98 protein-coding genes and 1 riboswitch (2 of these 99 only partly in view) are annotated in these 115,343 nt (G+C 54.1%); of the genes, 77 read left to right on the top strand and 21 right to left on the bottom strand.

The window, feature by feature from the left end:
• The 3 genes from AAFJ72_RS16155 to AAFJ72_RS16145 all read left to right on the top strand — a co-directional run.
• Nucleotides 1–1,123, top strand: partial view of an anti-sigma factor family protein gene (locus tag AAFJ72_RS16155; protein WP_432774727.1) — the 3' portion only. The gene continues 53 nt to the left of window position 1, outside the view; 1,123 of the gene's 1,176 nt are visible here — the last part of the coding sequence; the start codon falls outside the window, past its left edge; the stop codon is at nt 1,121–1,123.
• A gap of 92 nt (nt 1,124–1,215) precedes the next feature.
• Entirely contained in the window at nt 1,216–2,178 is a 963-nt protein-coding gene (locus AAFJ72_RS16150; RefSeq protein WP_432774726.1) for an ABC transporter ATP-binding protein, read from the top strand.
• Nucleotides 2,150–3,016, top strand: a complete 867-nt coding sequence (locus tag AAFJ72_RS16145; protein WP_122903315.1) for an ABC transporter permease — start codon at nt 2,150–2,152, stop codon at nt 3,014–3,016. Before AAFJ72_RS16150 ends, AAFJ72_RS16145 begins: the two co-directional genes overlap by 29 nt.
• Before the next feature lie 190 nt (nt 3,017–3,206).
• On the opposite strand, the gene AAFJ72_RS16140 is transcribed toward AAFJ72_RS16145, so the two are convergent.
• On the bottom strand, nt 3,207–4,445 hold the full coding sequence (locus AAFJ72_RS16140) for an IS110 family transposase (RefSeq protein ID WP_432777209.1): 1,239 nt from the start codon (nt 4,443–4,445) through the stop codon (nt 3,207–3,209).
• A gap of 25 nt (nt 4,446–4,470) precedes the next feature.
• Between AAFJ72_RS16140 and AAFJ72_RS16135 the strand changes: the two genes are divergently transcribed.
• From AAFJ72_RS16135 to AAFJ72_RS16120, 4 genes are all read left to right on the top strand, one after another.
• Nucleotides 4,471–4,569, top strand: a complete 99-nt coding sequence (locus AAFJ72_RS16135; RefSeq protein WP_432774725.1) for a hypothetical protein — start codon at nt 4,471–4,473, stop codon at nt 4,567–4,569.
• 619 nt (nt 4,570–5,188) lie between these two features.
• The gene (locus tag AAFJ72_RS16130) at nt 5,189–5,338 is read left to right on the top strand and encodes a hypothetical protein (RefSeq protein ID WP_432774724.1); all 150 of its coding nucleotides are present in this window, start codon (nt 5,189–5,191) and stop codon (nt 5,336–5,338) included.
• A gap of 902 nt (nt 5,339–6,240) precedes the next feature.
• Nucleotides 6,241–6,972, top strand: a complete 732-nt coding sequence (locus AAFJ72_RS16125; protein ID WP_432774723.1) for a 2-phosphosulfolactate phosphatase — start codon at nt 6,241–6,243, stop codon at nt 6,970–6,972.
• 475 nt (nt 6,973–7,447) lie between these two features.
• On the top strand, nt 7,448–8,572 hold the full coding sequence (locus AAFJ72_RS16120; protein WP_432774378.1) for an IS4 family transposase: 1,125 nt from the start codon (nt 7,448–7,450) through the stop codon (nt 8,570–8,572).
• A gap of 582 nt (nt 8,573–9,154) precedes the next feature.
• On the opposite strand, the gene AAFJ72_RS16115 is transcribed toward AAFJ72_RS16120, so the two are convergent.
• Nucleotides 9,155–10,072, bottom strand: a complete 918-nt coding sequence (locus tag AAFJ72_RS16115; RefSeq protein ID WP_432774722.1) for an IS3 family transposase — start codon at nt 10,070–10,072, stop codon at nt 9,155–9,157.
• Nucleotides 10,073–10,529: 457 nt separating this feature from the next.
• On the opposite strand from AAFJ72_RS16115, the gene AAFJ72_RS16110 reads away from it, so the two are divergent.
• The 3 genes from AAFJ72_RS16110 (at nt 10,530) to AAFJ72_RS16100 (ending at nt 14,323) form a co-directional block, all read left to right on the top strand.
• Complete coding sequence (locus tag AAFJ72_RS16110) at nt 10,530–11,837, top strand: CitMHS family transporter (protein ID WP_432774721.1); 1,308 nt, start codon at nt 10,530–10,532, stop codon at nt 11,835–11,837.
• A 153-nt stretch (nt 11,838–11,990) separates the two neighbouring features.
• The gene (locus AAFJ72_RS16105) at nt 11,991–13,607 is read left to right on the top strand and encodes an ATP-binding protein (RefSeq protein ID WP_432774719.1); all 1,617 of its coding nucleotides are present in this window, start codon (nt 11,991–11,993) and stop codon (nt 13,605–13,607) included.
• A gap of 5 nt (nt 13,608–13,612) precedes the next feature.
• Nucleotides 13,613–14,323, top strand: a complete 711-nt coding sequence (locus tag AAFJ72_RS16100; protein WP_122905394.1) for a response regulator — start codon at nt 13,613–13,615, stop codon at nt 14,321–14,323.
• Between the two features lie 22 nt (nt 14,324–14,345).
• On the opposite strand, the gene AAFJ72_RS16095 is transcribed toward AAFJ72_RS16100, so the two are convergent.
• Both AAFJ72_RS16095 and trmB read right to left on the bottom strand, forming a co-directional pair.
• The gene (locus AAFJ72_RS16095) at nt 14,346–15,839 is read right to left on the bottom strand and encodes a sensor domain-containing diguanylate cyclase (RefSeq protein ID WP_211338247.1); all 1,494 of its coding nucleotides are present in this window, start codon (nt 15,837–15,839) and stop codon (nt 14,346–14,348) included.
• A 112-nt stretch (nt 15,840–15,951) separates the two neighbouring features.
• On the bottom strand, nt 15,952–16,596 hold the full coding sequence (gene trmB / locus AAFJ72_RS16090) for a tRNA (guanosine(46)-N7)-methyltransferase TrmB (RefSeq protein WP_122905272.1): 645 nt from the start codon (nt 16,594–16,596) through the stop codon (nt 15,952–15,954).
• Between the two features lie 454 nt (nt 16,597–17,050).
• Between trmB and AAFJ72_RS16085 the strand changes: the two genes are divergently transcribed.
• The 7 genes from AAFJ72_RS16085 to AAFJ72_RS16055 all read left to right on the top strand — a co-directional run bounded on the left by AAFJ72_RS16085 (nt 17,051) and on the right by AAFJ72_RS16055 (nt 27,093).
• Entirely contained in the window at nt 17,051–17,551 is a 501-nt protein-coding gene (locus AAFJ72_RS16085; protein WP_432774717.1) for a C40 family peptidase, read from the top strand.
• Between the two features lie 357 nt (nt 17,552–17,908).
• Nucleotides 17,909–19,360 carry a polysaccharide deacetylase family protein gene (locus AAFJ72_RS16080; protein WP_122905274.1) on the top strand — a complete coding sequence of 484 codons (1,452 nt, stop codon included), beginning with the start codon at nt 17,909–17,911 and terminating at the stop codon, nt 19,358–19,360.
• Between the two features lie 114 nt (nt 19,361–19,474).
• Nucleotides 19,475–20,932, top strand: coding sequence for a polysaccharide deacetylase family protein (locus tag AAFJ72_RS16075; protein WP_122905395.1), 1,458 nt, complete (start codon nt 19,475–19,477; stop codon nt 20,930–20,932).
• Between the two features lie 26 nt (nt 20,933–20,958).
• The gene (locus tag AAFJ72_RS16070) at nt 20,959–22,272 is read left to right on the top strand and encodes a nucleotide sugar dehydrogenase (RefSeq protein ID WP_122905275.1); all 1,314 of its coding nucleotides are present in this window, start codon (nt 20,959–20,961) and stop codon (nt 22,270–22,272) included.
• A 27-nt stretch (nt 22,273–22,299) separates the two neighbouring features.
• Nucleotides 22,300–24,168: a glycosyltransferase family 2 protein gene (locus tag AAFJ72_RS16065; RefSeq protein ID WP_432777208.1), complete on the top strand. Its 1,869-nt coding sequence runs from the start codon at nt 22,300–22,302 to the stop codon at nt 24,166–24,168.
• A 63-nt stretch (nt 24,169–24,231) separates the two neighbouring features.
• Nucleotides 24,232–25,992: a polysaccharide deacetylase gene (locus tag AAFJ72_RS16060; RefSeq protein WP_432774714.1), complete on the top strand. Its 1,761-nt coding sequence runs from the start codon at nt 24,232–24,234 to the stop codon at nt 25,990–25,992.
• 33 nt (nt 25,993–26,025) lie between these two features.
• Entirely contained in the window at nt 26,026–27,093 is a 1,068-nt protein-coding gene (locus tag AAFJ72_RS16055; protein ID WP_432777207.1) for a glycosyl hydrolase family 18 protein, read from the top strand.
• Nucleotides 27,094–27,173: 80 nt separating this feature from the next.
• Here AAFJ72_RS16055 and ilvD read toward each other — a convergent pair whose 3' ends face one another.
• Complete coding sequence (gene ilvD, locus AAFJ72_RS16050) at nt 27,174–28,850, bottom strand: dihydroxy-acid dehydratase (RefSeq protein WP_122905278.1); 1,677 nt, start codon at nt 28,848–28,850, stop codon at nt 27,174–27,176.
• Between the two features lie 213 nt (nt 28,851–29,063).
• Between ilvD and AAFJ72_RS16045 the strand changes: the two genes are divergently transcribed.
• A complete protein-coding gene (locus AAFJ72_RS16045; protein ID WP_122905397.1) occupies nt 29,064–29,543 on the top strand; it encodes a PaaI family thioesterase in 480 nt (159 codons plus the stop codon).
• A gap of 51 nt (nt 29,544–29,594) precedes the next feature.
• On the opposite strand, the gene AAFJ72_RS16040 is transcribed toward AAFJ72_RS16045, so the two are convergent.
• Nucleotides 29,595–29,972 carry a hypothetical protein gene (locus AAFJ72_RS16040; protein ID WP_122905279.1) on the bottom strand — a complete coding sequence of 126 codons (378 nt, stop codon included), beginning with the start codon at nt 29,970–29,972 and terminating at the stop codon, nt 29,595–29,597.
• Nucleotides 29,973–30,141: 169 nt separating this feature from the next.
• On the opposite strand from AAFJ72_RS16040, the gene AAFJ72_RS16035 reads away from it, so the two are divergent.
• The 13 genes from AAFJ72_RS16035 to cysC all read left to right on the top strand — a co-directional run bounded on the left by AAFJ72_RS16035 (nt 30,142) and on the right by cysC (nt 41,783).
• Nucleotides 30,142–30,963 (top strand): inositol monophosphatase family protein, encoded by an 822-nt coding sequence (locus AAFJ72_RS16035; RefSeq protein ID WP_122905280.1) that lies wholly within the window; start codon nt 30,142–30,144, stop codon nt 30,961–30,963.
• Nucleotides 30,964–31,141: 178 nt separating this feature from the next.
• The gene (locus tag AAFJ72_RS16030) at nt 31,142–31,591 is read left to right on the top strand and encodes a hypothetical protein (protein ID WP_122905281.1); all 450 of its coding nucleotides are present in this window, start codon (nt 31,142–31,144) and stop codon (nt 31,589–31,591) included.
• An 11-nt stretch (nt 31,592–31,602) separates the two neighbouring features.
• On the top strand, nt 31,603–31,875 hold the full coding sequence (locus AAFJ72_RS16025; protein ID WP_122905282.1) for a hypothetical protein: 273 nt from the start codon (nt 31,603–31,605) through the stop codon (nt 31,873–31,875).
• Nucleotides 31,876–31,880: 5 nt separating this feature from the next.
• A complete protein-coding gene (locus AAFJ72_RS16020; protein ID WP_432774711.1) occupies nt 31,881–33,116 on the top strand; it encodes a glutathionylspermidine synthase family protein in 1,236 nt (411 codons plus the stop codon).
• A 21-nt stretch (nt 33,117–33,137) separates the two neighbouring features.
• Nucleotides 33,138–33,575 carry a DUF350 domain-containing protein gene (locus AAFJ72_RS16015; RefSeq protein ID WP_432774710.1) on the top strand — a complete coding sequence of 146 codons (438 nt, stop codon included), beginning with the start codon at nt 33,138–33,140 and terminating at the stop codon, nt 33,573–33,575.
• 278 nt (nt 33,576–33,853) lie between these two features.
• Nucleotides 33,854–34,666, top strand: a complete 813-nt coding sequence (locus AAFJ72_RS16010; protein WP_432774709.1) for a sirohydrochlorin chelatase — start codon at nt 33,854–33,856, stop codon at nt 34,664–34,666.
• Nucleotides 34,632–36,248 carry a nitrite/sulfite reductase gene (locus tag AAFJ72_RS16005; RefSeq protein WP_432774707.1) on the top strand — a complete coding sequence of 539 codons (1,617 nt, stop codon included), beginning with the start codon at nt 34,632–34,634 and terminating at the stop codon, nt 36,246–36,248. Before AAFJ72_RS16010 ends, AAFJ72_RS16005 begins: the two co-directional genes overlap by 35 nt.
• 42 nt (nt 36,249–36,290) lie before the next feature.
• A complete protein-coding gene (locus AAFJ72_RS16000; protein ID WP_122905287.1) occupies nt 36,291–36,533 on the top strand; it encodes a DUF3906 family protein in 243 nt (80 codons plus the stop codon).
• A 47-nt stretch (nt 36,534–36,580) separates the two neighbouring features.
• Nucleotides 36,581–38,104, top strand: a complete 1,524-nt coding sequence (gene cobA, locus AAFJ72_RS15995; RefSeq protein WP_432774706.1) for a uroporphyrinogen-III C-methyltransferase — start codon at nt 36,581–36,583, stop codon at nt 38,102–38,104.
• Between the two features lie 18 nt (nt 38,105–38,122).
• On the top strand, nt 38,123–39,208 hold the full coding sequence (locus AAFJ72_RS15990) for an anion permease (RefSeq protein WP_432774705.1): 1,086 nt from the start codon (nt 38,123–38,125) through the stop codon (nt 39,206–39,208).
• Nucleotides 39,205–39,921, top strand: coding sequence for a phosphoadenylyl-sulfate reductase (locus AAFJ72_RS15985; RefSeq protein ID WP_122905289.1), 717 nt, complete (start codon nt 39,205–39,207; stop codon nt 39,919–39,921). The genes AAFJ72_RS15990 and AAFJ72_RS15985 overlap by 4 nt, the downstream gene beginning before the upstream one ends.
• 44 nt (nt 39,922–39,965) lie before the next feature.
• On the top strand, nt 39,966–41,108 hold the full coding sequence (gene sat / locus AAFJ72_RS15980) for a sulfate adenylyltransferase (protein ID WP_122905290.1): 1,143 nt from the start codon (nt 39,966–39,968) through the stop codon (nt 41,106–41,108).
• A gap of 45 nt (nt 41,109–41,153) precedes the next feature.
• Nucleotides 41,154–41,783 carry an adenylyl-sulfate kinase gene (gene cysC / locus AAFJ72_RS15975; RefSeq protein ID WP_122905291.1) on the top strand — a complete coding sequence of 210 codons (630 nt, stop codon included), beginning with the start codon at nt 41,154–41,156 and terminating at the stop codon, nt 41,781–41,783.
• A 29-nt stretch (nt 41,784–41,812) separates the two neighbouring features.
• Here the strand turns inward: cysC and AAFJ72_RS15970 are convergent, their stop codons facing one another.
• Nucleotides 41,813–43,081 (bottom strand): hypothetical protein, encoded by a 1,269-nt coding sequence (locus AAFJ72_RS15970; RefSeq protein WP_432774702.1) that lies wholly within the window; start codon nt 43,079–43,081, stop codon nt 41,813–41,815.
• 168 nt (nt 43,082–43,249) lie between these two features.
• Here AAFJ72_RS15970 and AAFJ72_RS15965 point away from each other — a divergent pair, with 168 nt between their 5' ends.
• On the top strand, nt 43,250–46,120 hold the full coding sequence (locus AAFJ72_RS15965) for a DNA translocase FtsK (RefSeq protein ID WP_432774701.1): 2,871 nt from the start codon (nt 43,250–43,252) through the stop codon (nt 46,118–46,120).
• Nucleotides 46,121–46,290: 170 nt separating this feature from the next.
• On the opposite strand, the gene AAFJ72_RS15960 is transcribed toward AAFJ72_RS15965, so the two are convergent.
• From AAFJ72_RS15960 to AAFJ72_RS15950, 3 genes are all read right to left on the bottom strand, one after another.
• A complete protein-coding gene (locus tag AAFJ72_RS15960) occupies nt 46,291–47,565 on the bottom strand; it encodes an MFS transporter (RefSeq protein WP_005828409.1) in 1,275 nt (424 codons plus the stop codon).
• A gap of 327 nt (nt 47,566–47,892) precedes the next feature.
• Nucleotides 47,893–49,251 (bottom strand): radical SAM protein, encoded by a 1,359-nt coding sequence (locus AAFJ72_RS15955; RefSeq protein ID WP_432774700.1) that lies wholly within the window; start codon nt 49,249–49,251, stop codon nt 47,893–47,895.
• Nucleotides 49,252–49,422: 171 nt separating this feature from the next.
• Complete coding sequence (locus AAFJ72_RS15950) at nt 49,423–50,613, bottom strand: ISL3 family transposase (RefSeq protein ID WP_432774697.1); 1,191 nt, start codon at nt 50,611–50,613, stop codon at nt 49,423–49,425.
• A gap of 483 nt (nt 50,614–51,096) precedes the next feature.
• On the opposite strand from AAFJ72_RS15950, the gene AAFJ72_RS15945 reads away from it, so the two are divergent.
• A complete protein-coding gene (locus tag AAFJ72_RS15945) occupies nt 51,097–51,492 on the top strand; it encodes a hypothetical protein (protein ID WP_432774695.1) in 396 nt (131 codons plus the stop codon).
• 70 nt (nt 51,493–51,562) lie between these two features.
• Here AAFJ72_RS15945 and AAFJ72_RS15940 read toward each other — a convergent pair whose 3' ends face one another.
• Entirely contained in the window at nt 51,563–53,101 is a 1,539-nt protein-coding gene (locus AAFJ72_RS15940) for a glycosyl hydrolase family 28-related protein (protein ID WP_432774694.1), read from the bottom strand.
• Nucleotides 53,102–53,301: 200 nt separating this feature from the next.
• Here AAFJ72_RS15940 and AAFJ72_RS15935 point away from each other — a divergent pair, with 200 nt between their 5' ends.
• The 26 genes from AAFJ72_RS15935 to AAFJ72_RS15810 all read left to right on the top strand — a co-directional run bounded on the left by AAFJ72_RS15935 (nt 53,302) and on the right by AAFJ72_RS15810 (nt 83,567).
• Complete coding sequence (locus tag AAFJ72_RS15935; RefSeq protein ID WP_122905296.1) at nt 53,302–54,285, top strand: NAD-dependent epimerase; 984 nt, start codon at nt 53,302–53,304, stop codon at nt 54,283–54,285.
• Nucleotides 54,278–55,558 carry a nucleotide sugar dehydrogenase gene (locus tag AAFJ72_RS15930; protein ID WP_432774692.1) on the top strand — a complete coding sequence of 427 codons (1,281 nt, stop codon included), beginning with the start codon at nt 54,278–54,280 and terminating at the stop codon, nt 55,556–55,558. Before AAFJ72_RS15935 ends, AAFJ72_RS15930 begins: the two co-directional genes overlap by 8 nt.
• Nucleotides 55,559–55,602: 44 nt before the next feature.
• A complete protein-coding gene (locus AAFJ72_RS15925; RefSeq protein ID WP_432774690.1) occupies nt 55,603–57,489 on the top strand; it encodes a polysaccharide biosynthesis protein in 1,887 nt (628 codons plus the stop codon).
• 5 nt (nt 57,490–57,494) lie between these two features.
• Nucleotides 57,495–58,499 (top strand): LCP family protein, encoded by a 1,005-nt coding sequence (locus tag AAFJ72_RS15920; RefSeq protein WP_432774689.1) that lies wholly within the window; start codon nt 57,495–57,497, stop codon nt 58,497–58,499.
• 30 nt (nt 58,500–58,529) lie between these two features.
• Nucleotides 58,530–59,267 (top strand): YveK family protein, encoded by a 738-nt coding sequence (locus tag AAFJ72_RS15915; RefSeq protein ID WP_432774688.1) that lies wholly within the window; start codon nt 58,530–58,532, stop codon nt 59,265–59,267.
• On the top strand, nt 59,264–59,953 hold the full coding sequence (locus AAFJ72_RS15910; RefSeq protein WP_432774686.1) for a CpsD/CapB family tyrosine-protein kinase: 690 nt from the start codon (nt 59,264–59,266) through the stop codon (nt 59,951–59,953). Before AAFJ72_RS15915 ends, AAFJ72_RS15910 begins: the two co-directional genes overlap by 4 nt.
• Nucleotides 59,954–59,983: 30 nt before the next feature.
• On the top strand, nt 59,984–61,405 hold the full coding sequence (locus AAFJ72_RS15905; protein WP_432774684.1) for a flippase: 1,422 nt from the start codon (nt 59,984–59,986) through the stop codon (nt 61,403–61,405).
• Entirely contained in the window at nt 61,402–62,178 is a 777-nt protein-coding gene (locus AAFJ72_RS15900; protein WP_432774682.1) for a CDP-alcohol phosphatidyltransferase family protein, read from the top strand. Before AAFJ72_RS15905 ends, AAFJ72_RS15900 begins: the two co-directional genes overlap by 4 nt.
• Complete coding sequence (locus AAFJ72_RS15895) at nt 62,175–62,891, top strand: NTP transferase domain-containing protein (RefSeq protein WP_432774680.1); 717 nt, start codon at nt 62,175–62,177, stop codon at nt 62,889–62,891. The genes AAFJ72_RS15900 and AAFJ72_RS15895 overlap by 4 nt, the downstream gene beginning before the upstream one ends.
• Before the next feature lie 2 nt (nt 62,892–62,893).
• A complete protein-coding gene (locus AAFJ72_RS15890) occupies nt 62,894–64,153 on the top strand; it encodes an O-antigen ligase family protein (protein ID WP_432777206.1) in 1,260 nt (419 codons plus the stop codon).
• Nucleotides 64,062–65,288, top strand: coding sequence for a glycosyltransferase family 4 protein (locus AAFJ72_RS15885; protein ID WP_432774678.1), 1,227 nt, complete (start codon nt 64,062–64,064; stop codon nt 65,286–65,288). Before AAFJ72_RS15890 ends, AAFJ72_RS15885 begins: the two co-directional genes overlap by 92 nt.
• Nucleotides 65,254–66,267, top strand: coding sequence for a polysaccharide deacetylase family protein (locus tag AAFJ72_RS15880; RefSeq protein WP_432774676.1), 1,014 nt, complete (start codon nt 65,254–65,256; stop codon nt 66,265–66,267). Before AAFJ72_RS15885 ends, AAFJ72_RS15880 begins: the two co-directional genes overlap by 35 nt.
• On the top strand, nt 66,251–66,871 hold the full coding sequence (locus AAFJ72_RS15875) for a sugar transferase (protein ID WP_432774675.1): 621 nt from the start codon (nt 66,251–66,253) through the stop codon (nt 66,869–66,871). The genes AAFJ72_RS15880 and AAFJ72_RS15875 overlap by 17 nt, the downstream gene beginning before the upstream one ends.
• Entirely contained in the window at nt 66,868–67,896 is a 1,029-nt protein-coding gene (locus AAFJ72_RS15870) for a GNAT family N-acetyltransferase (RefSeq protein WP_432774674.1), read from the top strand. The genes AAFJ72_RS15875 and AAFJ72_RS15870 overlap by 4 nt, the downstream gene beginning before the upstream one ends.
• Before the next feature lie 2 nt (nt 67,897–67,898).
• Nucleotides 67,899–69,083, top strand: coding sequence for a DegT/DnrJ/EryC1/StrS family aminotransferase (locus tag AAFJ72_RS15865; protein ID WP_432774673.1), 1,185 nt, complete (start codon nt 67,899–67,901; stop codon nt 69,081–69,083).
• Entirely contained in the window at nt 69,070–70,344 is a 1,275-nt protein-coding gene (locus AAFJ72_RS15860) for a diaminopimelate decarboxylase (protein WP_432774672.1), read from the top strand. The genes AAFJ72_RS15865 and AAFJ72_RS15860 overlap by 14 nt, the downstream gene beginning before the upstream one ends.
• Nucleotides 70,345–71,328, top strand: coding sequence for an ATP-grasp domain-containing protein (locus AAFJ72_RS15855; protein WP_432774670.1), 984 nt, complete (start codon nt 70,345–70,347; stop codon nt 71,326–71,328).
• 235 nt (nt 71,329–71,563) lie between these two features.
• Nucleotides 71,564–72,454: a putative RNA methyltransferase gene (locus AAFJ72_RS15850; RefSeq protein ID WP_432774669.1), complete on the top strand. Its 891-nt coding sequence runs from the start codon at nt 71,564–71,566 to the stop codon at nt 72,452–72,454.
• A gap of 456 nt (nt 72,455–72,910) precedes the next feature.
• On the top strand, nt 72,911–74,155 hold the full coding sequence (dpaL, locus tag AAFJ72_RS15845; RefSeq protein ID WP_432774668.1) for a diaminopropionate ammonia-lyase: 1,245 nt from the start codon (nt 72,911–72,913) through the stop codon (nt 74,153–74,155).
• 19 nt (nt 74,156–74,174) lie between these two features.
• Nucleotides 74,175–75,338 carry an ArgE/DapE family deacylase gene (locus tag AAFJ72_RS15840; protein ID WP_432774666.1) on the top strand — a complete coding sequence of 388 codons (1,164 nt, stop codon included), beginning with the start codon at nt 74,175–74,177 and terminating at the stop codon, nt 75,336–75,338.
• 61 nt (nt 75,339–75,399) lie between these two features.
• A complete protein-coding gene (locus tag AAFJ72_RS15835) occupies nt 75,400–77,184 on the top strand; it encodes a sigma-54-dependent Fis family transcriptional regulator (RefSeq protein ID WP_432774665.1) in 1,785 nt (594 codons plus the stop codon).
• 144 nt (nt 77,185–77,328) lie between these two features.
• A complete protein-coding gene (lepB, locus tag AAFJ72_RS15830) occupies nt 77,329–77,892 on the top strand; it encodes a signal peptidase I (RefSeq protein WP_432774663.1) in 564 nt (187 codons plus the stop codon).
• Between the two features lie 63 nt (nt 77,893–77,955).
• Nucleotides 77,956–79,452, top strand: a complete 1,497-nt coding sequence (locus AAFJ72_RS15825) for a helix-turn-helix domain-containing protein (protein WP_432774662.1) — start codon at nt 77,956–77,958, stop codon at nt 79,450–79,452.
• A gap of 165 nt (nt 79,453–79,617) precedes the next feature.
• On the top strand, nt 79,618–81,288 hold the full coding sequence (gene hutU, locus AAFJ72_RS15820) for a urocanate hydratase (RefSeq protein ID WP_432774661.1): 1,671 nt from the start codon (nt 79,618–79,620) through the stop codon (nt 81,286–81,288).
• A 6-nt stretch (nt 81,289–81,294) separates the two neighbouring features.
• On the top strand, nt 81,295–82,569 hold the full coding sequence (hutI, locus tag AAFJ72_RS15815; RefSeq protein WP_432774660.1) for an imidazolonepropionase: 1,275 nt from the start codon (nt 81,295–81,297) through the stop codon (nt 82,567–82,569).
• Entirely contained in the window at nt 82,566–83,567 is a 1,002-nt protein-coding gene (locus tag AAFJ72_RS15810; RefSeq protein WP_432774658.1) for an agmatinase family protein, read from the top strand. The genes hutI and AAFJ72_RS15810 overlap by 4 nt, the downstream gene beginning before the upstream one ends.
• A gap of 32 nt (nt 83,568–83,599) precedes the next feature.
• Here AAFJ72_RS15810 and AAFJ72_RS15805 read toward each other — a convergent pair whose 3' ends face one another.
• Nucleotides 83,600–83,938 (bottom strand): hypothetical protein, encoded by a 339-nt coding sequence (locus tag AAFJ72_RS15805; protein ID WP_432774656.1) that lies wholly within the window; start codon nt 83,936–83,938, stop codon nt 83,600–83,602.
• On the opposite strand from AAFJ72_RS15805, the gene AAFJ72_RS15800 reads away from it, so the two are divergent.
• From AAFJ72_RS15800 to AAFJ72_RS15770, 7 genes are all read left to right on the top strand, one after another.
• Nucleotides 83,937–88,298, top strand: coding sequence for an Ig-like domain-containing protein (locus AAFJ72_RS15800; RefSeq protein WP_432774655.1), 4,362 nt, complete (start codon nt 83,937–83,939; stop codon nt 88,296–88,298). The two genes, AAFJ72_RS15805 and AAFJ72_RS15800, sit on opposite strands and share 2 nt — an antisense overlap.
• A gap of 141 nt (nt 88,299–88,439) precedes the next feature.
• Nucleotides 88,440–88,952 (top strand): phage tail protein, encoded by a 513-nt coding sequence (locus AAFJ72_RS15795; RefSeq protein WP_432774653.1) that lies wholly within the window; start codon nt 88,440–88,442, stop codon nt 88,950–88,952.
• Nucleotides 88,953–88,987: 35 nt separating this feature from the next.
• Nucleotides 88,988–89,485 (top strand): phage tail protein, encoded by a 498-nt coding sequence (locus AAFJ72_RS15790; RefSeq protein ID WP_432777205.1) that lies wholly within the window; start codon nt 88,988–88,990, stop codon nt 89,483–89,485.
• Between the two features lie 21 nt (nt 89,486–89,506).
• On the top strand, nt 89,507–90,037 hold the full coding sequence (locus AAFJ72_RS15785) for a phage tail protein (RefSeq protein WP_432774652.1): 531 nt from the start codon (nt 89,507–89,509) through the stop codon (nt 90,035–90,037).
• Nucleotides 90,038–90,149: 112 nt separating this feature from the next.
• Nucleotides 90,150–91,088 (top strand): GntR family transcriptional regulator, encoded by a 939-nt coding sequence (locus AAFJ72_RS15780; protein WP_432774651.1) that lies wholly within the window; start codon nt 90,150–90,152, stop codon nt 91,086–91,088.
• An 88-nt stretch (nt 91,089–91,176) separates the two neighbouring features.
• A complete protein-coding gene (locus AAFJ72_RS15775) occupies nt 91,177–91,815 on the top strand; it encodes a pyridoxamine 5'-phosphate oxidase family protein (protein ID WP_432774650.1) in 639 nt (212 codons plus the stop codon).
• 137 nt (nt 91,816–91,952) lie between these two features.
• Nucleotides 91,953–92,777, top strand: a complete 825-nt coding sequence (locus AAFJ72_RS15770) for an aldo/keto reductase (protein WP_432774648.1) — start codon at nt 91,953–91,955, stop codon at nt 92,775–92,777.
• A 150-nt stretch (nt 92,778–92,927) separates the two neighbouring features.
• Here the strand turns inward: AAFJ72_RS15770 and AAFJ72_RS15765 are convergent, their stop codons facing one another.
• Nucleotides 92,928–93,665, bottom strand: a complete 738-nt coding sequence (locus AAFJ72_RS15765; protein WP_432774647.1) for a YheC/YheD family protein — start codon at nt 93,663–93,665, stop codon at nt 92,928–92,930.
• Nucleotides 93,666–93,898: 233 nt separating this feature from the next.
• Here AAFJ72_RS15765 and AAFJ72_RS15760 point away from each other — a divergent pair, with 233 nt between their 5' ends.
• On the top strand, nt 93,899–94,642 hold the full coding sequence (locus AAFJ72_RS15760; RefSeq protein WP_122905323.1) for an IclR family transcriptional regulator: 744 nt from the start codon (nt 93,899–93,901) through the stop codon (nt 94,640–94,642).
• Between the two features lie 87 nt (nt 94,643–94,729).
• Here the strand turns inward: AAFJ72_RS15760 and AAFJ72_RS15755 are convergent, their stop codons facing one another.
• Nucleotides 94,730–95,863: a glycosyltransferase family 1 protein gene (locus tag AAFJ72_RS15755; RefSeq protein WP_432774645.1), complete on the bottom strand. Its 1,134-nt coding sequence runs from the start codon at nt 95,861–95,863 to the stop codon at nt 94,730–94,732.
• Between the two features lie 183 nt (nt 95,864–96,046).
• Between AAFJ72_RS15755 and AAFJ72_RS15750 the strand changes: the two genes are divergently transcribed.
• Both AAFJ72_RS15750 and AAFJ72_RS15745 read left to right on the top strand, forming a co-directional pair.
• Complete coding sequence (locus AAFJ72_RS15750) at nt 96,047–96,679, top strand: TetR/AcrR family transcriptional regulator (protein WP_432774643.1); 633 nt, start codon at nt 96,047–96,049, stop codon at nt 96,677–96,679.
• Between the two features lie 9 nt (nt 96,680–96,688).
• Entirely contained in the window at nt 96,689–97,159 is a 471-nt protein-coding gene (locus tag AAFJ72_RS15745) for a DUF4188 domain-containing protein (protein WP_122905326.1), read from the top strand.
• A 6-nt stretch (nt 97,160–97,165) separates the two neighbouring features.
• Here the strand turns inward: AAFJ72_RS15745 and AAFJ72_RS15740 are convergent, their stop codons facing one another.
• Nucleotides 97,166–98,734: an alkaline phosphatase family protein gene (locus tag AAFJ72_RS15740; RefSeq protein WP_432774641.1), complete on the bottom strand. Its 1,569-nt coding sequence runs from the start codon at nt 98,732–98,734 to the stop codon at nt 97,166–97,168.
• A 211-nt stretch (nt 98,735–98,945) separates the two neighbouring features.
• Nucleotides 98,946–101,675 (bottom strand): aconitate hydratase AcnA, encoded by a 2,730-nt coding sequence (gene acnA, locus AAFJ72_RS15735; RefSeq protein ID WP_432774640.1) that lies wholly within the window; start codon nt 101,673–101,675, stop codon nt 98,946–98,948.
• Nucleotides 101,676–102,150: 475 nt separating this feature from the next.
• On the opposite strand from acnA, the gene AAFJ72_RS15730 reads away from it, so the two are divergent.
• Genes AAFJ72_RS15730 through AAFJ72_RS15720 form a run of 3 tightly spaced genes read left to right on the top strand, consistent with a single transcriptional unit; the run spans nt 102,151 to nt 105,706 of the window.
• Complete coding sequence (locus AAFJ72_RS15730; RefSeq protein WP_432774638.1) at nt 102,151–103,923, top strand: ABC transporter ATP-binding protein; 1,773 nt, start codon at nt 102,151–102,153, stop codon at nt 103,921–103,923.
• On the top strand, nt 103,920–104,594 hold the full coding sequence (locus tag AAFJ72_RS15725) for a response regulator transcription factor (protein WP_122905330.1): 675 nt from the start codon (nt 103,920–103,922) through the stop codon (nt 104,592–104,594). Before AAFJ72_RS15730 ends, AAFJ72_RS15725 begins: the two co-directional genes overlap by 4 nt.
• A complete protein-coding gene (locus AAFJ72_RS15720; RefSeq protein WP_432774636.1) occupies nt 104,591–105,706 on the top strand; it encodes a sensor histidine kinase in 1,116 nt (371 codons plus the stop codon). Before AAFJ72_RS15725 ends, AAFJ72_RS15720 begins: the two co-directional genes overlap by 4 nt.
• 38 nt (nt 105,707–105,744) lie before the next feature.
• Here AAFJ72_RS15720 and AAFJ72_RS15715 read toward each other — a convergent pair whose 3' ends face one another.
• The 4 genes from AAFJ72_RS15715 to AAFJ72_RS15700 form a co-directional block, all read right to left on the bottom strand.
• On the bottom strand, nt 105,745–106,770 hold the full coding sequence (locus AAFJ72_RS15715) for a ThiF family adenylyltransferase (RefSeq protein WP_122905332.1): 1,026 nt from the start codon (nt 106,768–106,770) through the stop codon (nt 105,745–105,747).
• A gap of 5 nt (nt 106,771–106,775) precedes the next feature.
• Nucleotides 106,776–107,483, bottom strand: coding sequence for a molybdenum cofactor biosynthesis protein (locus AAFJ72_RS15710; RefSeq protein ID WP_432774635.1), 708 nt, complete (start codon nt 107,481–107,483; stop codon nt 106,776–106,778).
• A 95-nt stretch (nt 107,484–107,578) separates the two neighbouring features.
• Nucleotides 107,579–108,397, bottom strand: a complete 819-nt coding sequence (locus AAFJ72_RS15705; protein WP_432774634.1) for an SPL family radical SAM protein — start codon at nt 108,395–108,397, stop codon at nt 107,579–107,581.
• Nucleotides 108,394–108,981 carry a methylated-DNA--[protein]-cysteine S-methyltransferase gene (locus tag AAFJ72_RS15700; protein ID WP_432774632.1) on the bottom strand — a complete coding sequence of 196 codons (588 nt, stop codon included), beginning with the start codon at nt 108,979–108,981 and terminating at the stop codon, nt 108,394–108,396. Before AAFJ72_RS15700 ends, AAFJ72_RS15705 begins: the two co-directional genes overlap by 4 nt.
• Nucleotides 108,982–109,238: 257 nt before the next feature.
• On the opposite strand from AAFJ72_RS15700, the gene moaC reads away from it, so the two are divergent.
• The 5 genes from moaC to AAFJ72_RS15675 all read left to right on the top strand — a co-directional run bounded on the left by moaC (nt 109,239) and on the right by AAFJ72_RS15675 (nt 114,509).
• Nucleotides 109,239–109,721, top strand: coding sequence for a cyclic pyranopterin monophosphate synthase MoaC (gene moaC, locus AAFJ72_RS15695; RefSeq protein WP_432774631.1), 483 nt, complete (start codon nt 109,239–109,241; stop codon nt 109,719–109,721).
• A gap of 3 nt (nt 109,722–109,724) precedes the next feature.
• Nucleotides 109,725–111,020 carry an MFS transporter gene (locus AAFJ72_RS15690; protein ID WP_432774629.1) on the top strand — a complete coding sequence of 432 codons (1,296 nt, stop codon included), beginning with the start codon at nt 109,725–109,727 and terminating at the stop codon, nt 111,018–111,020.
• Between the two features lie 96 nt (nt 111,021–111,116).
• Nucleotides 111,117–111,231: riboswitch (SAM riboswitch) on the top strand.
• Between the two features lie 88 nt (nt 111,232–111,319).
• Nucleotides 111,320–112,501 (top strand): pyridoxal phosphate-dependent aminotransferase, encoded by a 1,182-nt coding sequence (locus AAFJ72_RS15685; protein WP_432774628.1) that lies wholly within the window; start codon nt 111,320–111,322, stop codon nt 112,499–112,501.
• 159 nt (nt 112,502–112,660) lie between these two features.
• Complete coding sequence (locus AAFJ72_RS15680; RefSeq protein ID WP_122905339.1) at nt 112,661–113,131, top strand: hypothetical protein; 471 nt, start codon at nt 112,661–112,663, stop codon at nt 113,129–113,131.
• Between the two features lie 172 nt (nt 113,132–113,303).
• The gene (locus tag AAFJ72_RS15675) at nt 113,304–114,509 is read left to right on the top strand and encodes a PLP-dependent aminotransferase family protein (RefSeq protein ID WP_432774627.1); all 1,206 of its coding nucleotides are present in this window, start codon (nt 113,304–113,306) and stop codon (nt 114,507–114,509) included.
• 221 nt (nt 114,510–114,730) lie between these two features.
• Here the strand turns inward: AAFJ72_RS15675 and AAFJ72_RS15670 are convergent, their stop codons facing one another.
• On the bottom strand, nt 114,731–115,343 hold the 3' portion of the coding sequence (locus AAFJ72_RS15670; RefSeq protein ID WP_432774625.1) for a family 1 encapsulin nanocompartment shell protein. Its footprint extends 236 nt past the window's final position; the window shows 613 of its 849 coding nt (coding positions 237–849); its start codon lies beyond the right edge, outside the window; it ends in the stop codon at nt 114,731–114,733.

The following is a 115,343-nucleotide window of genomic DNA, read 5'->3' as shown; positions in this document are numbered from 1 at the left end:
CGCGCAGGAAAGCGCACAGCTTCGGGCGCACCTGGAAGAATGTGGGCAGTGTCAGGCTCTTCTGGAAGAGCTGAAGGCACTGGATGACTGGTCGCGTGAAAAAATCGAAGCGCACGTGTTTGCCCAGGCAGACCAGGTGAAGGTAGATACCGAAGCAGCATGGCAGCGCTTCTCGCAAACGGTAGGAAAGACGAAAAAAAGCGAGCTGCACGACTGGCAAAGCCACGGGCAGCACAGAGCGAAAAGGAGTTGGCAAGAGATGAACAAATCGACAAAACGCTGGATGACGGCAGCATCGGCCGCAGCCGTCGTGGCCGTATCCCTTTCTTTTCCGCAAGTACAGGCAGCCGCCAGCGATTTTCTGTCCATTTTCCGCATGAACAAGGTCGAATTCGTCAAAGTGACGCCTGAGGACCTGCAGCAGGTGGAAAGCTGGATTGCGAACGGCAATGTCGGCGAGATGGACTTGCAAGGAATCGGGAAAATCTGGATTGACGGCATGGAGGAAGGCAAGCAGGACAAACGGAACCAATACTACAACAGCAGAGAGGCTGCCGAGAAAGCGGGCGTCAAGCTGCCTGAACTGCCAGATGAGCTGGCGGTGGACGGTGTAGAGGTCACGTCCCCGTATCGTGTCCACCTGGAAATCAACACCGAGCGGGCAAACAAGCTGTTGGCCCAACTGCAGGTGGAGGCAAAATTCGACGAGAAGCTGAATGGCCAGCGCATCACGTTGGAAATTCCGAAGATGCAAAAGACGTGGATTGCCACAGGCAATGACAGCTATTCCTACGCCGTAGTGGATGCGCCGGAACTGAAAGCGCCGGAGGGCGTAGATTTGGGGCAGTTGCGCGAGACGATGCTGGCGCTGCCATTCATCCCGGATCAGGTGAAAAAGCAAATGCTCGCGATTGAGGACTGGAAGCATACCATTCCGGTGCCGTACATGGCTGACGGAAAGAGCGACAGGAAGGAAGTCAAGGTAAACGGCGCGGATGGCATGCTTTTGACTGGCAAGTACGAGACGCATCTCGTCTGGCAGCAGGATGGAAAAATTCACATGCTGGATGGCAGTGAAAAGAGCGGAGAAGCGCTGCTGGCTTTGGCGAAGAAGCTGAAGTAAAGCAGGCAAATCCAAACGGAGGCTGGCAGAGTTTTCCTTAAAAGGGAAGGCTCTGCTTTGTCCCGTTTATCGCCAGAAAAAGGAGGCAACAGATGTCTGATTACGTCATCGAGACTTGGGAGCTGTCCAAGCAGTACAACGGCAAGGCAGGATGCAAAAACATCACGTTGCAGGTGCCGCGCGGTTCGGTGTTTGGATTTCTCGGGCAAAATGGGGCTGGAAAAAGCACATTTGTCAGAACGATGCTGGGGCTTTTGCACCCGACAAATGGCAAGGCGACGATGCTCGGCCACCCGATTGGCAGTGTAGAGTCGCGCCGAAAAGTCGGGTATTTGCCCGAGTTGTTTCGTTATCCCGATTGGCTGACGGGCCAGCAGCTGCTGGAGCACCATGCCGAGCTGTGCGGCCTGTCCCGGATCGAGAGCAAATCCGTCATCCGCGACGTTTTGGAGCTGGTGGGCATGGCGGGACGCGAGCGCGAGCGGATTCGCGGCTACTCGAAAGGCATGCAGCAGCGCATCGGGATCGCCTGCGCGTTACTTTCCGATCCCGAGCTTGTTTTTTTGGATGAGCCGACTTCAGCCCTTGATCCGATTGGGCGAAAAGAAGTCCGCGAGCTGATTGTCAGACTGCGCGATCAGGGAAAAACGATTTTCCTCAACAGCCACCTGCTCAGCGAGATGGAGAGCATTTGCAACTACGTGGGCATCATTCATCGCAGCGAACTGGTCGTGCACGGGGAATGGCGCAAGCTGAGCAGCGTCGCTCCCCAGATCGAGCTGACTGTAGAGACGGCAAGCTTTGCCGAAAGCGACGAGTTGCCAGCGTTCGTGACCGGACGGCGGCTGCAGCGGCAAGACGCCGATCGTTCCACGTGGCTGTTGACGCTGGATCAAAACAATCGGGTTCCGGAGCTGTTGCAGGCGTTGATCGGAAGAGGTGTTGCGGTGCACGAAATTGTGCACAAGCAGCAGTCACTGGAGGAAGTATTTTTGTACTGGGTGCAAAAGAAGGAGGGGGAAGCGCATGTGGCCGATCATGAAAATCACGTATAGGGAGATGCTCTCCAAGCGGATTTTTACGATTACGATCATGATGTCGCTTGCCTTCCTGCTGCTGTTTGGCGTGGCTACCTGGTTTGCGGCGCGGGAGCTGGGCAACGAGCTCGGAGGCAACGCGAGCGACGTTTTGCTGCAAAAAAACTTTTTCGCAACCCAACTGCTGGGGATGGGGCTGTACTTCGGCTCCTTCATTACGGCTTTGCTCGCGATATTAAGCAGCGTCGGCAGCATTGCCTCAGAAGTGGAGAGCCATCAGATCGATACGTGGCTCGCCAGGGCACTGCCGCGGCACAAATACGTGCTGGGGAAATTCGGCGGACTGGCGAGCATGCTCATCCTCTACGCGATGCTGATGTTTTTGGGCATTCTCGGGATCAATCAATGGGTGGGGGGAGGTTTGCTGGCGGCAGACGTGAGCGGGCAGCAAATCCTGTCCTCCATGGGCTATTTTGTCCTGATGCCGGTCATTCTGATCTGTGTCTCTCTTCTGCTCAGCAGTGTCACGACGACAGTGACAGGCGGAATCGTCCTGATTATTTTGTACGGGATCAGCTTTATCGGCGGGTTTGTCGAACAGCTCGGGTCGATCATCGGACAAGATGCGCTCGTCAACATCGGCATTGTTTCCAGTCTGCTGTTTCCGACAGATTCGCTGTTCAGGCAAGCGACTGTGGCGCTGTTTGACACGGCAGACGATCCGCTGTCCTTTGCTTCGCAAGGACTATTCGGCACGATGTCACCCCCGAGCAACGTGATGCTTTTTTACACCTTTGCGTATGGAGTTGTAATGCTGGGGCTGGCCGTGCGTTTGTTTGGAAAGCGCGATGTATAACGGCGGGAGGGACTGTCCCAAAAGGGCAGTTTCCCAATCGGAAACATGGCGATAGCAACGCTTCTGCCAGACAGAAGGGGCGTCTCGAAGTCGAGGTAACGACTTTTTATACGAAAATGCCCCCCCTAAAAAGCAAAAAAAGGGACGGACTACAGTTGGTTGCTAGATATATCCAAAATATGGTATTTACTTACACGACCTCAGTTGGTTCAATCATTACCTTGAACCCTTGTGATTCAATTCTCTTGATCCAATAATCAACAACTCGATCCTGATCTTGTAAGTAATCCCATCCAAACTCTTGATACGTTATGTTATTTTTCAACATGTGATATATAATACGTAATATGAGGTGAGCCGTGGCCATCGTAGCTTTTTTCTGGCCTCTTCGTTTCTGGATGCGATAAAAAAACGAAGCGAGCCGAGTGCCTTTCGATTTACTCGCGGCCCAAGCTGCCTGGCAAAGTACGGCTTTCAAGCTCCTGTTTCCCTTCGTGGTTCGGGAGCTTTTTTTCTTGCCCGCACTTTCGTTGTTCCCTGGACTTAAACCTCCCCATGATGAGAGATGGGCATCCGATGGAAAACAAGACATATCGTATCCGATTTCTGCTAGGATGACCGCCGCCGCATCCTTTTGAATCCCCGGAACGGTGATGAGTTGTTCAACAATGTCCAAATGAGGACTGAGGAGCCTGTCGATTTCTTTTTCGATTTCCCTAATTTGTTCTTCGAGATACCTCAAGTGATCGAGGTGCATCCCGATTATTTTTCGATGATGAGCTCGAACTCGACCATTCAAAGCCTCTATAAGTTGCGGAACTTTTCTTTTCAGTGATGTTTTGACTAGATCTTTTACTTGGTCTGGACTTAGCACCTCACCGTTCACAATCGATTCGAGTAAGGCTCTTCCGGATACACCGAATACATCACTCACATATGTTGTCAGCTTGATGTTGGCATCCTGCAAAATCTTGTGGATTCTGTTTTTTTCCGCCGTAGCATCACCGAGCAGCTTTCTCCGATAACGAGTGTAATCGCGTAAATCTCGAATATTTTCGGGCGGAACAAAGCTGGGAGTGATCAGCCCACAGCGGAGTAATTGAGCAATCCAAGCTGCATCTTTTACATCCGTTTTTCGACCTGGAACATTCTTGATTCTCTTAGCGTTGGCGAGTACCAATGTAAAGCTCCCTTCAAGAACGTTCCATACCGGTTTCCAGTATACTCCTGTGCTTTCCATTGCAATGTGCGTACATTCGTATTGATGGAGCCAATCGTGAAGTTCAAGGAGTCCTTTGGTAGTGGTAGAAAAAGTCTTGGTTTCTTGTTTCGGTTTTCTGTCCAAAGGACCATACATAACACATGCTACCACCGTCTCTTGGTGTACATCGAGTCCAGCACATCGTTCTAATAAACCGAATGTACTCATCATTGATGAAATTGGATGTCTCAAAATGGATAAAACCGCAGCTCATGTTTCTTTCAAGTTGTATCAGAAAGTTATGAATCCGGCTCAAAAAATCCTTACTTCGAACAAATCCTATGGTTCGTAGGGAGAGATATTTGGGGATACAGTACTGCTACAGCCAGATCGGCTATTGTATCACTCCCACACGATCAATTAAAGGGGAAAGTTATCGCATAAAGGAGAAGAAATAAGCAGGTTTCTATCGACCCGAGTAACCGAAGATAAAATTGAATAAACGGAATATTGGTCGCCACCCCCTCTCAGGGGGGCATCATTCAGACAAACCTATTGCCTATAATGGGGAATTTTCATTTGCAGTTGAGAATGGAAGGTACGTTAGTTTTAAAAAACAGGGGCACGTTAAGTACCTTCACACAAATGTCACCCCCCTCTGTTGCTACGGCAACTGTAATCTGAAGGAAGGGAAGGTACCCACTTTCCTTATTAGTTTTTTAAAGAAGATAGACATAACAGTTCGTTATCAACTTATCTAGTTGGCTTGAAACTGCACCTTTACATGTCAGTAACCTATCGGTATTGTTGAAAGAAAGATGGGAAATGAAGGTAGCATTTTGTCTAATTTTCCAAAATCCATGAAGAAGTGAATAAGCCGTGAGTCGAAAATACAATCTGTTTATAGGCACTTCTATAGAGGGGTGGAAGTTGCCGACGCGAATCACGAAGTGCTTTAATACGATTTCGAAGTGACTATCTGGCGGTGCGGTGTTTTTGACCCTTCCAGCTTTACGATTATTGATTTAACCCGACAACTGGATTACACGGACTTCGCCATTTTTTTGTTCCATCCTCAAGACAAAATTAAAAATAAAAAGGGAACAATCTACGGCGGTTAGGGACAACGTTCGTTTGGGGGTGGAAAGGGTATTATATTTCTTCCGCGGAGTAAAAGGAACAGAATCGACATACTGATTGATCTTATTGGGGTTAAACCGGGCATTTACGAAGACGACCGACGAGAAGGTAACCTAATCTTAGCAGTTAATGATTTTGTGACCAGTATCGTAGGGTTGCAAATGAACTTGGGCCACTCAATATTGTTGAATAGACGGATAGAGAAAAATACTCTAATCTCAGCACGTTTTCTGTAATTTTGTTGCAATGGTCGAAGAGATCCTACATACAAATATAATAAGAGCATGTCTGCTTTTAAAAACAGTTTGAAACGGTTACTCCGTTTAACCAAAGAAGGCTGTTACGAATTCTTAAAAGGGACAGAACCGAGATCGCCAAGAAAACGGTGGAAAAAGGGCGAAAACTCAGGGATATATATGGAAATGTCCGCTTTGTCGGTCCTTTCATAACAGGTTCCCCTTTCTTTAGAGTATCCGGTATAGGAAAAGTGGAGTATGGTCCACCGAGCTATGTAAAAATTGTTAAGTCGTAACGATTAAGCCCATCTTGTGACACCAGATTTCGTATGTTCGACGGGTGGTTCGTGTTCGCGTAAAAGAGTGTGAAAGCGGTAACGTTAGTCAATCCGACTAAATTTTGCCCCATCATGCCGGGTGGTTCAATTTTTTGACCCGCGCTGATGGGTCAAAATAAGTCGGCGTTGACACAAGGTGAAGGTAATTGATGGGAATAAGGAAAATATCTTTGTAATGTTCATCTCTATTTTAAGGAAAAAGACTGGAGGGATTCATATGGAATGCTATCTTGACTTGTGTATTACTATTTAAATTACGATGATTTATTAGTTCGAATGAAAAACGACGAAAGAAACGGAGATGATCAAATGAATGATCTAGTCGTATTCCAACAAACTGATTCAAATGTTCGCTTTGAATGGGGGTATGAAGGTGTTCGAGCATTGGCTCCTGTGTCGGATATTGTGGTAATAATTGACGTTCTTTCATTCACTACATGTGTTGACGTGATATTGAGTCGTGAAGGAATCGTATTTCCGTACCCCTCAAAAGGCCCATCCGCTCAAGAGTATGCAAAAAAAGTTGGCGCAATCTTAGCTGGTAAACGTGGTGAACCTATTTCGCTCTCTCCGTCTTCACTGTCTACCATGCCATTTGGAAGCCGGATCGTATTGCCTTCGTTAAATGGAGCTACATGTTCATTTCTCGCAAAAGAAAGCAAAGCTACAGTAGTAGCGGCATGCTTTAGAAATGCTTCTTCAGTGGCTTGCTACGCCAAGCAACATGGCGGGGTTGTGACGGTGATTGCTTGCGGCGAAAGATGGCCTGATGGTAGCCTTCGCCCATCATTTGAAGATATGATCGCAGCTGGAGCGATTCTGGGCCATTTTGAAAAAGAATGTTTGTCGCCGGAGGCTTTAAGCGCTGTAGCAGCGTATGAGACGATGAAGCACAATATTCCGGAGTCGATTGGTAAAGTCGGTTCGGGTAAAGAACTGATCGCAATGGGCTTTAAGGAAGATGTAAGGATAGCATCAGAATTCAACGTATCACAAATAGTTCCGATCCTCACTCAAGACGGGGCGTTTAAACCACTTTAAATAACATCCAGACGAAGATCCAAAAGTTCATTCTGCGTTGGGACCAATATTCCGCCGGTCCCGACCATTGTTGTTAAATAAATCCATTTTTCGAGAATTTGTGTTAACATTACAATATATTTGTTCGTACTGGAATGGTGTTGCAGTCTCTTTAGAACTTCTGTTGTCAAAACGGGTGTTGGGATACAATCTGAATAATGATGTTTTTTAATTTCAAGTTCATTGATAATCAAAAAAATCTATGGTGAAAGTCCGTATATTTTGGGTAATCGTACAATTACCGTACGCAGTCTGTAGAATCTGCACCAAATTGTGGGCGGTGATAAAATAGGCCAAATCACTAGCGTTGCATTAATATAACCAGAACAAACACAATATTCAGTATTTTTATATTGAATATGGAAGACACAAAAAAATCCTTTACAATGGAATGGTCAGGTAGTTTCTGTCCAAATCCACTGAAAGGATTACATGTATGGACAAGAATACCTTATTTTCGTCATTTGGTAAATGGGTTTCGCCTATTTTTTCGAAACGTTTTTTTGAAGATTTGGCTTCTAGTGATCACGACAAGTACGTCAAAAAGCTGACGACCTCCGCCTATCTCCTGTTGTTTCTGCATGCTCACCTTCAGCAGCGAGAAGGATTACGGGCGATTGCAGATGACGCGTTAGGAAGGAAATTTCAACAAGAACTTGGCTTTACCTCGATCAGTCCTTCCCAACTTTCACGCAAGCATCAGCAGTCTCATTCCAACCTGTTACAACGTGTGTTCAGGGACTTGGTTCAACGGATTCGGCTATGCTCTCTTCCCCCAGCGATGAAACGTGATTTTCGCATCGTAGATGCGACCACGATCCCTTTGTGCCTCCATACATACAAGTGGGCGACCTTTCGTGAGACAAAAGCGGGAGTAAAACTTCACTTCCGGGTCGCATTTGCTTCTTCAGAAGACGTTTATCCGGAAAGGGTACAACTGACGCCAGCACGTGTTCATGACCGGACTCAACTCGATACGCTCGTAGACCATCCGGGTACAACGTATGTGTTTGATCGAGGATTTGTAGACTACGCCAAGTTTGACGCGTTCTGCGAACGCCGGATCTTCTTCGTTACGCGAGTAAAGAAGAAGGCAGCTATCCGGTATCTGTTTGATCGTCCGGTTTCCGAAGGGAGTTCCATCAAAAGAGATGGTTATGTACAAATGGGGACACAGCAAAAGCGAATGAAACATGTCCTTCGCCTCATAGAGACAACCGATTCACAGGGAAATCCCCTCCTGCTGATCACGAATCGATGGGAGTTATCTGCCGAAGAAATCAGCGAGATGTATCGGAGTCGCTGGGCCATTGAAATCTTCTTTAAATGGTTGAAGCAACACGTGAAAATCACTTCGTTTTACGGAAAAAGCCAAGAAGCGGTTCTGAACCAAGTGTTCATTGCCCTGATCGCCTTTTGCTTACTTCTCTTGGCCAAAATCTTCTCTGCTTGCCAAGAAAGCTTGTTGCAAATCTATCGGTGGTTACGTGTGATGCTCTGGGAGGATAGCCGAATCTGGTGGGAGCGATTAACCTCGAAACGAAGAAAGCCTGATCCATAAGCAGGAAGGAAACGGTTGTGTAGCATCTGGTTTAAGTGTATATAAATGCCAAATGGACGGAACTACCTTTGTGGGTCACTCCGTTCTTTAGCCATTTGGAAGTGGAATTCAGTTCGGAAAAATCAGTTTATTAATCCTGGCGATTTTTATGCAACGCTAGTGAGGCCAAATATCGTTACTTGATTGCTTTCAATCCAAGCAACGGCCATAGATTTTTTCCGACACCAGGTGGACCTAAGAAGATCAGGTTTTGCTAATGGTATAAAATATTTAGAGTCGGTAAAGTCACAAATAAGTTTTTTATCGATGTAGTGCTGGATGTTCAGTGATGTTGTATTTTTTACATTAAAGTTTAGTATATACACATAAGAGTGGGTAAATAAATGAGACAAGACGGACTTTCCCTAATTCACTTGACACGAAGTTCAGATCAATCTGTTAAGAATGTTTTTTCATATTCCACTGGGCTTATATAACCCAATGCGGAATGCATTCTTTCGTAGGAGATATTCGATAAAGGTGGGTCATTTTCATTCTGGCGTGATCTGACCCCCATTTTGTAGACGGATTGAATTTGACCCGTCAGGCACTTTGGAGGAAAATGTTTCGGAATTCGCTTGGCGACATGCCATTCAATCGTATTTGCGGCCTTTCGTGGTTATAAAATTCAATATACTTCTTGATTGCTGTTCCCACATCGACGGCTTCATCAAACAAATGCGGGCGCAGTTCTACTTTCAAGTGGCCGAAAAAGGATTCGACGCAGGCATTGTCCAGACAATTCCCTTTTCGAGACATACTCTGAATAATCCCATGCTTTCGCAGCAAGCGGCAAAATGCTTTTGTTGTGTAATGCATTCCTTGATCACTGTGAATCAGCAGTTGATGCGTCGAACGGTTTTGGACGGCCTCTTGTACCGTATCCAGCACAAACTGGACGTCAAGACTGTCACTTAAGCGGTATGAAACCACTTCATTGTTGAAAAGGTCTAGGATGGCGGAAAGAAAATATCGTTTATTTCCAACTTGCAAATACGTGATGTCTGTAACCCACTTTTGATTGGGATGAGCTGCTTGAAAATGCCGATCCAGAAGATTGGGCGCCAGGGTATGTCTTTTGTATTGAATCCGTGGATAACGTCTGCGCCGTATGATCGCCTGCATGTTCATTTGCTTCATCAGCCGATACACACGCTTATGATTGAGATGCAAACCGTATTTTTTGAGCAGTATCGCCTTCATACGACGATAACCATAAATGCCGCCCAGTCTTCGATGCTCAAAGGATATGATTTCACAAACAGCAACATCTTTCTGCTTTGTCCCAGCTTTAAGCCATTTATAATAGCTGCTCCTGGCAATTCCTGCGGCAGCGCACAGCAAAGATACGGGGAATTGGCTGCTTAGTACTTGAATAACGGCGTATTTTCCGTATCTGGAGCATCTCTCCTTTCGGCTTTCAATAACTTTTTTAAAAATGCATTTTGAGCTCGAAGCCACTTGTTTTCCTGTTCCAAAGTGAGATTAGAAGGGATTTTTGACAAAGCCTTTTTAAGCCCCTGTCCTCTCCCGTCCTTCAATCCTTCTACTCCATGGCAGTCGGCCGGTTTGAGACTCGGGGTTATTGCCACCAAAAAAGTATCGGCCTGTGACCTGCTAATTTTATTATGAAATCAGCAGGTTCACAGGCCAAGTACATTTTCATTCAATGTGGTGGCTGTCAGGCCATGGTAGTTTGAGACAGCCCCTTCATTTGAGACAGCCCCTTCATTTCGTTTGCAAACAAGCGGTCATGGATGCTCGTGAATTTTATGACGTTAATGAAAAAAATGCGGGTAAAACTGTTTATGCGCAAATTCTATTCGGACTTTTACGAACATTGCTATAATGACAGCACAAAATGAAAGCGCATTCGTTCACAACGTTGTAAGCGCATTCTTCCAAGGAGGAAATCGGTATGCTGTCATGGCTTGGCTTTTTAATGATTGCTGTCTTCATGTATGCGATTATGTCGAAGCGACTGTCCGCGCTGGTCGCGCTCATTGTCATTCCTGTTGTCTTCGCCTTGATTGGCGGGTTTACGGACCAGCTTGGCGATATGATGCTTGCCGGAATCAAGCAGATCGCCCCGACGGGAATCATGCTTTTGTTTGCGATTTTGTACTTCGGGATTATGATGGACGCAGGCCTGTTTGATCCACTCATTGCCAAAATATTGAAAATTGTCAAGGGCGATCCGCTGAAAATCGTCGTCGGGACGGCGATTCTCGCCAGTCTGGTGGCGCTGGACGGAGACGGCACGACGACGTATATGATTACGGTGACGGCGATGCTGCCGTTGTACCGGAGACTGGGCATCAAGCCGATGGTTTTGGCCGTAATTCCGATGCTGGCGCTGGGGGTCATGAACATGACGCCTTGGGGCGGACCGACGGCGCGAGTGATGAGCGTGTTGGGGCTTGATGCTTCCGAGTTGTTTACCCCGCTCCTTCCGGCGATGGCGGCCGGGCTGGCCTGGGTGATTTTCGCAGCCTGTATTTTGGGCAAAAGGGAGCGGAAGCGGCTGGGGATTATCGAGCTGGGCGACGATCATCAGCAGTCGCAGGCGTACGCCGAGCTGGCGGCGACCAGTGACGCTATTTCCATCAAGCGTCCGCGCCTGATCTGGTTCAACCTGTTGCTGACGGTTGCCCTCATGCTCGGCTTGATTACAAGCTTTTTGCCGCTCCCGATTTTGTTCATGATCGCCTTTGCCATCGCGCTCCTGGTGAACTATCCGAAGATGGGAGACCAGAAAGAGCGGCTCGCGGCACACGCCGGAAATGCTCTTGCTACCGTTTCGATGGTTTTCGCCGCAGGAATTTTCACAGGTATCCTGACCGAGACGAAAATGATTGATGCGATGTCCAACACGGTTGTCTCCTGGATTCCCGATTCGCTCGGGGCGCACATGCCGGTCCTGGTCGCTTTGACCAGCATGCCGTTTACGTACTTCATGTCCAATGATGCGTATTATTTCGGCGTCGTGCCGATTTTGGCGAACGCGGCAGCGGCATACGGCGTCGATCCGGTGGAAATCGGCCGCGCCTCCATCCTGGGCCAGCCGGTGCATGTGCTAAGTCCGCTGTTTGCCGCCCAGTATTTGCTGATCGGGATGGTCGGCGTAGACTACGCGGAGACGCAGCGCGCCGTGATAAAGTGGGCTTTTGGCACCACGATCGTCATGATCGCCGGAGCGTTGCTGACAGGGGTGCTGACGCTCTAGGCAAGCTCAGATTGCCAGGATGGCTTCGGCGATTCGGCGAGAGGAAGACGAAGCTGCATGTAGTCTGTTTTCGAGAAAAAGGGGCCGTTTGCATGGCCTCTTTTTTTCTGTCAGACGATCATTAGGTTACAATGGAGACGAGGGGGGAGGGACGTGCGCTTTCACAGCAAGCTGATGCTTATCATCTGTTCGCTCCTGTTTGGCGTCATCGTGATTCTCGGCACGACGTTCGAGCACATGCTGGGCGAGGCGTTGGAAAAGGAAATCGGCACGCGGGCACTGCACACGGCGAAAACGGTGGCGGAGATGAAGGAAATCAAGCAGGCGTTTTACACGGACGACCCGGCGAAGATCATCAATCCGATTGCGGAAAAAATTCGCGTGAGTACAAACGCCGCTTTTATTACCGTAGGCAATTTGCAGGGCATTCGCTATTCTCACCCCGATCCGGACGAAATCGGGAAGCCGATGGTGGGCGGCGATAACGAGGCGGTGTTCGCGGGAAACTCGATCATCTCCGAGACAGTCGGCTCGCTCGGACCGGGATTGCGGGGAAAAACGCCGATTTATAATGACGCAGGGCAAGTGATGGGAGTCGTGTCTGTCGGCTTCCTGTTGGAAGATATTGACAAGAGGATCGAAGCGTACCGCGACCGGATTGTCGTGGTGGGGATCGTTACGCTGCTGTTGGGCGTCGCCTGCACGATGCTGCTTGCGCGTAATGTCAAAAAAGCGATTTTCGGCCTGGAGCCTGCCCGAATCGGTCGGCTGTACCAGGAAAACCAGGCGGTGCTGGAATCGATTCGCGAAGGAATCGTCGCTGTCAATGAGACAGGCGTGATTACGCTTGCCAACCAGACAGCGCAGCGCATGCTCGGGCAGGAGGGCGGAAGCGGCAGCTTGCTCGTACGGCAGGACGAGCTGGTGCGCTCGCTTGGGCTGGATGAAGTGATCGAAACGGGGCAGGCGGAGTTTGACCGCGAGACAGTGGTGAACGACCAGGTGCTGATCGTCAACCGCGTGCCGATCAAGGACGCAAAAAGCCAGGTGACAGGAGCCGTCGCCAGCTTTCGCCATCGCTCGGAGCTGTTTGCCGTGACGCAGGAGCTGTCCCGCGTAAAAGAATATGCGGAGGCCCTCCGCTCCCAGACGCACGAGTATTCCAACAAGCTGCACCTGATCTCCGGGCTGATTCAACTGGAGTCGTACCAGGAAGCGATCCAGTTCATCTCCTCCGAGCTGGACGCCCACGTCAGTCATACGAAGTTCATTTTGCAGGAGGTGCCTGATCCGCTGCTCGCCGGACTTTTGCTCGGCAAGCTGAACCAGGCCAACGAACGCAAAATCGAGCTGAAAATCGACCCGGACAGCAACTTCCGCGACATTCCCGCGGCGATTGACCGGGCGCAACTGATTGTCATTTTGGGCAATTTGCTCGATAATGCGATGGACGCCGTTTTGTCGCCGGGGGCGTTTGCGCAGGAGGTTACGATTTTTTTGCTGAATATGGAAGAAGTGCTGCTGATCGAGGTGGAAGACCGCGGGCCAGGCATCTCGCGCGAAAACGCCGAACGGATATTCGAGCGGGGATTTTCGACCAAGGCAAAGCCGAATCACGGCTACGGCCTGCATCTGGTGCAACAGGCAGTCGCGAAGCTGCACGGCAATATTACGCATACAGGCAATCCGTCGGGCGGAACGATTTTTACCGTGACGCTTCCGAAAAGAAGCTCGCACGTCGCAGATATGAAGGAGGGAGAGCAGCATTGAAAAGCATGGCGGGGAACAACATACGGGTACTGATTGTCGAGGACGACCTCAGAATCGCCGAGGTGAACCGACGATTTGTGGAAAAAGTGGAGGGCTACGAGGTTGTAGGCATTGCCACCAATGGGCAGGAGGCGCGGGACCAGTTGGAGCTGCTGCAGCCGGACCTGGTGCTTTTGGACATTTATTTTCCGGATATGGACGGGCTTGATTTTTTGTCGGTGATAAAGGAAGAGTTTCCCGCGTGCGACTGCATCATGCTGACAGCGGCCAAGGAGGTCGATACCGTCGTGGAAGCGATCCGCTACGGGGTGTTTGATTTCATCACCAAGCCGCTGATTTTCGCCCGCTTGCAGCAGACGCTGCAAAACTACCAGGAGTTCCGGCAAAAGGTGCGGGAGTGGAAACAGGATCGGGAGCAGATCAGCCAGGCGCAGATTGACGAGTTGATTGCGAGAACGGGCACGAAGAAGCCGACCGAGGCGAGAGTCGTCAAAGGCATTGACCAGATTACGCTGGACAAAATCGCGGGCTTTCTTTTGCAGACGCAGGAGGCGACTACCGAGCTGGTCAGCAAAGAAACCGGCATCAGCCGTTCGACGGCCCGACGGTATCTGGAGTATCTGGTCGCCATAGGCGAGGCGGTTGCAGACCTTTCATATGGCGTGGTCGGGCGGCCGGAACGTGTGTACAGACGGGTGAGTCAGCCAAAAGAATAAGCCAGACACACACTGGCTGTCTTTAGTGAACCAGAGGCAGGGAGCTTCCGGCGCTGTCGCTGTTGTCGGAGAGCTGCTTTTTCCTGCTGGTTTTTTCTTTGTACATGGCAGCGTCCGCCGCTTCAATCATATCCTCGATCGTCACATCCATGCCGGAGCAAAAATAAAACATTCCGTGGCTTGCCGTGATCGGGTACGGCTTTTCCTTTTTGGCGTTGATTGCGGAAAGCTCTTGCCAGATGGCAGTCCAGACGGCCTCCGCCGCTTCGGTGGACTTGTGGAAAAACAGCACGATAAATTCATCCCCGCCATAGCGGAACAAGATGTCTTTTGGCCCGATCTTTGCCGCGACGACGTTACAGACAGTCGTGATTAAGGCGTCTCCTTCCCGATGGCCGTACTGATCGTTGACCTGCTTGAGATTGTTAATATCAATAAAACAGAGCGTACACTCCACCCAGTTGTTTCGGGACTCGGCGAACATTTGCGCGAGCGCCTCCATTCCGCTTCTTCTGTTTCGCTGTCCCGTCAAAAGGTCGATGGAGGCGTGCTTGGCCAGCTCTCCTTCGACTTTTTTCAACTCCGTAATATCCGTGACGCCGGACAGGATGCAGCGGACGTGGTTGATTTCTACCGTTTCGTAGTTGACCATGGCCCAGCGGGTGAAGCCGGGCGCGGTCATTTGCTGCAGCACGTGGTTTTTCAGGCAGCCTGTCTTTTGCAGTTGCTCAGTCACGGCGGCGCGATCCTCAGCGTCGCGAAAGACGTAGCGGGTGTCATACTGCGGGCCGCCTTCCGCCGCAAGCGGCCATTCTTTTTGGGCGCGTTCGTTCGCAAGCAAAATCCGCCCGTCGTCCAGCCGCGACAAGATGAGCGGATACGGGTTGATGTCGAACAGCTTGCGCAAATTTTCGTTTGCTTCCTTCTGCTTGCATTGATGAAGGAAGTCTTTCTTTTTATAGGAGTAAAACGTGAGCAGGATAAAAAACGAGATGCACACGGTCAGGGTCGTATTGACCTGCTTGGAATGCAGCGTGAAATCATTTTCGGTGACAAGCGTCAGGAAATAAAGAAACAACGCGTGACAAGGAATGATGATGGACGCGAAGTGTTGGGGGCGAAGCGGGAAAATGGCCGCGACTCCGATGAGAATAATGACGTAGGAGTCGATATTGCCCGTGAGCCGATGGCTGTTCAGGGAAGACAGGGCACCGCCGCCGATATAACAAGCGATGTACACAAGGACGAGAAATGTCGGCCAAATGGAGCGCATGAACGTGTCCTGCTGGCGAACTCTTTTGTAAATCAACAGGAAGACGATGGAGAGAAGAAAGCCGGCAGTGTGGATACCCGTCAACGTATAGCAAAAGAGCGGATCGCCGACGTCTTTGAGCAAGACCAGATCGACGTACAGAAAAAAAGGATAGCACATGAGCAGAAACAGCGAGGTCATGCGCAACCGGGTGAATAACAGGTTGGTGTTCCATTCATGAAAGGCTTCATCGTAGCTATTCATCTGTTGATCTCAATCCTTTGCGAAAGGGTCGAAAAAACTCCACGTAAGCACGAACGAATCCGCAAGCGTGTTCACGTGGAGGCATGTGCCTTGTCCAAAAGGCCTTGTTCTTCTATTTGATGATGCAGCTTGCCTCTACCCGATAGATCCGTTGGCCGCGGGAAGAGAAGCGCTCTTCGTACTCCGTCATGACGTTTTCCTCTGCGAGCTTGGACTGATGCAGGTCAAACGTGATGTTGCGCATTTGGAAGCGCTCGGCCGCAAACTGGTTGAGGGAAAACTCAAAGAGCTTTTCGTTGTCTGTCTTCATATGAATTTCCCCGTCCTCGGCAAGCACCTGACGATAGCTTTTCAGGAAGCTGGGATGGGTGAGGCGGCGCTTGGCGTGGCGAGTCTTTGGCCACGGATCGCTGAAGTTCAGATAGATGCGGGCAATCTCGTGATCGGCAAACAGCTCCGTCAGCTTGGAAGCGTCAAACTGGACAAAGGCCAGATTGGGAATCGGCTTGTACTCTGTCCGCTGCAGGGCGCGCAGCACAACCTCTGCTTTCAGTTCGACAGCAATGAAATTAATTTCAGGGTGGCGCTGTGCCAGTGTATTAATGAAACGTCCCTTTCCACAGCCGATCTCCACGTGGATCGGATTGTCATTTCCGAAGCGTTCCTTCCAGCTTCCTTTATAGGAAAGGGGATTGTCTACAAACGTCGGATATTCTCGCAGGGCCGCTTCGGCACCTGGAATGTTACGCAGTCGCATATGTGCCTCCTTCAAAACGAACTCTTTTCTACTTTACGCTGACTCCCTGCATGTTGCAAGCATAGAGAAGCGAGAGAAGAGAGAATCCAGTATCTTCCCCCGAAAAATGCACGGGAAAAGGAACTTTTTGCAAAAGGGAGTAGGTCATAAGTCGCATGTGATGCGGGGAAAGGGCATATCGCACTGGATATAATTGGTCGCGGCGAGAGGAACTTCTTGGAAAGAAAATAAACTGAAAATTTGCGGAATGCCCATTATATCAGGCTTGAGCGCGTCAAGCGGTAATCCTATCCATTTGCGGTTGAGGTTTTTGGCAAGTTTTTGGTAATTTCTCTGGACAGAAGCTTTGGTAAAGTAGAGAACAAGTGAGAGGTCAGCCAAACTTTGCATAAAGTAAGCTTCTACCGAAATGATTTCGTAGAAGCAGTTTCTGTCAAAAGGGAGGATGAACAACATGAAACTGCGAAAAAACCTCATCGGAATTGTAATGGGCTTGACATTGGGCGTAACGGCAATCGCCCTGCCTATGCCAGGCGAGCAACATGTGGCGCATGCGGCCTGGTCGCAAGCAAAAGCGGACAAGGTCATTGCCACCGGGAAAAAATATTTGGGTACCCCCTATAAATTCGGTGCAAGCAAAAATACGACAGCTGTTTTTGACTGCTCTTCTTTCACCCAGCGCGTTTTTCGTGTGGCCGTAGGCAAAAACCTGCCGCGAACGTCGCGCGATCAGGCGAAAAAAGGAACGGTTGTGTCCAAAGCCAACCTGAAAAAAGGCGATCTGGTCTTTTTCAAGGCGAGCACCACGACCACATCCAAACGGATTACCCATGTGGCCATTTACGCTGGCAACAACAAACTACTACATACCTACGGAAAGCCGGGTGTGACCTTTACGGGATTTAAAGGCACGTCCTGGGAGAAGCGTTTTGTGTCAGCGCGTCGTGTCCTGTAGCGGTGTTTTCCTTCTCTACTTATTCATACGTCTCACAGCGAAGTTCGTTGCGGGACGCAGGCAAGCAAATCTTGTCAAAAGGCAAAGCAGGCGAAAGGAAGGGCGGTCCAGTCGGATCGTCCTTTTTGCAGGTGACTTTTGGAATGCGCGGCAGCCGGAGTCGGTTTTAATAATGATGAGGCTCTTATGGAAAAATAGGACTTTTCCATTAAAATCGGGTCATGTAAAATGTTGAAAGGCAATGTATGGGAAAAAGGACACATATTAACAGAGGTTTGCGAATGGATCGGATGGGTATTTTTGCCTATACAAAGCTATATGCCAAATGCTTTTGCAGACAAGGAGAAAGAAAACCTGATGACAACTACACGAATTGGACACAAGCAACGGTGGATTCCATGGGGCGCACTTCTGGTCGCAAGCTCATTGCTTGTCGGATGTCAGATTTGGGGAGGCAGTCAGGAGACGGTCGGGAAAACTTCGAATCAGGATGCCGCTCAAACCATCCCCCACTATACAGGGGAAAAAAGCAAAGTGATTCCGTTCGTTTACACGGGGCGAAAAGAGCTGTCCCTGACCTTTAACGGGATGGGAGATGTCGTCACGATGAAGCGTCTTCTCGATGAACTGGACAAGTACCAGATCAAGGCGACCTTTTTTCTCCCAGGGATGAGAGTGGCGGAAGAGCCAGACATTGCTTTGGAGATTCTCAACAGAGGTCACGAAATTGAAAACAACACGTTGAGTCAACTGGATGTGACCAAGCTTGGCTACGAGCAAATCTACAAGGAAATTCAGCTTGGCAACGAGGTGATCCAAAAGCAGACAGGTGTCACACCACGCTATGTTCGCACAAAATCGGGCGATGTTACGGATGAAGTGCGTTTGGCTGCCGCTGCGCTCGGAATGAAGGGAGTTGTCAGCTATAACATTAATCCGAAAGATCGCGACATGAAAGATGCGAAGACGATTGGAGAGTATGTGGCAAGGTTCATGACCAGAGGCGGCATTATCTCCATGAATACCGACATCAATCCCGAAGTCGTCAACTCCATCGCTTACATCGCCCAAGCCGCAAAGGATATCGGGTACAAGCTCGTTCCCCTTGGGCAGCTTGTGGCAAATGGCGGAGAGAGAAAGCCGCTGGAACAAATACCGGGCTATGATGCGGCCAAAATCAATCCCGATACCAAAAATGCCGCCTATCGCTTCATCAATCGGCTGGAGACAAACGAACCGAAAATTGCCCTTACGTTCGACGATTGGGGAACGGACAAGACCGTTACGAAAGTGCTCGATATTTTGGAACAGCACGATGTAGTCGCGACCTTTTTCCTGCGGGCAAAAGGGGTGGAGGCCAATCCCAATCTGGCGCGAGCCATGGTGGAAGGTGGACATGACGTGGCGAACCACAGCTATAGCCACCAGGTTATCACGAAGCTGACCCCCGAAGAGCTGCAACAAGACCTGGTCAAAGCGCACCGCGTGATTACCGAAGCGATTCAGCAACAGCCTGTCATGCTGTTTCGTCCCCCGACTGGCGTGATAAACGAGGAGGCGGCAAAAGTCATCGCAGCAGCCGGATACAGGGACATCGCCATGTACGATGTGACGACGCTGGACTGGGACAGTAGGAATAGCGCTGAAGATATTGTGAACGGCGTCATGGAGCAGACGAGGAATGGAAGCATCATCCTGCTGCATATTCTGGATGACATACATACGGTCGAGGCTTTGCCGACGGTGATTGAACGCTTGAAGGCAAAAGGCTACACCTTTGTCAAAATGGCAGATTTGATTCCCGACTGAACAAATACTTTTTCTCCATTTGCCAATAGTCACCCGCTGCTAAAACGATTAGAATGAATGATGACAGACTAGGTATAAGTTCCTATGAGAGACTGGGAGAAAAGGAGTATGCAAATGCAGGCGAGTGCAGTCGATAAAGGAATCCATTTCTGGTTTGCCGTGGTATCGATGATGATCGGGGTTGTTTTGTTGACTGGTTGTGTTCCTGATTCCAGCAAACAACAAAAAGTCGGGTACTTTTCGCAAAAATCCAACGTTGCCTCAGACATCATTCGCTCCACGACAGACAAGAGCAAAGCCATTCCGTTCGTGTACACAACCAGACGGGAACTGTCCCTCACCTTCAATGGAATGGCAGATAGCGAGACGATGAAGAAGCTTTTGGATGAACTGGACAAGCATCATCTAAAGGCTACTTTCTTTTTGCCCGGCATGCGTGTCGCGGAAGAGCCGGATCTGGCAAAGGAAATCGCCGCACGCGGCCATGAGATCGAGAACAATACGTTGAACCAGCTCGATTTGACCACACTTTCCTACGAGCAAATCAGCTCGGAAATCAAGCTGAGCCGGGATGTCATTGAAAAAGCGACAGGCAAAAGCGTGCGCTACGTCAGAACGAAAACAGGCACGTACTCGGACGACGTCCTTTTCGCGGCAGCCCAGTCGGGGCAGGAAGCGGTCGTATCGTCCAGCCTGTTTTTGCACAACTGGGAAAATGAGACCGAAGCGCAAAAAATGCGGTACGTCCGCAAATACATCAACCGTGGCGGCATCATTGCGCTGGATACGCAAGAAAACAAACAGTTAAATGAGAATGTTTCTCTGCTTGCCCGAGCAGCCAGTGACGTCGGATACCGATTCGTCACGTTGCAGGAATTGATCGCAGGCGGGCAGGAGAGAAAGCCGCTGCCGCAAATTGCGGGCTTCGACGCAGCGAAAATCGCCCCGGATGATCGCCACGCTTCCTATAAATACGTCATGCGGGCCGAGACAGGAAAAAACCAGATTGCCTTGTCCTTCGACGACTGGGGAACGGACTATACGGTAACAAAAATTTTGGACGTCCTGGACAAGTACAAGGTGAAAGCCTCTTTCTTTTTGCGGGCAGACGGCGTGGAGAAAAACCCGAACCTCGCCAGGGCGATTGCCGAAGCCGGACACGACGTAGGGAACCATACGTATTCCCACCCTGTGGTAACGAAGATTACGAAGGCGCAATTGCAGGAAGAGATCGTGAAAGCTCATCAGATCATTACAGAGGCTATCCAGCAAAAGCCAGTGATGTACTTCCGGCCGCCTACCGGGGTTTTTGATGAAAACACGTTGAAAACGATCAGTGCGACAGGCTACCACACGATTGCGAACTTTGACGTCGATCCTTCCGATTATATTCGCACGCGGACGGCCGAGGAAATTGTCAATGCTACACTGGAGCAAGCCCGCAGCGGAAGCGTCATTTTACTGCACATGCTGGATGATACCCATACGGTGGAAGCATTGCCGATCATCATTGAAAAGCTGCGAAGCAAAGGCTACAGCTTTGTGAAAATGACAGAAATGTTCGGTCCATAATCGACAAATGGAGAGGAAGAGACACCATGAATCTTTTTGAAGCGATTGTAAACAGGGAGGAAAAAATCGCCGTCGTCGGACTGGGGTATGTAGGTTTGCCTGTTGCGGCTGCCCTGGCGAAAAAAGCTTCCGTGATCGGTTTTGATGTCAATGCGCAAAAGGTGAAGAACTACCAGCAGGGGATTTTTCCCGACGAGTTTATCGGGGAAGCATGTCAAGAAGCCAGTGAGATCGACTTTACAGCGGATGAGACGAGACTGCGGGAAGCGCGGTTTTTCATCGTTGCGGTTCCCACGCCGATCAAAAGCGGCAACGTGCCGGATTTGCAATATGTACGGGCGGCTACCCGGACTGTGGCAAGACAGATGCCAAAAGGCTCTGTGGTCGTCTTTGAATCGACGGTCTACCCAGGCGTGACCGAAGAAATATGCATTCCGCTGCTGGAGAGCGAGTCCGGGATGCAGTGCGGCACGGATTTCAAGGTGGGCTATTCGCCTGAGCGCATCAACCCGGGGGATGATGTGCATCGCTTTGAAACGATCGTTAAAATCGTCTCCGGCATCGACGAGGAAACGTTGGACACGGTCGCGCGCGTCTACGGGCTGGCGGTAGAAGCGGGCGTTTATCGGGCGGAAAGCATCAAGGTGGCGGAAGCGGCAAAAGTGATCGAAAACGCGCAGCGCGACATCAACATCGCGTTCATGAACGAGCTGGCCATGCTGTTTCACAAAATGGGCATCGACACGAAGGCAGTGCTGCAGGCAGCCGGCACGAAGTGGAACTTCCTCAAGTTCACGCCTGGCCTCGTCGGTGGGCATTGCATCGGCATCGATCCTTATTATTTGACGTACAAGGCCGAGGACAGCGGGTATCGCTCAAAAATTATTTTGGCTGGCCGCCATATCAACGACGGGATGGGCAAGTACATTGCGGAGCAGATCGTCAAGTCCGTCGTCAGGCTAAAGCTGGACACAAGCAGCGTCCGCATCGGCATCATGGGCCTGGCGTACAAGGAAAACTGCTCGGACATTCGCAATACAAAAGTGATGGACGTCATCAGCGAGTTGCAAGAGTACGGGATGACCACGCTCATCGTCGATCCATTGGTCGATCCGGAGCAGGCGTACAAGGAGTATCGGATCGAGCTTTCCGAACCGGAAGCACTCAAAGATTTGGACGTGGTGGTCGTCGCGGTTCCGCACGCAGCCTTTGCCGCGCTTGGCGTGGAAGATTTTGCGGCCATGTTTGGCAGCGGCCAGACGAAAATGATGGTTGACATCAAAGGAATCTACAACAAGGTCGATTTTGAGAACAGAGGGTACCACTACTGGAGCTTGTAAGAGAAGGTGGGGGCAACCGTGTTTTTTATAAAGAGAAAAAAGAAGCAGGAACAGGAGCAGGAGGAAGTACTGACGGTTTCCCGATCAGATCGGCGGCTTTTGAAACACGTACCTGATCCGGAGCATGTTCGTACACAGGTGGATCGCCGCGGCCAGGCCGCAGATGCGGTCTATACAGACAGTGCCTATTTGGACAATATGCGGATGTTGAGCTTGCGGTACATGGCCAATTTTGAAGTCATGGTCTATGCCCGCAAGAACCAGAAAAAGACTGCGGTCAAGGGACGGGCTGTGGATATTTCCACCACCGGCTTGCTTGTCGAGTTCGGCCCGGCAGCGGCACAGCGGCTGTTTGTAGGGAAAAAAGTGGTGATTCATTGCGACATTCCGCCGGGGACGATGCCGGAAGGGTTTGAATCGAAAGTAAGGTTGGAGGCGCGTGCAGTCAGGAGCTTTACGCGGGAAGAGGACGGACAGGAGAAGTTCATGCTGGCGTTTGAGTTTGCCAGGCCGCTTACGCAGTACCTGCAAAAGAAAAGATGGGGGTACGCGGTTTACACGTCGAGCGCCATGCTGCTCGTTTCGACACTGTTCATCATGCTCATGCGGACCGAGAGCATCATCTACTTCAAGTACAACATCCTGTTGTACTTGTACAGCCTGATCGCGGCTGCCTTTTTGCTCACCCGCTATTTGTTCGGGGCGCTTTATCGGGATGTACCGATCAACCCGGACTACACGCCGGGCGTGTCGATTATTATTCCATGCTTCAACGAGGAGAAATGGATTCACCGGACGATCCTGAGCTGCGTGAATCAAAACTACCCGATTGACAAGCTGGAAGTCATCGTCGTGGATGACCGCTCCACAGACAGATCGGCTGAGCAGATCGAGAAGGTCATCCAGATGATCCACAACGAAGCCGAGCGCTTCAAGACGAAAGAGCGGGTACGCATGCATGTGCTTCCCGAAAACGGCGGAAAGCGTGTCGCGCTGGTGAAGGGCGTGGAGATGGCCAAGCATGACCTCGTCGTATTTGTCGACTCCGACAGCTTCCTGGAACCGGATGCGATCCGCCATCTGGTGCAGCCATTTCAGGACCCGAAAATGGGGGGCGTCGCCGGGCGCACCGACGTGGAAAACAAGTATACAAACTCGATTACGAAGCTGCAAACAGTTCGTTACTATATTGCCTTTCGGATCATGAAAGCGGCAGAAGCGTGGTTTGACAGTGTGACCTGCCTGTCGGGACCGCTGTCTTGCTACCGCAAGGATTTGGTGTTGAAGCATGCCGAAGCCTGGCTCAACCAGAAATTTCTCGGGCAGCCGGCGACGTTTGGCGATGATCGGAGCATGACCAACTTCATTTTGCAAACACATCGGACCTCCTATCAGGACTCGGCCATTTGCTCGACGATTGTGCCGTCGAAAATGAGTGTGTTTTTGAAGCAGCAGATGCGTTGGAAGCGTTCGTGGCTGCGGGAATCGCTGAGAGCGAGTACATTCATCTGGAAAAAAGAGCCGTTTATGGCATTGTTTTTTTACATTGGATTGATCGTGCCCATCGCGGCGCCCGTCATTGTCTTGTACAACCTGTGCTATGTTCCGCTGGTGCACCATGTGTTTCCAGGGACATTTTTGATGGGACTGCTGCTGATGGCGATGCTGATGAGTCTGGCGCACCTGCTGTATCGCAGGAGCAAGCTGTGGGTATTCGGATTTATTTTTTGTCTGTTCTACGAATTTGTCCTGCTCTGGCAGATGCCTGTCGCCTGGGTGACGTTTTGGAAATCGACCTGGGGGACGCGCGAGACGCCGCAAGACGTGGAGGAAAGACTGAAAAAAGAAGCGCGCAAGCAAAAGAAAAATAAAAAAGGCTTTACGTTGCCTTTTTGACGGTTCAGGCGGAACAGATTTGCCAACTCTGGCCAATTTCGTGAGGAAGGGTGGTGAATGAGGATGAAAGCGAAACAAAATCCCGTCCTGGATTATCGCAAAAAGGATCGCAAAAAAAAGATTCGGACCGTCTGGCAGTTCGTGATTTTGCTGTTCGTAGGAATCTTGGTGTATCAAGGCGCATTCGATACACAGCAATACGAGCAACCGGACCGCTCACAATGGCACAACGAAAAAGGCTTCATCGCCTTGTCTTACTTTGGGGTAGGGCGCAGCGGCACGCCCAAGCTGATTGACAAGGAGCTTCTGGATGAGCATCTGCAAGCACTGCGCATGCAAGGATACGTCACGATCTCGCAGCAGGACATCCTCGACTTTTACCAAAAAAAGCGGCCGTTGCCGGAAAAAGCGTTGTTTTTGGCCTTTGAGGATGGACGAAACGATTCGCATTTGTTCGCCCAGCCGCTACTGGAAAAGTACAATTACAAAGCAACCGCGTTGACGTACGCCAACAAAATGGGCAACAGCGACAACAAGTTTTTGCAGCCGAAAGACTTGCTGGGCATGCAGAAAAATGGCTTTTGGGAGTTGGGGTCGAACGGCTACCGTTTGACGTACATCAACATTTTTGATCGGGATGGTCAGTTTATCGGGATCAAGGATGAAAACGAGCTTTCCGTCAAAACCAATATCGAGTATTACAATCATTATTTGATGGACTTTCTGCGCGACAGCAACATGATCCCGGTAGAAGACCGCACGCAGATGGAAGCGCGGATCACGCAAGACTACCGGCTGATGAAAGACATTTACACGGAGCAACTCGGCTTTGTTCCCCAGGTGTACATGATTATGCACGCCAACACGCTCTATCAGGGGATGAACCGGCTCGTCTCCGATGTGAATGACGCCAATATCCGGCAACTTTTTGCGATGCATTTCAACAGGGAAGGGAATGCCTACAATACGAGCGAGGACAATCTGTACAACCTGACCCGCGTACAGGCTGCTCCTTACTGGTATACGAACCATCTGCTGATGAAAATCCAGAAGGATACCAAGCAAAAGGTCAAATTCGTGCTGGGCGACGAGCAGCATGCGGCAAAATGGGAGCGCATGGGCGGTGCGGAGGAATTCCGGGAGAACAGCATCGTGCTGACATCCCCGCCCGGTGGAAGCGGCATGCTGTATTTGCGCGACAGCGAGCAGTATCCGGATTTGCGTGTCATCACCAAGCTGGAAGGCAATGTCGTCGGCAGACAGGCCATCTACTTGCGCTACGATCGCCAAAAAGATTCCTTCATTCGCTTGCTTTTGGAAAACAATGAGGTAAAGTTGGAAGAGAAGCAGGCTGGAGGGAAGCTGGTAGAGCTGGCGAAGGTCCCTTTGAGTGAGATCCAATGGAAGCCGGAAGATCTGGCCTACGACAAGGCGACGGTGTACAACAAAGCGCAGACAGAGCAAGGAGCGCCAAAAGAAGACCCTGGCTATCCCATCAATATTCAGCATACACGACAACTGGAGATTACGCTCAGCAAAAAGCATTTGACGGTATCCGTGGACAAAAAAGTCGTGATCGACAGTCAGGAGACGACGCTCGACAGCGGCGGATTGGCTCTGGAATCCAGGTATAGCGAACAAAACAAAAAAGATGACATTTACGATGCCGTGTTCACGGACATGAGCGTGGTTGCGCTGGCCGATGGCACATCAAGTACGGAAACGGTCCTTTTCAGAAGCGAATATTCTGGCTGGGAAAAAGTGGTTTACACCAGCAAAAAAGCCGTCTCTGCTGTCATTGACTGGGTTATCGAAACGTTCTAATCAGCGAGAAAAGGGGAACCAAATCAAGTGACGATGAAGACGCCGTTTAACAAACAAGTGTTAATCCTTGCTGTTTGCTTCATGGTGTTTGCGGCGCTCTGCACTGGCTGCGCAACAAACGGAAGCGATGAAGAAATGTGGAAGAGAGTGGAAGCGGCCGAGCAACCTCTGGAAAAGACCGCCTGGGTAGCCGATTGGCAATGGCGGGATGGCTCCGAAGACTTGCAAGGGATGACGAATGGCTTGACCCGTGTGCAAATGTTTGCGGCTTACTTTGATGAAGCAGACAACTTGCTGTTTACGGACATGTTTAAAAAGGGACTGCCAAAGGTCAAGGAAATCGCGCAAAAAAGCAGCCTTGTCCACGTCGATTTGACGATTGTGAACGACCTGAAGCGCCCGGATGGCACTGACGTGCAGAAGGACCCTTCCATCGTCACGCGACTGATGGCTACCCCGCAAAGCAGAGCCAAGCATATCGCGCAAATCATGGAGGCGGTCGACACCTATCAGTTCGACGGTGTGGAGATCGACTATGAGCGAGTCGAAGAAAAAGACTGGAGCAACATGCAGCTTTTCATCCAGGAGCTGTATGAAAAGCTCCAGAAGAAGGAGAAGACGCTGCGGATCGTGCTCGAACCGCGAACGCCGCTTGAAAAGCTTGCCCTGCCAAAAGGTCCGGTCTATGTCATGATGGCCTACAACCTGTACGGGACGACGAGCGGGCCGGGACCAAAGGCGGATCGGCAGTTTATCAAGGAGCTGGCAACCGCCATGCAGGCAGTGCCAGGGGAAAAGGTCATTGCCATCGCGGCTGGCGGGTTTGACTGGGCGGAATCCGGCGAGGTGACTGCTGTAACAGAAAAGGAAGCGCTGGAGCTGGCGAAATCAAGCGCGGAGCCGCCCGAACGGGATGAGGCGAGCGGCAGCCTCCATTTTTCGTACGTGGATGAACACAACCGAAAGCACACTGTCTGGTACGCCGACGGGACGACGCTTGCGAACTGGGCGAAAGTCATCGAGGACGAAGGGTACCGCAAGCTGGCCCTGTGGCGTCTCGGCGGCTTGAGCCCGGAAAGCGTGCGCTTCATGGATCGGTAACGAATAGCTTTTTGCAAAAGAAAATCCCCCTGCCTTTGCGGACAGCTTGTCCAAAGGCAGGGGGTTTCTTTTTTCGAAGACTAGATTTTCATAACGCCGCCCTTGCTTGCATTCGTCACCAGCTTGGAGTAGCGGGCCAGGTAGCCTGTTTTGACTTTTGGCTGGAATTCCTGCCAGCCTTCGCGGCGGCGGGCCAGTTCAGCCTCGTCCACGTGCAGGTGGATCGTGCGCGCTTCGAGGTCGATGGTGATGATGTCACCGTCTTGGACGAAAGCGATCGGGCCGCCTTCCGCCGCTTCCGGCGAGACGTGGCCGATACTGATGCCGCGGGAAGCGCCAGAGAAGCGTCCGTCTGTAACCAGCGCCACTTCCTTGCCCAGACCCATCCCGACGATTTGCGAGGTAGGAGCGAGCATTTCCGGCATGCCAGGACCGCCTTTTGGTCCTTCGTAGCGAATAATGACGACGTGTCCGGGCTTGATTTTGCCAGCAGCGATGCCCGCCAGTGCTTCCTCCTGGGAGTCGAAGCAGATCGCCGGACCTTCGTGTCTTTTAATGGAAGGATCGACACCGCCGGTTTTGATGATCGAGCCTTGCTCGGCCAGGTTGCCAAACAGGACGGCCAGGCCGCCGGACTCACTGTACGGATTTTCCAGACGACGAATGACCTGGTCGTTTTTGATTTCAGCGTCGGCGATGTTTTCAGCCAGCGTTTTTCCTGTCACGGTAATGCGGTTTGGATGAATCGCGCCTTCTTTTCGCGAAATCTCCTTGAGCACAGCAGACACGCCGCCTGCTTCGTGGCAATCCTCGATGTGGTAGTCAGAGGCAGGAGCGAGCTTGCAAATGTGCGGGATGCGCTTCGCAACTTCGTTGATCCGCTCAATCGGGTATTCGATCCCCGCTTCCTGGGCAATCGCCAGCGTGTGCAAAACGGTATTGGTAGAACCGCCCATCGCCATGTCGAGCGCGAAGGCATCGTCGATTGCTTCCAGCGTAACGATGTCGCGCGGCTTGATGTCCTGCTCGATCAAATACTTGAGCTTTTCGGCAGAAGCTTGTACCAGCTCGCGGCGCTCAGGGGAGACAGCGAGAACCGTACCGTTGCCTGGCAGCGCCAGCCCGATTGCTTCGAGCAGACAGTTCATCGAGTTGGCGGTAAACATACCGGAACAGGAACCGCAGGTCGGGCATCCGTATTGCTCCAGTTCTTCCAGCTGTTTGTTGTCGATCAGGCCAGCCTGGTAAGCGCCGACGCCTTCGAATACAGAAGAGAGCGAGATGGAGCGGCCGTCGCTCGTTTTGCCTGCTTTCATCGGGCCGCCTGTCACGAATACAGTCGGGATGTTGACGCGCAGGGCGCCCATAATCATCCCTGGTGTAATCTTGTCACAGTTCGGGATACAGATCATCCCGTCGAACCAGTGCGCGGCTACGACCGTCTCCAGGCTGTCTGCGATGATCTCGCGGCTCGGGAGCGAGTAGCGCATCCCGATGTGGCCCATGGCGATGCCGTCGTCAACCCCGATGGTGTTGAATTCAAAAGGAACCATGCCTGCTGCACGAACAGCTTCTTTGACCAGCTTGCCAAATTCCTGCAAGTGCACGTGGCCAGGGATAATGTCAATGTAAGAGTTGCAAATCGCGATAAACGGTTTGTCGAAATCTTCGTCTTTCACTCCTGCCGCACGAAGCAAGCTGCGGTGGGGAGCGCGGTCAAAACCTTTTTTAATCATGTCACTTCTCAGTCTAGCCAATGTGAAACTCTCCCTTCCTACACGTGAAAGTTACCTGTCTTATGTTTTGCACTATCTTATCAATTTTCATTAATAGAAACAACCGTAAAAGTCTGAACATTCGTTCAGTGCTCCGCCTGTGAGCGGCTGTGACTGGCTGGTGGAGACATGGCGGAAACCGGCTTTATGGGCTACAATAAAAGGACTGAGTCTATTTTTGGTGGAGTGAACAAAATGATAGAAGAGCTAAAAAATGTCTGGACGGAAGGAACGGACGAGGAACGGAAAATTTTAGAGCTGGCCTTGCAGGCGATCCGCCAGAAGCGCGAGCGCAAAAGCGCCTATTTATCCGGCTTTCTTGGGTTGAAGGGAGAGTTTATCGACGAGACGAAGCAGTCGTATCGCTTCGAGCTGCCGCTCACCGTGTTTATGCACAACTCCGGGGGTGCCGTTCACGGGGGGATTCTCGCCACCTTGATCGACTCGGCCATGGGTTCGCTCATCAACCGCTCGCTGCCGCCGGAGCAGTACGCGGTGACGACCGAGTTGAAAATCAACTACCTGCGGCCGGGCGTAGGGGAGCGGCTGCGCGCCGAAGCGACGTTCTTGCACCGGGGGAACACGCTGGTCGTCATGGAGGGGACTGTCTACGACGAGCGCAACAAGCGGGTCGCCCACGGTACGGGATCGTTTATCGTCCTGAACAGAAAATAGCAAAAAGGCGTGCGAAAGACGCACACCCGATAGGCTGTTTTTATCCAGACTTTACCGGATCACGAAAAGCCCGCTATATTGGGTAATGTAAGCAAGCATTTTGCTGGAAAGTGGGACGATGAACTCCATGTCTTCCTTTTCCACGATGCCGGAGCGGGAGACGATCCTGGCCCATTTGACGCTGATCTTGTAGTAATGGGAGCCAAATGTCGTGTGGACGGCCTCGCGTTTCGTATGAAAGGAAATGGGCGTCTTGTCGAGGGTATGCGGCACCATGCTGACGATGTCGTGCAAAAACAGGTGGTAGGTCAGGTGCGGCTTGAAAAACACAAGTTCTTTCGTCGTGACCGAGAAGCCGTAGCTGTTGTTCATTTGGGTGAATTTGAGCTCACCCTCCATATTTTTCAAGCGAATGAAATCGCTGTTCATGTTTTCCCCTCCTAAAGGCGTCGGGCGCTGATAGCCAAAGGCAGGCAAGCGGATAGGACCCGCGCTGCGTTTCTGTCTTTCGCGAGATGGGTGTCATTCTATCATAGTAAGGTCAGGATGAAGAATGCAAGGGAAAACAATGATAGATAGCAGGAAGGGGCAAAAATCAATGCTTGATGTAGCCAAGGAAGCTGCTCGTGCAGCAGGCGAGTTTTTGAAGGAGCGCTTTCTCGAACAGCTTACGCCAGACGAGGAATTGCATAACGACGTGAAGCTGCCGGAGGACAAAGGCAGCGAGCAGCGGATTATCGAGGTGCTGCACCGCCATTTTCCCAGCCATACGATTTATTCCGAAGAGGTGGGAATGGTCAGCCGGGACGAAGAGTATGTATGGATTGTCGATCCGCTGGACGGGACGAACAACTACTTTATCGGCCATCCTTACTTCAGTATTTCGATAGCCTTGCAGCACAAGGGCGAGCTCGTTCTCGGCGTGGTCTACAATCCGGTCGCAGGGCAAATGTTTTGGGCGGAAAAAGGGAAGGGCGCGTTTTTGAACGGCAGGCGCATGTCGATCAACAACCGGACAGACCTGACGCGAGCCGTCGGAACGTACATCCGCGGGCGCAATACCGTGACCAAGGAGGAGGAGCTGGCCTTTACGGAGCCGTTTGTGCTGAACACGAAGCGGATTTTGCGCAACGTCGCTCCGGCGCTCGACTGGTGTTTGCTCGCCAACGGCTGGCTGGACTACATCGTCATGCAGCGCTCGGGCATCATGGACGTCGCTGCGGGGATCGTCATCGCGAGCGAGGCGGGAGCGACCATCACCGACTGGCAGGGGAATCCGTACCGCCACGAGCCGTTTGTCCAGGATCAGGTGCGCTCGCTTGTGGCGACGAACGGACATTTGCACGGGTCGATTCGCGGCCTGCTTGTGGAGCAGAGCATGGCGGCGGATTGCTCGCGCCAGGCTTTGCCGCACGGCTGACAGCGCGACTTTTTTCACAGGAATCATTGAGGCTGGCGCTCGGGGCGGAACTCTCGCGCCAGCTTTTTCCTGTTAAGCTGATTTTTATAATTTTTGGGCAACCAACTGTTTCGCAGCGCGTATAAAAAGTTGCGAGTCGCGATAGAAGCAGGATTTTTCGTGCAAATGGGGTGAAAAAATGGCCAGACTGGAATATCGGCTGCTGGATGAGACGAACGGCTACCCGGTCTTGTTTTACTACGACCGGATCGACAAGGACGAGGTATCCTTGCGCTTTGCCTGCGACTACCTGGTAAAAGGGCATGTTGTCTACGAGAAGACTTCCTGCGCGATTGAGCAGGGGACGTACGTAATCTACGTCCGGCATTCGACGGAGGAAACGGCCGTGGACTACCCGGAGAGGCCGTCCGTGCGCTGGGGGAGCATCCAGATCGAGATGCGGGAGTACCGCGAGAACACACAGCTTTATCCGCTCGTGCACACGTTTTCGTTCAAGGATGACGACGATGCTCTCTTGCATTTGCAAAGCGACTATTTGTACCTGAATGGGCGCGAGTGGGAAAAAACATCGGCCGAAGTGGATGAGGATCGTCAGGTGTACATTTACTACGCACGGCCGACAGAGTAGGAGGAAAGAGGATGGCACTGACAAAATCGGCCAAGGTCGTCGGGCTGTTTGTGGCAGCAGCGATGGTCATCGGCGGCTGCTCGTCAGACTATGATGACGATTGCTACGACAGGGACGATGACGGCTATTGCGACGACGGAGGAAGCAGCAGCTCGCACGGCGGGTCGGCCGTCTACTACGGAGGCGGTTCATCGAAAAGCAAGGCGCAAGGCGTATCAAGCGGCATTAGCACGAGCAGCTCCAAGGGCGGAATCGGCAGCTCAGGCTGGTCCAGCTCGGGGTGAGGCCAGTGGTTGAGCAAAACAGAAGAGACGCGCTGTACGGCCCTTTGCGTGAGGAAGGCATTTTTACATGGGATTGGATGTACGGCGAGGAGTACGCGCTGGCCGATCTGCACCTCATCCCGGCATCGTTTCGGGAGGAGCTGGCGACGGCGACGGCTGCGCTCGGACGGATTTTTACCAAAGTGACGCCTGTGCTGCAGCAGGCTGACGACGCGCTCCTGCTCGAACTGGGCGTTCCGCAGCAAGCGCTGCAAGCGGTGCGAACGACAGTCCTGCGCAAGCTGCCTACGGCAATCGGGCGCTTTGATTTTGCGAAGACGGAAGCGGGGCTGAAGATGCTGGAGTGCAACAGCGACACGCCGACCGGGATCGTCGAAGCTTTTTACGTCAACGAGCACGCTTGTCGCTTCTTCGGGGTGGCAAATCCGAATGCCGGCATGGATGGGCAGTTGCGCCAGGCGTTTGCCAAGCTGCTGAAAACCTACAGGGACATGGGCTATCCGGTGGAGCACGTCTGGTTCAGCTCGCTGGACTGGCACGAGGAAGACAAGGGCACTACGCTTTATTTAATGGAAAAATCGGGGCTTGCTGCCCGGTTTGCGCCGCTGGAAAAGCTGCGCGTCTGGGAGGACGGACTGTACGTGCAGGAAGGCGACAGCCTGCTTCCCGTCGATGTGCTGTACCGTTTGCATGCGCTGGAAAAGCTCGCAGACGAGCGGGACGAAGACGGTTATCCTACGGGCGAGCACGTCTTGTCGCTGATTGCGGACAGAAAGCTGGCGATTATCAATCCGCCTTCCGCATTTTTGATCCAGACAAAAGCGCTGCAGGCGCTCATCTGGAATTTGCACGAGGCGGGGGAGTTTTTTACTGCAGAAGAGCACGCGGCGATTGAAACCTACATGCTTCCGACCTATTTTGAAAACCGTTTTGCAGGGACAGATGCCTATGTGACCAAGCCCATTTTCGGCAGGGAAGGGGGCGGGGTCGCGCTGTATGCGGCAGACGGCACCCTTTTGGAAAAGGACCAGGAGGAATTTTACTGGGAGCAGCCGATGATCTATCAAAAGCGGGTGGAACTGCCCGAAATTACGGTGCAGACCGTGACGGGTCCGTACGCGGGACGGCTGTTGTGGGGCTCGTTCTGGATTGGCGGGGAGGCATCCGCGATTGTTGCCCGTGTCGGAGGTCGGATTACGAACAACCTGTCGTATTATTTGCCAGTCGGCATGAAAGGATAGCAAAAAGGAGAGGGGCGCGGCATGATTACGCAATGGAGCTACATACTTAATTTTTTGGCCTATATGGCGGTGACAATTCCGATATTGGCAGTGGGGATTTTCGTCTTCACCATTACGACTCCGTACAAGGAGTTCGCTCTCATCAAGGAAGGGGCGCAAACAGACGACCCGAAAAAAATGGCAGCGGCCAAGGCGGCAGCGCACGATCTGGGCGGAAAAATTATCGGGTTGGCGATCGTGCTTGCATCTGCTGTCTACCATGCGGTCAACCTGTGGGATTTGGTCGTATGGGGACTGGTCGGCATGGTGTTTCAAGTCATCATTTTTTATTTGTTCGAGTGGGTGACGCCGTTCAAGGTCGTGTCTGAAATCCCGAATGGCAACGTCTCTGTGGGCATTTTTGCCTCCAGGCTGAGCGTTGCGGCCGGCCTCTTGATGGCTGCGCTCATCAGCTACTAGGAAAAAACAGGAATCACGAAGCAACAAGCTGTCGGTAACTGCCGGCAGCTTTTTTTCAAGAACAAACAACCCGATTCAGCAAGCATAGCCTTCCGCTGCAACACGGATTCGATTGAGGTTTTCTTATCCAGCAAAAAGAAAAAATGCGCAAATATTTTTTCAGCAAGATAAATTTCAAGTAATTAGGAATTGAATGTTGACGGACAATAACATCTCCATTATAATTCCGACTAAACATATATGATTTACAAAATAGGTTTGGATAAGGGGTTTATCCGATGGCAAAAACAGCGGCTTTGGTAATCGCTCACGGTTCACCCGATCCCGACTGGCTGAGTCTCGTGGAGTCGGCCGTCAGTCAGTGCCAGAGCGAACTGCCGATCCGGGTGGCATATCTGGGCCAAGTAGAGGGGCGAAGCATCAGTGACGAATGGAATCGTCTGGAGGCGTCCGGAGCGAAGCGGATTGTCGTGGTTCCCTTGTTTGCCTCGGCGGGGAGCAATCACGTAACGGAAATACGCGCCATGCTGGGACTGGAGCCATGGCCCGCCTGGGAGACGGAACAGGTGCGCATTCCGGTTCGCGCTCGACTGCTCTGGTGTCCGCCGCTGGAAGATCATCCGCTGGTGGAGCAAATCGTGGGTCAGCGCATTTTGGAGCTGTCGAGCGCCCCAGGCAAGGAAGCGTTGCTGCTCGTCGGTCACGGCAGCGAATTGCCAAAAGGCCAGGAGCGTTGGGAAAAGCTGTTGCGCCGCATGACGTTTCGCCTGCAAAACCGCTACGGCTTCTCCGCAGCCGGATATGCGACACTGCGGCCGGATACGTTGCGGGAACAAGCCCTGCAGCTCGCGGAAAAAGGGGATGTCCTCGTGCTCCCCTTGTTCGTCAGCCAGGGGTACTTCACCCGCAAGGCGATTCCGGCAAGGCTGGCGGAACTGTCGTATCGCTACAACGGCAGTGCTTATTTGCCTCACCCGCTGATTGCAGACTGGATTGCCCAATCCATTCGCACGGCACTTGTAACAGACCTCTTCACAAAAAGGAGCGTGTATGAGCATGGCAGAGAGAAAACAGTGGAAATGGGCAGATGATCCGTCCCTGAACAAGATGGAGCTGACCAAGCTGGAAAAAGACGGCCTGGACGTCATCGAGACGATCATCAATACCTACTCCAAAGAGGGCTTTGCGTCGATTGAACCTTCTGATATGGACCGCTTCAAATGGGCAGGAATCTACCAGCAACGTCCAAAAGACGGCCACTTCATGATGCGGGTGCGCATTCCCGGCGGAATCATGACGAGCGAGCAGGCGAGAGTGCTGGCAAAAATCGCCCAGGACTACGGCCGCGATCTCGTCGACGTGACGACGCGACAGGCCGTCCAGTTTCACTGGCTGACAGTGGATACGTTCCCCGATATTTTTGAGCGGCTCGCTGCGGCCGGGCTTTCTTCGTTCGAAGCATGCGGCGACTGTCCGCGGCAAATCATGGGGAATCCGCTCGCCGGAATCGATCCGCATGAAGTGCTGGATACACGTCCAATCGTGGCCGAGCTGGAGAAGTTTTTCCTGCTGAATCGCGACTTTTCCAACCTGCCGCGCAAATACAAGATGTCCGTATCCGCGAACATCTACAACGCTGCGCACGCGCAAATCAACGACCTCGCTTTTACGCCCGCCAAAAAGAACATCGCAGGCGAGGAAGTAATCGGGTTCCACGTCTGGGTGGGCGGCGGTCTGTCTGCAAAACCGTACCTGGCGAAGCAGCTTGATGTGTTTGTCCGGCCGGAAGAGGTCGTCAAGGTGGCGGCAGGAGTCACGACCTTGTTCCGCGACTTCGGCTATCGGCAGAAGCGGACGCATGCCCGCCTGAAATTTTTGGTGGCCGACTGGGGACCGGAAAAGTTCAAGGAAGAGCTCATCAAGCTGGTCGGCGAGTTGGAAACGAGCGGAGAGGATTTGACGAAGGGCTGGAATGGCGGCTATTTTTACGGCTTGCACGAGCAGCGTCAGCCAGGCTACTACTATGCGGGCCTGTCCGTTCCCGTCGGCCGGATGAACGCTGCGGAGCTGATCGAGTTGGCACGCCTGGCCGATGAGTACGGGGATGGCACAATCGGGACCTGTAACACGCAAAACGTCCTCATCCGCCATATCGCGAAGGAAAAGGTGGCGGCTTTCCGTGAAGAGCCGCTGATTGTGAACCGCTTCAAGCTGAAGCCGGATACGTTTGTCGGCTATGCCGTCTCCTGCACGGGGACTGAGTATTGCAACTTGGCGCTCGTGGAGACAAAAGAGCGGATGCGTTTGCTCGCCCAGTATCTGGATGAGCACATTGAGCTTGATACGCCGCTGCGCATTCACATGATCGGCTGCCCGAACTCGTGCGGACAGCGCCAGATTGCCGACATCGGCCTGCAAGGGATAAAGGTCAAAACGCCGGAAGGAATGGTCGAAGCCTTTGACATCCACGTAGGCGGGACGCTGGAAGTACCGCAATTCAACCGCAAGCTGAACGCGAGAGTGACCGTAGACAGGCTGGGAGATTTCCTGGTGCAACTGATTACGTTCTACAAGGAAGAGCGGCTGCAGGGAGAAGAATACTGGCGCTACGTCGAGCGGGTCGGACTGGAACGCATTCAGGAGCAGGTCGACAGCATTTTGCAGACGGCGTAAGCGCGCCGGACAACATCCGATCCAAGGAAATGAGGGAGTACCATGGCAGAGGAACAAACCGAAAGCTACCTGTACAAACTGGAGGCCGTGCTCGAAGACGGGCGGCTGATGACCGTCATCGTGGTTGCCAAGACGGACGAGCGCGCCTTTTCGTCCGCTGAAAACAATCTGCTGCGGCACACCATTGCCCCGCCAAAAATCAAGGAGCTGAGCCTGGTGGAAAAGAAACCGCTCGGACGGCAGGGAGTCGGCTACGTCGTGGAAACATCCCGTTTCAGCCAGTGACACCAGACAGCTTTTCACCAAAGGAAGGCAGCAAGGAGGATTGATCGATGATGAACGCTGGCAGAGTCTTGTTTGTCGGGGCTGGCCCTGGCGATCCGAAACTGCTCACCATTCGCGGGAAGGAGGCGCTGCAAAAAGCCGATGTCGTCGTGTACGACCGTCTGGCTAACCCGCTGCTTCTCTCCCATGTCAGAAGGGACGCCCGGCTCGTTTACTGCGGCAAGGAAAGGGATCGCCACACACTGCCACAGGAAGAGATCAACCTCCTGTTGATACGGGAAGCCAAACAGGGAAAAACGGTCGTTCGCCTGAAAGGCGGGGACCCGAGCATGTTCGGACGGGTCGGCGAGGAAGCGCAAATGTGCGTGGAGCATGGCGTTCCGTATGAGATCGTGCCGGGCATCACCTCCGGCATGGCGGCTCCGCTGTACGCAGGGATTCCGCTGACGCACCGCGACTACAATTCCTCCGTTGCGTTTGTCACCGGGCATCTGTGCGACAAAAATGCCGGCAAGGGGCCTGACTGGACAGCGCTGGCGCGGATGGAAACGCTCGTGATCTACATGGGTGTGAAAAATTTGCCGCACATCCAGGCGCAGCTTTTGGCCAGCGGAAAAAGCGGGGAGACTCCTGTCGCGCTCGTCAGATGGGGGACGGTAGGAGAGCAGCAGACACTGGTCGGGTCGCTTGCGACGATTGACCGCGATGTCGCCAATGCCGGCTTTTCCGCCCCTGCCATCATCATCGTGGGTGAAGTGGTTCGGCTTCGCGAGCAGTTGAACTGGTACGAATCACGACCGCTGTTTGGGCAGCGGGTGGCCATCGCAGCCCGACCTGGAGGCGGCGGCGATGTACTGGCGAGCAGGCTGGAGCAGCTCGGAGCAGAAGTCATCGCGATTCCGCTCGTGAAGCGTCCTTTGCAAGCTGGGGATGCGGTATTTCCCGAGGAACTTGCGGCATATGGCTGGATTTTGCTCGACGATGTGCAGCAGGCGGAGGCATTTTTGGCAGAGCTGGGCAAACGGCGGTTTGACCTGCGGCGGCTGACGTGCAGGCTCGCAGTGCGCGGGAAGCAGGCTGCTTTGTACCTGGAGAGCAGAGGGCTGTACCCGGAGCGCGTTTTCGATCACGCGGCCACTTCTGCTGCCATGAGCCGGGAACTGGCCCGGGATGGAGAGCGGATTTTGCACGTACGCGCCAACGGTGTCAACGTTTTGGCCCAGGGAGCAACAGAGCTTTTGCACCTGCCGGCAGGAGGTGTCCTGGAATGGGATGAGATGCATCCGGCCGCTTCCTGGATGAAAAAGCTGACGTTTGACTGGTTTGCTGCCGCTGACGAGGAAGTTTTGCCTGCACTGGCTGATTTTGCAGGAGCGGGCTGGGAGAGTAAGCCGCTTTTTTGCGCCGATGAAAAGACGCGCGCAGTCGCAAGACAAATGGGGTGGCGCGTCGTCAGCACCGAAGAGCCGGCAAGCTTTGCCCAAGGAGTCCGGCCGCAAGAGCAAATCGCCAGTGCAGCTTGTACCCTGTACGGCACCCCTTCTTTTCTTTGTGACAACAGATTGGCATGACAGGAGGGAGTGCTGCTAGTGGATTGGAGTTATGTCGCTATCGCCATCGCATTGTTTTTCGCGATGAATATTGGAGCCAGCGGGACCGCAGCGTCGATGGGCGCCGCATACGGCAGCGGAGCAATCAAAAACAAGCTCATCGCCATGCTGCTGGTAGCCGTAGCGGCCTTGCTCGGGGCCGTGCTGGGAGGCGGCGAGGTCGTCAAGACGATCAGCGGAGGGATTGTCCCTGCAAACCTGCTGAGTATCGAGGCGGTGGTGATCGTTCTTGCTGCCGCCACGCTGACGCTGTTCGGGGCGAATCTGCTCGGGATTCCGCTCTCGACCAGCGAGGTGACGGTGGGATCGATTGTGGGCGTGGGACTTGCCTATCAGTCTTTGTATGTCGGTCATCTCCTCGTCATCCTGTTCTTTTGGGTCGTAGTGCCAGTGGCCGCCTTTATCGGGGCCTACGGAGCAGGCAAGCTGATTGGCCGCATCGAGCGCAGCTGGCCGTCCTTGCAAAAGCCTGGCTCCAAAGGAGAGCGCTGGCTGGCCTTTTTGCTCGTCGCCTGTGGTGTGTATGAAGCTTTTTCAGCCGGAATGAACAACGTCGCGAATGCGGTCGGTCCGCTCGTGGGAGCCGGACTGATGTCGACCGAAATCGGCGTGTGGCTGGGCGGGCTGGCCGTCGCCTGCGGCTGTCTGGTCCTGGGAGGCAGGGTACTGGAAACAAACGGCAAGAAAATTACTTCGCTGTCTCTTTTGCAGGGAAGCGCGGTATCCGCTACAGGTGGAACGCTGGTGCTCGTCGCTTCGCTGTTCGGGATTCCCGTGCCGCTGACACAAGCCACGACTTGCGCGATTTTGGGCGTAGGGACGGCTGAGCGGGGCTTCATTTTGTGGCAAAAAGGAATTATCAAGCAGATCATCATGGTCTGGATCGTTTCGCCAGTCTCTTCGCTTGTCGTTTCGTTCGCTTTTGTCCATTTGTTCCTGCGCTCGGATTTGTACACGTTGGTCGTGCTCGTCAGTGTTTTCGTGGCGACGCTGGGCTTTGTGGGGCTGATCCGCCTGATTCGCAGGGAAAACAGTTCAATCAACGATCAAGGAGGGGGCATATGAGCCGTCTGCATTACGATACGGTGACAGCCGAGCAGCTCGCTGAAATCAACAAGAGTCTCGCCAAGGGAGATACCATCGATGTCATCAAGTGGGCCTACGAGACGTTTGGCGACGATCTGGTCTATTCGTGCAGCTTCGGGGCAGAAGCGATGGTGCTTATCGATATGATAAGCGGGGTGAAAAAAGACGCTCGCGTCACTTTTCTCGATACCCACCTGCATTTTCCTGAAACGTATGAATTGATTGAAAAAGTGCGTGCGCGCTACCCCGACTTGCAATTGACGATCAAGGAGCCAGAGCTGTCACTTGCCGAACAGGCAGCAGAGTACGGTGACGAGCTGTGGGCTACTAAGCCCGACCTGTGTTGTCACTTGCGCAAGGTACAGCCGATGGAAAGCGTGCTGAAAGGAACGGTTGCCTGGATGTCGGGCTTGCGCAGGGAACAGTCTGCGACGAGGGCAGACGTTCAGTTTGTCAATCGCGACGAGAAGTTTCAGTCGCTGAAAATTTGTCCGCTGATTCACTGGAAGACCGAAGAGGTGTGGCAGTATATCCGCGGGTTTGGACTGCCGTACAATGTCTTGCACGACCAAAGCTACCCGAGCATCGGCTGTGCGCCGTGCACGCGTCCGGTCAAACCGGGCGAAGACGAGCGCGCGGGCCGCTGGGCGAATTTGGGCAAGACAGAGTGCGGACTGCATCTCGCCAAGTAGGCGTGAAAAAAGAGCACAACCGAAATGGATGAGGAGGGCTTCATGTGAGTGGTAGCATTCCGCATGGAAACGTACTGGTAAACCGTTTTGACCCGACGGCGGACCTGTCGCGTGCGACGGGCGAGGTCGAGATTGATGCATTTGCGCTGTCGGATCTGGAGTTGATCGCCATTGGAGGGTACAGTCCGATTACCGGATTTTTGCAACGTCACGACTATGAGTCGGTAGTCGAGCGGATGAGACTCGCGGACGGCACGGTCTGGAGCATTCCGATCACGCTCCCGGTTCCGGCGACGGTGGCGAATACTCTTCAGACAGGAGACACCGTTCGTCTGGTCTATCAGGGAGAGGTGTACGGCCTGCTGGAGATTGCCGATATTTACTCCCCGGACAAACAGAAAGAGGCGCGGCACGTGTACGGCACGGATGACGTAAACCACCCTGGGGTGAAAAAGCTGCTGGATCGCCCCGAGACTTATCTCGGCGGGCCGATTACGCTGGTGAAACGCGCTGACAAAGGGCCGTTTGCCGATTATCACTTCGACCCAGCCGAGACGAGAGCCGCGTTTGCGGAAAAAGGTTGGAAGACAATCGTCGGCTTCCAGACGCGCAATCCGGTGCATCGCGCCCATGAATACATTCAAAAATCAGCACTGGAAATCGTCGATGGCCTGTTTTTGAATCCGCTCGTGGGCGAGACGAAGGCAGATGACATCCCTGCCGATGTGCGGATGAAGAGCTATCAGGTGCTTCTGGAAAAATATTACCCGGCAGGTCGGGTCAAGCTCGCCGTCTTTCCTGCCGCCATGCGCTACGCGGGGCCGCGCGAAGCCATTTTCCACGCGCTGGTGCGCAAAAACTACGGCTGCACCCACTTTATTGTCGGCCGAGATCACGCGGGCGTCGGCAACTACTACGGGACATACGATGCCCAGCACATTTTCCGCCAGTTCCAGCCAGAGGAGCTTGGGATTACGCCGCTGTTTTTTGAGAACAGCTTTTACTGCAAAACCTGCGGCAATATGGCCTCATCGAAAACGTGCCCGCACGGTTCGGAGCATCATGTGGCGCTGTCTGGCACGAAGGTGCGGGAAATGCTGGCGCGCGGGGAAGCGCCGCCTCCTGAGTTCAGCCGGCCGGAAGTGGCACGCGTGCTGATCGAAGGGCTTCGTCCGCTCTCTGTGTGAGGAAGAAGCAGCGAGTTTTTTGGAAACGAAGAAGGAGGATCGCGCATGGCAAAGGAAGGAGTTGCCAACATCGTTTGGCATCCGACGACGGTGACCAAGGAGGATCGGCAGAAGCGGGCAGGACACAAAAGCTGCGTCCTGTGGTTTACGGGACTGTCCGGGGCCGGAAAATCGACGTTGGCCAATGCGGTTGAGCAGGAGCTGCATCAGCGAGGCTTGGCGAGCTACGTGCTGGATGGCGACAACATCCGCCACGGTCTGAACAAAGGGCTGGGCTTCGGTGAAGAAGACCGCAAAGAAAACATTCGCCGCATCGGCGAGGTGGCCAAACTGTTCGTCGATGCAGGCGTGATTGTGTTGACGGCATTCATTTCGCCGTATCGCTCGGATCGCGAACTGGCGCGCAGTCTGGTAGAGGCGGGAGAGTTTATCGAGGTGTATGTAAAATGCCCGCTGGAAGAGTGCGAGCGCCGGGATGTGAAGGGGCTGTACGCAAAGGCGCGGCGCGGGGAAATCGGGCAGTTTACCGGAATTTCCGCTCCCTATGAGGAGCCGCTGCAGCCGGAGATTGTGATTGAGAGCAGTGAGCAGACGATTGAGGAGTCGGTTGCTGCCGTGCTGGCCTATCTGGAGCAGGCGGGAATCCTCACGTATGAGAAAAAGCACGACGCGTAGTTGCGCCGTGCTTTTTCGCTGTGTGGGAATTAAGGAGTGGTTGCTTTTGTTTCTTCTGCCCACTCGGCTTCCAGTTCTTTTTGCCATTTGACGTCGTCCAGCATGCTTTGCGCGAAGTGGCGCATGAAGCCTTTGTCGCTGAAGTTGCTGATCGCTTTTTCATCTTTGTACAGGTCTTCTGCTGTCAGGCCAGCGTCTTTTGCCGGAACGTCGTACTTGGTTGCTTTTCCGAAGTTGTACGCGTATTGATCGGCATACAGACCGACTGTCAGAGGCTGTTTCATTTCAGGCGACTGGAAGGTTACGTTCAGGTCGCTCTTCTGGTGTACAGGCATTTTGTTTTTGTCTACATAGAAATCGAGATTCCAGGCGAGGTTGTGGAAGCCTTCTTTTTTCAATTCTTCCACGATTTTTTCAGGCGTGTACACTTTGCCTGTTTCGTCCAGCCATGCTTTTGCTTCCTTCAGGATTTCGTTGATGGTTGCTTCGGCGTTGGCGCGTTTTTCTGCCTCGGTCGTTTTGCCCAAGTCCGGGAACATTTCTTCGGTCAGGGAGTTGGTCAGAACCATCATGTCGATTGCAAATGTTTTTACGTCCTGGCTTGCTACTGCGTCATTGGCTGTGAAGAAGAACATTTTCACCAGTTCTTTGGCGTCGATTTTTACGGTTACGTGAGTCGCTTCCACTTTTTCGCCGTTTGGCAGAGTGACGGTTTCGATGCCCAGGTTTTTCGCGTCAGCCAGCTTGTAGCCGTATTTGCCTACGTATTTTTTGATGAAATCCAGTGTCAGCTGGTTCATTTTGTCCTGGAATTCTTTCAGCTTGGCCGGGTTCACCTGCTCGTTTTCGTTCAGACCGGTGAGAGCCTCGGAAGTGCTGGCATCGATCAGCAAGTATTTGCTGTCGAGGGGAGATTTTACGAATACTTTGTCATCACTGACGACCAGTTCGACGGACGCTTTTTTGTCGCCAGTCCAGAGGTTGTTGTCGCGAAGTACCTTGTCATCGTTTACTTCCAGCTGGACCTTCGCGTTTTTCACATCGAGCTGGGAGCCTTTCAGTGTCACGCCTGCTTTCATGGCAGACAAGATTGCTTGCCCCTGTTTGTCCGGCGCGGTTTCCCCGAGCGCTGCCGGCAATTTTTCTACGTCGCCGGTCAGTTTCAAGGTTCCTTGAAAATCGTAGTTTGGTTTATCGATGGATGCTACGATCGAATCGCGTACCAGTGAAGCTTCACCAGCACAACCGGTAAGCAAGAGCATTCCTGCAAGAAGCAGGGCGCTTCCCTTTTTCCACATATGCTGTGTTCCTCCCCTATGTAATGGTTGTTGTTCCACTAACTATTACGTCCAAAGAAAGAAAAGGTTTCGCAAATACGGAAAAAAAACACAATCAGCCTAAAACATGGACTGTTTCATGGTAAGATGAAAGGGAATAGATGGTTAGCAAAGAAAGGACGTTGCAGCATGTGGTTGTGGCTTCAAAAGCTGATGAAATTTTTTCAGGGTGAAGCGGAGCAGGAAGAGGCAGTGGAAGAGCGCCCGGTGGCGAGCCCGCAAGCAAGCTCCGCACCTCCCGTCCCCCGCAAGCCTCAGGCGAAGACAAAAAGCATTTACCCGAAAGAGCGGGTAAATTCCCGAAATATAGACGATGTACGTCCGCGCAGGGAGCGGCAGTTCCGTTTTCCTGTCGTGCCAGACGATTATTTGGAAAACAAGCGAAACGAAAAAAGGAATCAACAGGCAGCAGAGGATTCCTTGCACGCCCACTCGTCTGTGCGGGAGCGGGGAGTGAGTGCGCGGGCGACGCTTCGCCCGCGTGAGCAATACGTGTCGGAAAAGCAGGCGGAGACTATCGCAGAACAGCCCGCTGTCGAGTACAAGCGTGACATTCAGCGGCGGCAGACAGCGAGACGGACGGAAAGCGTCTCTCGCACGTTGCTTGCGCCGGAGGAAAAGAAGGCGTACCGCCCGTCGGAGATCGTCTCGCCTGTATACGGCAAAATCACCCCGTCCACACGTGAGGCGGAACACCGCATCCACACGACAGGGGGAGTGGTGTATCCGCGGCTGGAGCAGGAAGAGCATCTGCAGCAGATCAAGCAGCGGGAGCAGGAAATCAGCGAGCAGCTCGATCGCACCGTTCGGTCGGATGCGCAGGAAACGGACGCGCTGGCGGAAGTTGTGTCGGTTGAAGGAGTGGAGCCAGGGCGAGCAGAAGAAGCCGTGTCGGTTGAAGGAGTGGAGCCAGGGCGAGCAGAGGAAGCCGTGTCGGTTGAAGGAGTGGAGCCAGGGCGAGCAGAAGAAGCTGTGTCTGTTGAAGCCGTGGAGCCAGAGCCAACAGAAGAAGCCGTGTCCTTTGAAGGCGAGGGGCCAGAGCAAACAGAGGAAGCCATGTCTGTTGAAGCCGTGGAGCCAGTACAAACAGAAGAAGTTTTGTCTGCGGACGGCGAGAATCCCCCCCACCAAGGCGACAGCCTGACAGACGGAGCAGATGCAGCGATGGCAGTGGACGAGCTTGGGAGCGTGAGGGAACAGCATGAGCATGGCGTCATAGCGGACAAGCCGGAAAATGAAGCTGAATTGCCAGCAGCCGATGCCTTGTCAGAAGCACATTCCTTATCGGAAGCACAGCCAGAGGCGGCAGTCCCTGAGCGGCAAGCACAGCGAGCGGAGCTGCCGGACCAGACTGCGGTGCCCGTTTCCACCGGGGAAGAAGAGCAGTTGCCAGCCTACACACACGACGTCAATCGCCTGCTGGCGCGGGCCATGCCGGATGCCAAGGCGGAAGCTTCTGCTGCGGCGCAGGCGGCGAGTTCGGTTTCCGAGGCCGCCGCTACAGACATTTTGCACGAGCAGAGCACAAGTCCGCTGTCGCCCGTGACCGAACTGCCTGAGCCACCAGTCGCAGCGAAAAGCCAGGAGCAGCCATACTGCCTGCCGTCGCTTGCATTGCTCAATCCGAGCCCGCCGATCAGCGAGGATGACAATGAGCATACGCAACTGCAAAAGCTGCTGCTGGAAGAGACGCTGTCCAATTTCAACGTCAGCGCGAGCGTCGTCGGCATCGTCAAAGGGCCGTCAGTCACGCGCTTCGAGCTGCAGCCGGCGCCAGGGGTGAAGGTGAACAAAATTACCGGGCTAATCGACGACATCAAGCTGAATCTGGCGGCCAAGGACATTCGCATCGAAGCGCCGATTCCGGGCCGCAATGCCATCGGGATTGAGGTGCCGAACTTGACGAGTCGTCCTGTGCTGATCGAGAAAATCATCGGCTCGGAAAAATTCCAGCAGCATCCGTCGCCATTGGCTGTGGCACTTGGCATGGACATCGGCGGCGAACCGATTATTGCCGACATCAAAAAAATGCCGCATGGCCTGATTGCAGGGGCGACCGGATCGGGGAAAAGCGTCTGCATCAACTCGATCATTGTCAGCCTGCTCTACAAGGCGACACCGGAGCAGGTCAGACTGCTTTTGATCGACCCGAAAATGGTCGAGCTGGCACCGTACAATCATTTGCCGCATCTTGTCACGCCAGTGGTGACGGAGGCCAAGCAGGCGACGGCGGCGCTGAAATGGGCCGTCGAGGAAATGGAAAAGCGCTACGCCTTGTTCGTCGATGCGGGGGTTCGGGACATTGACCGCTACAACCAGACGACAGACGATCAACTGCCGTATATCGTCATCGTCATCGACGAGCTGGCAGACCTGATGATGGTTTCTCCGCAAGACGTGGAGGATTGCATCATCCGGATTGCACAAAAGGCACGCGCCTGCGGCATTCATTTGCTGCTTGCAACCCAGCGGCCGTCTGTGGACGTCATCACGGGCAATATCAAGGCAAACGTGCCAACGCGTCTGGCTTTTGCCGTCTTCTCCCAGGTCGACTCGCGCACGATTCTCGACCAGTCTGGAGCAGAGCGGTTGCTGGGCAGAGGGGACATGCTGTTTTTGGAAAGCGGTACGACTCCTGTACGCTTGCAGGGCAACTTTGTGTCCGACGACGAGATCGAAAGAATTACGCAGACGATCAAGAAGCAGCGCAAGCCGACGTACCTGTTCAGCAAGGAAGACCTGGAGCAGCAGGTGCAATCCTACGATGCAGGCGACGATCCGCTGTACATGGAGGCGCTCCTGTTTGTGGCCGAACAAGGCCAGGCATCGGCGTCAGGGCTGCAGCGCCGCTTCCGTGTCGGCTACAACCGCGCAGCGCGTCTGATCGAGATGATGGAAGCAGACGGCTACGTCGCCGGACAGAGCGGAGGCAAGGCGCGGGCGGTGCTCATCACGCGCGAGGACGCGCAAGCAGTGGTGGACGGCTCGACTTTGCTGTAAAGAAGAAAGGTCAAGGAAGCAAAAAAGCTTGCCCAAGGCGGCAAGCTTTTTTGTCCATAAGTTTAAGAATGGATAAGATTCTGATCCAGCTCATCCAGTATAAGGCCAACTTGGCTGGACCCACGGCTTGGGGCAGCCAAGTTTTCCAATAGCCGGATCGTATTTTACCGTTAGGATGGAACTTCGTACTTTTCTTCTTTCGTTTGTACGAATGAAGGGATTGTAAAAAGATATAGCATCCCTAAAAGCAGCATTGCTCCGCCAACGACGCCAAAGAGCATTTCAATGCGAAGCATAGACGGGAAAGTCCAAGCAATAAAGGCCAGAGACAGAGACTGAAACAAACTCGATACGGGGTCAAGAATCCCCCGAAATCTTCCCATCATGTTCGGATTCACCATTTGCGGTATCCATCCATAAAAAGAAATGTTAATAAACGCCACAGCAACGGAAAAGAAAAAGTGAAAAATCAAGAATAGAACAATCGTAGGGGACAAGCCTGCGAGGATGACGAAGATTCCCGAGAAAATCAGGCTGAAAGTCAATACCATGTACAGTTTGATTCTCTTCGTAACTTTGGGGCTTAGCGCACTTCCCAGCAAGATGCCGATTCCGAAAACGATCGTTTCGATTACGGACATTTCCTCGTAGAAATGGGGAGACAGTTTGTATTTCATGATAAAAATAGGAATGATTCCTATTCCTCCATTGACTACTCCCAGTATGGCAGAACCAAGCGTTAGCAGCAGCAACACCCGATCGTAAACAATGTATTTTACCCCCTCAATAAAATCCGTGAACAGTGCTTTAATTGTATGTAGTCCTTTCCAATCGGTGCTCCCGTTCGGTTTCCGAACAGATAGCTCGATTTTGCACGAATAAATGAGCATGGCTGAAATCAACAAGCAGATGAAGTCCAGCAAAAATGCACCTTGGACTCCCAAATTCCAATAGACTACCGCGCCGATCCCACTCCCGAAAAGCAAAAATACACTTCCGAGCATAGAGTTTAATCCAGCGGCAAGGGGATATTCTTCTTTTGATAGTACGCCTTGAATGATTGCACTTTGGGCGGGAGGAAAAAATTTCCCTACAGCACTTCGGAGAAAAATGGCTAAAAAAATGAAGGCAAGCGAATCGTACCAAATGCAAATCATTAGACATACAGTGAGAAATGCGCGAATCAGATCGCAATGGACCGCTATTTTCTGACGGTCAAAGCGATCCGCAAAAACGCCGATAAACAGAAAAACGACCAATGCGGGTGCGGCATGCATCATGTCTTTCATGGTAGTGTAGTACGGTTGTTGGCTAAATTTATCAAGCAAATAAAATGTGATCGCCATAATCCCGATGACATTTCCCAGTTGCGAAGTAAATTCTGCGAGAAAAAGTTTCAAATAGTTTGCGTTTCTGAAAAGGTGGAAGACGTTATTTGGACCCATCCATATCGAATCCCTTCAGCATTGTTCCCTTGACCTATGGCTATTGAACCTCTTGAGGCTTTAAGGCAATAGAATGCACGTTGCGAGCGCATGAAACTGTTTGTTGTCCCTTGGCCCCTTGGGGGAGGTGGACATAGCAGGATTGAAGAAAAATACTGGGTAGATATGCTGCTGCATTTCTACCCAAATGAACTTTAAAATTATCCACAAACACGATTCACAGCGGACTTAATGCTTTCTTCTTCGGGACGTTTGATTAACTCAACCACTTCAATTTCCATAGCCTCCAGAGTCATTTATTTTCACCTCCTTTCAAAAAAACCTGTGTTACACCGCAGACTCTTGGTAAAGTAGTTTAATAAAATCTTCCATGTTTTCTTTATACGGAGGACAGGGGCGTCGTCCGTGCTCAATTCTTATTAAAGGACAACTGGTACCATGGCATATCGGGTGAACGTTACACGACTGGCACACTTTATCGGAAACTCCATCATTTGATACCCATTGACTAAATCTTGGTTTGTTAATTTCTATGAGGCCGTTTTCCAAAAGCTTGCCCACTTGATTAGCAGGCAGATCAAGCGCAACTGTGCATTTGTAGATAGTTCCATTCGCACCAATAACTAAATTGTTTGGCATACTTGCGTAACAAACGCTATCTGGCAAAATAGAAGATTTAGCGACAGTAGATTTTAGCCCCTTTTGCAAAGCTAGCTTTGAATTCTTGATTTTAACATCGGTTGCTTCCTTGGATGTACAAGTGGGCAGTATCGGATCGTTTGGGCCGCCCCATTTGCCAACGGGATGAAGCATTAGACTGAACCTTCTGTCATTTGAAAACGAGTTGGCTAACTCGTCGATAAAATCTGGAATAACTTCGCTGTTAATGCGATCAAAGTTTGTTCTGATCGTAACATTTACATTAACCTCAGACTTCTGTATGGCTAGAAGATTGTCCATTATTTTTCGGAAAGTACCTTGTCCACCTTTTAAGACTCGATTCTTATCGTGAAACTCCTCGGAACCATCAATGGTTATTTGATAATCAATTACCCCTAAGCTGTGGAACTCCCGCACTCTGTCTATACTTAACAAATAGCCGTTGGTAGTCATGGCGGCACGATAACTAACGTTATGAGTAGCGCATATTTTCACCAGCTCTGTCGACACATTTTTAATTACATCGTATGCGATCAATGGTTCTCCACCAAACCAACTTACTGTTAGAGAATCCCATCTGTGGATATTGCTCGACACCCATTTTATTAATCCAGCCTGTAATTCTGTTGGCATTGAACCCCTTAAAAACTCTTCATAACAGTAAACACACCGAAAATTACATTGCTCTGTAGGCAAAATAATCAGTGACATATCCCGCGATGATTTTTTTTCATTTAGTTGATAACGAGTAACAGATAATTCATTTATGTTGTTTGGTACAACGAACCCCATGTTCAACAGTAGCTCTTCAGAATCTCTAAGCATGACTGGATTCTTATAGTAATCGTGCAAAGAATCAAATGAAAACTTTGAAGTAATCAACTTGCCTGTCAAGGAGTTGTAGAGTAGGTACTTTCCGTTTGTATCTTCACTAGGTTCAATTTGAAAATTATACCGTGACCAATTTACTATTTCTTTTTCGGTTTTGATTTTTTCCGTGCTGCGATTTAAAGCTATAGGTTCCAAAATACCACCTCCAATACTTATTGGCTTTTATTTTTGTTATTTTCAATAAATTCCTTTTTGATAATGTAGCATAACTATCGACCTCTATCAAGAAAATATTTACATTTATGTATATGTTTAGCTCTTCACCATAAAACGTGCTTGATCTCCCTCTATCGCAGTTTTTCGTAGTTATGTAGCCGGTTTACACTCCAGTCTAATGCGAATCTTGAATCTCTCTAGATTGCGGTAGCCGTAGGCTCTTCGTTTGATTACCTTCACTTTGTTGTGTGTCCCTTCAATCTTGGCATTCGTTACCCGAAAGGAAAAATAATGCTGAATGGGCTCTTGCCACTGGACAATCGTTTTGGCAATGGAACGAACCGCAGGAGTCGGAGAATAGAGATGGTCGACAATCCATTTCTGAAGCGCTTCCTCCCCTGCCTCTTGGGTTTCAACGGCATACACGGTTCTTATGTCTTGAAGCGCAAAGTAGAGTCGTTCCAGATGTGGATCTTCTGCTAACCAAATCTTCAGTTCCTGAAGCTCTTCGGGCTTCAGCTTGTCAGGGATCGTATGGAGCAGGCGTTGCTCATGTCTGCCCCGACGATGTGTTCCACGAGCATGAGTGCGTTTTCGGGTAGCTTCCAACGCTTTAGAGAAAAGCTGGATCACGTGAAATTTATCTGCTACCACAAGGGTATGCTTCCAGACCTGGCGTACGGTTTCAGCCATTCCTGGAGCCAAATCCGTGACAACTACATGGGGAGCCTTACGAAAAGGCCATTGCTGCAGCGCGTTTCGTACTTGTTCACGTGAACGTCCTTCTGTGACTTGCCAGATATGACCGGTTTGAGCATCCATGAGGTTCACGCCATACTTATGTCCTTTTTGCAGAGCAAACTCATCCAGACAGACCACTTCAGGAGCTTCATGTTCTTTTGGTTGAGCAAGGCGTTGGGGGGCCAGTTGGTAGTACCAGCGTTCAAGTGTCGAGTAGGCCACACTCAATTGCTTGGCAACCGAGAGCAAATCCCGACTGTGGCACATATCCACCGCCATCTCTTGAAAAGCAGAGGTGACGGATCCTCGAGGCGGGATACCGTTCCATTCCACTGTCCATGTAAGCCCACAACTCGCACAGCGCTGGCGATACACGGGAACGGATACCCAGACGGTCCCCCAAGCAGGAACGAAACGATGACGAAGAATACGCCGTCCAGGACGGGCATGGTTGGTACTGGCTCGGAGACAGATCGGACAAAGATAACAAGCAGAATGCGGTTCCAGAAGAGCGATCCAATCCGTTTCCTTTGTTTTTTCCCAATGTGTGAGATGGAATGATGGAAGTCTGATAAAGTCTGTGCTAAAATCAAGGCACAACGCAGATTTCCTCCTTTTCAGTGGTTGTCTCGACAACTCCCACGATAAAGGAACATCTGCGTTTTTTCAATGTCTAGCACGGGTTATGGTGATGAATCATATGTTTGATATTTTTTGTCGAAAAACCAACAATTTGGTTATTGTTCAACTCCTATTGCCATTAGCGCACAGAACGCAGCAAATTGCCTCCGTCCGGGAACGATGGCAGTTCATCATAACCAACGGCTGCCGTGTTCATGAAAATACGGTGTCTCTATTGTGGATCAGCTTCATCCCAAAACATAGGAGGGAGCGCGTCGCTTTGGACAGTTCAACGCAGTCCGCGACATGAAGGGGCACGCGTGCCATCCCGCTGTCACGCGGATATCGTGCGGGGGAGCAGGAGGAATATTCAACATTTTCTGTCAAATTCGTTGCCGAAATATTCGGCAGCATATATGCTATAGGATAGATTGTGGCGATAGCTGGAAGGGGACCAGGAAAATGAATCCGCTTGCGAAAAAGTATCAGCAAATCGATGACCAGCTCGTGTTGTTCAACGAGGAGTATTACTTGAGCGTGGAGAAACTCGACATCTCCTCCCTGACACAGGAAACGAGAGAGGTGCTGTTCAACCACCTCTACGATTTCGACAGCAGCGATATGGAACTGGAAATCGACGTGTCCGAGGAGGACAAAGGAGTTTGGTACCTGCAACTGCTCGTACCGCATGTGCTGACCTTGCCGGAAGCAGCGAAAAGACGCATCGAGAAAGGCGCCGAGCAGTTGGCCCGGCATCTGGCAGAACAGGTAGGGGCGACGAGCCAGGTGCGTCTGCAAAACGAGGAAATTTATGAATATGTAAAGCGGTACAATCCGGATTTGGAGCGGATCGCCTAGTAAAAAAACATCTCTTCTGCCCTGTGCAAAACCAGGGAGGAGGGATGTTTTTTTCGGGGAGAAAGTTGTGTTAACTTTTTGCAGTCTTGGTCGCCAGCCACGTGCAGGCGGTCTTGTTTGTCGTGGTCGCGACCCACTCGCACGGCTGCCCGTTGACAGGCGTAATCAGCCGGAGTGTATCGCCTTTGATCCCTCCGTATTTAACCGACGAGCTGGGAGGCGTACTGACGTAGACGATTCGCTCGTTAATCGCCACGTTGGGGAGATAGGAAGAGTTGTCAGAGCTGTAGCCGCTCGTCAGACTGACGGGGACGGGTACGTTTTTCATGGACAGCGTGATTTTGTCTGAAGTTTTGTGGTAGAACATTTTTCCGCTGACCTGGCTGAAGTCTCCACCGTCTATCGTGAGAAAAAGCGGGTAGGACCCGGTGCCGTACAGGGCGATGACGTGATGGGAGCCGGAGTAGCGGTTGTTTTCCAGATAAACGTGCCCGCAGCGGTTTAGATACAGGTTTTGCCTGAGGCGCGGATCGAACGAACAGTTGCGGACAGTAACGACCCTCTCGGACGGGACATCCCATGGATCGAGGCTGAGTGCGTAGCCGTCAATGACGGTGGCCGAATCGACTGCCTCGAAGCTGCAGCCGTCAAACACCAGCCCGATGTTGTCGTAGTCGACGGAAAGACCGCTGCCAACCGTTCGGTCCGCACCTTGTGCAGTCGTGTGCAGGACCCATTTGCAGTGCGCGAAAGTCATGTTTCGCATGAAATTGACGCGGTTTTTATTGCTGGCAGAGGTGTAGAAGGTGGAGGCGCTGATCGTGCCCGTCAAGCAGCTCAGGCTGAAGCTGTCCATGGAAACGAGCTGGCTGCCCTGCACGACAATCGGTGCGGACGGATGTCCTTCCAGATCGAGCTGCTGCCGACAGTGAATATTGCTCAGGTTCACCAGCATCGGATGACTGCCGTCGTATGCTTCGTTCAGTTCTACTTCAAACCGGTCGCACAGGACGTTGACCGCGTTCAGCCGTTCCAGTCCGCCTGTTACGGTAATGTCCGAACGGGTGCGTTTGCGCCCGTCACTGTAAAAATCGCAGATCGATACCGAGCGGACGTAGCAGTTCGTTTCTCCCGCGAAGTAAAAATGGTCGGCTACCCCGTCGGTGCACCAGATGTTTTGCAACAGCACGTAGTTGAGATAGCTGTCAGGCCCGTCGCCGCGAATGTAAAAGTCGGCGGAGTGCTCGTAGGCGTACGGGTCTTGCGGCACAGGATTGGTGCGTGCATTGGAGTCGATTTTCAGATTGGACACGACAAATGAATCAGCGTCCCCGCCCGCAGTGGTGATCGAAAACAGCCACCGCCAGTCTGCTGCCGTTGAATTGGCTTTGCGCTTCAATACGGAAAAGGGACCGGCACCTTGCATCACCAGGCTTTGGCCTTCGCCCAGTGTCACGGCCAGTCTTGCAGGTTCAATGAGGTAGGTTCCCGGCGGAAAATACAGCGGGAGTTGCAGCAGGACTGCCGCTGCCAGAGCGTTTGAAAGCGCTTGCGTATCATCGCTGACCCCGTCCCCCCTTGCGCCAAACATCTTCACATCAAGCATCATGCGCGCATTCCCTCCATCTTTTCAGTTCACCACAAGATTGTCTTTCTTTCATTTCATTCAAAAACGAGAAAATGTTGACAGCCATTGTGCAAAAAAGGCGACCGCTTGGCCCAGGGCATGCGCGTATCCAGCCACCTCTTTCATCCTGCTGGCATATTTGTCCTAGAACCTCCGTATGAATAAGCAAAGAGGTGGAAAGTATGTCGATTCTAGTGACAGGCACTGCAGGATTCATCGGATTTCACGTGGCAAAAAGACTTTTGGAAGGAGGGGAAGTCGTATGGGGGGTGGATAATTGCAACGATTACTACGATCCCCGTTTGAAAGAAAAAAGATTGGAAATGCTCCATGCGTTCGAACGGTTTCATTTTTATAAAGCAGACATTGCCGATCAGGTGACAATGGACGAGTTGTTTCGCAAAATTCAGCCGGAACGCGTCATCCATCTGGCGGCACAGGCTGGTGTCCGATACAGCCTGGAAAATCCTCATGCCTACACAACCTCCAATATCACGGGCTTTCTGCACATCCTGGAAGGCTGCCGGCAGACGGGCGTCAAGCATTTGCTCTACGCTTCGTCCAGCTCTGTGTACGGCGGCAACAGGAAGCTGCCTTTTTGCGAGACAGACCCGGTCGATGAACCGAACAGCCTGTATGCCGCGACGAAAAAGGCCAATGAGCTGATGGCGTACACGTACAGCCACCTGTACGGGATTCCCGCGACAGGAATGCGCTTTTTCACCGTGTACGGACCGTGGGGACGCCCGGATATGGCGCTGTACACATTCACAAAGGCGATCTTGGCGGGAGAGCCTGTCCGCATTTTCAACCACGGCAAAATGATTCGGGATTTCACGTACATTGACGATGTGGTCGAGGGAGTCCACAGACTCATGGAACGGCTGCCTGAGCCGCAGGACGGCAAGGCGCCGCACCAGGTGCTGAATATCGGGAATCATCAGCCTGTCGAGCTGCTTCAATTCCTGGCGATTTTGGAACAAAAGCTGAACAAACCCGCAAACCGCCACTACATGCCCATCCAGCCGGGAGACGTGCCGACTACTTTTGCCTCTGTAGATGCCCTGTATGCGAAAACAGGCTTTCGTCCCCATACGCCAATCGAAGTAGGCATCGCCCGCTTTGTCGATTGGTATCTCGATTACTACGGTGATGCCCATGCGTAAAAAAGTAGGAGTCGTCGGGCTCGGATATGTCGGATTGCCTGTTGCGGTCGCTTTCGGGAAAAAGGTGCCTGTCATTGGCTACGATCTGGACGCAAGGCGAGTAGCCGCGCTGCAGGAGGGATGGGACGAGACGGGAGAGCATACGGCGGAGGAACTGGCGCGCACGAGCGTAACCTACACGGACGATCCCGAGAAGCTTGCAGCGTGCGACTTCATTATCGTCACGGTGCCAACGCCTGTCGACGAGGCCAAACGTCCTGATCTGAGAGCGTTGCTGCTCGCCTCGGAAACGGTCGGGAAGCATATGCAGCCGGGAACGATTGTCGTCTATGAATCTACGGTGTATCCTGGCGCGACCGAAGAAGTGTGTGTGCCAGCATTGGAGCGCGCGTCCGGGAAGCGCGCAGGCGAGGACTTTTTTGTCGGCTACTCGCCCGAGCGGATCAATCCCGGGGACAGGGAGCGCAGGCTGGCCGACATCGTCAAGGTCGTCTCCGGCCAGAACCAGGCGACCTGTGATGAGATTGCCGAGATGTACGCTTTGGTAGTAGAGGCGGGCATCTATAAAGCGTCCTCGATCCAGGTTGCAGAGGCCGCCAAGGTCATTGAAAACACGCAACGCGACCTGAATATCGCCCTGATTAACGAGTTGGCGATCATTTTTGACCGACTGGGAATCGCGACAGCAGAGGTGCTGGAAGCAGCCGGAACCAAGTGGAACTTCCTCCGCTTTACACCGGGGCTGGTCGGCGGTCACTGCATCGGGGTCGATCCGTACTATTTGACCTACAAGGCCGAGAGTGTGGGGTATCATCCGCAGGTGATCCTGGCGGGACGCCGCATCAATGATGGCATGGGAAAATTCGTCGCTACTTCCCTGGTCAAGCAGATGATCTGGCGCAACATCCCGATTCAAGGCTCGCGCGTGACGATTCTGGGCATGACCTTCAAGGAGAATGTTCCGGACATTCGCAATAGCCGGGTGATTGACATCGTCAACGAACTGCGGGAATTCGGCGTTGAGGTGCAGGTGACTGACGATCTGGCAGACCCGGCGAAGACGTGGGCGGAGTATGGCATCAGACTTCGGGACTGGGACGATTTGCAGCCGGCCGACGCGTTGGTTTTGGCGGTTCCGCACGCGAAGTACGTGCATCTTGGCTGGGGGGAGCTGTCGTCCTTGCTGCATGGAGGTTGCGGCGTGATCGCGGATGTGAAGAGCGTGCTAAATCTAAAAACATGCCCGTCTGACATCGTGGTCTGGCGCTTGTAGAGGCAGCCACGATTGCGAGTGCAGACAATCTGGAGCGGATGCATATGAGCTACCGGAAGCGAAGATTCTGGTTAAGCTTGTCGGACGCAGGAATCATCGGTATAGCTGTTTGGCTTGCCTGCCTGGTTCGATTTGATTTTTCCTTTACAGAAATAAGCGATTATCAGCCTGTCTACCTGATCGTCGGACATGTACTGTTCGTTTTGGCGGGCATGCATGCGGCTGAGTTGTACCGTCCCGTTTACCGCTACGTCAGCGCAAACGAGCTCGTCTCGATTGTCAAGGCGACAAGCTTGTCCATTCTGGTGCTCAGCTTTTGCTGGAACAATCTGGGGCAATGGCTGTTTGTGTCTGCACGGATTCCGCTTTCCCTGTTTTTGCTTACGTGGATGTTTGTGCTGATGGGGATGACAGGTTCGCGCTTCGTCTGGAAATGGTGGAAGGAGGAACGGGAAAAAAGGAGTCAGGACCGCAGGCGGACACTGATAAGCGCGGGTGTGCTGGTCGCAAGGGAGATGAGACAGTCGCCCTTGTCGGAGCAGCGGCCGATCGCTTTCATTGATGACGAGCCCGGCAAGCAAAACTTGCGGGTGTACGGCTTGCCCGTCGTCGGAAAACGGGAGGACATCCCGCGCATCGTGCAGCGGCAGGCCATCTCGGATATTGTCATCGCCATGCCGTCCGCTTCCCGGCAAACGATCCGGGACATTTTTGACATCTGCAAAACGACGAGAGCGAGCGTCAAAATTTTGCCGCACGTCTCGGATATTCTCAACGGAAAAATCAGCATGAGCATGATTCGCAACGTCAGACTCGAGGACTTGCTGGGACGCGAGCCAGTGGAACTTGATCTGGACGAAATTTCCAATTACTTGCAGCATCAGGTCGTGCTCGTGACAGGGGCCGGAGGTTCGATCGGCTCGGAGCTGTGCCGGCAGATTGCCAGATTTGGCCCGGCGAAGCTGCTTTTGCTCGGGAATGAGGAAAACGGCATCTTTGAAATCAGCCTGGAGCTTGGGCGATTGTTTCCGGAGCTTGCGACGGTCAGCCTGATCGCGGATATTCGCGATCGGCAGCGAATGGCTGCGATCATGGGCGAGTACCGCCCGGCCGTCATTTTTCATGCGGCAGCCCACAAGCATGTGCCACTGATGGAGCAAAACCCGAGCGAGGCGTTGAAGAACAATATTTTGGGAACGAAAAATGTCGCGGAGTGCGCACTGGAAGCAGAAGCGAAGCATTTTATCCTGATTTCGACCGACAAGGCGGTGAATCCGACGTCTGTGATGGGCGCGACCAAGCGCGTCGCCGAGCTTTTGATTCAGGGCTACAACCGTTTCGGGCATACCCGCTTTGCAGCCGTTCGCTTCGGCAACGTGCTCGGGAGTAGAGGCAGTGTCGTCCCGATTTTTCTTGAGCAGATACGGGCTGGCGGTCCGGTGACGATCACACATCCGGACATGGAACGGTTTTTCATGACGATCCCGGAAGCAGCCCAGTTGGTGATTCAGGCTGGCGCGCTGGCGCAGGGCGGAGAGATTTTCGTGCTCGACATGGGCAAGCCTGTCAAGATCGTCGATATGGCGATGGATCTGATCCGCCTGGCTGGTTTGGAGCCGGGAAAGGATATTCCGATCGTCTACACGGGGATTCGTTCGGGAGAAAAGCTGTATGAAGAGCTGCTGACGGCGGAAGAAGAGTTGACTTCTACTTGCCACGACCGGATTTTCATCGGCAAGCCGCTCGACTTTTCCTGGAGTGAGCTGATGACAGCCATTTCCCGCCTGGAGCAGCTTGCGAAAAAGGGCGGGATTGTCGAGGACGATCCTGCGATTATTGAAATCCTGCAAGGAATCATTCCGAATTATCAATCTTCCTCCCAGCCGAAAGAAGAGGCGAAGCCAGTACCGTATTCGGTAGCGACGGGATGATGGAGATGACGAGGACCAGGAAAAAGAAGTGGAGACGTCTCTTGTTGTTTTCAGGGATCGCTTGTCTCATCGCCGTGGGAGGGTACGTGGCCTATGTGTACGTGTCGCTGCAAGAGACGGCAAAGAGCATGTACGTCCCGATCCGGACGCAAAAGTCGCTTTCGTCCTCTGCGCTTGCGGCATCGTCCGGGCAGCAGACGCAGTTCTCGCCTTCGCAGCAGGAGCCAGTGCCAGAAAAAGCGCAGGAGCCTCTCACGGTGCTTGTGCTCGGAATTGATGAGCGGGAAAACGACAAAGGACGCTCGGATGTGATTCTCGTACTGACGGTCAATCCAGAGAAAGAGTCGGCGCTTTTGCTCAGCATCCCGCGGGATACGCGCGCACAGCTTGCCGGGACGAAGACGATGGATAAGATCAATCACGCCTACGCTTTTGGCGGGCTGCAGCAGGCCGTGGACACGGTGGAGCAATTCATCGCGACTCCCGTCGATTATGTCGTGGCAGCCAATATGGAAGGCTTTGCCGGGATGATTGACGCTTTGGGCGGAGTAGAGGTAGACAATCAGTTCACTTTTACCTACGCAGATTACGACTTCCCGCTCGGCCCCATCCATCTGGACGGCCAGCAGGCGCTCGCCTATGCGCGCATGCGCTACGAGGACCCGCGCGGCGATCTCGGCAGAAACGAGCGGCAGCAGTTGCTTTTGAAAGCATTGATGCAAAAGAAGGCGGCTTTGGCGTCTCCCGCCACGTTGAACGAAGTGCTGGAAACGTTGGCCAAATACGTGAAGACGAACATGACGTTTGCCGACATGAAAAGGCTTGTTCAAAACTACAGCACAGCCGTATCGAGCGTGGAGACGATCCGGATGGAAGGAAAGGGCCAACTCATCAACGGCATCTACTACTACATCGTCAGCCCGGAAGAGCGGCAAAAGCTGATCGAGCAGTTGTCTGCCTTTCGCAAGCTGACGAACGGCCCACAGTCAACTGCCGAAACAAGCGAGTGACAGCCTGGAGGGGCGAAGGGGGGAGCAAACATGAATGAACCCGTGAATCTGCGGGAAATGTTGTTGGTCTTGTCCAAACGCTGGGGCGTGATCTTGCTGGTCACTTCCATTTTTACAATCGGGACGGCGCTCATCAGCTTCTTTCTGTTGACGCCGATCTATCAGGCCAAGACGGAAATTTTGGTGAATCGCTCCTTGAACGCGAATCCGGAAGGGGTATTGTCCGTAGCCGAGATTGATTCCAACCTGAAGCTGATCGAGACGTATCGGGTCATTATCGAGAGCCCGCGGGTAATGGAAAAGGTCGTGGAAGCGATTGGACAAGGGGCGAGCATGGAGTCGCTCTTGCTGCACACGAAAGTAGAGCCTGTCAAAGATTCGCAGGTGATTTCCATTACGGTGGAGGACCCCGATCAGGCGCGAGCCGTACTGATCGCCAATACGATTGCCAAGACTTTTCAGGAAGAAATCGTCAACATGCTGAGCATGAACAACGTGCACATTCTTGCAGAGGCGCGGCACAACCCGGCGGCAAAACCAGTCAGTCCGCAGCCTGTCCTAAACTCGATCATCGGCTTTGTGCTCGGGCTTGCTTCTTCCATCGGCGTTGTGTTTTTCATGGAGCATCTCGATACCCGTTTGCGCTCGGAAAAGGAAGTGGAGGACTATTTGGGACTGCCTGTGCTCGCCACGATTGCCGTCATTGACAAAAAGTCGAAAAAGCTTTTTCGGCAAAAAAAAGATGGAGGGGGTGAAAGGCGAGTATGAGAAGGCAGAAGCATGATGATCGTTATCAAAAGCTGATTGCGCATTGGGACCCGCTCTCCCCGCTGGTGGAAGGCTACCGGACCTTGAAGCTGAACATTGCGTTTTCCACGCAAGACCAGATGCTGCAGACGATTTTGGTGACAAGCCCAGGGGCGTCGGAAGGGAAGACGGTAACAGCAGCCAATCTGTCGCTGATGATGGCAAAAGATCGGCGCAAGACCGTATTGATCGATTTCGATCTGCGCAATCCCCGTATCCACTTCACGTTTGAAATGCCGAATCTGTACGGGGTCAGCTCCTATATGAGCGGCATTTGCCCGTTTTCTGACATTGTCCAGGACTCAGGGGTGCCCGACCTGTTCATTGTGACAGCGGGACCGATTCCGCACAGTCCGGCTGAGCTGTTGGGAACGCCGCGTCTGTCGGAATTGCTGGAGCAGTTGCGCAACCATTTTGACGTGGTGGTCATGGACAGTCCTCCGCTGATCGTGAGTGACGCGATGGTGCTGGCCAGGGAAGCGGACGGGTGCGTGCTCGTGGTCGATGCCGGCAAGACGAGGCGGGACCCGGCGGTTCGGGCGGTCGAGCAGTTGAAAACGGCGGGCGCCAACCTGCTCGGGGTCGTGCTGAACAACAAAAAATTGGGGAAGCGGGAAGGCTACTACGGTTATGGCTATGTGGAATAGTCCAGTCAGAAACGGGGGCGACTAGCGCCGATGAACGCCCTCAAGCTCGGGTGGCACAAGCAACTGGCCAAAGTGTGCGGCAACCGGGATGTACGCGAAGTGCTGCACGGTTCTCTGATTACGTTTTTGCTGCGGTTGTTCGGCTTCGTGTTGCTCTACACGCTGCAACTGTTTATTGCCAGGGAATACGGGGCCGGCAATCTGGGTGTTTATTCGCTTGCGATCACCCTGCTCAATATCGGAATGGTGCTGGCGCTGTTTGGCACCGACACGGCGATGCTCCGTCTGCTGGCCGAGTACCGCGCGCAGGGAGCGCTGGCGAAGGTTCGGCAGCTGTTTGGCAAAGTGGCGCTGTGGACGTTTTGGCCTTCCCTGCTGCTGTCCGTGCTGTTCCATTTGTTTGCGGAGCACATCTCCCACCTCGTGTTTGCCGGAGAACTGCCGGCCGGGACACTGCGGGTCATCGCCTGGATGCTGCCGTTCGTCTCGCTCGGCAGACTGTACGCCTCGGCTTTTCGCGCGCTGCACCGCGTGACCGCATCCGTGATCGTCGACACTGTCGGCATGCGCTTTTTGCACCTCCTGTTTCTGCTTGTCGCCCTGCCTTTGTTCACTCCGACCTTGCAGCTTCTGATCGGCCTGTTCGCAGCCGCCGTCATCCTCAACACGTTGTACGGCATGGGCAAGTGGCATTTTCTGTCCAGGGACATGCGGGCGGGCGACCAGCCGCTGGAGCAGGAGGCTGGTGCGGCCATCAGCTTCCGCTCGCTTTGTACGCTGGCGCTTCCGATGTATTTGAGCGCCTCGATGGAATTGGTGATGAGCTGGACGGACACGATTATGCTGGGGATTTTTACAAATGCCGAGACGGTCGGGGTGTACAGTGTCGTCCTTCGGCTTTCGATGGTGACGAACTTCGCGCTCATTTCGATCAACACGATGCTTTCGCCGAAGTTTTCGGAGATGTACGCCCGCGGCGATCTGGACGGGCTGCGGAAAATGATCGCATTTGCCAATCGGCTCATTTTCTTCGCGTCTGCACCGCTCAATTTGCTCGTCGCCATCTTCGCCGCACCGCTGCTCGCGCTGTTTGGCGATTCATTCGCCGCAAGCAGTCTCGTCCTGGTCATCCTCTGTCTGGGACAGTTCATCAACTTTTCCTCGGGCAGCGTGATCCCGCTCTTGACGATGACTGGCCATCAGAAGACATCGCGCAATATTCTCGTTTTTTCTGCCTTGCTGAACCTTTGCGGAAACGGCCTGTTGATCCCCTGGCTCGGCATTACGGGAGCAGCTATCGCCACCGCGATCAGTCTAAGCTGCCGGGATATTTGCGCTTCGTATTGGGCTTATCGCTATTTCGGGTTTCGCACGTGGTATATTCCGTTCTTCCCTGAAAAAAATTCCGTCTTGCAACGAAGACGAGGTCATGAAGAAGGTGGCATACGGTGAAAGAAGACTTGTATCCGAGCATGTTTTGGGACAGCGAGAAGATTCGGAATTACCGGATTCAGGTGCAAAAGCCATGGGCTCGCGAGGAATTTTGGTCGTACTATTTCTCCAGGCGCATTTCCATTTACTTGAGCCTGTATTTGGCGAAAAAGCAGCGAGTCTCGCCGAATGCGATTACGATTGCGGGAATCGTTGTCGGGCTGATCGCTGCTGCCGCCTTCATGTACGGATCGGCGGCTGCCTTTTTGATCGGCTGTTTTTGCTATCAAATGTGCTATCTCGCTGACTGTGTGGACGGGGAAGTTGCCCGCATGAAAAATCAAAGCAGCAGGGGCGGCGTCTGGCTTGATATTGGGCTGAACTACTCGCTTTATCTCGTATCGTTTGCGGTGATCTACGGGGTCGCCAAAAGCCAGCCGACGCTCGGGCCTTATTTGATCTATTTGATTTTGTTTACGATTTTTACGGAAATTTTGGCGACAAATGGCTCGGATCTCGCCTTTGGCAAGGGGAAAATCTCGCAAGAAACCGTCTCCATGCGCAAGCGCAGCAAGTGGGTCGATGCCGGAGTCTTTTTGTTTCTCACCCAGACTGGCTTCCAGAGCGGGGTGCTGATTGCGGCAGTGATGTGGGCGATCAGCGGCCAGCATCAGTTTCTGGATGTGTGGACGGCCTATCACTTGCTGGTGGGACTCCTCAGAGCGCTTTACAAGCTGAAGCTGAACGTCAAATATGTCATGGCATCAAGGCAAGAGGGAGGGGAGAGCAGATGAAGGCTCTGCTCATGGCGGCGGGACTCGGCTCGCGGATTAGCGGGAAAATTGACGGGATTCCCAAGTGCACGGTTGACATCGGGAACAAGGCGTTGATCGAGAATACAATTGCGGAGTTGAAGCGAAAAGGCATCGACGAGATCGCGATTGTGGTCGGGTATCGCGCTCATGTCATCACCAGTTTGCTTGGCAGCGAAAACATTCGCTTTTTCCACAACCCGTTTTACGACCGCACGAACAGTATCGCCTCGCTCTGGTTTGCCCGCGAATTTCTCACGGGCAGCGACTGCCTGTTGTTCAACGCGGATGTGTATTTTGAGGAAAAAGTGCTGGACGTCGTACTCCAGGAGACGAGAAGTCCGGTCATGTTCGCGGACCCTTCGCGCAGGGCGGAGGGCGACTACAAATTCGGCTATGCACACGGCCTGCTGCACAAGCACGGAAAAGAGCTGTCGCTGGAAGAGACGACAGGCGAATACATCGGCATCGCCCGGCTGCACGAGGGGTTTCTGCCGATTTTCCAGGAACGTCTGCAAAGGCTGATCTGTGAGCGGCAGCACGATTTATGGTGGGAAAACGTGCTGTACTCCTTTTTGGGCGAAAGAGACGTGCACGTGGCGCAAATTCCGTCGGGGCTGTTTTGGGCAGAGGTAGATACATGGGAGGATTACAGGCGGATTCTTCATTTCACGAATCATCTGGCCCACATGTGAGGATGGGCAACGTGAAGCTTTCGCTGGACAAGGTTCTGCTGTTCCTCTACGTACTCCTGAAGCCCTTCTACCTCTTCCCGAGCGGAAACCCGCAAATAGCGGATTTCATCATGCTGCTTTTGATTGCCTACACCTTTTTGTTTCGCGTCAACCAGTTGCAGCGCAAATATTTGTTTTTCGTCCTGCTGACCCTGGCGTTTTTGTACGATATTTTGCTGGTCAACGGCCTGTGGGCGATTGCGCTCGGCGGTGAAATGGAAGTGTTCGAGTCGACGAAATGGTACTTGTACAACGGAGCCGTCCTGCTGACTGTCGTCGTCCTGTGCCAGAGCGAGCCGCGCGAATATGTGCAGTGGCTGTTCTGGTCTGTCGCCTGCTCGCTCGCGGTGCAGACGCTTGCGCTCCTGCTCGGGCTGGCGCCTGGGGAGCATGATTTCCGCCAGTCGCTGTTTTTCAACAATCCGAACCAGCTCGGGTATTTCGGCCTGCTCTGCCTGGGGATTTGCCTTTTTGGTGCGCGGTTCTTTCCCGTCCGAGCCATCTATTTGTTCGTGGTAATCGGCTGCTCACTAAGCGTGATCGCCGCGTCCCTGTCCAAGGCAGCGATTGTGAGTGCGCTCTTGATGTATGCGGTCTTTCTGTTCGTTTCATGGAAGGAGCGGACAGGGCTGTTCTGGAAAAACGTCGTCTGCGTGCTGGCCTGCTTTTTCCTGCTCTTTTGCCTCTCTTTGTACACGAATGAAAACGTGCTGCACAATGCGACGATTTACACGCAAGTCAAGGAACGGCTGGAAACGCTGGGAGAGGATTCTGACGACAACCTGGCGTCGAGGGGCTACGACCGGATCGTCAACCACCCCGAGTACATGGTTTTCGGGGCAGGCGAGGGGCAGTACGAACGGTTTGACAGCAGCATCGCCCTCGAATTGCACTCCACGGTCGCCAATCTGTTTTTCTCGTATGGCATTGTGGGTACGCTGTTGTTTTTTCTGCTCTTGTATGCCGGGGTGCGCGGGCATCGGTTCTACTCCTGGTATCCGCTCTTTTTTCAAATCGTGTACGGTTTGACGCACAACGGAATCCGCGAGACGTTTTTCTGGATATTGCTGGCGCTCTATTGTGTGACAGCCGGGATGAGTGCTGACTCAATCAAAAATGGCGGTGACTTGCATGGGAAAAATTTTGCAAATATGCGCAATCGACCAAACGGTGGAAAGTCTGCTCTTGCCGCTCATCCAAAAGCTGGCGGAGGAAGGCCATGAAGTGCATACGGCGTGCACAGACACCGGGCGTTTTCCGGCACTGCGGGCCAAGAGGCTCATCCTCTGGCCGATTGCGATCAAGCGAAAAATCGAGCCGCTCTCCAACCTGCGCTCGATATGGGCGCTGTATCGGCTGATGAAACGGGAGCGCTACGACGCCGTGCACGTCCACACTCCGGTTGCGGCTGTGCTGGGCCGGGTGGCAGCGAGGCTTGCGGGGGTCAGTCCGGTCGTCTACACGGCGCACGGCTATTATTTTCACGATGGCATGCGCCCAGGTGAATATCGGCTGTACTACGCCCTGGAAAAGTGGTTCGCGAAGCATTTGACAGACTATTTGCTCTTGCAGAGCAGGGAGGACTACGAACTGAGCGTGCGGGACGGCTTTTTGCCCCCGGAGCGCATCATGCACCTTGGCAACGGGGTGGATGTCGAGCAGCGGTTTCATCCGCAGGCGGTGTCGCCGGAGGAAGCGATGGAGGTACGTGCGGCGCTTGGCATCGGTGCGGAAGATCTGGTTATTGTCTACGTGGGACGAATGGTTGGCGAAAAAGGGATTTTCGAGCTGGTGGAGGCTTTTTCCCGACTGGCGCGAGAGTCGGCCCGCGTGCGGCTTTTGCTGGTGGGGGACGTATCGGCCAGTGAACGGGATCAGCGCGGCCAGATGCTGCAGCAGCAATGCCGGGAACATCCACAGATCGTCCTGACAGGCTTTCGCCGCGACATCCCGCAACTGCTCGCCGCAAGCGACATCTTCGTCCTGCCTTCGCATCGCGAAGGCTTGCCCCGCTCGATTATCGAAGCGATGGCGATGGGCAAACCGATTGTCGCCACGAACATACGCGGCTGCCGCGAAGAGGTGACGGACGGGGTAAACGGGATTTTGGTGGAGCCGAAGCAGTCCGAACATTTGTACAAGGCGCTGAAAAAGCTCGCCTGCGATTCGCGGCTGAGGGAAGCGTACGGACAAAACAGCCGCTATCTGGCGGAGAAGCATTTTAACGAGCAACATGTACTCGCAAGGCAGGCCGAGCTGTTTGCAACACTGCTCGCTGCCAGAACAGAGCCGCTCTGCACGGAAAAGGAGGTTGACGAACGGCTTGGGCACAACAGGAGCATTGGTCATATCCCTTGATTTCGAGCTGTATTGGGGCGTTCGCGACAAAAGGACGCTCTCCGACTGCGAACAAAACTTGCAGGGGGCTCGTCAGGTGATCCCGGCCATACTGGAGCTGTTTCACAAGTACGAGATTCACGCCACCTGGGCGACGGTAGGCTTCTTGTTCTGCGAGACGCGCGAGGAACTGATCGGCACGCTGCCGAACGAACTGCCGGACTACGCCGATCCGAACCTGTCGCCGTATCGCTACGTGCTGTCGGGAGCGCTTGGCGCGCGCGAGCAGGTGGACCCGTATCACTACGCCCTTTCGCTGATCCGGCTGATTTCCTCCTGCCCGCACCAGTACATCGGCAGCCACACTCACTCCCACTACTACTGCCTGGAGCCGGGGCAAACCGCCCGAACGTTTTCCGAAGATTTGGCCGCTTTCAAAAAAGTGGCGCGCAAGAAAGGGTACGCCCCGACCAGTATCGTCTTTCCGCGCAATCAGTTTACCCCCTCCTATCTGGCTGTCTGCAAAAAGCACGGGTTCACCGCGTATCGCGGGAACGAGCGGTCGTGGATGTACAAGGCGGGTTCATCCGCGCAAAACATCTTGCTCAAACGGGCGTTGCGCCTTGTCGACGCCTACGTCAATCTGAGCGGGCATCACGCGTACGAGACGCTTTCCACAAGCCAGGAAGGGCTGGTCGATGTTCCGGCGAGCCGATTTTTGCGGCCGTATTCGCCGCGGCTGCGCTGGCTGGAAAGCATCCGGCTTAAAAGGCTTCAGCGCGATCTGCTTTATGCAGCCAAAAACCGCCGACTGTACCATCTGTGGTGGCACCCGGAAAACTTCGGCAGCCACCTCGCGGAAAATCTTCGGGTTCTGGAGCAGTTGCTTCAATATTATGCGAAGCTGCGCAGCCAGTACGGGATGCAGAGTCTGAGCATGGAGGAAGCGGCTGTGCGTTGGACCAAGCAAATGGAGGGACGGCATGAAGTTTCTGTTTGATCGCCTGGTCGCTTTTATCCTGTTAATCGTCTTATCGCCTCTATTACTCCTGCTGTCGATTCTCATTCGCTGCAAGCTGGGCGCCCCTGTCTTGTTCGTCCAGGAGCGGCCGGGACGGTACGGAAAACCTTTTTTCATTTATAAATTTCGCACGATGACCAATCAGTGCGACGCATCGGGACAACTGCTACCGGATGAGCAAAGGCTGACTCCGTTTGGCATGATGCTGAGAAAGTACAGCCTGGATGAGTTGCCGCAACTGTGGAATGTGCTGCGAGGCGATTTGAGCCTGGTTGGCCCCCGGCCCTTGCTCATGGAATACTTGCCGCTCTACACGCCCCGGCAGATGAAGCGGCACGAGGTGCTGCCGGGCATTACGGGCTGGGCGCAGGTCAACGGAAGAAACGCGCTCACCTGGGAGCAAAAATTCGAGCTGGACATCTGGTACGTGGAAAATCACAACTTTTGGCTCGACCTGAAAATTTTGCTGCTGACGATCAAACGAGTTTTGCAAAAAACGGGAATCAGTCACGAAGGATGCGTCACGATGGAAAAATTCACCGGGAGCAAAACAGGCGGAGCTTGCCAGGAGGGAAATGCGTGAGTTTGATCGTGCTTACGAATCAGGATGACTGGACTGCTTGTTTGCGGCATTTCGCGCATGCAGACATTTCCTATGCAAAAGAATACGTAAGCCTTTACGCCGAAAGGGAGGGGGGCGTGCCGGAGGCGGTGTTTTTTTCCCAAGGGGACAGCCGGATTTTTTATCCCTACCTGGTCCGCTCCCTTGACGCACTCCTTCCGGGGTATGCGGATATTGTCTCCATCGGGTACGGCGGTCCGTGCCTCTCTCCCATGACGACAGGCGTAGAGGCGTTTTCCGCACAGTTTTCCGCTTATTGCCGCAGCAAAAACTACGTGACGGAAACGGTGCGCTTTCATCCGCTGGAAAAAAACGCCGAGCTGTTTCGCGGGCTGATGCGGCTGGATCTGGTGCGGACGACCGTTGCTGTCGATGTCCGGCCGCCGCTTGCGCAAATTCGCGCGCAATACAGCAAAAACGTCAGGCGCAACATGAAAAAAGCGGTCGCCAACGAGGTGAGCATCGTGGAAGAGAGCAGCGAAGACGGCTTGCGGGCGTTCATGCAACTGTACCGGGAGACGATGGAGCGAAACTTTGCCGGACCAGCCTATTACTATGACACTGAATTTTTTACAGGACTCATGAAAGAAACCGCGTTGTGCAAGCCGCGTCTCCTGCTCGCTGTGCACGAGGGCATGGCTGTGGCAGGCGCGATCATGCTCTGCGGAAGGCGCTATGCCCACTACCAGCTCGGGGCTTCGCACAAGGCGGACATGCCGCTCGGGATCAACCATCTGCTGTTCGATGCCATGATTCAGCGGGCCAAGGAGGACGGGCTTGCGTATTTGCTGCTCGGCGGCGGCAATCGCGACGGGGACGGCTTGTTCCGCTTCAAGGCGTCGTTTTCCAAAACCAATCATGCTCCGTACTGGATGGGCAAAAAGGTTCACGACGAACAGGCTTACCGGGTGCTATGTGAAAAAACAAAGGCAGATCGCGCGGGGGACGAGTCTTTTTTTCCGGCCTACCGGGCGCAGGGAGGGTAACGATGGGAGAAACATCGCGCATTTATTTGTCGCCGCCGCACATGGGGACAGAAGAGCAGGAACTGCTCGCGAGCGCTTTTGCGTCCAACTGGATTGCGCCGCTCGGAGAACACGTCGATGCGTTTGAGCAGGAACTGGCCCGCTATGTCGGGGTGAAGGGGGCGCTTGCCGTCTCCTCCGGTACGGCGGCGCTCCATCTCGGTCTGAGGCTTGCGGGAGTTGGGCCGGGCGATACCGTTTTTTGTTCCAGCCTGACGTTTGTGGCGAGTGCCAACCCGATTTTGTACCTGGGGGCGACTCCGGTTTTTATCGACTCGGAGGAAGCGACCTGGAACATGTCGCCTGTCGCGCTGGAGCGGGCCTTGCAGGATGCGGCACGGCAAAAGAAGCTGCCCAAAGCGGTCGTCATCGTCCACTTGTACGGACAAACTGCCGACATGGGCCCGCTGCTTGCGCTGTGCGAGCAGTACGGGGTGACGGTGGTAGAAGATGCTGCGGAATCGCTCGGGGCCGATTACAAAGGGCGAATGAGCGGCTCACTCGGGCAATTTGCTGCGTTTTCGTTCAATGGCAATAAAATTATTACGACCTCCGGCGGGGGGATGCTCGTCTCGGATGATCTGGAGGCACTGGAGCGGGCGCGGTTTTGGGCGACGCAGGCCCGCGAGCGGGTGCACCACTACGAGCATGAGCAGATGGGCTACAACTATCGCCTGAGCAATTTGCTGGCGGCAGTCGGCAGAGGGCAGCTGCGGGTGCTGGAGGAGCGCATCGCAGCACGGCAGCGCGTCTATCAGCGCTATGAAGCGGCGCTGCAGCAGCTTCCCGGCATCTCGTTCATGCCAATTTCGCCTACAGGGAGGGCGACGCGCTGGCTGACGGCGCTGACGATTGATCCAGAGCAGGCCGGGGTTACGGCAGGACAACTGATTGACGCGCTGGAGCAGGCAAACATCGAGGCGCGCCCCGTCTGGAAGCCGATGCATCGCCAGCCGCTTTTTGCCCGCTGCCGCTATTACCCGCATTTGCCGGAGCAGAGCGTCTCTGACGAGCTGTTCGCGAGGGGAGTCTGCCTTCCTTCCGGCTCCAGCCTAAGCGAGCAGCAGCAGGAGCGGGTCATTTCCACCATCAGACAGTGCCTGACAGGCAGAAGACGTGCAAAGGAGCTGGGCCATGTACAGTTATGAGCAGCTTGCCGCGTGGAGAGAGCGTTGCCAGTCGTCGTTCTTTTTGCTCGATCCAGACAGACTTCGCGACAATTACGAACGGTTCTTCCGCGCTTTTTCCAGCCGTTATGAAAAGGTGAGTGTCGGCTACTCGTACAAGACGAACTACTTGCCGTATGTGTGCCAATGCCTGCATCGACTGGGAGCACGGGCGGAGGTCGTCTCCAGGCTGGAATACGATCTTGCGCTGAAACTGGGCGTCGAGCCGACCGCGATCATTTTCAACGGGCCGCTGAAGACGGCCGAAGACATCCGCCTCGCTTTGGAGCTGGGCAGCCTGGTCAATCTCGACTCGTTTTCAGAAATTGCCCCTGTGCTCGCCTACGCCAGACAGCATCCCGAACAGACGGTCCGCGTCGGCCTGCGCGTCAATTTCGATTTGACGCGCGGCGGCGTCAGTCCGCTGCAAAACGGCTATGAGGTGAGCCGCTTCGGCTTTTGTGTGGAAAACGGCAGCTTTGCGCAGGCGCTGGAGTGTCTGGCTGCCGTGCCAAATGTGCGGGTTACGGGCTTGCACGGGCATTTTTCCACGAATCGCAGTGTGGGAGTGTACCGGCAAATTGCCCGCAAGCTGTGCCGTCTGGCGAAAGCGCATCTCGGCGAGCAGCTTGAATTCCTTGACATCGGGGGCGGGTTTTACGGCGAGTTGCCTGCCACGTTCGGGATGGTCGGCGTCCCGAGCTTTGACGATTACGCTTCTGCCATTACTTCCACACTCAAGGAAGCACTGGGAGAAAGAAGCCTGCCGCTGCTCATCCTGGAGCCGGGCATCTCGCTTGTCGCCGATGCGGTCGAGTTCATCTGCCAGGTCGTGGATGTCAAGGAAAACCGCGGCGAGCGTTTTGTGCTCGTAGACGGCAGTGTCCACAATATCAAGCCAACGATGCACGCACACCAGCTTCCGGCCAGCGTCGTGACCCGTAACCGCAAAGCGTGGGAAGGAACGTATCATGTTGTGGGATATACGTGCATGGAAAAAGACTACTTGCTGCAAGGCTTTCACGGAATCGTGCCGGAGCCGGGAGATTTTCTCGTGTTCGGGCATACGGGAGCGTATACGCTCGTGTTCAACCCGCCGTTTATTCGCGAGCGGCCGCCTGTACTGGCCAAGGCAGGCCGCGATGTCGTCGTCGCGAGGCGTAAAGAGACGCTGGCGGAGTTTTTACCAGAGTCGCTCTATGAATTTTCAATTCCAGGCTGGCAAGCAGGAGGATACGCGTAGATGAATGTGCTGCTGACGAGTGTAGGCCGCAGGGTCAAGCTGATCGAGTATTTCGTCCGGGAGTGGGGCGGTGCCGGAAAAATTATCGCGGCCGATTGCGAACCGACCGCCCCTGCGCTGTTCGCCGCCCATCACAGGCAGATCGTCCCGCGCATTGACGACCCGGCGTATGTGCGGGCGCTGGAGGAAATTTGCCTGCGCTATGACATCAAGGCGGTGCTCTCCCTGATCGACCCCGAGCTTGGGCTGCTTGCCGCCCATGCCGAGCGGTTTTCGCGGCTCGGTGTGCAGGCGGTCGTCTCAGGTCTGGACGTGGTCAATCTGTGTCTCGACAAAAAGGCGACCCACGATTTTTTGCGCGCCCACGAGCTTCCGTGCGTTCCTACCTACACGCTGGAAGAGGCGCAAGCTGCGCTCACCGCAGGAGAGCTTGCCTATCCGTTGTTGGCCAAGCCGCGCAAGGGCAGCGCCAGCCTGGGGCTTGTCCGTATGGAAAAAGAGACGGAGCTTGCCGCGCTCGCGCAAAAGGCAGAGGAACTGATTGTCCAGCCGTTTTTGCAGGGAGAGGAATACGGCGTGGACGGCTATGTCGATCTCGTTACAGGGGAACTGACGGCTTTGTTTACGCGCAAAAAAATCCGCATGCGGGCGGGCGAGACAGACCGCTCGCTGGCAATTCGGGACGAGCGGCTGACGTCGCTGGTGAGGTCGCTCGTCTCCGTCCTGCCGCTTCGTGGGCCGTTCGACATCGACTGCTTTTTGCTCGGGGACCAGTACGTGATCTCCGAAATCAATCCGCGGTTTGGCGGCGGCTATCCCCACGCCCATGAAAGCGGTGTGAATGTTGTCGCTGCGCTGTTTCGCAACCTGCGCAAAGAGCCTGGCAAGCCGAATGTGGGAGATTACGAAGCAGGAACGATCATGCTGAAATACGATCAGGTCATGCTCATCAACAGCAGTCGGCTGACGGGGGAGGGCATGTAAAAAAGAGCGGCGGTCTTGACTGGTCTGTTGTATAATGAACGCGAGGGGAAAAGCCCTCGTGAACATGTTGACAGGAGTGTCGCCCACTATGACTATGAGCCCTCAATTCATTCGCTATCGGTAAGAAAAGGTACAGTCTGGCCTGATCCCGCTCGTTTTTGCAAAAGGAGAGCCGGGGTTTATTTGACTGTGCCTTTTTTCATTCACCGATACGAATGAATGGGGTGCTTTTTTTATGTTTCCAACCAGAAAAGAGCGACAGGCTGAACTGTTGGCCCGGCATAGCGGGATGCTTAGATGCCCGGTTTGCCACGGGACGCTTGTGCTCATCCATACAGACAGTACAGCCAGCCTTGTATGCGCCAGCCGCCATTGCTTTGACGTGTCGAGACACGGCTATGTGCACCTGGCGAATGCGGGCTACCGCTCGAAGTACGAGCGAGAGATGTTTGACGCGAGAAGAACAATGGCCGCAAACGGCTTTTTCTCTCCGCTGCACGACGCTGTCAGCCAGAAGCTCGCGGAGTATGCGGCGATCGGCGACGAGCCGTTTTGCGTGCTGGATGCCGGGTGTGGCGAAGGCTCGCACCTGGCGCGCATTCGCGAAGAGGTAAGCAAGCGGCATCCAGTCGAGTTCGTCGGCGCGGGTGTCGATCTGTCCAAAGCGGGCATTGCGCTCGCAGCCAAAGCGCATCCCGGTTTGCTCTGGTGCGTCGGCGATTTGGCCAATGCTCCGATTGCCGACAGGAGCTTTGCGGTCATCCTGAATGTGCTGTCGCCATCCAACACGCGGGAGTTTGCGCGAATGCTCAAAAATGACGGGCTTGTCATCAAGGTTGTTCCCGGCGAGCGTTACTTGCAGGAACTGCGCGAGCACCTTTATATGCAGCCGGGCAACCGGACGTATTCCAATGCAGCGACAATCGAGCGCTTCGCGACCAGCTTTTCGCTGCTTGACTGCGAGCAGGTGGCGTATTCGTTCCGGCTGGATCAGCAGAACCTGGCGGCGCTGATTCGGATGACGCCGCTGACGTGGGGGGCCGAACCGCAGCAGTTGGCAAAGGCGTATGAGCTTGTGGACAGAGAGATTTCTGTCGAGTTTACGGTTCTTGTTGGGAGAAAGTGAACGAGGCAGGGAGGACGGGAGTTGTTGGCAGCGAGGCAGTATTGCTATGTCTGGCGAGTAACAGGCTTCCTCCCTTTTGCACCGTTTACGGATAGCTTGCAGTAGCGGCTTGCCTTTCAGACAAAACAAAATGACGGAGAGCGCTGCCTGCGCCGGTTCATTCCTTTGGGAGTGAAGGTGCGGGCGGCGTTTTTTATATAGATAAAACTCGTATCGAACGAAGGGAGGATGGCAGCCAAGTCTTTTCATTAAATAGTCTCAATTTGATGCAGAAAGTCTCAAAATGATTCTGTAATTATCTCTTTTTGATACTGAGATTTTGCACAAAAAGGACAAGACAGGCCGATCCAATCGCCAAACTGTCTATTTTCATACCCTTTGTCACATTGGCACACTCCTTGCAATTAAACGAGTCAACCATAACAACAAAAGCAAGCAATAAGGAGGAAACCGCCCATGTCAGCAGAAAAAACGATACAAGCAGTGGCAAACACACGAAAGAAGCGCGGCTTACAAGCCGAGCGCCAGGCAATCCCTGCCTTTTTGTCCGCAGAAGAAACCCGGCCTGCGCGCGACTTTCACGCCTCTTGTCCAGTATATGCCCCGACGCCGCTCGTCCCGCTGCCGGACCTCGCGCGCGAGCTGGGCATCGGCCACCTGTACGTGAAAGACGAGTCGTGGCGCTTTGGGCTAAATGCCTTCAAAGTATTGGGAGCTTCCTATGCGATCGCGCGCTGTTTGGCCACAAAGCTGGGCTGGACGCCAGAGGAGATGAGCTTCGCCGCTCTGTGCGCAGAAGAGACGAGAAGACAGATCGGAGAAGTGACCTTTGTCACCGCGACCGATGGCAATCACGGCAGGGCGGTTGCCTGGGCGGCGCGGGAACTGGGACAGCGCGCGGTCGTTTACATGCCAAAAGGCTCGACAGCAGAACGGGTCGAGGCGATTCGCTCCCTTGGCGCGCAGGTGCACGTCATCAACGGCAACTACGATGAGGCGGTGCGGCTCTCGGAAAAAACAGCCCGGGAGCGCGGCTGGCAGGTTGTGCAAGATACGGCCTGGGATGGCTACACGACGATTCCCGCGTGGATTATGCAAGGGTATGTGACGATGGCAGCCGAAGCGAGGGAGCAGCTGGCCAGGCAGTTGCCGGACAAAAAGCCGACGCACCTGTTCTTGCAGGCTGGAGTCGGCTCGATGGCGGCGGCTGTGCTCGGACATTTCGTCGCAGAGGCGGTCGCAGACGAGCTGGTCACCGTCATTGTCGAGCCGCACGCGGCAAACTGCATGGTGCTGTCAGCGGCAGCGGAGGACGGACAGCCGCAAGTGGCGTCGGGCGAGCTGCGCACGATGATGGCTGGCCTCGCGTGTGGCGAACCAAACCCGCTTGCCTGGGACATTTTGCGCGACCATGCCGACTTTTTTGTCAGTTGTCCCGACTTCATCGCGGCAAACGGGATGCGGATGCTGGCCGCTCCTGACGGCGGTGATCCGCAAATCGTGAGCGGAGAGAGCGGGGCTGTTGGCGTCGGGCTGTTGGCGGCACTGATGCGAAAAAGCGAACATCGGGCGCTGGCAAAGCAGCTCGGCTTGAACGAAGAGTCTGTCGTGCTGTGTTTCAGTACCGAGGGAGACACGGACCGCGCTTCGTATCAGCGGATTGTGTGGGAAGGCGCATGGGCGGATGCCGATGGGCAGTGAAAAAAAGGAGGCAGAAACGATGAAGGTGACGGTCAATCGAGAAGAGCTTGTGCAACTGGTGCAGGAGTTGATTCGCATCGATTCGGTCAATCCGTACCTGGACCCGGACGGTCCCGGCGAGGTGGCGGTTGCCCGCTTTATCGCCCAAAGGCTCGCAGCAAGCGGGCTTGAGGTAGAATTGATTCCGCTCAACGAGACGGCGTGCAATGTCGTGGCAATTTTGCGCGGGACGGGAGGCGGCAAGTCGCTGATGCTGAACGGGCACATGGATACGGTTAGTGCAAAGCGGATGTCGATCCCGCCTTTTGAGCCGACGATTGCCGACGGAAAAATATACGGCCGGGGCAGCCAGGATATGAAAGGAAGCCTGGGCGCGATGATCGTGGCAGTAGAAGCGGTTGCCGCGGCGAAAGTTCCGCTTGCGGGCGATGTCATCCTCACCTTTGTGGCTGACGAAGAGTTCAAGAGCATCGGCACCGAGGCGCTGGTGCAGTCGTATTCGGCGGATGCCGCGATTTGCTGCGAGCCGTCCGACCTGCAAATTGGCGTTGTGCACAGGGGCTTTGCCTGGGTCAAATGCGAGGTCCTGGGCAAGGCAGCGCACGGAAGCAGGCCCAATGAGGGAATTGATGCAATCGTGCACGCGGGCCGGGTACTCTGTGAGCTGGAAAAGCTGTCGCAGACGCTCGCTCAACAATCCGCGCATCCCATTCTCGGGACGGCCTCTGTCCACGCCTCGCTGATTCAGGGGGGAACCGAACTGTCCACGTACCCTGACTACTGTCGCATCGACTGGGAGCGGCGGACGCTGCCGGGAGAAACGGAGGCGGAGGTGGCGCGCGAGACGGAAACGCTGCTGGAAAGGCTTCGCACAGCAGACGAGCAGTTTCGGGCGAGCGCGGAGCTGACGTTTTGGCGAGAGCCGTTTGAAGTGTCACAGGACGAGCCGATTTTTCTCGCGTTACAAGCTGCTTGCAAGCAGCGGATGGGGACATCTCCTGGCATTTGCGGTTTCTCCGGGTGGACGGACGCGGCTCTGCTGCAAGCAGCCGGGATACCGACCGTCCTGTTTGGCCCGGTTGGGGCAGGTTTGCACGCGGCTGCAGAATACGTCGAGATAGACAGTCTGGTCGACATGAGCCATATTTTGGCCCAGACGATCTGCGATTTTTGCAAGGATTAAGCGCCCGACCCCTCCCGTCGACAGCTATAATGAAGACAGGAAGAGACGAGGAGGAAGTCCAATGTCTTTGCGCGAGATTCAGGACAGTGTACAAAAAATAGCATGGGCGGTCGCTGCCGTGTTGCGCGTGGAAGTGGAGATCGCCGACAAAGATTTTTTGCGGATTGCCGGGACAGGCAAGAGCGAATCGGGCGTGCTGCGGACGATGGCGGGCGAAGACCACGTGTACCGGGCGTCGCTCGTTTCCGGAGAGCCTGTCGTCATTACGCGTCCAGGCGAGGATGCGCGGTGCCGTCCCTGTATGCACTACGGAGTTTGTGCGGAGACGGGGGAGATATGCTGTCCGATTCAGCTCGACGGGCAAAATGTAGGCGTAATCGGGCTGCTCGCTTTTGACGGGGAGCAGCGGGAGCGGCTGTTTGCCGATGTCGACGCCATTCTCGCCTTTTTGCAAAAAATGGCCGAGTTGATTGCGACGAAGCTGAAAGAACACATCATGTACAAGGAGCAGCAGCTCGTTGCGGAAAAGCTGCGCGTCGTCATGGATGAAATGGACAAAGCCATGCTGTTGATCGATCAGGAAAATCGGATCCTGCAGGCAAATCAGCGCGCCCGCCACTATTTGCAACTGGACGAGGACGATAGCCAGGCGGCGAAGTGGATTGCTGCGATCAGGCAGGCAGACGCCACACAACACGCGCCGAAGCAGGTCGTGCTGACGGTGGGTGGCGTACCCAAGTCGTTTTTGTTCGCCATTCGGCCGATTCAACTGGATGATACGATCAAGGAATGGGTCATTACGCTGGACGATGTGCAGGAGGTCGTCGAGATGGCGAGACGGGTGACGACTGCTGAAACGGACGATGCATTTGCGGCGATTTCCGGCAGCAGCCCGGCGATTGTCCAGGCGAAAACGATTGCGCGAACAGTGGCGGCTAGCGATTCGACGATATTGCTGCAAGGCGAGAGCGGCACGGGTAAAGAGATGTTTGCGCGAGCGATTCACCAGGCCAGCCCGCGCCGCCACCACCCGCTTTTGTCCATCAACTGCGCTGCCATCCCGGAGCATTTGATGGAGAGCGAGCTGTTCGGCTACGAGGACGGGACGTTTACCGGAGCGCGAAAAGGCGGAAAGCCTGGCGTGTTCGAAGCAGCGGGCAAAGGAACGCTGTTTTTGGACGAGATCGGGGACTTGCCTTTGCATTTGCAGGGGAAGCTGTTGCGGGTTTTGCAGGAAAAAGAGCTGCAGCGGCTCGGAAGCAGCGGCAAAACGGTTCCGGTCGAAGCCCGAATTATCGCGGCGACGCATCTCGATTTGCAGGAGAGGGTTGCGGCCGGACTGTTTCGCCTCGATTTGTACTACCGTCTGCACGTCATCCCGATTCGCTTGCCCTCCTTGCGCGAGCGGCGGGAGGATATTTTGCCGCTGGCAAACGACTTTTTGGCGACGTATGCGAAAAAGCTGGGCAAAACAATCTGTGGTTTTTCCCAGGACACGCAGTCCTTGCTCTTTTGCCACGAGTGGCCGGGCAATGTCCGCGAATTGGCGAACGTGATCGAGTACGCTGTCAATATGGAGACGACGGCCTGGGTGCAGGTCGGAAGCTTGCCCGCTCAGATGATGCAGTTTCAGGCGGCCGTTGCCACGGAGAAAGCTTGGCCAAAAAACGGTGGTGAGGTCGGGCAAAAGCCAATCGTTACGCTCAAAGAGCTGGAGCGCTCCGCGATTGCCCGGGCGTTGCAGGAGGTGCACAAGCGAAACGGCCGCAAAGAGGAGGCGGCGACGCTGCTTGGCATTAGCCGGGCTACGCTGTTTCGAAAAGTGCGGGAGTACGGGCTGTCCTGATTCCTCCGGCGCTCTTTTCTGCCATCTGGCTTTTCGCACAGCCGGCCCATGACGGGACCGGCTTTTTGGATTGACCGAATTTTATGGTATGATGAAAGGTAGAGAAGGGGGAACGAAGAAGCAAGAGAGGAGTGGCATCGCACAGTGAAAGAGATCATGGGATGGATTCGTTCGATTGTTTACGCAGCCGTATTTGCTCTGCTCCTTGGAATCTTCGTGTTCCAGCCATACAAGGTTGAGGGCCATTCCATGGACCCTACCTTGCAGGATCAGCAGCGCATATACGTGTCCAAGCTGTCGCGGACGTTTTCGTACTTGCCGGACTACGGCGAGATCGTCGTGATCGACAGTCGGGTGGAGCGTGAACGGTCCTTCCTGGACGATGTGGTCAGCCATCCATTGGTGGCGCTGTTGACGGGCACAGCAGACGACCATTCGATGTACGTCAAACGCGTCATCGGCAGACCGGGCGACGTGCTGGAGTTTAAAAACAACCGGGTTTACCGCAACGGCGAACCGCTTGACGAACCGTATATCAAGGAAACGATGCAATACGCGGCTGACGGCAAATGGAAGGTGCCGGAAAACCACATTTTCGTCATGGGAGACAACCGTAACCACAGCACGGACTCCCGCGACATCGGCTTTATCCCGCTCGACCACATCATGGGCACGATGATCGAAAATCCGTTCAAATCAGAGGAATAGAGCAAAAAGCAAAGGTTGTCCGCGAGAGGGCAACCTTTGTTTGCAAAAAAAGGAGTGCTGCAGATGCCCAGTTTGCTGATTGCGGACCGAGACCCGACAGAGCGGGCAGGGATCAGCTGGCTCGTCTCAAGCTGCGCGATCCCGTATGACCAGGTGTACAGCGCAGGGACGATGGCCGAGCTGTTTCAGGTGATGGAAGCACATACGCCGCAGGTTGTCTGCATCGAGCTGGACATGATTGACAAGGCGCACTGGGAGCGGCTGAAGCTGCTCGTTGCCCAGTATCGGCCGACGGTGCTCGTCACCACCTCGGAAGCGACGTTCGAGCGGGCGATGCAAGGAATCGAGCTGTCTGCGCGCGATCTGTGGCTGAAGCCGCAAACGCCGGAGTACATCCGGCGCGTTTTGACCCGCTCTTGTCGGGAACGGGCGGGGGATGCGCGGCTGGATGCACAGACGGGGAGCATCCAGGGACTGCGCAAAGAGATTTCCCATCTCGATTTGTTTTTGCCGGGGCACTCGCCTCTGGGCGGCCATAAGGTCATGCTCGCCCAGCTGGAAGACGCGAAAAGACACCCGGAGCTGCTGCGTTTTTTCGCGGACTATCCGTTTCGCGACGAGCCTGTGCTGCTGCCGACAGGTGACGCTGTTGTCGCTGTATTTCCGGCGGAAAGCTCGCTTTCCTGGTCGCAGTGGCACTCATTTGCCAAGCGCCTGTTGATGGACTGGGAGGCGACGAGCGACGCTCCGCTTTTTCTCGTCATCTACAAGGCGGAAGATGCCAGGCAGAGCTTGCAGCAAAAATACGAGCAGGCAAGTGAGGCCCTGCAGTTGCGCTTTTTCAAAGGCTATCGGCAGGTGAGCATGGTGGACGGCAGGGTGAACTGGACGATGCTTGACCCGTTCCTGACGCCTGCCGAGCAGCGGACGTGGGTCGACATGCTGCACAGCGGCAATCGCGAGCAGATCAAACAGTGGCTGTATGGGCATTTTTTCTACAAGGACGAGCCGTACCCCGAGCCGGGGCTATTGCGCATCCGGCTGACGAGCATTTTGGCCCAGGTTAGACGCTACATGAAGTCGCACGGGCTGGACAGCGCCTTTTTGGAAAAGGAGTACCACCGCGTATTCGAGACGATCCTGTATGCGCCGATTTTGTACCGCATCGTGACGGAACTGCTGTTGTTCATCAACCAACTGCTCGATGCCGCCAACAGCCGAAACGATGAAATCAGGGCAGATGTGATCGAGCGGGCGCTGCGCTACATGGAAGGGCGCTATACCGACCCGGCGCTGCGCCTGGAGGACGTCGCCCGGCATGTCGATCGCAGTCCGGCGTATTTCAGCACACTGTTTGCGCAAAAGCAGGGCAGTTCCTTCCGGCAGGTGCTGACGGCGATGCGGGTGAAGGAGGCCCAGCGGCTGCTTCTGGAAACTGCCCTGTCCGTACAGGAGGTGGCGGAGCGCAGCGGGTTCGTCAATGCCAATTACTTTCGTAAAATTTTTAAGGAAAAGACGGGGACAACTCCACGTTTGTTACGAAATCAAAAGAAAAGATAGAAATCGAAAGAAAAGAGAGTTTTTTCGAAAATTCCCGCTGTTTTGTCTTCAGCAATCGAAAGAAGAGGCACCAAATCGAAAGCAAGGTGCCTTTTTTGTGTTTTCCGGCGCTTTTACAATAAAACCAGGAGATGCACATTCTACAAAAAAGCAGGTGGATATTGGATGGCAACGACACAATCCATTGAACAGATGATAAAGGCATATTCGGGCACGGAGCTGCATGCAAAAGGCTGGGTGCAGGAAGCGGCGCTGCGCATGCTGTTGAACAACCTGAACCCTGATGTGGCAGAGCGCACAGAAGACTTGGTCGTGTACGGGGGAATCGGGAAAGCGGCGCGCAACTGGGAATGTTTTGATGCGATTGTCAAAACATTGCAAACATTGGAGAACGACGAGACGCTGCTGATCCAGTCGGGCAAGCCGGTCGCGGTGTTCAAGTCGCATACCGATGCGCCGCGCGTGCTGCTCGCAAACTCCAACCTGGTGCCAGCGTGGGCCAACTGGGAGCACTTCCACGAGCTGGACAAAAAAGGCTTGATGATGTACGGGCAAATGACCGCCGGAAGCTGGATTTACATCGGCAGCCAGGGGATTGTGCAAGGGACGTATGAGACGTTTGCGGAGCTTGCCCGCCAGCACTTTGCAGGCACGCTCGCAGGCACGATTACGGTCACGGCCGGACTCGGCGGCATGGGTGGCGCACAGCCTTTGGCCGTATCGCTCAACGGCGGCGTGAGCATCAACATCGAGGTAGACCGCAGCCGCATCCAGCGCAGATTGGACACGCGCTACCTCGATGTGATGACAGAGAGCCTCGACGAAGCGATCCAGATGGCGGAGACGGCCAAGCGGGAGAAAAAAGGCATTTCGATCGGGCTGCTTGGCAATGCCCCGGAAGTGCTGAACGCGATGCTGGCCCGTAATTTCATCCCGGACGTGCTGACCGACCAGACTTCTTCGCACGATCCGCTCAACGGCTACATCCCGGAAGGCATGAGTCTCGAAGCGGCGGCAGAGCTGCGCACACGCGATCCACAGGAGTATGAGCGACGCTCCAAGGCGAGCATCGCCAATCACGTTCGCGCCATGCTGGCGATGCAGGAAAAAGGAGCCGTCACCTTTGACTACGGCAACAACATCAGACAGGTGGCGAAAGACGAAGGTGTCGAGGAGGCGTTCCGCTTCCCTGGCTTTGTGCCCGCCTATATCCGTCCGCAATTTTGCGAGGGGAAAGGGCCGTTCCGCTGGGTGGCGCTGTCCGGCGATCCCGAGGACATCTACAAGACTGACGAAGTGATCCTCCGCGAGTTTTCCTACAATACGCATCTGTGCAACTGGATTCGCATGGCGCAGGAGCGCATTCAGTTCCAGGGGCTGCCGTCCCGCATTTGCTGGCTGGGCTACGGCGAGCGCGCGCGGTTTGGCCAGATCATCAACGACATGGTGGCGCGCGGGGAGCTGAAAGCGCCCATCGTCATCGGGCGCGACCACCTCGACTCCGGCTCCGTCGCCTCGCCAAACCGGGAAACGGAAGCGATGAAGGACGGCAGTGACGCGGTAGCCGACTGGCCGATCCTGAATGCGATGATAAATGCGGTGGGCGGCGCGAGCTGGGTATCTGTCCATCACGGCGGCGGCGTTGGCATGGGCTACTCGTTGCATGCCGGAATGGTCATCGTGGCAGACGGGACACCGGAAGCTGCCCGCCGCCTGGAGCGCGTCCTGACAACCGATCCGGGGATGGGCATTGTGCGCCATGCAGATGCAGGCTACGAGCTGGCGATTCGCACGGCGAAGGAAAAAGGCGTCAAGATCCCGATGTTGAAGGAGTAAAAAGCGATGAACAAACCAGTATGGATTCGCCATGCCAGCCAGCTCGTCACGCTGGCTGGCGGGTCTTCTGCTCCGGTGACAGGAGTCCGGATGAACGAGCTGTCGATTATCGAGGACGGCAGTGTCTGGCTGGAAAACGGCGTGATCGAGCGTGTCGGCACCGACGACGAACTGGCGAGCCTCTACCGCGAGCGGGCGCACGAAGCGGTCATTATCGACGCTTGGGGCAAGCTGGTCACGCCAGGCTTGATCGACCCGCATACGCATCTCGTGCATGCGGGTTCCCGGCAAAATGAGTTCAACATGCGTCTGAACGGCGCGACGTACATGGAAATCATGAACAGCGGCGGCGGCATCCACGCGACGACAGCGGCGACGAGACAGGCGACACACGAGCAGCTGTATGCGGAGAGCAAGCGGCGGCTCGACCAGTTTTTGCTGCACGGGGTGACGACAGTCGAAGCCAAGAGCGGCTACGGCCTTACGCTGGAGGACGAACTCAAGCAGCTGGAAGTAGCAAAAAAGCTGGATGAAGAGCATCCGGTCGATCTCGTCAGCACGTTCATGGGCGCACATGCGGTTCCCCGCGAGTACAAGGACGCGCCGGATGCGTTTGTCGATTTGGTCATTGAGCAAATGATTCCCGAGGTTGCGCGCCGCAAGCTGGCTGTTTTCAACGATGTGTTTTGCGAGCGCGGCGTCTTTACGCCCGAGCAGTCGCGCCGCATTCTCGAAGCCGGGATGCGCCACGGCCTGCTGCCGAAAATCCACGCGGATGAAATCGAGCCGTATGAGGGAGCGGAGCTTGCGGCTTCACTCGGCGCTGTATCTGCCGATCATCTGCTGCGCGCCTCCGACCGCGGGATCGAGCTGATGGCCGAGGCAGGCGTGATTGCGGTGCTGTTGCCAGGCACGGCCTTTTTCCTGATGGCAGAGTCAGCGAACGGGCGCAAAATGATTGACCGCGGCGTGGCGGTCGCGCTCTCGACCGACTGCAACCCTGGCTCCTCGCCGACCGTCTCGTTGCCGCTGATAATGAATCTCGGCTGCCTGAAAATGGGAATGACTCCGGCCGAGGTGTTGACGGCCGCAACGATCAACGCGGCGCACGCCATTCGCCGCGCACACGAGATCGGCAGCATCGAGGTCGGGAAAAAAGCGGACATCACCATTTTTGACGTGCCGGACTTCATGACCTTGCAATATCGTTACGGCGTCAATCACGTAGACACGGTCATCAAAAAAGGGACAGTGGTCGTCGCGGGAGGGAGACTCGTATGACAGCAGGGTACCCGTACCCGATTCTCAAGCCGCCGAGCTTTTCCTGGGACCGCAGCGCAGCGCCTGCCGAGCCAAAAGTAAGCGAGTGGATCACGACGCTCGATCCGGCGACCGCGGACAGCACCAACTGGAGCGACTACGACGTGGCGCTGCTTGGTGTGCCGCTGTCGCGTTCGTCCATCTCGGCTTCGGCTGCGAGTGAAAACCCGGATGCGATGCGGCGGGCGTGGAAGTATTTTACGACCTACAACCTCGACCACGACGTGGACTTGCAGCCGCTTCGTGTCGTCGACCTGGGCGATGTCAGGCAGCATGTGACAGACATCGCCCAGTGCCACCGCAACATCCGGGAAGCGATGGTGCATATGCGCACGCACCATCCGCAACTTATGCCTGTGATGATGGGCGGCGATCATTCGATCACGGCGATGCTTGTCAAAGGCTACAAGGACGTCCATCCTGACGAGCGGGTAGGCATTTTGCAATTGGACACTCATTTTGACTTGCGCGATCTGGCAGATAACGGTCCCTCGAACGGCACGCCGATCCGCAATCTGATCGAGAGCGGGACAATTCTCGCGCAGGATGTGCACAACATCGGGTTGCACGGCTTTTTCAACGCCCGTTCGCTCAAGGCGTACGCTGACGAGACTGGCGTGCGCTATACGACGCTTCGTCAGGCGCGGCAAAAAGGGGTGGCTCGCACCGTACAGGAAGCGTTGGAGCAGCTCTCGCAACAGGTGGATATGATCTATTTGACCGTGGACATGGATGTGCTCGATTGCAGCTACGGCCCTGGGGTCCCGGCTTCCACGCCCGGAGGCATGCACAGTGACGAGCTGTTTGAAGCCGTCTACGCGGCAGGGTTGCATCCCAAGGTCAAGGCGATGGACATCGTATGTCTGGACCCGTACAAGGACCGCGCAGAGGCAACCGTCAAGACGGCTGTTCATGTCATGCTGTCGTTTTTGAGCGGATTTTGCCAGCGCGAACAATAAAAAAAGGAAAGGAAAATCGAAACCGCTGTTGCTTACGGCTCAGGCATGCCAGGCGAAACAGCGGTTTTTTCATGGCTGATTGACGCTGGAGCAGCGAAGGTTTCGACAAAAAGTGAAAAAAGAACTAACTTTAGTAAGGTTTTTTCTGGAGCAACTTTTGTTAAAATTTTCTTGCCATTTCTGTGACGTCTGCACAGAAACGAGAAAAAGCGCATCAACTGCGAAGGGAGGAATGAACAGGACGATATGAAACGACTGCTTGCACGGCTGTTCTCATTGCTGCTGGTTTTTTCGCTGGTGTTGCCACAGGTTCCGTCTGCCAGAGCTGCTGATGAATCGATCAAGATCCCAGTGTCTGAAGATTTTTTCATGGACACAGATACCTACCCGTATGGGGTTAGCGATGGCTTGGGGCACTCGAACACCATATTTGTCGGGTTTGATTCGGATTTCGGAGCTTCCAATGCCGCTCTCAAATTTCAGTTGCCGGCCGATCTGGTGGATTTCAACCGGACAATCCAGTCAGCTTATCTATCGCTTTATTTGACGCGGCTTGATGAACAGGGAGGTCTTCCTTTTCTGGAGCTTTACGCCGCGGGTGATTCTTGGTCAGAAACGGGTCAGAATTTCCCGGCAAGCGGAGAGCTTCTTGAGAGGATTGAGTACTCTGTACTGAAGTCTAGGGTAGGATATTGGGTGTTTTTTGACGTGAAGGATTATCTCTTGGCACAGTCGAGTGACAGAGTGGCCAGCTTTGTGCTAAAAGGGCACCAGTATATAGCCAGCGGACCTGCACAGGTACAGGTTGCTTTTTATGAAAAGGCATCTAACCAAGCAGATAAAATCCCGACTCTGGAGATCACCTATTCTCCTAACTCTCCGCCGACAAGTCTCTCGCTGGACAACAACACGGTTATGGAAAATCTTCCGACAAATACGATAGTCGGAACGCTTGACGGGGAAGATCCGGATGCTGAAGATCAGGACATGCTGACGTTTGAGCTGACCGAAAACGAAGATAACGCATTCCAGATTGTCGGCAATACGCTTCGAACTGCGAAATCGCTTGACTATGAGACGAAGAGCAGCTATTCCGTCAAGGTCAAGGCGAGCGACACGGCGGGAAACAGTATCACCCAAACATTTACCATCCAGGTATTGGATGTGCAGGAACCACCGACCTCTGCCGAGTTGAAGATCAACGAAGGAGCGCTTTTCACTGGTTCCACAAATGTCAATCTGAAAACGACGGTCGTTGATCCCGACATCGGCAAGCCACTGCAGGTGCGGTTTTCGAATGACGCCGCTCAATGGGGGGATTGGCAAGCCTACAACCCGGCAACTTCCTATCCCTGGGAGTTGACCGCAGGAGACGGAGAAAAGACGGTCCATATGCAGGCGCGGGATGAAGCCGATCATACCATCTCTGCCAGTGCCAATATCACGCTGGATACGACTCCGCCAGAAGCCACCCTGTCGATTAAGGGAACGGACGCTGCGAATACGGCGACTTCGTCTGCGGCTGTGCAGTTGCTGATCGAAGCGTCAGATGCGCAAAGTCCTGTTGAGGTGACGCTCTCCAATACGGAAGGCGTGTTTTCAGGCGGATGGCAGCCTGTCCAGTCCGAAATGCCGTGGAATTTGAGCGGCGGCGACGGAACCAAGACGGTCTACGCCAAATTCCGTGACGCGGCTGGGCATGAGATCACGCGCTCTGCCAGCATTTTGCTGGATACGGTTCCACCGGTAGTGACAGGCGTTGAGAACGGCAAGTATTACAACCAGGAAGTTACCGTTCATTTTTCGGAAGGGACCGCTTTACTAAACGGTCAGCCGTTTGCAAATGACGGGCAAATCAGCGACGACGGTACGTATACGCTGGTTGTCACGGACGTGGCAGGCAATACCACGACCGTTTCTTTCACGATAGACCGGACGAAGCCTGCGGGAACGTTCACGATCAACGATGGCGAGGAGCGGACGAATGACCCGCAAGTCGTCTTGCATCTGAATGTGACAGATTCGTCTCCGATGATGGCCGCCTTCGCCAATGACGCGGAAGATTGGCAGCCGTTCGAACCGTTTGCAGCTACGAAATCGTGGACACTCAGCTCCGGCGAGGGGCAAAAACGTGTGGCGGTCAAGCTGAAAGATGAGGCCGGAAACGAGGCCACATGGGAGGCGCACATTACACTGGATCAAACCGCGCCGACCGGAAGCTTCACGATCAATGACGGCCAGAGCGTGACGAACGATCGGCAGGTTGCGCTGAAGCTGAACTATGCGGATGCTGACGATCAACTGCAAATGCGCTTCTCCAATACGGGCGTAGATGGCTGGTCAGCCTGGGAGCCTGCGCAAACAGAGAAGTCGTGGGAGTTGTCCGCAGGAGATGGGTTGAAGACGGTGTTTGTAGAGCTGCGTGATCGCGCGGGCAACGTACGCCCCCTGCAACAGCAAATCACGCTCGATACGACACCGCCTGTTGTCACGGGCGTGTCTGATGCGGGTGTGTACAGCACCGACAGGCTAATCACCTTCTCCGACGGGACGGCGACATTGAACGGTACTCCTTTTCTTAGCGGAGAAACCGTTTCCGACCCAGGTTCCTATACGCTCATCGTAACAGACCAAGCCGGGAACACGACAACGATCTCCTTTTCCATCGACAAGACACCGTTGACAGGGACAATCGCGATTAATGAGGATGCGACATACACGACCTCGGAAAATGTGACACTGCATCTTGGGACAAACAAACCTTCGGCGGACACGACCATGTCCTTCTCAAACGATGGATTCACGTGGAGTCCTCCAGAGTCGTTCGCCCTGACAAAAGCATGGACGTTGTCGGGAGGCGATGGCGTCAAAACGGTTTATATGCGTCTCGCGGACCAAGCGGGTTATACAGCGGAGCCAAGCGATACGATTGTTCTGGATACAATCGCACCGACTGGAAGCATTGTCATCAATGGGGACACCCCCTTGACATCGACGCGGACAGTCGCCTTGAACGTTATTGCAACGGATAGCAATGGCCCCGTACAGGTTCGCTTCGCCAATGAGGACATGGTCTGGAGTGCGTGGAGCGACATCGTTCCATCAAAGACCTGGGAGCTTTCCGCAAATGATGGGATAAAAACCGTTCACATGCAAATGCGCGATCAGGCCGGAAACATTAGTAACGATTCGGACGACATCGAGCTGGACATGGACGCGCCGGTTGTCACTGGTGTGGATAACGGCAGAAGCTACAACCATGATGTGCTGATAACGTTTAATGAGGGCACGGCTACACTCGACGGTCTGCCATTTACAAGCGGCAGTACGGTAAGCGATGAGGGGGAACATGAGCTTATCGTCACTGATGCAGCAGGTAATGAAACGAGGATCGCCTTTACGATCGACAAAACCCCTCCGCTAGGCACTTTTACGATCAATAACGGTGCGGCGACCGCAAGCAGTGTCAATGTGACGCTGAACGTTACCGCTACCGATTTGCTCGGAGACGTAGAAATGCGCTTCGCCAATGAAAACGAGGCCTGGAGCGACTGGCAAGCAGCGGCTTCCACGGTTTCGTGGCGACTTCCTTCCGGCAACGGGATGAAAAAAGTGTTGATGCAACTGCGCGACGAGGCACACAACACGATTGAACTGGAAGCGCAAATCAGGCTGTCCGTGTACTCGCCACCTCCGCCGCCAACAGCGGTCAAGGTGACAGGCGTACAACTCGATGTGAGCGCACTGCAACTGCAAGTAGGCGATGCGCATACATTGACAGCTGTGATTTCCCCGGAAAATGCAAGCGACAAGCGTGTCAACTGGAGAAGCAGCAATCCCGACGTGGCTGAGGTAGACAGTCAGGGCAAAATCACAGCACGGGCACCAGGGACTGCGCGCATTACGGTCACGTCTGTCGATGGCGGCCATACCGACACGGTAGAGGTCACAGTCAAAGATACCACCTCCCTGCAAGCTTCGAAAAAATCGATTCGTCTGAAGCCAGAAGAGAGGATGGATATCCAGATTTACGTGGTAGATGGCGACGAGCGGACAGACATCACCACAGATGAAAAGGTAGAGTACCGCACGGAGCATGGTCTCGTCTCCGTGAAGGCGGGCCGGATTACGGCTGGCAGCGAGGAAGGCGAGGACATCATCATCGTTTCCTATGAGGGACACGAGTTGCAAATTCGCGTCACGGTCACAAACAGCACAGGCAATAAGATCCGATTCTTCACCCGTACCGAAGGCGTGCTTGAGGTAGATGAGGAAAGGCAGTTGGAACTGGTGGAGCTGTACGACGATACGCGAGAAGATGTGACCGATCAGATCGAGTGGACTTCCTCCAATCCGGATGTCGTGGAGATTGACGAGGATGGCAGGATGGTTGCCAAGGCAACGGGCAAAGCCACCATTTCCGGAAGCTTGGGCAATCGGAAATTCAGGGTTCGCCTGCTGGTCGTCGAGGAAAAAAATCCGCGATACATCGAGATCACGCCTGCATACTCCCGCTTGAAGGAAGGACAGGAAAAAGCGATCGATCTCATGGGAACGTTTGAAAAAGGCTACGAGGACCTGATTGGAGAGGAGGCCGAGTGGACGGTAGAAGACCCGGAAATCGCCGAAGTGATCGATGGAAAAATTATCGCCCGCAAGGCCGGAAAAACGACAATCACGGCAAGGTATAAGAACAAGACAACAAGTGTGCGGGTAGAGGTCAGGGAGTAGCACCGTGCTTCTTGGAAAGAAGGGAAGAAGGTGCCAGCTATACGGCTGGCATTTTCTTTCGTTCAAAGGACAAAAGCGACAAGCAGTAACAAGACTTGTCATTGCAGACAAATGCGCTAAGCAAACAAGGAGGCGACTACAATGGATGCATATATAGGAGAAATCAGGATGTTTGCCGGAACTTATGCGCCGGTTGGCTGGGAGTTTTGCGATGGGCGATTGCTTTCCATAGCGGGAAATGAAATCTTGTTCAGTTTGATTGGAACGACCTACGGTGGAGACGGAATGACTACGTTTGCCCTGCCCGATCTGCGCGGTCGGGTGCCTGTACACATGGGCATCAACCCTGCCACTCAGACCAACTATCCGTTGGGGTCGAAGGGAGGAACCGAGATGGTTACGCTCGTGTACGACCAATTGCCTGCACACACGCATGCAGTCAATGTATCGTCGGTCGAAGGGGATCAGATTGAGCCAGCCGGGCATGTATGGGCGACGCGGATTGAGCAATATTCAGAAAATTCTCCGACGATTCAGATGAGCCCCACCGCTCTGACGGTCGAGGGCTACAACCAGCCCCACGATAACATGATGCCCTATACTGTTATCAGCTTCATCATTTGTACCATGGGCTATTACCCAACACAATCATAGGACAAACATGTATCCATTGGAGGTAGATTGCTATGATAGATGAAGTATATGTCGGAGAAATTCGACCCTTTGCCTTCGCGTTTCCGCCGCAGGGCTGGGCGCTGTGCGATGGAAGCATTTTGAACATATCCCAAAACCAGGCTCTGTATGCGGTTATCGGAAACAGGTATGGAGGGGACGGCGTCAAGACCTTTGCGTTGCCTGACTTGCGGGGGCGAGTGCCTGTCCATGTCGGAAATGAAGTAAAGCTCGCAGTGGCTGGCGGCGAAGAGACGCATGTGCTGACCGTTGGGGAAATGCCACCGCACACGCATATGGCCAGTGCTCTGTCGAGTATGGGAACAGTTGGAAATGCTCAAGGAAACTTATGGGCGAAAACGAATGTACAGGCATTTGCTGGCACCCCGAATGCGACGATGCGCCAGGATGCCTTGAGCACAGCCGGAGGGAGCCAGCCGCACAATAACATGCAGCCTTACCAGGTACTCAACTACTGCATTGCTCTTGTAGGTTTATTCCCAACGCAAAACTAACTCATTCAGGAGGAATGAAAAATGATCGGCTATGTCGGGGAAATTCGGGTTTTTGCAGGCAACTTTCCGCCGAGAGGCTGGGCCTTTTGCGACGGAAGCCTGGTGCCAATCTCTCAGAATACAGCCCTGTATGCGATTTTGGGTACAAGATTTGGCGGAGATGGCAAATCGACGTTTGCATTGCCCAATTTGAAAGACAGGGCTCCCATGCACTTCGGAGCAGGTCCTGGCTTGACGGTTAGAAACTTCGCAGAACAGGGGGGAAGCAGCACGGTCACGCTGACCACCCAACAGATGCCTGCGCATACGCATGCTCCAATGGCTGCGCAGACTCCGACGACTATCAACCCGTCCGGGAAAGTCTGGTCAAACACGGTGGGCAGGGGACAGATTTTGGCTTACGGGCCAGCCGGTTCGCCTGAACAGGTCCCGTTAAGCCCGATGGCTGTTTCTTCTGCAGGCCAGGGGATGCCGCATAACAACAGACAGCCCTATTTAGGCGTAAACTATATCATTTGTTTACAAGGCGAATTCCCGCCGAGAGCGGACTGAAAAAGAAGTGCCAGATGTGCAATAACTCGTGCATCTGGCACTTGCTTTGTCCAATCGTCCTGGTGTAATATGACAGAATATTACTGCTATACCTGTTTTACGGGGTGATTTGATGCAGAAGTCTGTCAATGGTCCATCCTTCATTCCCGTCTATATTCAATTGAAGGAACAGTTGAAAAACTTGATGATGCAACGAATTTATCCACCACATGACAAATTGCCGACGGTTCGCGAACTGTCCGGTTTTTTGCGGATGAATCCACAGACGGTCAAGGCCGCGTATGCCGAGCTGGAAGCGGAAGGTTATGTGACGCTGGACGATACTGGCTCGGTGCTTGTTGCTGCCAAGCTTCCGAATAGGAGTGTTCAGGCGGAGCCGGGGATCGTGGCAGAGCAGCGAGAAGAGATGATGTTGTCCCGCGTTCCGGAGAAGTCGAGGCAGTCTGCCTTCGATAAGGCGCAGGGGCGGAGGAAGCCGGCCATCCTGTTTGCCGAGTGCGATGTCGTGCAGGTGCAGGAATACGCGGTTGAACTGGAAAAGGCGACAGGCTACACCGTCAAGCCATGCCTGATTAAAGACCTGGAGCAGCTTGCAAGCAGCATCCTCAACGGCTACTACGATCTCGTCGTCACGACGTTTTTACACATAGAAGAGGTGCAAAAATGGCTGGACAGCCTTGGTGAGGGCAACATGCCGAAAGTCATCGGCTGTTTGCTGGAATCCAATCTCCAATCGATCAGAGAGCTCCAGCAGCTTTCTCCTGGCAGTCTGGTAGGAATCGGCGGCACGACATGGGAAGGTGCCCATAATTTTCGCCAGTCGATCATCAAGGCGGGGATGACCGACCTGGAGCTGAAAATCGGCTCGATGGAGTACCCGTCCTCTTTAGACGAGTTGCTTTCGGCCAAGCCCAGGCTGATTTTATGCACCAGCATCGTCGGCGCCTATTTGCGAAGGCAGTCGCGCTTTTTGCCGCTGCTCATCGAGAACCGTTTTCTGAATGCCCAGTCCGTGCAGTACATTCAGCAGTGTGTCGAAGGCTGGCGATGACCGACAGGCAAAACGGTGCCGTGAACCGCAAACGGTTATGGTATGATGAAGGTAGTGCTTTTCCAGAAAAGGAAAAAGAGGTGCAGCCATGTCAGGATTCGGAATATTTCGTGAAGTCGTCACGTCTGAGGAACAACTGCGGGAAACGTTCGGAGAACCAAGCCGTCTGGTGCAAAACAAGTCGATTTTCCATCTTGATAAGCATTGCCGCAATTATATCGCACAATCGCCCTTTTTGATTATTTCTACCGCAGATGAAAAAGGAAACTGTGATGCGTCGCCGCGCGGGGATGCGCCGGGCTTCGTGCACATCATCGACGACCACCATCTGGTCATTCCAGAGCGGCCGGGGAACAGGCGGATGGATTCCATCACCAACATACTGAAAAATCCGCACGTCGGCCTGATTTTTTTGATTCCAACGCTGGAAGAAACGCTGCGGATCAACGGAAAGGCGTGTGTGATCCAGGACCAGGACATTTTGCAAAAAATGGCCGTGAAAGGCAAGGTGCCCGCGCTCGGAATCGGCGTGCAGGTGGAAGAGTGCTACGTGCATTGTGCCAAGGCGTTTTTGCGCTCCGGGCTGTGGAAGCCGGATATGTGGCCGGAAGCCGGGACGACGCCTGATATTGCGAAAATGGTGGCGGACCATGTGAATCTACCCGGCATTTCGGCAAAAGAGGTGGCAGAGGGCTTGCGGGACAGCTACACCAATCGCCTGTACTAAAGAGAGAAGCTCCCTTCGCTTGTTGGAAGGGAGATTTTTTTCCAAAAAAAGGGATCATTCGAGTTTTCCGACTGCTCCACTTATGATATACTTTCTTAATGTAAGTACATATAGAGTGTCAATCGGGAGGAGATCGGATGGCAACACAAATCACAGATCGTTCCGTTTTGAACAACGGAGTGGAAATGCCTTGGCTTGGTCTGGGTGTCTGGAAAGCAAAAGATGGCAACGAAACAGTGGCAGTCCGCTCCGCTATTGAGGCGGGCTACCGCAGTGTAGATACCGCTGCGATCTATGGCAACGAAGAAGGCGTAGCCGAAGGAATCCGGCAGTCGGGAATCGACCGCGACCAACTGTTTATCACGACGAAGGTGTGGAACTCCGACCAAGGCTACGAGTCGACACTCAAGGCTTTTGACGTGAGCATGAAAAAGCTTGGGATCGACACGCTCGACCTGTACCTGATCCACTGGCCGGTAAAAGACAAGTTTGTAGAAACGTGGAAGGCGCTGGAAAAGCTGTACCGCGATGGCTACGTGCGCGCAATCGGCGTGAGCAATTTTCAGATCCACCATCTGGAGGAACTGAAAAAGCACAGCGAGGTTACGCCAGTCGTCAACCAGGTTGAGTACCACCCGCTGCTCACGCAAAAAGAGCTGCATGCGTATTGCAAGGAGCACAGCATCCAACTGGAGGCGTGGAGCCCGCTGATGCAAGGGAACCTCGATCATCCGCTGCTGGTGGAACTGGGACAAAAATACGGCAAGTCGCCCGCACAAATCGTCATTCGCTGGGATTTGCAAAACGAGGTTGTCACCATCCCGAAATCCATTACGCCGGAGCGCATCGTGCAAAACGCGCAAGTCTTTGACTTCTCGCTGAGTGCAGAGGACATGGAAAGAATCAGTGCGCTGAACGAAAACAAGCGCTTCGGACCCGATCCGGACAACTTCGATTTTTAAGCAACAAGGACAAAAAAGCAGGGGGCTGTCCCGCATGTCTGATGCAGACAACGGGATGAGCCCCTTTCTCTTTGCAGGCGGACTAGCCCGAAAAAGAAAGCGGGGTCTCCCCGTGAGGCAGCCTTGTTTGCCCAGGGAACACCCGCTTGTTCATCCGTGGTGGCGATAGGCCAGGATGGTGCGGTACATGCTTTTGTCGGCCAGCTTGAGGAACAGGGAGATGTCTGGCCGCAAGTTTGCTTCGATGATCCAGACGCGCCCGTTTGCGTCGATGCCCATATCGAAGCCGAAGACGCGCTGGCGAATGTAATAGCGGGCCAGACGTCTTGCTGCGAGCAGGGCGACTCGCCGCAGTCGGGAGACGATTGCCGAAGTAGAGGCCCCGCGAATGTTCGAGCGCTGAATCGCGGTGGAAAGCGGCAGCACCCTGCCGCCGCTGCGCTTGATGTTGGTGATGATGTAGCCCCTGCCCGCCACTTTGGCGAGCATGCCCGTCACCACCCAAGGCTGTCCGCTTTTTCGCTGCACCATGACTCTGACGTCAAACAGCGAGCCGTTGACGCGCGCGAGCGATATGCCCTGCTGCACGAGGTAGCGTGTTTTGATTTTGCTACGTACATGTTTGTACGTTGCATGTTTGCCGTGCTTCGTCTTGCGCCTGGTCCCGCTCTGGACCCGGTAGCGTCCGCCGCCAAGTCCGGTCACGAGGATGACGCCCGCGCCGCCGCTGCCGGACGCTGGCTTGGCGATCACTTTGCGGTAGCGGTCGAGAAAGTCGTACAGCGCGCGCCTGGAAAACTTGCGCGTCTTTGGCAGCGTGCCGGACAGTGCCGGGCTTGCCCGCAGCACGCGGTACTTGGTCAGTTTTGACTCGCTTTTTTTGCCCAAAGTGGTCATTCCCCCAATCGTGATCTAAAAACGCATGATTCTTTTCCAATGTATGTCCGGCTTGTTTCAACGCTTGTGGGAATGTCCTTGCCGCAAAAAAATAGGTAGGATGCGGCTCGTCTGATGAAGATTCGCTCTTTACTATGCAATTAATTTTTGTATACTGAAAAGTAGCATATTTGTTTCATCAGATGAAACGAACGGAACCAAGTAGGAAGCAGGTGTAAGAACAAATGGATGAACAAAAAGCAAACGTTCGCTCCGTCGAGCGTGCTTTGGATATCCTGCTCTGTTTTACGGAAGCCACAGACCTTGGGCTTAGTGAAATATCGAGTCGGCTTTCCTTGCATAAAAGCACGGTGCATCGTTTGCTGGCGACGTTGGAAAACAAGGGCTTTCTCATCCGTGATGTCCAGACGGAAAAATATCGGCTAGGCTTTCGCATCTGGGAGCTTTCCGCCAACCTGACGCATAACGACGATCCCGCCACACTGCTTTTGCCCGAGATGGAAAGGCTGCGGGATTTGGTAGAGGAAACGATCAGCCTGTACGTGCGCGATGGAAACGAGCGAATCCGCATTCAGGCTGTCCAAAGCAGACAACCGATTCGCAGGGTCGCGCCAATCGGGGCGCGCATGCCGCTGGCAGTCGGGGCGTCCAGCAAGGTTTTGGTCGCCTATGCCGAGCCGTATGTACGGGAACAAGTTCTGAACGATCCGAACTGGCCGGAATACATCAATCGGGAGACGTATGTCGAACAGCTCGATCAGATCAGAAAACTAGGCTTTGCAACCAGCGTGGAGGAACGGGAGCTGGGGACAGCGGCTGTAGCCGTGCCAATTTTCAACCGCAACGGACAACTGGTGGCATCAATCGCCGCATCCGGTCCATCCAACCGTCTCACGCCGGAAAAAATGAGCGAGTACGCTCCCTACATCATGGAAGCAGCGTATCGCATGGGAAAAATGATGAAATAAGCAAAAAGGGGCAGTCTCAAACGTCGATTTTTCGACCTTGAGCTGTCCCTTTCGTTTTTCAGAAACATGGAGGAAGCAAGCTGGTGTCTATTTTCGTTTGCGATGCCGATACTCGTTTTGCAAGACGCGCCAAAACGCCTGGACGGCGTTGTCTGCGAGAAAGCGTTCGCCGCGCGACCGGACGTACTGGCTCATTTCCTGATGGTAGGCAGGATCGCACAGTTTTTCGTAATGAAAGACGATGTCGTGGGCATCCTCCACAAACAAAGGATATTTTTCGCCCAACAAGGCGAGATTGCCGATTGTTCTCGTCGTCAGGACAGGGACGCCGAGCGCCATGCATTCGATGATCCGCGACAAGTACGAGTGAGACGGATTTTGGTCCAAGGTATTGTCGTAGAGCAGCGCGATGCCGATGCCGCTTTGGACGATCATCTTTTTGGTCGTCCACATCGACTTTTGACCGTAGTCGACGACGCCGGGTGTGCGCAGCAATCGCCGTGCCGTCTTCTGATAGCTGCCGACGATGGAAGGATAGAGGACGTTGAGCTTCGTCTTCGGAAACTTTTTGCGAATCAGGGTAACGGCTTTGGTGGCGACAGCAAGTCCGTAGCGCGGCCGGATGACGCCTGCCCAGATCAGATGCAAAGGCTCGCCAGGCGGCCGGGTGAACGGTTCGCCAGCGTGAGGCTCGACGAACTGGGGCAGCACCTGGATTTTGCGTTGCAGCTCCTGATCCGAGTATTTCGCCTTGCCAAGCTGGTAGCGGCGATAGCGTTCGGCATTCGGCTCCGTCTGGAAAAAAACGACGCGGGAATGCTGGAAGATGCGGTCCAGTCTGCCCATGATGTACGGGTCGTGCAAATTGTACTGGACGGCCAAATAGAGCAGCTTTTTGCCGAGTGCCGGCTTTTTTTCCACCAGGTGAAAAGCCTCGTTGCGGCCGCGGATAAACAAAAAGTCGTATTTGTGCTTTTCGTCGCGGGCAATGATGTCGTCGACGAGCTGGTCAGACTTGTGAAACCGGACGTGTTCAAACGTAAAGCCACCCGTTCCGTTGCGGAACTGAAACGGCAGGACGCAATCGAGCACGTACCGTTTGCGTTCGCTCGCGTCAAGCTTCGCCACGATGCGGTCGACGGAGCGCAGCAAAATGAAAAATTGCAAGACGTTTCCCTTTGGCTTGAAATCAATGAGATTACAGGAAAAGCAAATTCTCACAGGATTCTCTCCTTTGCAGGGCTCTTTACCTATGGTATGGAGTTTGGAGCCGGTGGCTACTGGAGGATGAGGGGTCGATACTGGATTGTTATTTAAGTTTACTCAAATAAAAAACTTTACTAAAGTTAACCAAAATGATAAGATGATCCTTGGATACAACTGGAAAGGGAAAGAGAGGGAAATATGGCGGATACCATTTCACTGCGGGAAAAGAAAAAAGCAAAAACGAAGCTCGCCTTGCTGGAAGCAGCGCTTGCCCTCATCGACGAAGGAACGTTTCGCAGTGTGCTCGTCGATGATATATGCGAGCGGGCGGAAGTATCCAAGGTGACGTTTTTCAAGTTTTTTCCGCAAAAAGAAGAACTGCTCATCTATTTCATGAGCGTCTGGCAGGCACGCTGCTTCTGCGAACTGTCTGCGAACGGGAAGAGAGGCTTTGCTGCGGTGCGCCACATTTTTTCCATGGTGGCGGAGGAGAGCAGGAAGTATCCGGGGATCATGCTCAGTCTGATTAGTTTTCTCGCCGAGCAAAAAATGCATCCGTGTGTCCCGACGCTGTCAGAGGCCGAACTGGCCCTGCTGTTTCCGGAGGCAGAGGACAGGGCGTCTATCGGCAATGCAGACCTGTACCAGATTTTTGTGCGCTGTGTGCGGGAAGCGCGCGAGGACGGAGAACTCACGAACGATGTCAGCGAGCAGGAGGCTGTCATGCTGGTGTTCTCCATGTTTTACGGGGCGTATTTGACGGCCCATTTGTTCCGGTCGGACGATTTTATGGCTTGCTATGAACTTCATCTCAAATCTTTGACAAGGTAGGGGAGTGCGATGGCAAAAGTAATGCCAGGAAGGTATACGGCAAAAGTGGAAGGGTCTTATGTGGTGTTCATCATCGGCATGCGGATCAACCGGCTTTTGGCTGTCCACAAATGGGTTCCGGTTGTGCGGGCGATGGGCAAAATGATGGGAGAACTGTACCAGCATCCCGAACTTGGTTTTTTGGGCAGCCGCACCAGTGTCGGCTTGCGTACGATCACCCAGATTCAATATTGGCGTTCGTTTGAGCATTTGGAAAATTACGCGCGTGCCCCACTGCACCTGAAGGCGTGGAAAGCGTTCAATCAGGCAGTGGGCTCGGACGGCTCGGTAGGTCTCTACCATGAGTCGTATCTGGTAGAAGCGGGCCACTACGAATGTGTATACGTCAACATGCCGGTTTTCGGCCTGGGAGAAGTGGGCGAGCTGATTCCCGCCGCAGGCAAATGGGGATCGGCCAGACAGCGGCTCGCCAAAGGATAGAGCCGCCTATTCGGTTGCGTTGACCAGGCGCAGCACCCACTCCCTGAGGTCGACAATGCGCAACGATTTCGGACGCGAATCGGTTCCGGTGACGAGCAGCGGGACGAGCGAATCGACTGCATGCAGCGAGCCGTGGGCGCCGCCACCGATATGCGTCGGGGAGCTTTCCGTAATCAGCTCGTAGCCGGGCTGCACGGTGACGATGACGTATCTTCCGGGGTGGGAGTGCATGGCTCCGTACAGCCGGGCCAAAGCATCCGGATACTTGCCGTACGTGAGCTGCTTTTTGCGCACTGTCAGGTTCAGTACGTTCGGGTCTCCTGAGATCGTCCACGTCTGCCCGTACTCGTCCTTGAGCGGACCGCCCGGCTTGTACGTCAGTTGCCTGCTGCTTGCGCCTGCCGTGACGATGATCGACTGCCCCTCTTTTCGCGCGATGACATCCAGCCGCGGTTCGCGCTGCAGCTGCCCTGCGATGGTTGAGAGGGGAAGCTGCGGATCGAGTGCATAAACGTACGCCATCCGCTCGTTGGCGGCGATCACAATCTGGTCATTCGCCTGCTGTGGTCGGCTGATCGGGGAGATTTGATAAGGAGCGAGCAAGCTGCGCAAATCAATCGTCGCTGCTTGCCGATCATCCTGCACCGCGCTTTGGGCGCTGTCTCCCATGACAATCCAGCGCACTTCTTCAACGGCCTTGTCCCACGAGCCAAAGGCATCGAGTACGGTTTGCAGTGCCTTGTCGGCATTTTCAATTCCGTCTATCGTCATCGGGCCTTTGCGGTGCGCCGCCATGTCATTTTCCGGGAAATACGCGATTGTGAGCGGCGGCAGCCTGTCATGTGCAATGAGAAAAGCAATCTCCTGGGCGGAAAACTCGTCGTTCATGCCGTACTTGCGCCAGATGCGGGTATGACGTTTCTGGTTCGGATCGAGCTGGGCAAAAGCAGCATAAGACAGCAGCTTCGGTCCGGTTACGTTCAGTTCTTTCGGCAACTGGGCAGCCATTTCGATCAGGTGCGGGATTTTCAAGACATGCTCCGTCTTGCCTCGCCACACAATTGCATTAATGGAAGCAGAGTCCTTTCCCTGGTCCGCGAGTGTCTCGTGGATCGTTTTTGTCTGCGGATTCAGCTGGCTCTGGTTCAATTGCGAAATCGCATCCAGCAGTACCTGCGGCTGGTCGATCTTCAACGCTTCTTTTGGACCGTAGCCGTAATAAACCATCCGTTTTTCTTTTTCACTGTACCAGGACAGACCCGGCACGTGATGCTGATCGGCGTAGGTTCCGGTCAGCAAGGTGCTGTCAATCGTCACGGACATGGTGGGAAACGAGCTGACGACATGGGGGAAGTAGTGCCCTTTTTCCCGCAAAAAGGCCAAGGCAGGAGCGCGGCCCTGGCGAATTGCCTCCTGCAGCGGCTTGTCCATCAACGAATCGATGAGGATGAGCACGACAGGCTTTTGTGCTTGTGTTGTCTCTTGGATTTGCAATCTTTCGCCAGCCTTGCAGCCAATGAGTGACATGCTGATTAGCAGCAACGAAAGGATGGTGGACATCCATTTCGACTTCATGCTTCCATTCCTTTCCGCGAATTTTCGTTTTTTATTTTTCGTCGCTGCCGTTTTATTATTCCAGGCACGATGCAAAAAAATTTACCTCCTGTCAGTCAGCAAACCCGCTGATCCGCGCTGACTGACAGGCAAAAAAAGGGCAGACTGCCGAATGCTCGGAGTCTGCCCTTTTGGGTGGGTGCTGTTACGAACTTATTTGTTTTTCGCTAGTTTACGCGTTTACTGGTTGGCCTTCGTCCAGCAGTTGGCGAAGAACGGTTTGCAGAATACCACCGTTGCGGTAGTAGTCTACGTCTACCATGGAGTCGAGACGAACGATGACGTCGAACTCGAACTTGCTGCCGTCTTGGCGAGTTGCTTCTACTTTTACGCGTTGGCCTGGTTGAACATCATTGGAGAGACCCACAATGTTGAAGGACTCAGTACCGTCAATGCCCAGGGACTTCCAGCTTTGGCCGTCAGCGAATTGCAGAGGCAGAACGCCCATACCAACGAGGTTGGCACGGTGGATACGCTCGAAGCTTTCTGCGATAACCGCTTTGATGCCGAGCAGGAAAGTACCTTTTGCTGCCCAGTCGCGGGAAGAACCAGTACCGTACTCTTTACCAGCCAGAACAACGAGTGGAGTGCCGTCTGCTTGATACTTCATGGAAGCATCGTAGATGGACATGACTTCGCCGGTTGGCAAGTATTTGGTTACGCCGCCCTCAGTGCCAGGAGCCACTTGGTTGCGGATACGGATGTTGGCAAACGTACCGCGCATCATAACGTCATGGCTACCACGGCGAGCACCGTAAGAGTTGAAGTCTTTGCGCTCTACGCCGTTTGCTTGCAGATACAGACCTGCAGGGCTTGTTGGCGAGATGTTACCCGCTGGGGAGATATGGTCGGTTGTGACGGAGTCACCGAACAGAGCAATTGCTTTTGCAGCTTTGATGTCGGCGATCTCTGCGATTTCACCAGCAAGGTCTTTAAAGAATGGCGGTTCTTGGATGTAGGTGGATTTTTCATCCCACTCGTACAGGTCGCCAGTTGGAACGTCGATTTTGTTCCAGGCTTCGTTTTGCGTGAACACTTGACCGTACTCGGCACGGAACAGGTCTGGGTTCATGGCTTTGTTCATTGCTTCCGCGATTTCTTGCGGAGTTGGCCAGATGTCTTTCAGGTAGACAGGCTCACCGTCTTTGCCCGTACCGATTGGCTCGGTAGTCAGGTCGATGTCTACAGTACCAGCAAGTGCGTAGGCAATAACCAATGGAGGAGAAGCGAGGTAGTTCGCTTTTACCTGTGCATGGATACGGCCTTCGAAGTTGCGGTTACCGGACAGTACGGCTGCTACAGTCAGGTCTTCATCTGCGATTGCCTTGCTGGTTTCCTCTGGCAATGGACCGGAGTTACCGATGCAAGTGGTGCAACCGTAGCCGACTACGTTGAAACCGATTGCGTTCAAGGAATCAATCAGACCAGCGTCAGTCAGGTATTGCGTAACGACGCGGGAACCTGGAGCCAGGGAGCTTTTCACGAATGGAGGCTTTTTCAAACCTTTTTCCACTGCTTTTTTCGCCAGGATACCTGCACCCAGCATTACGCTAGGATTTGATGTATTGGTACAGGAAGTAATCGCTGCGATGACGACAGAGCCTGTTTTCAGCGTAGCGGTTTCCCCGTTTGCATAAGTAACAGGTGCGCTTGCTGCGATTTTCTCTTCGGACAGGCCAAAACCGCCTTTGTCGATCGGAGTGCGCAGGCTGTTGTTGAAGGATTCCTTCATGGCAGTCAGTTCTACGCGGTCTTGCGGACGTTTTGGACCAGCCAGGCTCGGTACGACTGTGGACAGATCCAGTTCCAATGTTTCGGAGAAGATTGGGTCTGGAGTGTCGTCGGTACGGAACAGACCTTGTGCTTTGGTGTAAGCTTCTACCAGAGCGATCAAATCTTCGCTGCGGCCAGTTTGGCGCAGGTAGTTGAGTGTTTCAGCGTCTACCGGGAAGAAGCCCATGGTAGCACCGTACTCAGGAGCCATGTTCGCTACAGTCGCGCGGTCAGCCAGCGAGATGTTGGACAGGCCAGGGCCGTAGAACTCCACGAATTTCCCTACTACGCCTTTTTTGCGCAGCATTTGGGTAACAGTCAGAGCGAGGTCGGTTGCAGTCGCACCGGCACTCAGGGTACCAGTCAGTTTGAAACCAACAACTTCTGGTGTTACGAAATACAGTGGTTGGCCGAGCATTCCTGCTTCTGCCTCGATACCGCCGACACCCCAACCGAGAACGCCAAGACCGTTAATCATGGTGGTGTGGGAGTCAGTACCTACGAGAGAGTCAGGGAATGCAACGAGTTCGCCGTCAACTTCGCGAGTAGCAATTACAGTTGCCAGGTACTCCAGGTTTACTTGGTGAACGATACCAGTTGCCGGAGGAACCGCACGGAAGTTGTCAAACGCAGTTTGCGCCCAACGCAGGAAGCGGTAGCGCTCCTGGTTGCGTTCGAATTCGAGCTTCATGTTGTTTTCCAGAGCAGCAGGGTTGCCGAAGTCGTCAACCATTACGGAGTGGTCGATTACGAGGTCAACCGGTACGAGCGGGTTGATTCGCTTTGGATCTCCACCAGCGCGTTTCATGGCGATACGCATTGCTGCCAGGTCAACGACAGCCGGTACACCAGTGAAGTCTTGCAGCACGATACGAGCCGGCATGAGCGGCACTTCTTTGTTTTCGTCGCGGCCTTTTGTCCAGGTGGCCAGTTGTTGTACGTGTTCTTTGGTGATCGCGCGGCCATCGAACTGACGTACAGCAGCCTCAAGCAGAACTTTAATGGAGAACGGCAGCTTGGAAACGTCGCCGAGTCCTTGTTCTTCCAAGCCTTGCAGGCGATAGTACGCGAAAGTTTTGTCGCCGACTTGCAGGGAAGATTTCACTTTGTAAGCATCTTGTTTAGCCAATGTATACAACCTCCCTATTGTAACTTGGGGTTTCGTCTGGTGAAACGTCGTTTCGTTTCTCTCATTACGAACTTATTATACTCGATTTGTTTCTCGGCTTCTACCCCAAATTCATCATTTATATACAAAAATCGTGGGAGAAAAACAGACGTGCCTGTTTCGCGTCATATTTAATGAAGGAAAAATATCCAGACTTCATGTATTATCCCGTTTATATTTCGTTTACATTCATCCGTTATGGTTTCTCTTGTCAGCAAAAAGAGCGCAGGGGACGCCGCCGTCAACCTCTGCCGCTGTTTGCAGAAAGGAGAGGCTGCCTGCAACACCTTTTTCCTCCCGGCTGCTCGGTAAGGAGCAGCTTGCAATCATCTCCGGGAGAGGCGCTTTGCCCAAGCAGCGAAAGTGCAACGAAAGGAAGCGTCAGACGTAAACCATAAAACATGCCATACATAAGAGTGGGAAAGGAGTCAACCAAATGAGAGAACAAAGCAATGACAATCGTGTCCAACTGGGAAACTGGCGCCCGTTTTTTCAATTAATCATGCGGACGAAGCCGTCCAAGCTGAAAATCGCTGTCGCACTGTTCATGAGTGTGGCCACGACACTGGTTAGCCTGGTCATTCCGCTGTTTACCAAAGACCTGGTGGACAGCTTCACGCTCTCGTCCATCAGCCAAGGCCAAATCGTGCTGCTGATGGTCGCCTTCATCGCCCAGGCCATCGCCAGCGGGCTGTCCATCTATTTGCTCAACCACGTCGGCCAGAGCATTGTCGCGGCTCTACGGGACCGTCTGTGGAAAAAGCTGCTCGTCCTGCCTGTCTCCTATTACGACAACCATCGGACAGGGGAGACGATTAGCCGGATGACCAACGACACTGGCGTCGTCAAAGGACTCATCAGCGAGCATCTCGCCAGCTTTTTCACCGGAATCATTGCCATTATCGGCTCGGTGGCAACGCTTTTGTACCTGGATTGGCAAATGACGCTGACCATGCTGATCGCCGTTCCGCTGTCTGTGGCGATCCTCGTCCCGCTGGGCAGACAGATGTACAAAATTTCCAAAGGGCTGCAGGACGAGACGGCGAGCTTTACGACGATCATGAATCAAGTGCTGTCAGAGGTTCGGCTCGTCAAGGCGTCGAATGCCGAGCCGCATGAGTACGAAGCTGGGAAAAAAGGTATTGCCAACCTGTTTCGCTTCGGCTTGAAGGAAGGGCAGGTGCAGGCGATGATCGCGCCGCTGATGTCGTTTGTGCTGATGGTGCTGCTCGTCGTCATCATGGGCTACGGCGGAATGCGCGTCGCTTCGGGGGCGCTTTCGGCCGGCGAGCTGGTCGCGTTTATTTTGTACCTGGTGCAAATCATCATGCCGATGGGGCAGTTCACGCAATTTTTCACCCAACTGCAAAAGGCGATGGGCGCGACAGAGCGCATCATTGCTACCCTGGAAGAGCCGGAAGAGGATCACGAGAGCGGACGGACGGTGGAAAATGCCGCCCTGCCGATTGTCGTGGAGAACGTGAGCTTTTCTTATGAAAACGGGGAGACCATTCTCGATGATGTCAGCTTCACGATTCCGGCCGGAAAGGTGAGTGCGATTGTCGGGCCGAGCGGCAGCGGCAAGACGACGTTGTTTTCCCTGGTCGAGCGCTTTTACAAGCCGGATAGCGGCGTCATCAGACTGGGCAGCGATCCGATTGAGGCGTTTTCCCTGGCGTCCTGGCGCAGCAAAATCGGCTACGTCTCGCAAGAAAGCCCGCTGATCGCAGGCACGATTCGGGAAAACATCTGCTACGGCATCTCCCGCGAGGTGACAGAGGAAGAGCTGAAGCAGGCCGCCGCCATGGCCTACGCGGACCAGTTCATCGACGAGCTGCCGGACGGCTACGAGACGCAAGTAGGCGAGCGGGGCGTCAAGCTCTCCGGCGGACAGCGCCAGCGCATCGGCATCGCCCGCGCCCTGCTGCGCGATCCGCAAATTTTGATGCTCGACGAGGCGACGTCCAGCCTCGACAGCAAATCGGAAATTATCGTGCAAAAAGCACTGCAAAATTTGATGAAGGGACGCACGACGCTCGTGATTGCGCATCGACTGTCGACTGTGGTGGACGCGGATCAGATCATCTTTTTGGAAAACGGAAAAATCACCGGCATGGGCACGCACGAGCAGCTGTTTGAATCGCACGACATGTACCGGGAGCTGGCCAGCCAGCAGTTGCTGGTGAAGGAAAGGGTGCAGCTGACATGACCAGAATCATGGTAGTGGACGACGACCCGCACATTCGCGAACTGGTACACATTTTTTTGCGTAACGACGGGTTCGAGGTCGTGGAGGCGGAAAACGGCGTCGAGGCACTGGAAAAAATGGAGTCGCCCGGCGCCGACCTGGTCGTGCTCGACATCATGATGCCGCAGATGGACGGCTGGGAGCTGTGCCGACAACTGCGCGAGCACTACGATATTCCGCTGCTCATGCTGACGGCAAAAGGCGAGACGGCACAAAAAATCAAAGGCTTCGAGCTGGGAACGGACGACTACCTCGTCAAGCCGTTCGAGCCTGCAGAATTGGTGGTGCGGGTAAAAGCGCTGCTCAAACGCTACAAGATCGCCGCGTCGCACAAAGTACAGGCCGGGCTGTTGCAGCTTGACCGCAAAACATTTGAGATCGTACAGGATACCCGCTCGTGGACGATTCCGCTAAAAGAGTTCGAGCTGCTGTTCAAGCTTGCGAGCTATCCGGGGCAAACGCTCCCGCGCGAGCAGCTGATCGAGCAAATCTGGGGCTTCGACTTTGAAGGAAATGAGCGGACGTTGGATGTGCATATCAACCGCCTGCGGGAGCGTTTTCCGGAAGGGGAGTACGGCTTTCGGATTCGCACCGTGCGTGGACTCGGCTATCGGCTGGAGGTAGACAAATGACAAGAGAGCCCAGGGAAAAGCCAAGGCACAAATCCAGTCGAACGAAGCCGCTGCACAAGCGCATTGGACTGAGACTGCTTGCGACTGTCGGGATCTTTGCCTTGCTGATGCTCTGCGGGGCTGTGGCTTACTGGGGCACGGGCGTCTTTTACCGCTATACAGGGCTTGCTCCGAGCGAGTTTGCGCAAGCGGTGGTCCAATCTGTCGTCAGCTTTTGCATTTTTATCTTCACAGGGTTTGCAATCTCCCATTTTATCCGCCCCCGGCATGTCGAGCTGTTTCAACTGCTGCTCGACGCCTTGAGGCGAATTGCCAAAGGAGATTTCAGCGTCAATCTGGATGTGAAAATGGAGCGTCAATGGGGGCAACTGGTGGAGGGCATCAACCATATGGCCGAGCAGTTGCAGGCGATGGAGCAGTTGCGCCAGGAGTTTATTTCCAATGTTTCCCATGAAATCCAGTCGCCGCTGACCTCGATCAGCGGCTTTGCCCGCGCGCTGCAAAACGAGGATCTGAGCCTTGCGGAGCGTCGGCATTACCTGGAGATCATCGAAACGGAGAGCAAGCGTCTGTCCAAAATCAGCGACAACCTGTTGAAGCTCACGGCACTGGAGGGCAAGCACCATCCGGTCGAGCGCAAGCGCTACCGGCTGGACCAGCAGTTGCGCAGCATCATTTTGGCCTGTGAGCCGCTCTGGCTGGAAAAGGAGATCGAGCTGGAGATTGAGCTGGAAAAGGCGGAAATCGTCGCGGACGAAGACATGATGAGTCAGGTGTGGAACAACCTGCTCAGCAACAGCATCAAGTTCACCGAGCCTGGCGGCAAAATCAGCGTCCGGCTGCAATCGCTACCCGGAGGCGCACAGGTGCAAATTTCCGATACGGGCATCGGGATCGCCCAGGAAAACCTGGAGCGGATTTTTGAACGCTTTTTCAAGGAAGACAAGTCGCGCAACCGCGCCAAAGGCGGCAGCGGTCTCGGGCTGTCAATCGTGAAAAAAATTCTCGATCTGCATCAGGCGACGATCTCCGTGCAAAGCGAGCAGGGGCGAGGGACACGGTTTACGGTAACGTGGACGGGGGAGGTTCCTGTAAATGCAGCAAGACCTTGAGGACGACAAGCCACTCAAGGTCTTGCTGCTGTTTCCGGCTACGCCCCAATATACTTCGCATGCAGGGAACGGGCCACGCTGATCTCATCCGTCCCCTGGACGAGCACGCGTCCGTCCGGGAAGGCGACGAGCGTGTACGAATCGACATGGAAGCGGAGCAAAAACTTGTTTTGTTCTATTTTTCCAAGGGGAGCAAGCCGCTCGGCGAGGGCATCCAGATCGAGCTTGGCAGAAGCGCCCGGCGAGATTTGCACCGTGTCCCGACCGCAGAGCGACACGGCTTGTCCATCCTGTGTTTCTGGCTGCAAAAACGTAAACTCGTGCTTGCCGCACGTCGGACAGTCGCTGCGGCGGGCATTTGCCACCTTGATTTGCGTGTGGCGATTTTGCCAGATTTCAAAATGCTCCAGGTTCGGATTGAGCGCATCTGTTGCCCCGACCAGCAGCTTGAACGCTTCGGTCGCCTGGTAGGAGGCGACGATGTGGATAATCGGACCGATGACGCCGGCGGTATCGCATGTCGGCATTTCCCCCGGATTTGGCGCTTCCGGGAACAGACAGCGCAAACACGGCGTCATGCCGGGGCGAATGGCTGTAAACGTGCCCGTCGCGCTCACCGCACCGCCGTACACCCAGGGAATCCCGTGCTTCACGCAAACGTCGTTGACCAAATAGCGCACCTGAAAATTGTCTGTGGCATCAAGTACGAGATCGACGTCACGCAAAAGCTCTTCGGCGTTGTAAAAAGACAGGTCGGCGACAATCGGCTCAATCGTCACTTCCGAGTTGATTTTCGACAGCTTGGCATGGGCGGCAATCGCTTTTGGCAAATGCTGGGCGGCGTCAGCCTCGTCGTAGAGCATTTGCCGCTGCAGGTTGCTCGGCTCGACGAAATCGCGGTCAATTAGGCGTACAAAGCCGACTCCGGCGCGAACCATATGATTGGACAGCACCGTTCCGAGCGCCCCCATCCCGACGATGGCGACGCGGCTTTGCAGCAGTTTTTCCTGGCCGCTGCGCCCGATCGGGTGAAACAGAAGCTGGCGGGAATAACGTGTATCCAAAGCGGTTACGCCTCCTTTCCTTCCGACATCGCCAGCGGATTCCACGGGCCTTGCTGGTGCCCCTTCCATTCGCTGCCGTCCTCCCATATTTCCTTTTTCCAGATGGGAACGATTTGCTTTAATCTCTCGATGGCGTAGCGCCCGGCTTCAAAAGACTCGTTGCGATGCGGGGTTGCCACTGCGACGACGACGGCGATTTCCTCCACGGCCAAATCGCCGACGCGGTGATGCATGGCGACTTGTGCTCCTGGCCAGCGCTCCTCGATCTCGGCGGCAATTTGCTTCATTTTTTCCACAGCCATCGGCTCATACGCTTCATAGGAAAGGTAGACGGTGCGCTGTCCGTGCGTAAATTCACGAACCGTTCCAACAAACGTCAGGACGGCACCCGCATGCGGGTTGCTCACCAGTTGCACAAGCTTGTCTGCAGACAGCGGCTCCCGGGTAATGGCAAAGCGCGGTACTTCCTCGCCGCCGCTGACAGGGGGCAGGAGCGCGATTTCGTCATCCGGGCTGATGACGCGATCAGAAGCAGCGTACTCGTGATTAATGGAAACAAAACAGCTACCGAGTAGCGGCGCAAGAGCCGGATACTGCTCACCGACTGCTTGCAGCAGGTCGCGCACGGTTGCCTGTTCTGGCAAAGTCAGTTCAATCTTGCGAACATTGGCTCGTTCAGCCAGTCCGGCAAATAGCAAGATGGTAATCGTCAAAGCAATTCCTCACTTCCGATTGGGATGACAGTTATCTATGGCTTGACGATAACACAATCCGGCACAGATGCCAATGCGCGAAGGGGCTCAAGGACTTACGGCGCGAAGCCTTTTTGGCTTACGTACAGCTCGTCTTCCGCAAACACGCGCCGCAGCCGCTCGTAGACGAGCAGGTAGGCATCCGGCTCCGCCCATGCTTCCAGTCCCAGCTCGGCAAAAAGCGCGGGAATCCCGTTTTTCTTCGTGCGTTTGCCGCCGCTGCCGTCACCCATGTAAAAATCGTCAATGCACACCCGCCCGACCAGCGGGCGCAACAGGGCGGGAAAAGCTTCACTGCTCGGCAAGACAGGCGCAATCGTCGCCTGTGTCGGGACGCCAGCCGCAGCCAGCTCCCGAAGCGCGCGGAGCCGAGCGGCAATCGGGGGCGCTTGCGGGGAGAAATGTTTGCGGATTTCCTCCAGATCCGTTTCCACCGTCATACTGACGCGTACCCGCTCTCCCAGACAAAGCAGCAGGTCCAGATCGCGCGTGACGAGCGGGCTGCGCGTCTGCACGAGCAAAAAGTCGGGCGGATGCTCGACCATTACTTCGAGCAGCGAGCGTGTCACCTGCTCCCGATATTCGACGGGCTGGTAAGGGTCCGTGCTCGACGACATGAAAATCGAGACAGGCCCCTTCGCTTTTGCCCGCTGCAGCTCTTTTGCGAGCAGCGCGGCGGCTCCCGTCTTGATGTCAACCCACGTCCCCCAGTCTTGTCCGCGAAACAGCGAGACAGGCATTTGCCGCACGTAGCAGTACGAGCAGGCAAACGAGCAGCCTGTGTACGGATTGAGCGAATGGGTGTAGTCGGTCAAAAATCCGGTTCCTTTATTGAGCAACGTTTTTGGCTGTTTGTAAAAGAAAGTGCTGTTCACTTTTTGTCCCTTCCTACTTTTTTTGCGTCGTGAAAATGATCCCCGGGCGGCGGTGCGTGCATTCCTCTGGTGAGACTACCTTTTTCCAGTGCGATCAGCTCCGTTTTCATGGGGAGGCCGCCGCGATAGCCGGTAAGGCTGCCGTTTTTACCGACGACCCGATGGCAAGGGATGGTCAAAAGCAGCGGATTTGCGCCAATCGCCGCACCTACAGCCCTGACGGCGGCAGGCTGTTGGATGCGAGCCGCAATCTCCGTATAGGAAGCAGTTTGCCCGTATGGAATTTGGCACAGAGCCTCCCAGACCGAGAGCTGGAACGGCGTGCCCTGCAGATCTAGCGGGAGCGAGAATTGCTGCCGCGTTCCTTGCAGATACTCGCTGATTTCCGTCACATAAGGGGCGAGCTGTTCGTGATCCTGGACCAAAGCATGGCGGGGCCTGCGCCGGGCGAGCCACGCGGTCAGCTCTTCCAGCGGGCTGTTTTGGGAACCGACGAAGCACAGCCCCTTGGCTGACGCGGCAAGATACAGGTTCCAATGATTTACGGTTACTTTTGACCAGTACACATATTGTTTCTCCGTCATTTGTTCAACGCCTCCAGACGATCCCGTTTTCCGTTGCTTGCTGGTTGTTGTACGCACAGTATACCTTCGCCGCGTTGCTTTTGTACGGTTTTGCGAGTAGGATAGCAAGATAGTGAAAGCCGCAGAAGCAGTTGATAGCGATGTTCCCATTGCTTTTCACAGGCTGCGGGAGTATGGTAGGAATAAACAGATGCCAGATGGCAGCCAGGCTTTTTGGCTGTTTGCGAGTGTCGCGTACATGGAGGACGGATTGTTGCATGAAAGATCAGTTGACGCATTTTAATGAACAAAACCGCGCGCGGATGGTAGATGTCTCGGAAAAAGACATGACCAAACGGGAGGCTGTGGCAGAGAGCAAAATCGTCATGAAGCCGGAAACGCTCGCCCGCATCCGCGAAGGACGGGTAGAAAAAGGGGATGTGCTGGCAGTCGCACAGGTAGCGGGTGTCATGGCAGCGAAAAAGACGTGGGAGATCATCCCGATGTGCCATCCGCTGCCTTTGACCGGGATTGACATTCGCTTCACTTTTGAAAACGAGACGACGCTTTCTCTGGAAGCATCTGTGCGGACGACCGGAAGAACGGGCGTAGAGATGGAAGCGTTGACGGCTGTAAGCGCCGCTGCTCTCACCGTGTACGATATGTGCAAGGCGATGGACAAAGCAATGATAATCGGCCCGACTTGCCTGGTGAGCAAAACGGGCGGGAAAAGCGGCGATTTTCGCCGGGGAGAGAACTAGACCATGAAACAGAAATGGCAATCCTATCCGAGCAGCATTCGTCTTCTGGCGATTGCTGCGATCATTTTTTCTACAGGAATGGCTTGTATTTGGCCGCTTGTCACCATCTATATCCATGATTATTTGGGGAAGCCGCTGACCGTAGCGGGCTTTTTGCTGTTATTGAACCAGGGGGCTTTTCTGATCGGCAGCATCGCAGGCGGCATGCTGTTCGACCGCTGGGGGAAAATGCGCACGATCCTTTTTTCCTCTGTCGGCATTATTCTGATCTCTGTCGGGCTTGGCGTCACGCATGACTTCACCATGTATACGGTCTTGCTGTTGCTGAACGGACTGTTTTACGGCATGCTGTCTCCGGTCTTGAATGCGCTCGCTGTTGTGCTGTGGCCGGAAGGCGGGCGAACCGGAATCAATACGATCTACGTCGCGCTCAACGCCGGGGTGGCGGCGGGCTCTGCCCTTGGCGGTTTGCTGGCGAGCATCTCGTTTGCCTGGACGTTCTTCGGCAACGCCATCCTGCAAGTCATTGTGCTCATCATGTTCGTACTCACCCTGCCCCGTCAGCTCAAGGCAGCGGCGGACGGGTCCAGTCAGGGTGAGCAAGCCAATACGGCGGGCACTCCTGCGGCTGCCGGGCAAAGCGCTGCCCATCTGAATCCGGGTGATGCGCTTGCGCCGCTGCAGCAGCTGCCGCCGAAAAAAGTGGCGTGGGGCGCACTGCTGCTCTTGTGCAGCGGGCTTTTCATCTGTTGGATTGTCTACGTCCAATGGACAACGGTGTTGTCGACCTACATGCAGTCGCTGGGGATTTCCTTGCGTCAGTACAGCTTGCTGTGGACGATCAACGGCGGCCTGATCTTGTTCGGACAGCCGCTGATTGCCTGGGTCATTCGCCGCTTCGCCCGCACACTGCGCGCGCAAATGCTGCTCGGCTCCTACGTGTTCGTGCTGTCGATGCTGATTTTGTCGCAGACGACCTCCTACGCTGGCTTTGTCGCCGGCATGTTCATCATGACGCTCGGAGAAATGCTCGTCTGGCCGGCCGTGCCTGCCGTAGCGGCAGAGTTTACGCCACCAGGGCGCGAAGGCTTCATTCAGGGCCTGATCTCGGGCACAGGATCGGCGGGACGCATGCTCGGACCGCTGCTCGGGGCGATCATTTTCCAGCACTTCCAGGCGCAGGGGCTGTTGTACATCATGGCGGGGCTTGCCTTGCTGTCTGTCGCGCTTTTTGCCCTGCACAGCTCTTTTCAAGGCCGTACGGGAAAAGTGCCGCAGACGACCGCAGAAAAGATGTAAGCAGGAAAAAGCGGCTCGCCGCGCGAAGCATCTTGACACGTTCGGAACGCGCAATGTAGTATGAAGGAGATTAAAAACAGTATATTCCGTGTGCTTTACTTATGAAGAGAGGCGGAGGGACTGGCCCTATGAAGCCCGGCAGCGGATCTGCGCGCTCGTGCGATGCAGATGCTGTGCCAAATCCAGCAGGAGAATTCCTGACAGATAAGGACGTGACCAAGTTGATCTCCCCCTTTTTCTGTACGGAAAGAGGGGGTTTTTGTTGTACATTGGCCTAAAAAGAAAGGAACTGAAGAAAGATGCGCATCCAACCTTCCGATATGATTGATCGGCTCCCCACCCAGTTTTTTGCGACATTGGTGGCAAAAGTAAACAAAGTCATCGCGAGTGGGCATGACGTCATTAATCTGGGCCAAGGCAACCCTGACCTGCCTACGCCGCCGCACATTGTAGAAGAGCTGAAGGCGCAGGCAGAAAATCCGCTGCATCACAAGTACCCGCCATTTTCCGGCCGTCTGGAGCTGAAGCAGGCAGTCGCACACTGGTACAAGCAACAATTTGATGTGGACCTCGACCCGGAGGAAGAGGTAGCCATCCTGTTTGGAAGCAAAACCGGCCTCGTGGAAATATGCCAGGTGCTGATGAACGCAGGCGATGTGGCACTCGTACCGGACCCAGGCTATCCGGATTACTGGTCCGGCGTAGCGGTCGTAAACGGGCGGATGTCGATGATGCCGCTCACGGCAGAAAATCAGTTTTTGCCCGACTACAGCAAAATCCCGCAAGCCGATCTGGACCGTGCCAAGCTGATGTTTTTGAACTATCCGAATAACCCGACAGCAGTGAACGCTCCGTTTGAATTTTACGAAGAAACGATCCGGTTTGCCCGCAAGCACGCGATCGTCGTCTGCCACGATTTCGCGTACGGCGCGATCAGCTACGACGGCAAAAAGCCTGTCAGCTTCATGCAAGTGCCGGGGGCAAAAGAGGTGGGCGTGGAGTTTTACACGTTGTCCAAAACGTACAATATGGCCGGCTGGCGCGTAGGCGCGATGGTCGGCAACCGCGAGCTGGTAAGGCTCATCAATCTGATTCAGGATCACTACTTCGTCAGCCTGTTTGGCGCTGTTCAGATGGCGGCAGCCAAAGCGATGACCGACTCGCAGCAGTGCGTCCATGATCTGGTCGCTGTCTACGAAAGCCGCCGCAACGCGCTGTTTTCCAACCTGCACCGCATCGGCTGGCAGGCTACGCCATCGCAAGGCTCGTTTTTCGCCTGGCTGCCCGTCCCGGCAGGCTTTACTTCGGTCGAGTTCTCTGATTTGCTGCTGGAAAAAGCGCACGTGGTCGTCGCACCAGGTGTAGGCTTCGGCCCGAGCGGAGAAGGCTACGTGCGCGCCGCCCTGTTGTCGGACGAACAGCGCCTGGCAGAAGCAGTACGGCGGATCGAGCAACTGGGGCTTTTTGCAAAAACAAAATAGGAATGCAGCAGGGGACCACACTTCCTGAGGTTGGGGAGTGTGGTTTTTCTGACGCTGAGACATACAGGAATAAAAATCATTCTCAACGTTGACAGATAATGATTTTCATTATACGATGTTGTTAATGATAATTAATCTCAGCAGAAGCGGGAGGGTATTATGCGCTATCAGATTAACGGTTACACGGACATGTACACGGTGATCGCCAACGAGCGGAAAATCGGTGGAGCCATTGAAGCAGCTCAGGTTCGCCTGCGCACAGGTGAGGTTTTCACCAATGCGGTTCTCACTCGTCTGGAAATGTCCGGTGCGCATTTTTGCTCGATCGGCTTCGTGACAGAGGAAGGCAAGCGGCTGATTGTGCATGTGGACGACATCAGCATGATCGCGGACGCGCGCCACGTCAATGTATGTGAGCTTGCCAATGAATGCATGCGAAAAGAAAAGTGCGCCGAGCGCCTGAAGCGTTTGAAGCGCCTCTGTGAGCTGAACGAAGGAAGCTGTACGCCTACCTTCCAGGAAGAGGCGTTGCTTTTGGCAGAAGACATTGGCCTCGAGGAAGCGCGCTCCCATGTGGATTTGTCCTTCCTGCCGCATGCAGAAAAATCGCGGGTTGTCCGCATCGCGTAGAGTATTTCCAACCACGCTACATATTTCGCCCCTTTCCCTTTTTCGGTGGAGAGGGGCTTTTTGCGTACGCTCGACATAGTCAAAACCTATTTGCGCCATAGCTAGCGGGGATTGGACTTTGCCTGAGGTCAGTGATAAAACAAGAATAAGCAAAATCAAGGGGGAACGGGACATGGAGTATTCTTTTTCAAAATCAGTAGACGCATTATCCTCCTCGGCTGTCCGGGAAATCTTGAAGCTGACCCAAGGCAATCAAGTGCTCTCGCTCGCAGGCGGGCTGCCGGCTGAGGATTCTTTTCCGATTGCAGCGATGCGCGAAGCGTTCAATCGGGCATTTGATCTGGGTGCCAAATGTTTGCAATACGGTTTGACTGACGGATACATTCCGCTTCGCGAGTGGGTTGCCTCACGGATGAAGCAAAAACATATGAACGTTGGCGTGGACAATATGCTGTTGACCACGGGCTCCCAGCAGGCCGTCGACTTGCTGTGTCGGGTCTATCTGGACGAAGGCGACGTCGTGCTGGTAGAAAATCCGACGTATCTGGCTGCGGTCCAATTGTTCCAGTTCCGCGGAATTCGCATCATTCCGGTACAAGGAGATGCAGATGGGATGGATCTGGACGATCTCGCGAAAAAAATCGCCCAGTATCGCCCGAAAATGGTTTATGTGATTCCGACTTTTGCGAATCCGACAGGAAAAGTATGGAGTCTGGAACGCCGCCAAGGCTTGCTCGCCCAGTGCAAAGCGAACAATATCCTCATTCTGGAAGACGATCCGTACGGCGAAATCCAGTTTGACGGAGAAGCTCCGTACCGTTCCATTTTCTCACTTGATGAGCATCCGACAGATTCCTGTGTCGTGTACACGAGCACGTTTTCGAAAATCGTCGCTCCCGGTGTGCGTACCGGCTGGGCTATCGGTGACAAGCGCGTCGTCCAGATGATGGTCAAGGCGAAGCAAGCCGTCGACCTGCAATCCAGCACGATTGACCAGATTGCGCTCCATGAACTGCTCTCCCGCTTCGATCTGGATAGCCACATTGATAAAATTCGCGCTTCCTACAAACAGCGGATGGAGTGGATGAACGAGCTTCTGCTCGCCCAAAACTGGGACGGCGTTCAGTGGGAGAAGCCAAGAGGAGGCATGTTCTTCTGGGTGAATTTGCCCGAGCATGTGGATTCGGAAAAACTGCTGGCCCGCTCTGTGCAAGAAGGCGTGGCATTCGTTCCGGGCAAGCCGTTTTACGCAGCGGAGCCGCAGGCAAATACGATACGCTTGAACTACACGTTGCTCAACCGTGAAGACACCGAGCTGGCGATTGCCAGACTTGGCAAAGCATATGCAGCATACAGTCAAAGTCTGGTAACGCAGTAGCAACGTCTGCGCCTGCGAAATCGTTTGGCGAACGAAAAAACCGCACCAAAAGACAATCATGCCAACAGAAACCGGCTGGTTGTCTTTTTTGTTTCAAAAAAAAACGTGCCCATCGACGGTAAAGTCAAATGGACACGTTTTTTTCAGATAAACTGGCACTGAAGCGCTGAGCTTCACAGGCGGCTGTCTGATCGAAGCACAAGCCAGCCCAGGCCATTTTTTTATTCTTCGGTTTCCTCCAGCGTGCAAATCGCGCTAGGACGCTTGATGCGCAACACCGCGCACTCGTAGACGCGGAACAGGCTGTTCATTTGCTCGTCTCCAAGGAAAGCGGTGTCGAAGTCTTCCGCAATCGCCAGGTCCAGGTTGTGACGGCCGGTTGCGACCAGCACACCGGAGCGGCCCTTGATCGTTGGCGACTGGTACACGCCGTCCGTGACGAGGTTGCGTACATGGTCGATCTCAAGAACATTCGTGCCTTTGTGCACGCGGTGCAGGAGAGCGTACAGCTCAGGCGACACAACCAGGGCGTACGGGCCGCTGTGGCCCATTTTCAACAGCTTGTTGCGCGCTTCCACAATGTCTGCGAACGCGTTGCCGGACTCCATCCAGTCGCTTTTCAAGTGCGTGAGACGGCCTTTTACATTCATCAGACCAGGCAGGTCGAATTCAGCCGATCCGTTGAAAATCAGGTCGTCTTCCATCAGGGCGCAGCTGGCAGCGGCGTTTGCAGCGGCGCTCATGTCAAGCGGCATGCCGAGTGTGCGCGCTTGCGCCACGTCGCGCCAGTAGAGCATGAAGTCTTTGTACAGAATCGGGATCGTCATGCTCACA

Source organism: Brevibacillus gelatini, from assembly GCF_050920745.1.
GTDB classification, from domain to species: Bacteria; Bacillota; Bacilli; order Brevibacillales; family Brevibacillaceae; genus Brevibacillus; species Brevibacillus gelatini.
This window is presented reverse-complemented; position numbering and strand designations above follow the sequence as displayed.

Coding starts and splice junctions, on each gene's coding strand:
- AAFJ72_RS16080 (WP_122905274.1), top strand. CDS start 17,909: ATGACAACTACACGAATTGGACACAAGCAACGGTGGATTCCATGGGGC.
- AAFJ72_RS16140 (WP_432777209.1), bottom strand. CDS start 4,445: ATGAGTACATTCGGTTTATTAGAACGATGTGCTGGACTCGATGTACAC.
- AAFJ72_RS15945 (WP_432774695.1), top strand. CDS start 51,097: ATGAATCCGCTTGCGAAAAAGTATCAGCAAATCGATGACCAGCTCGTG.
- moaC (WP_432774631.1), top strand. CDS start 109,239: ATGAAAGATCAGTTGACGCATTTTAATGAACAAAACCGCGCGCGGATG.
- AAFJ72_RS15915 (WP_432774688.1), top strand. CDS start 58,530: ATGAATGAACCCGTGAATCTGCGGGAAATGTTGTTGGTCTTGTCCAAA.
- AAFJ72_RS16010 (WP_432774709.1), top strand. CDS start 33,854: ATGGCAAAAACAGCGGCTTTGGTAATCGCTCACGGTTCACCCGATCCC.
- AAFJ72_RS15890 (WP_432777206.1), top strand. CDS start 62,894: ATGGGCAACGTGAAGCTTTCGCTGGACAAGGTTCTGCTGTTCCTCTAC.
- hutU (WP_432774661.1), top strand. CDS start 79,618: ATGGCAACGACACAATCCATTGAACAGATGATAAAGGCATATTCGGGC.
- AAFJ72_RS15855 (WP_432774670.1), top strand. CDS start 70,345: ATGAATGTGCTGCTGACGAGTGTAGGCCGCAGGGTCAAGCTGATCGAG.
- AAFJ72_RS15825 (WP_432774662.1), top strand. CDS start 77,956: ATGCCCAGTTTGCTGATTGCGGACCGAGACCCGACAGAGCGGGCAGGG.
- cobA (WP_432774706.1), top strand. CDS start 36,581: ATGATGAACGCTGGCAGAGTCTTGTTTGTCGGGGCTGGCCCTGGCGAT.
- AAFJ72_RS16000 (WP_122905287.1), top strand. CDS start 36,291: ATGGCAGAGGAACAAACCGAAAGCTACCTGTACAAACTGGAGGCCGTG.
- AAFJ72_RS15800 (WP_432774655.1), top strand. CDS start 83,937: ATGGACACAGATACCTACCCGTATGGGGTTAGCGATGGCTTGGGGCAC.
- AAFJ72_RS16120 (WP_432774378.1), top strand. CDS start 7,448: ATGGACAAGAATACCTTATTTTCGTCATTTGGTAAATGGGTTTCGCCT.
- AAFJ72_RS16005 (WP_432774707.1), top strand. CDS start 34,632: ATGGCAGAGAGAAAACAGTGGAAATGGGCAGATGATCCGTCCCTGAAC.
- AAFJ72_RS15700 (WP_432774632.1), bottom strand. CDS start 108,981: ATGACGGAGAAACAATATGTGTACTGGTCAAAAGTAACCGTAAATCAT.
- AAFJ72_RS15920 (WP_432774689.1), top strand. CDS start 57,495: ATGACGAGGACCAGGAAAAAGAAGTGGAGACGTCTCTTGTTGTTTTCA.
- AAFJ72_RS15760 (WP_122905323.1), top strand. CDS start 93,899: ATGGATGAACAAAAAGCAAACGTTCGCTCCGTCGAGCGTGCTTTGGAT.
- AAFJ72_RS15680 (WP_122905339.1), top strand. CDS start 112,661: ATGCGCTATCAGATTAACGGTTACACGGACATGTACACGGTGATCGCC.
- AAFJ72_RS15730 (WP_432774638.1), top strand. CDS start 102,151: ATGAGAGAACAAAGCAATGACAATCGTGTCCAACTGGGAAACTGGCGC.
- AAFJ72_RS15685 (WP_432774628.1), top strand. CDS start 111,320: ATGCGCATCCAACCTTCCGATATGATTGATCGGCTCCCCACCCAGTTT.
- AAFJ72_RS16015 (WP_432774710.1), top strand. CDS start 33,138: ATGATTACGCAATGGAGCTACATACTTAATTTTTTGGCCTATATGGCG.
- AAFJ72_RS16035 (WP_122905280.1), top strand. CDS start 30,142: ATGCTTGATGTAGCCAAGGAAGCTGCTCGTGCAGCAGGCGAGTTTTTG.
- AAFJ72_RS15885 (WP_432774678.1), top strand. CDS start 64,062: ATGGGAAAAATTTTGCAAATATGCGCAATCGACCAAACGGTGGAAAGT.
- AAFJ72_RS16075 (WP_122905395.1), top strand. CDS start 19,475: ATGCAGGCGAGTGCAGTCGATAAAGGAATCCATTTCTGGTTTGCCGTG.
- AAFJ72_RS16040 (WP_122905279.1), bottom strand. CDS start 29,972: ATGAACAGCGATTTCATTCGCTTGAAAAATATGGAGGGTGAGCTCAAA.
- AAFJ72_RS15835 (WP_432774665.1), top strand. CDS start 75,400: ATGTCTTTGCGCGAGATTCAGGACAGTGTACAAAAAATAGCATGGGCG.
- AAFJ72_RS15750 (WP_432774643.1), top strand. CDS start 96,047: ATGGCGGATACCATTTCACTGCGGGAAAAGAAAAAAGCAAAAACGAAG.
- AAFJ72_RS15970 (WP_432774702.1), bottom strand. CDS start 43,081: ATGTGGAAAAAGGGAAGCGCCCTGCTTCTTGCAGGAATGCTCTTGCTT.
- AAFJ72_RS15740 (WP_432774641.1), bottom strand. CDS start 98,734: ATGAAGTCGAAATGGATGTCCACCATCCTTTCGTTGCTGCTAATCAGC.
- AAFJ72_RS15780 (WP_432774651.1), top strand. CDS start 90,150: ATGCAGAAGTCTGTCAATGGTCCATCCTTCATTCCCGTCTATATTCAA.
- AAFJ72_RS15720 (WP_432774636.1), top strand. CDS start 104,591: ATGACAAGAGAGCCCAGGGAAAAGCCAAGGCACAAATCCAGTCGAACG.
- AAFJ72_RS16100 (WP_122905394.1), top strand. CDS start 13,613: ATGGCGGGGAACAACATACGGGTACTGATTGTCGAGGACGACCTCAGA.
- AAFJ72_RS15905 (WP_432774684.1), top strand. CDS start 59,984: ATGAACGCCCTCAAGCTCGGGTGGCACAAGCAACTGGCCAAAGTGTGC.
- AAFJ72_RS16125 (WP_432774723.1), top strand. CDS start 6,241: ATGAATGATCTAGTCGTATTCCAACAAACTGATTCAAATGTTCGCTTT.
- AAFJ72_RS16150 (WP_432774726.1), top strand. CDS start 1,216: ATGTCTGATTACGTCATCGAGACTTGGGAGCTGTCCAAGCAGTACAAC.
- AAFJ72_RS15805 (WP_432774656.1), bottom strand. CDS start 83,938: ATGAAAAAATCTTCAGACACTGGGATCTTGATCGATTCATCAGCAGCT.
- AAFJ72_RS16030 (WP_122905281.1), top strand. CDS start 31,142: ATGGCCAGACTGGAATATCGGCTGCTGGATGAGACGAACGGCTACCCG.
- cysC (WP_122905291.1), top strand. CDS start 41,154: ATGGCAAAGGAAGGAGTTGCCAACATCGTTTGGCATCCGACGACGGTG.
- AAFJ72_RS16070 (WP_122905275.1), top strand. CDS start 20,959: ATGAATCTTTTTGAAGCGATTGTAAACAGGGAGGAAAAAATCGCCGTC.
- AAFJ72_RS15865 (WP_432774673.1), top strand. CDS start 67,899: ATGGGAGAAACATCGCGCATTTATTTGTCGCCGCCGCACATGGGGACA.
- AAFJ72_RS15960 (WP_005828409.1), bottom strand. CDS start 47,565: ATGGGTCCAAATAACGTCTTCCACCTTTTCAGAAACGCAAACTATTTG.
- AAFJ72_RS15940 (WP_432774694.1), bottom strand. CDS start 53,101: ATGATGCTTGATGTGAAGATGTTTGGCGCAAGGGGGGACGGGGTCAGC.
- AAFJ72_RS15745 (WP_122905326.1), top strand. CDS start 96,689: ATGGCAAAAGTAATGCCAGGAAGGTATACGGCAAAAGTGGAAGGGTCT.
- AAFJ72_RS15860 (WP_432774672.1), top strand. CDS start 69,070: ATGTACAGTTATGAGCAGCTTGCCGCGTGGAGAGAGCGTTGCCAGTCG.
- AAFJ72_RS16145 (WP_122903315.1), top strand. CDS start 2,150: ATGTGGCCGATCATGAAAATCACGTATAGGGAGATGCTCTCCAAGCGG.
- AAFJ72_RS15875 (WP_432774675.1), top strand. CDS start 66,251: ATGAAGTTTCTGTTTGATCGCCTGGTCGCTTTTATCCTGTTAATCGTC.
- trmB (WP_122905272.1), bottom strand. CDS start 16,596: ATGCGACTGCGTAACATTCCAGGTGCCGAAGCGGCCCTGCGAGAATAT.
- AAFJ72_RS16135 (WP_432774725.1), top strand. CDS start 4,471: ATGGATAAAACCGCAGCTCATGTTTCTTTCAAGTTGTATCAGAAAGTT.
- dpaL (WP_432774668.1), top strand. CDS start 72,911: ATGTCAGCAGAAAAAACGATACAAGCAGTGGCAAACACACGAAAGAAG.
- AAFJ72_RS16110 (WP_432774721.1), top strand. CDS start 10,530: ATGCTGTCATGGCTTGGCTTTTTAATGATTGCTGTCTTCATGTATGCG.
- AAFJ72_RS15965 (WP_432774701.1), top strand. CDS start 43,250: ATGTGGTTGTGGCTTCAAAAGCTGATGAAATTTTTTCAGGGTGAAGCG.
- AAFJ72_RS15930 (WP_432774692.1), top strand. CDS start 54,278: ATGCGTAAAAAAGTAGGAGTCGTCGGGCTCGGATATGTCGGATTGCCT.
- AAFJ72_RS16025 (WP_122905282.1), top strand. CDS start 31,603: ATGGCACTGACAAAATCGGCCAAGGTCGTCGGGCTGTTTGTGGCAGCA.
- AAFJ72_RS15775 (WP_432774650.1), top strand. CDS start 91,177: ATGTCAGGATTCGGAATATTTCGTGAAGTCGTCACGTCTGAGGAACAA.
- AAFJ72_RS15725 (WP_122905330.1), top strand. CDS start 103,920: ATGACCAGAATCATGGTAGTGGACGACGACCCGCACATTCGCGAACTG.
- AAFJ72_RS15795 (WP_432774653.1), top strand. CDS start 88,440: ATGGATGCATATATAGGAGAAATCAGGATGTTTGCCGGAACTTATGCG.
- AAFJ72_RS15850 (WP_432774669.1), top strand. CDS start 71,564: ATGTTTCCAACCAGAAAAGAGCGACAGGCTGAACTGTTGGCCCGGCAT.
- AAFJ72_RS15810 (WP_432774658.1), top strand. CDS start 82,566: ATGACAGCAGGGTACCCGTACCCGATTCTCAAGCCGCCGAGCTTTTCC.
- AAFJ72_RS16085 (WP_432774717.1), top strand. CDS start 17,051: ATGAAACTGCGAAAAAACCTCATCGGAATTGTAATGGGCTTGACATTG.
- AAFJ72_RS16095 (WP_211338247.1), bottom strand. CDS start 15,839: ATGAATAGCTACGATGAAGCCTTTCATGAATGGAACACCAACCTGTTA.
- AAFJ72_RS15910 (WP_432774686.1), top strand. CDS start 59,264: ATGAGAAGGCAGAAGCATGATGATCGTTATCAAAAGCTGATTGCGCAT.
- AAFJ72_RS15690 (WP_432774629.1), top strand. CDS start 109,725: ATGAAACAGAAATGGCAATCCTATCCGAGCAGCATTCGTCTTCTGGCG.
- hutI (WP_432774660.1), top strand. CDS start 81,295: ATGAACAAACCAGTATGGATTCGCCATGCCAGCCAGCTCGTCACGCTG.
- AAFJ72_RS15675 (WP_432774627.1), top strand. CDS start 113,304: ATGGAGTATTCTTTTTCAAAATCAGTAGACGCATTATCCTCCTCGGCT.
- AAFJ72_RS16045 (WP_122905397.1), top strand. CDS start 29,064: ATGATAGAAGAGCTAAAAAATGTCTGGACGGAAGGAACGGACGAGGAA.
- AAFJ72_RS15785 (WP_432774652.1), top strand. CDS start 89,507: ATGATCGGCTATGTCGGGGAAATTCGGGTTTTTGCAGGCAACTTTCCG.
- AAFJ72_RS15895 (WP_432774680.1), top strand. CDS start 62,175: ATGAAGGCTCTGCTCATGGCGGCGGGACTCGGCTCGCGGATTAGCGGG.
- AAFJ72_RS15925 (WP_432774690.1), top strand. CDS start 55,603: ATGAGCTACCGGAAGCGAAGATTCTGGTTAAGCTTGTCGGACGCAGGA.
- AAFJ72_RS16060 (WP_432774714.1), top strand. CDS start 24,232: ATGAAAGCGAAACAAAATCCCGTCCTGGATTATCGCAAAAAGGATCGC.
- AAFJ72_RS15985 (WP_122905289.1), top strand. CDS start 39,205: ATGAGCCGTCTGCATTACGATACGGTGACAGCCGAGCAGCTCGCTGAA.
- AAFJ72_RS15935 (WP_122905296.1), top strand. CDS start 53,302: ATGTCGATTCTAGTGACAGGCACTGCAGGATTCATCGGATTTCACGTG.
- AAFJ72_RS15770 (WP_432774648.1), top strand. CDS start 91,953: ATGGCAACACAAATCACAGATCGTTCCGTTTTGAACAACGGAGTGGAA.
- AAFJ72_RS15840 (WP_432774666.1), top strand. CDS start 74,175: ATGAAGGTGACGGTCAATCGAGAAGAGCTTGTGCAACTGGTGCAGGAG.
- AAFJ72_RS16055 (WP_432777207.1), top strand. CDS start 26,026: ATGAAGACGCCGTTTAACAAACAAGTGTTAATCCTTGCTGTTTGCTTC.